This is a genomic window from Saccharopolyspora cebuensis (assembly GCF_039542665.1).
GTDB classification, from domain to species: Bacteria; Actinomycetota; Actinomycetes; order Mycobacteriales; family Pseudonocardiaceae; genus Saccharopolyspora; species Saccharopolyspora cebuensis.
In genome coordinates, this window is sequence record NZ_BAABII010000003.1 from 442,237 (window position 1) to 556,419 (window position 114,183).

102 protein-coding genes, 1 tRNA gene and 1 pseudogene (1 of these 104 only partly in view) are annotated in these 114,183 nt (G+C 73.6%); 66 read left to right on the forward strand and 38 right to left on the reverse strand.

The genetic code is table 11. The annotated features are described in order from the left end of the window. The first annotated feature begins 68 nt into the window (after positions 1-68). The 5 genes from ABD976_RS04945 to ABD976_RS04965 all read left to right on the forward strand — a co-directional run bounded on the left by ABD976_RS04945 (position 69) and on the right by ABD976_RS04965 (position 5,060). Positions 69-1,577 carry an NAD(P)H-hydrate dehydratase gene (locus ABD976_RS04945; protein WP_345357784.1) on the forward strand — a complete coding sequence of 503 codons (1,509 nt, stop codon included), beginning with the start codon at positions 69-71 and terminating at the stop codon, positions 1,575-1,577. A 222-nt stretch (positions 1,578-1,799) separates the two neighbouring features. Then, the gene (gene alr, locus ABD976_RS04950; RefSeq protein ID WP_345357787.1) at positions 1,800-2,945 is read left to right on the forward strand and encodes an alanine racemase; all 1,146 of its coding nucleotides are present in this window, start codon (positions 1,800-1,802) and stop codon (positions 2,943-2,945) included. Beyond that, on the forward strand, positions 2,942-4,012 hold the full coding sequence (locus ABD976_RS04955) for an alpha/beta fold hydrolase (protein WP_345357790.1): 1,071 nt from the start codon (positions 2,942-2,944) through the stop codon (positions 4,010-4,012). The genes alr and ABD976_RS04955 overlap by 4 nt, the downstream gene beginning before the upstream one ends. Next, positions 4,012-4,482, forward strand: a complete 471-nt coding sequence (gene tsaE / locus ABD976_RS04960; RefSeq protein WP_345357792.1) for a tRNA (adenosine(37)-N6)-threonylcarbamoyltransferase complex ATPase subunit type 1 TsaE — start codon at positions 4,012-4,014, stop codon at positions 4,480-4,482. The genes ABD976_RS04955 and tsaE overlap by 1 nt, the downstream gene beginning before the upstream one ends. Beyond that, positions 4,479-5,060, forward strand: coding sequence for a DedA family protein (locus ABD976_RS04965; RefSeq protein WP_345357795.1), 582 nt, complete (start codon positions 4,479-4,481; stop codon positions 5,058-5,060). The genes tsaE and ABD976_RS04965 overlap by 4 nt, the downstream gene beginning before the upstream one ends. A 181-nt stretch (positions 5,061-5,241) precedes the next feature. Here the strand turns inward: ABD976_RS04965 and ABD976_RS04970 are convergent, their stop codons facing one another. Then, positions 5,242-6,012 (reverse strand): IclR family transcriptional regulator, encoded by a 771-nt coding sequence (locus tag ABD976_RS04970; RefSeq protein ID WP_345357798.1) that lies wholly within the window; start codon positions 6,010-6,012, stop codon positions 5,242-5,244. A 248-nt stretch (positions 6,013-6,260) separates the two neighbouring features. Between ABD976_RS04970 and aceB the strand changes: the two genes are divergently transcribed. The 4 genes from aceB to ABD976_RS04990 all read left to right on the forward strand — a co-directional run bounded on the left by aceB (position 6,261) and on the right by ABD976_RS04990 (position 11,311). Beyond that, complete coding sequence (aceB, locus tag ABD976_RS04975) at positions 6,261-7,850, forward strand: malate synthase A (RefSeq protein WP_345357801.1); 1,590 nt, start codon at positions 6,261-6,263, stop codon at positions 7,848-7,850. 185 nt (positions 7,851-8,035) lie between these two features. Further along, positions 8,036-9,286 (forward strand): DUF6986 family protein, encoded by a 1,251-nt coding sequence (locus tag ABD976_RS04980; protein ID WP_345357804.1) that lies wholly within the window; start codon positions 8,036-8,038, stop codon positions 9,284-9,286. A gap of 371 nt (positions 9,287-9,657) precedes the next feature. Then, positions 9,658-10,761 (forward strand): alcohol dehydrogenase catalytic domain-containing protein, encoded by a 1,104-nt coding sequence (locus ABD976_RS04985; RefSeq protein ID WP_345357807.1) that lies wholly within the window; start codon positions 9,658-9,660, stop codon positions 10,759-10,761. Between the two features lie 217 nt (positions 10,762-10,978). Further along, a complete protein-coding gene (locus tag ABD976_RS04990) occupies positions 10,979-11,311 on the forward strand; it encodes a hypothetical protein (RefSeq protein WP_345357810.1) in 333 nt (110 codons plus the stop codon). A 215-nt stretch (positions 11,312-11,526) separates the two neighbouring features. On the opposite strand, the gene ABD976_RS04995 is transcribed toward ABD976_RS04990, so the two are convergent. The 8 genes from ABD976_RS04995 to ABD976_RS05030 form a co-directional block, all read right to left on the reverse strand. Then, positions 11,527-12,462, reverse strand: coding sequence for a serine/threonine-protein kinase (locus ABD976_RS04995; RefSeq protein ID WP_345357813.1), 936 nt, complete (start codon positions 12,460-12,462; stop codon positions 11,527-11,529). Positions 12,463-12,467: 5 nt separating this feature from the next. After that, positions 12,468-12,659 (reverse strand): hypothetical protein, encoded by a 192-nt coding sequence (locus ABD976_RS05000; RefSeq protein ID WP_345357816.1) that lies wholly within the window; start codon positions 12,657-12,659, stop codon positions 12,468-12,470. Between the two features lie 212 nt (positions 12,660-12,871). Beyond that, positions 12,872-14,260 carry a nucleobase:cation symporter-2 family protein gene (locus ABD976_RS05005; RefSeq protein WP_345357819.1) on the reverse strand — a complete coding sequence of 463 codons (1,389 nt, stop codon included), beginning with the start codon at positions 14,258-14,260 and terminating at the stop codon, positions 12,872-12,874. 154 nt (positions 14,261-14,414) lie between these two features. Continuing rightward, on the reverse strand, positions 14,415-15,305 hold the full coding sequence (gene pucL, locus ABD976_RS05010) for a factor-independent urate hydroxylase (RefSeq protein WP_345357822.1): 891 nt from the start codon (positions 15,303-15,305) through the stop codon (positions 14,415-14,417). A 2-nt stretch (positions 15,306-15,307) separates the two neighbouring features. Then, positions 15,308-15,634: a hydroxyisourate hydrolase gene (gene uraH / locus ABD976_RS05015; protein WP_345357825.1), complete on the reverse strand. Its 327-nt coding sequence runs from the start codon at positions 15,632-15,634 to the stop codon at positions 15,308-15,310. Then, positions 15,631-16,209, reverse strand: coding sequence for a 2-oxo-4-hydroxy-4-carboxy-5-ureidoimidazoline decarboxylase (gene uraD, locus ABD976_RS05020; protein WP_345357828.1), 579 nt, complete (start codon positions 16,207-16,209; stop codon positions 15,631-15,633). The genes uraH and uraD overlap by 4 nt, the downstream gene beginning before the upstream one ends. A gap of 230 nt (positions 16,210-16,439) precedes the next feature. Continuing rightward, entirely contained in the window at positions 16,440-16,790 is a 351-nt protein-coding gene (locus ABD976_RS05025) for a helix-turn-helix domain-containing protein (RefSeq protein WP_345357831.1), read from the reverse strand. Positions 16,791-17,063: 273 nt separating this feature from the next. Next, positions 17,064-17,318: a thiamine-binding protein gene (locus ABD976_RS05030; protein ID WP_345357834.1), complete on the reverse strand. Its 255-nt coding sequence runs from the start codon at positions 17,316-17,318 to the stop codon at positions 17,064-17,066. 174 nt (positions 17,319-17,492) lie between these two features. Here ABD976_RS05030 and ABD976_RS05035 point away from each other — a divergent pair, with 174 nt between their 5' ends. From ABD976_RS05035 to tsaD, 9 genes are all read left to right on the forward strand, one after another. Beyond that, on the forward strand, positions 17,493-18,305 hold the full coding sequence (locus ABD976_RS05035; RefSeq protein WP_345357837.1) for a hydroxypyruvate isomerase family protein: 813 nt from the start codon (positions 17,493-17,495) through the stop codon (positions 18,303-18,305). Continuing rightward, a complete protein-coding gene (locus tag ABD976_RS05040) occupies positions 18,302-19,180 on the forward strand; it encodes a 2-hydroxy-3-oxopropionate reductase (RefSeq protein WP_345357840.1) in 879 nt (292 codons plus the stop codon). Before ABD976_RS05035 ends, ABD976_RS05040 begins: the two co-directional genes overlap by 4 nt. A 493-nt stretch (positions 19,181-19,673) precedes the next feature. Beyond that, entirely contained in the window at positions 19,674-21,371 is a 1,698-nt protein-coding gene (gene gcl / locus ABD976_RS05045; RefSeq protein WP_345357843.1) for a glyoxylate carboligase, read from the forward strand. Positions 21,372-21,510: 139 nt separating this feature from the next. Continuing rightward, on the forward strand, positions 21,511-22,632 hold the full coding sequence (locus ABD976_RS05050) for a glycerate kinase (RefSeq protein WP_345357846.1): 1,122 nt from the start codon (positions 21,511-21,513) through the stop codon (positions 22,630-22,632). A 102-nt stretch (positions 22,633-22,734) separates the two neighbouring features. Next, positions 22,735-24,099 carry an allantoinase AllB gene (allB, locus tag ABD976_RS05055; protein WP_345357849.1) on the forward strand — a complete coding sequence of 455 codons (1,365 nt, stop codon included), beginning with the start codon at positions 22,735-22,737 and terminating at the stop codon, positions 24,097-24,099. An 18-nt stretch (positions 24,100-24,117) separates the two neighbouring features. Continuing rightward, positions 24,118-25,236 carry an allantoicase gene (gene alc / locus ABD976_RS05060; protein WP_345357852.1) on the forward strand — a complete coding sequence of 373 codons (1,119 nt, stop codon included), beginning with the start codon at positions 24,118-24,120 and terminating at the stop codon, positions 25,234-25,236. Between the two features lie 290 nt (positions 25,237-25,526). After that, positions 25,527-26,183: a tRNA (adenosine(37)-N6)-threonylcarbamoyltransferase complex dimerization subunit type 1 TsaB gene (tsaB, locus tag ABD976_RS05065; protein WP_345357855.1), complete on the forward strand. Its 657-nt coding sequence runs from the start codon at positions 25,527-25,529 to the stop codon at positions 26,181-26,183. Further along, positions 26,180-26,653 carry a ribosomal protein S18-alanine N-acetyltransferase gene (rimI, locus tag ABD976_RS05070; RefSeq protein WP_345357858.1) on the forward strand — a complete coding sequence of 158 codons (474 nt, stop codon included), beginning with the start codon at positions 26,180-26,182 and terminating at the stop codon, positions 26,651-26,653. Before tsaB ends, rimI begins: the two co-directional genes overlap by 4 nt. Then, positions 26,650-27,717 carry a tRNA (adenosine(37)-N6)-threonylcarbamoyltransferase complex transferase subunit TsaD gene (gene tsaD / locus ABD976_RS05075; RefSeq protein WP_345357861.1) on the forward strand — a complete coding sequence of 356 codons (1,068 nt, stop codon included), beginning with the start codon at positions 26,650-26,652 and terminating at the stop codon, positions 27,715-27,717. The genes rimI and tsaD overlap by 4 nt, the downstream gene beginning before the upstream one ends. A 309-nt stretch (positions 27,718-28,026) precedes the next feature. On the opposite strand, the gene ABD976_RS05080 is transcribed toward tsaD, so the two are convergent. The 3 genes from ABD976_RS05080 to ABD976_RS05090 all read right to left on the reverse strand — a co-directional run bounded on the left by ABD976_RS05080 (position 28,027) and on the right by ABD976_RS05090 (position 32,224). Beyond that, positions 28,027-28,614, reverse strand: a complete 588-nt coding sequence (locus ABD976_RS05080; protein WP_345357864.1) for a SanA/YdcF family protein — start codon at positions 28,612-28,614, stop codon at positions 28,027-28,029. Between the two features lie 33 nt (positions 28,615-28,647). After that, positions 28,648-30,198, reverse strand: coding sequence for an alkaline phosphatase D family protein (locus ABD976_RS05085; protein ID WP_345357866.1), 1,551 nt, complete (start codon positions 30,196-30,198; stop codon positions 28,648-28,650). A 490-nt stretch (positions 30,199-30,688) separates the two neighbouring features. After that, on the reverse strand, positions 30,689-32,224 hold the full coding sequence (locus tag ABD976_RS05090) for an alkaline phosphatase D family protein (RefSeq protein ID WP_345357868.1): 1,536 nt from the start codon (positions 32,222-32,224) through the stop codon (positions 30,689-30,691). 266 nt (positions 32,225-32,490) lie between these two features. On the opposite strand from ABD976_RS05090, the gene groES reads away from it, so the two are divergent. Further along, positions 32,491-32,796, forward strand: coding sequence for a co-chaperone GroES (gene groES, locus ABD976_RS05095; RefSeq protein ID WP_345357871.1), 306 nt, complete (start codon positions 32,491-32,493; stop codon positions 32,794-32,796). A 116-nt stretch (positions 32,797-32,912) separates the two neighbouring features. Then, complete coding sequence (gene groL / locus ABD976_RS05100) at positions 32,913-34,529, forward strand: chaperonin GroEL (RefSeq protein ID WP_345357874.1); 1,617 nt, start codon at positions 32,913-32,915, stop codon at positions 34,527-34,529. A 146-nt stretch (positions 34,530-34,675) separates the two neighbouring features. Here groL and ABD976_RS05105 read toward each other — a convergent pair whose 3' ends face one another. Next, entirely contained in the window at positions 34,676-34,978 is a 303-nt protein-coding gene (locus ABD976_RS05105; protein ID WP_345357877.1) for a WhiB family transcriptional regulator, read from the reverse strand. Between the two features lie 200 nt (positions 34,979-35,178). Here ABD976_RS05105 and ABD976_RS05110 point away from each other — a divergent pair, with 200 nt between their 5' ends. The 4 genes from ABD976_RS05110 to ABD976_RS05125 all read left to right on the forward strand — a co-directional run bounded on the left by ABD976_RS05110 (position 35,179) and on the right by ABD976_RS05125 (position 39,322). Continuing rightward, positions 35,179-36,282: a MerR family transcriptional regulator gene (locus ABD976_RS05110; protein ID WP_369775676.1), complete on the forward strand. Its 1,104-nt coding sequence runs from the start codon at positions 35,179-35,181 to the stop codon at positions 36,280-36,282. 318 nt (positions 36,283-36,600) lie between these two features. After that, a complete protein-coding gene (locus ABD976_RS05115) occupies positions 36,601-37,197 on the forward strand; it encodes a response regulator transcription factor (RefSeq protein ID WP_029536209.1) in 597 nt (198 codons plus the stop codon). A 448-nt stretch (positions 37,198-37,645) separates the two neighbouring features. Beyond that, a complete protein-coding gene (locus ABD976_RS05120) occupies positions 37,646-38,218 on the forward strand; it encodes a sigma-70 family RNA polymerase sigma factor (protein WP_345357881.1) in 573 nt (190 codons plus the stop codon). A 105-nt stretch (positions 38,219-38,323) separates the two neighbouring features. Further along, a complete protein-coding gene (locus ABD976_RS05125; protein WP_345357884.1) occupies positions 38,324-39,322 on the forward strand; it encodes an anti-sigma-D factor RsdA in 999 nt (332 codons plus the stop codon). 95 nt (positions 39,323-39,417) lie between these two features. Here ABD976_RS05125 and ABD976_RS05130 read toward each other — a convergent pair whose 3' ends face one another. Then, positions 39,418-39,840, reverse strand: coding sequence for a DUF5319 domain-containing protein (locus ABD976_RS05130; RefSeq protein WP_369775645.1), 423 nt, complete (start codon positions 39,838-39,840; stop codon positions 39,418-39,420). Between the two features lie 217 nt (positions 39,841-40,057). Between ABD976_RS05130 and guaB the strand changes: the two genes are divergently transcribed. The 4 genes from guaB to guaA all read left to right on the forward strand — a co-directional run bounded on the left by guaB (position 40,058) and on the right by guaA (position 46,596). Further along, positions 40,058-41,569, forward strand: a complete 1,512-nt coding sequence (gene guaB, locus ABD976_RS05135; protein ID WP_345357887.1) for an IMP dehydrogenase — start codon at positions 40,058-40,060, stop codon at positions 41,567-41,569. Between the two features lie 226 nt (positions 41,570-41,795). Next, on the forward strand, positions 41,796-42,926 hold the full coding sequence (locus ABD976_RS05140) for a GuaB3 family IMP dehydrogenase-related protein (protein WP_345357890.1): 1,131 nt from the start codon (positions 41,796-41,798) through the stop codon (positions 42,924-42,926). Positions 42,927-43,246: 320 nt separating this feature from the next. Next, a complete protein-coding gene (locus tag ABD976_RS05145; protein ID WP_345357893.1) occupies positions 43,247-44,932 on the forward strand; it encodes an FAD-dependent oxidoreductase in 1,686 nt (561 codons plus the stop codon). Between the two features lie 77 nt (positions 44,933-45,009). After that, positions 45,010-46,596: a glutamine-hydrolyzing GMP synthase gene (gene guaA / locus ABD976_RS05150; RefSeq protein WP_345357896.1), complete on the forward strand. Its 1,587-nt coding sequence runs from the start codon at positions 45,010-45,012 to the stop codon at positions 46,594-46,596. 311 nt (positions 46,597-46,907) lie between these two features. Here the strand turns inward: guaA and ABD976_RS05155 are convergent, their stop codons facing one another. Both ABD976_RS05155 and ABD976_RS05160 read right to left on the reverse strand, forming a co-directional pair. After that, a complete protein-coding gene (locus ABD976_RS05155; protein ID WP_345357899.1) occupies positions 46,908-47,078 on the reverse strand; it encodes a hypothetical protein in 171 nt (56 codons plus the stop codon). Further along, on the reverse strand, positions 47,071-48,264 hold the full coding sequence (locus ABD976_RS05160; RefSeq protein WP_345357902.1) for a PspC domain-containing protein: 1,194 nt from the start codon (positions 48,262-48,264) through the stop codon (positions 47,071-47,073). The genes ABD976_RS05155 and ABD976_RS05160 overlap by 8 nt, the downstream gene beginning before the upstream one ends. A gap of 111 nt (positions 48,265-48,375) precedes the next feature. Here ABD976_RS05160 and ABD976_RS05165 point away from each other — a divergent pair, with 111 nt between their 5' ends. Both ABD976_RS05165 and ABD976_RS05170 read left to right on the forward strand, forming a co-directional pair. After that, entirely contained in the window at positions 48,376-49,668 is a 1,293-nt protein-coding gene (locus tag ABD976_RS05165) for an ATP-binding protein (RefSeq protein WP_369775646.1), read from the forward strand. A gap of 12 nt (positions 49,669-49,680) precedes the next feature. Beyond that, positions 49,681-50,358 carry a response regulator gene (locus ABD976_RS05170; RefSeq protein WP_345357905.1) on the forward strand — a complete coding sequence of 226 codons (678 nt, stop codon included), beginning with the start codon at positions 49,681-49,683 and terminating at the stop codon, positions 50,356-50,358. Positions 50,359-50,560: 202 nt separating this feature from the next. On the opposite strand, the gene ABD976_RS05175 is transcribed toward ABD976_RS05170, so the two are convergent. After that, positions 50,561-51,649 (reverse strand): DMT family transporter, encoded by a 1,089-nt coding sequence (locus ABD976_RS05175; RefSeq protein ID WP_345357908.1) that lies wholly within the window; start codon positions 51,647-51,649, stop codon positions 50,561-50,563. 111 nt (positions 51,650-51,760) lie between these two features. On the opposite strand from ABD976_RS05175, the gene ABD976_RS05180 reads away from it, so the two are divergent. After that, complete coding sequence (locus tag ABD976_RS05180) at positions 51,761-52,678, forward strand: LysR family transcriptional regulator (RefSeq protein WP_345357911.1); 918 nt, start codon at positions 51,761-51,763, stop codon at positions 52,676-52,678. Here ABD976_RS05180 and ABD976_RS05185 read toward each other — a convergent pair. The 6 genes from ABD976_RS05185 to ABD976_RS05210 form a co-directional block, all read right to left on the reverse strand. Next, the gene (locus ABD976_RS05185; RefSeq protein WP_345357914.1) at positions 52,656-54,188 is read right to left on the reverse strand and encodes a serine/threonine-protein kinase; all 1,533 of its coding nucleotides are present in this window, start codon (positions 54,186-54,188) and stop codon (positions 52,656-52,658) included. The genes ABD976_RS05180 and ABD976_RS05185 overlap by 23 nt on opposite strands. Positions 54,189-54,387: 199 nt before the next feature. Further along, complete coding sequence (locus ABD976_RS05190; RefSeq protein ID WP_345357917.1) at positions 54,388-55,809, reverse strand: serine/threonine-protein kinase; 1,422 nt, start codon at positions 55,807-55,809, stop codon at positions 54,388-54,390. Positions 55,810-56,103: 294 nt separating this feature from the next. After that, positions 56,104-56,859, reverse strand: a complete 756-nt coding sequence (locus tag ABD976_RS05195) for a hypothetical protein (RefSeq protein ID WP_345357920.1) — start codon at positions 56,857-56,859, stop codon at positions 56,104-56,106. Between the two features lie 134 nt (positions 56,860-56,993). Next, entirely contained in the window at positions 56,994-57,740 is a 747-nt protein-coding gene (locus ABD976_RS05200) for a hypothetical protein (protein ID WP_345357923.1), read from the reverse strand. Positions 57,741-57,772: 32 nt separating this feature from the next. Continuing rightward, positions 57,773-58,498 (reverse strand): PIG-L deacetylase family protein, encoded by a 726-nt coding sequence (locus tag ABD976_RS05205; RefSeq protein WP_345357926.1) that lies wholly within the window; start codon positions 58,496-58,498, stop codon positions 57,773-57,775. A gap of 354 nt (positions 58,499-58,852) precedes the next feature. Next, the gene (locus ABD976_RS05210; protein ID WP_345357929.1) at positions 58,853-59,167 is read right to left on the reverse strand and encodes a hypothetical protein; all 315 of its coding nucleotides are present in this window, start codon (positions 59,165-59,167) and stop codon (positions 58,853-58,855) included. Between the two features lie 170 nt (positions 59,168-59,337). Between ABD976_RS05210 and ABD976_RS05215 the strand changes: the two genes are divergently transcribed. The 3 genes from ABD976_RS05215 (at position 59,338) to ABD976_RS05225 (ending at position 62,454) form a co-directional block, all read left to right on the forward strand. Further along, positions 59,338-60,105, forward strand: coding sequence for a 3-hydroxybutyrate dehydrogenase (locus tag ABD976_RS05215; protein ID WP_345357931.1), 768 nt, complete (start codon positions 59,338-59,340; stop codon positions 60,103-60,105). Positions 60,106-60,169: 64 nt separating this feature from the next. After that, a complete protein-coding gene (locus tag ABD976_RS05220) occupies positions 60,170-61,492 on the forward strand; it encodes an MFS transporter (protein ID WP_345357934.1) in 1,323 nt (440 codons plus the stop codon). Between the two features lie 83 nt (positions 61,493-61,575). Continuing rightward, the gene (locus tag ABD976_RS05225; RefSeq protein ID WP_345357937.1) at positions 61,576-62,454 is read left to right on the forward strand and encodes a LysR family transcriptional regulator; all 879 of its coding nucleotides are present in this window, start codon (positions 61,576-61,578) and stop codon (positions 62,452-62,454) included. Between the two features lie 48 nt (positions 62,455-62,502). Here ABD976_RS05225 and ABD976_RS05230 read toward each other — a convergent pair whose 3' ends face one another. Beyond that, entirely contained in the window at positions 62,503-62,793 is a 291-nt protein-coding gene (locus tag ABD976_RS05230) for a chorismate mutase (RefSeq protein WP_345357940.1), read from the reverse strand. Positions 62,794-63,034: 241 nt separating this feature from the next. Continuing rightward, positions 63,035-63,721, reverse strand: a complete 687-nt coding sequence (locus ABD976_RS05235) for a DedA family protein (RefSeq protein ID WP_345357943.1) — start codon at positions 63,719-63,721, stop codon at positions 63,035-63,037. A gap of 72 nt (positions 63,722-63,793) precedes the next feature. On the opposite strand from ABD976_RS05235, the gene pcrA reads away from it, so the two are divergent. Further along, positions 63,794-66,208 carry a DNA helicase PcrA gene (gene pcrA / locus ABD976_RS05240; RefSeq protein ID WP_345357946.1) on the forward strand — a complete coding sequence of 805 codons (2,415 nt, stop codon included), beginning with the start codon at positions 63,794-63,796 and terminating at the stop codon, positions 66,206-66,208. A gap of 295 nt (positions 66,209-66,503) precedes the next feature. Here the strand turns inward: pcrA and ABD976_RS05245 are convergent, their stop codons facing one another. Both ABD976_RS05245 and ABD976_RS05250 read right to left on the reverse strand, forming a co-directional pair. After that, positions 66,504-68,165 carry a class I SAM-dependent methyltransferase gene (locus ABD976_RS05245; RefSeq protein ID WP_345357949.1) on the reverse strand — a complete coding sequence of 554 codons (1,662 nt, stop codon included), beginning with the start codon at positions 68,163-68,165 and terminating at the stop codon, positions 66,504-66,506. A 28-nt stretch (positions 68,166-68,193) separates the two neighbouring features. Then, positions 68,194-68,907, reverse strand: a complete 714-nt coding sequence (locus ABD976_RS05250) for a M23 family metallopeptidase (protein ID WP_345357952.1) — start codon at positions 68,905-68,907, stop codon at positions 68,194-68,196. A 611-nt stretch (positions 68,908-69,518) separates the two neighbouring features. Between ABD976_RS05250 and ABD976_RS05255 the strand changes: the two genes are divergently transcribed. The 10 genes from ABD976_RS05255 (at position 69,519) to ABD976_RS05300 (ending at position 84,798) form a co-directional block, all read left to right on the forward strand. After that, complete coding sequence (locus ABD976_RS05255; protein ID WP_345357955.1) at positions 69,519-71,231, forward strand: hypothetical protein; 1,713 nt, start codon at positions 69,519-69,521, stop codon at positions 71,229-71,231. Positions 71,232-71,466: 235 nt separating this feature from the next. Next, positions 71,467-72,633, forward strand: a complete 1,167-nt coding sequence (gene sucC / locus ABD976_RS05260) for an ADP-forming succinate--CoA ligase subunit beta (RefSeq protein ID WP_345357958.1) — start codon at positions 71,467-71,469, stop codon at positions 72,631-72,633. A gap of 5 nt (positions 72,634-72,638) precedes the next feature. After that, positions 72,639-73,523 (forward strand): succinate--CoA ligase subunit alpha, encoded by an 885-nt coding sequence (gene sucD / locus ABD976_RS05265; protein ID WP_345357961.1) that lies wholly within the window; start codon positions 72,639-72,641, stop codon positions 73,521-73,523. Positions 73,524-73,843: 320 nt separating this feature from the next. Continuing rightward, positions 73,844-74,716, forward strand: a complete 873-nt coding sequence (locus ABD976_RS05270) for a DUF5336 domain-containing protein (RefSeq protein ID WP_345357964.1) — start codon at positions 73,844-73,846, stop codon at positions 74,714-74,716. Between the two features lie 129 nt (positions 74,717-74,845). Continuing rightward, on the forward strand, positions 74,846-76,090 hold the full coding sequence (locus ABD976_RS05275) for a cell division protein PerM (RefSeq protein WP_345357966.1): 1,245 nt from the start codon (positions 74,846-74,848) through the stop codon (positions 76,088-76,090). Positions 76,091-76,492: 402 nt separating this feature from the next. Further along, positions 76,493-77,146 carry a phosphoribosylglycinamide formyltransferase gene (gene purN / locus ABD976_RS05280; protein WP_345358736.1) on the forward strand — a complete coding sequence of 218 codons (654 nt, stop codon included), beginning with the start codon at positions 76,493-76,495 and terminating at the stop codon, positions 77,144-77,146. After that, positions 77,143-78,708 carry a bifunctional phosphoribosylaminoimidazolecarboxamide formyltransferase/IMP cyclohydrolase gene (gene purH / locus ABD976_RS05285; RefSeq protein WP_345357969.1) on the forward strand — a complete coding sequence of 522 codons (1,566 nt, stop codon included), beginning with the start codon at positions 77,143-77,145 and terminating at the stop codon, positions 78,706-78,708. Before purN ends, purH begins: the two co-directional genes overlap by 4 nt. 409 nt (positions 78,709-79,117) lie before the next feature. Further along, on the forward strand, positions 79,118-79,831 hold the full coding sequence (locus tag ABD976_RS05290; RefSeq protein ID WP_345357972.1) for a hypothetical protein: 714 nt from the start codon (positions 79,118-79,120) through the stop codon (positions 79,829-79,831). Further along, complete coding sequence (locus ABD976_RS05295; RefSeq protein ID WP_345357975.1) at positions 79,828-81,471, forward strand: DNA polymerase Y family protein; 1,644 nt, start codon at positions 79,828-79,830, stop codon at positions 81,469-81,471. Before ABD976_RS05290 ends, ABD976_RS05295 begins: the two co-directional genes overlap by 4 nt. Before the next feature lie 72 nt (positions 81,472-81,543). Beyond that, positions 81,544-84,798, forward strand: coding sequence for an error-prone DNA polymerase (locus ABD976_RS05300; RefSeq protein ID WP_345357978.1), 3,255 nt, complete (start codon positions 81,544-81,546; stop codon positions 84,796-84,798). Between the two features lie 667 nt (positions 84,799-85,465). Here the strand turns inward: ABD976_RS05300 and ABD976_RS05305 are convergent. Continuing rightward, complete coding sequence (locus tag ABD976_RS05305) at positions 85,466-86,731, reverse strand: ArgE/DapE family deacylase (RefSeq protein ID WP_345357981.1); 1,266 nt, start codon at positions 86,729-86,731, stop codon at positions 85,466-85,468. Between the two features lie 57 nt (positions 86,732-86,788). On the opposite strand from ABD976_RS05305, the gene ABD976_RS05310 reads away from it, so the two are divergent. The 3 genes and pseudogenes from ABD976_RS05310 to ABD976_RS05320 all read left to right on the forward strand — a co-directional run. Continuing rightward, positions 86,789-87,250, forward strand: coding sequence for a universal stress protein (locus ABD976_RS05310; protein ID WP_345357984.1), 462 nt, complete (start codon positions 86,789-86,791; stop codon positions 87,248-87,250). 23 nt (positions 87,251-87,273) lie between these two features. Further along, entirely contained in the window at positions 87,274-87,864 is a 591-nt protein-coding gene (locus tag ABD976_RS05315; RefSeq protein ID WP_345357987.1) for a pentapeptide repeat-containing protein, read from the forward strand. Positions 87,865-88,505: 641 nt separating this feature from the next. Next, a pseudogene (locus ABD976_RS05320) lies at positions 88,506-88,583 on the forward strand (hypothetical protein); the annotation flags it as partial. A 246-nt stretch (positions 88,584-88,829) separates the two neighbouring features. On the opposite strand, the gene ABD976_RS05325 reads toward ABD976_RS05320, so the two are convergent. After that, on the reverse strand, positions 88,830-91,196 hold the full coding sequence (locus ABD976_RS05325; RefSeq protein WP_345357990.1) for a TNT domain-containing protein: 2,367 nt from the start codon (positions 91,194-91,196) through the stop codon (positions 88,830-88,832). Positions 91,197-91,465: 269 nt separating this feature from the next. Between ABD976_RS05325 and ABD976_RS05330 the strand changes: the two genes are divergently transcribed. The 6 genes from ABD976_RS05330 (at position 91,466) to phnE (ending at position 97,579) form a co-directional block, all read left to right on the forward strand. After that, the gene (locus tag ABD976_RS05330) at positions 91,466-92,701 is read left to right on the forward strand and encodes an MFS transporter (RefSeq protein ID WP_345357993.1); all 1,236 of its coding nucleotides are present in this window, start codon (positions 91,466-91,468) and stop codon (positions 92,699-92,701) included. Further along, the gene (locus ABD976_RS05335) at positions 92,698-93,648 is read left to right on the forward strand and encodes a DMT family transporter (protein WP_345357996.1); all 951 of its coding nucleotides are present in this window, start codon (positions 92,698-92,700) and stop codon (positions 93,646-93,648) included. Before ABD976_RS05330 ends, ABD976_RS05335 begins: the two co-directional genes overlap by 4 nt. 6 nt (positions 93,649-93,654) lie before the next feature. After that, entirely contained in the window at positions 93,655-94,500 is an 846-nt protein-coding gene (locus tag ABD976_RS05340) for a bifunctional methylenetetrahydrofolate dehydrogenase/methenyltetrahydrofolate cyclohydrolase (RefSeq protein WP_345357999.1), read from the forward strand. A gap of 43 nt (positions 94,501-94,543) precedes the next feature. Then, positions 94,544-94,837, forward strand: coding sequence for a DUF3017 domain-containing protein (locus ABD976_RS05345; RefSeq protein ID WP_345358002.1), 294 nt, complete (start codon positions 94,544-94,546; stop codon positions 94,835-94,837). Between the two features lie 347 nt (positions 94,838-95,184). After that, positions 95,185-95,949 (forward strand): phosphonate ABC transporter ATP-binding protein, encoded by a 765-nt coding sequence (gene phnC, locus ABD976_RS05350; protein ID WP_345358005.1) that lies wholly within the window; start codon positions 95,185-95,187, stop codon positions 95,947-95,949. A 4-nt stretch (positions 95,950-95,953) separates the two neighbouring features. After that, entirely contained in the window at positions 95,954-97,579 is a 1,626-nt protein-coding gene (gene phnE / locus ABD976_RS05355) for a phosphonate ABC transporter, permease protein PhnE (protein ID WP_345358008.1), read from the forward strand. Between the two features lie 102 nt (positions 97,580-97,681). On the opposite strand, the gene ABD976_RS05360 is transcribed toward phnE, so the two are convergent. The 4 genes from ABD976_RS05360 to ABD976_RS05375 all read right to left on the reverse strand — a co-directional run bounded on the left by ABD976_RS05360 (position 97,682) and on the right by ABD976_RS05375 (position 100,404). Then, positions 97,682-98,515, reverse strand: coding sequence for a DUF4253 domain-containing protein (locus ABD976_RS05360; RefSeq protein ID WP_345358011.1), 834 nt, complete (start codon positions 98,513-98,515; stop codon positions 97,682-97,684). Positions 98,516-98,760: 245 nt separating this feature from the next. After that, complete coding sequence (locus ABD976_RS05365) at positions 98,761-98,955, reverse strand: DUF1918 domain-containing protein (protein WP_345358014.1); 195 nt, start codon at positions 98,953-98,955, stop codon at positions 98,761-98,763. Between the two features lie 46 nt (positions 98,956-99,001). Then, the gene (locus ABD976_RS05370; RefSeq protein WP_345358017.1) at positions 99,002-99,430 is read right to left on the reverse strand and encodes a hypothetical protein; all 429 of its coding nucleotides are present in this window, start codon (positions 99,428-99,430) and stop codon (positions 99,002-99,004) included. Between the two features lie 143 nt (positions 99,431-99,573). Then, positions 99,574-100,404, reverse strand: a complete 831-nt coding sequence (locus tag ABD976_RS05375) for a metal-dependent hydrolase (protein ID WP_345358020.1) — start codon at positions 100,402-100,404, stop codon at positions 99,574-99,576. Between the two features lie 178 nt (positions 100,405-100,582). Here ABD976_RS05375 and ABD976_RS05380 point away from each other — a divergent pair, with 178 nt between their 5' ends. From ABD976_RS05380 to ABD976_RS05390, 3 genes are all read left to right on the forward strand, one after another. Then, positions 100,583-101,803: an NADP-dependent isocitrate dehydrogenase gene (locus tag ABD976_RS05380; RefSeq protein WP_345358023.1), complete on the forward strand. Its 1,221-nt coding sequence runs from the start codon at positions 100,583-100,585 to the stop codon at positions 101,801-101,803. Positions 101,804-101,924: 121 nt separating this feature from the next. Then, positions 101,925-102,125 (forward strand): DUF4177 domain-containing protein, encoded by a 201-nt coding sequence (locus ABD976_RS05385; protein WP_345358026.1) that lies wholly within the window; start codon positions 101,925-101,927, stop codon positions 102,123-102,125. A 64-nt stretch (positions 102,126-102,189) separates the two neighbouring features. After that, positions 102,190-102,264, forward strand: a tRNA-Val gene (locus tag ABD976_RS05390). 119 nt (positions 102,265-102,383) lie between these two features. Here the strand turns inward: ABD976_RS05390 and ABD976_RS05395 are convergent. Continuing rightward, positions 102,384-102,854: a MarR family winged helix-turn-helix transcriptional regulator gene (locus ABD976_RS05395; RefSeq protein ID WP_345358029.1), complete on the reverse strand. Its 471-nt coding sequence runs from the start codon at positions 102,852-102,854 to the stop codon at positions 102,384-102,386. Positions 102,855-103,202: 348 nt separating this feature from the next. On the opposite strand from ABD976_RS05395, the gene ABD976_RS05400 reads away from it, so the two are divergent. Further along, complete coding sequence (locus tag ABD976_RS05400; RefSeq protein WP_345358032.1) at positions 103,203-103,838, forward strand: isochorismatase family protein; 636 nt, start codon at positions 103,203-103,205, stop codon at positions 103,836-103,838. Positions 103,839-103,931: 93 nt separating this feature from the next. Here ABD976_RS05400 and ABD976_RS05405 read toward each other — a convergent pair whose 3' ends face one another. Further along, a complete protein-coding gene (locus ABD976_RS05405; protein ID WP_345358035.1) occupies positions 103,932-104,453 on the reverse strand; it encodes a hypothetical protein in 522 nt (173 codons plus the stop codon). A gap of 156 nt (positions 104,454-104,609) precedes the next feature. On the opposite strand from ABD976_RS05405, the gene ABD976_RS05410 reads away from it, so the two are divergent. Then, a complete protein-coding gene (locus ABD976_RS05410) occupies positions 104,610-104,795 on the forward strand; it encodes a DUF1707 SHOCT-like domain-containing protein (RefSeq protein ID WP_345358038.1) in 186 nt (61 codons plus the stop codon). Between the two features lie 6 nt (positions 104,796-104,801). Here ABD976_RS05410 and ABD976_RS05415 read toward each other — a convergent pair whose 3' ends face one another. Then, on the reverse strand, positions 104,802-105,635 hold the full coding sequence (locus tag ABD976_RS05415) for a slipin family protein (RefSeq protein WP_345358041.1): 834 nt from the start codon (positions 105,633-105,635) through the stop codon (positions 104,802-104,804). Between the two features lie 160 nt (positions 105,636-105,795). Here ABD976_RS05415 and ABD976_RS05420 point away from each other — a divergent pair, with 160 nt between their 5' ends. The 3 genes from ABD976_RS05420 to ABD976_RS05430 all read left to right on the forward strand — a co-directional run bounded on the left by ABD976_RS05420 (position 105,796) and on the right by ABD976_RS05430 (position 107,863). Continuing rightward, a complete protein-coding gene (locus tag ABD976_RS05420) occupies positions 105,796-106,428 on the forward strand; it encodes a TetR/AcrR family transcriptional regulator (protein ID WP_345358044.1) in 633 nt (210 codons plus the stop codon). Next, positions 106,425-107,054 carry a hypothetical protein gene (locus tag ABD976_RS05425; RefSeq protein ID WP_345358047.1) on the forward strand — a complete coding sequence of 210 codons (630 nt, stop codon included), beginning with the start codon at positions 106,425-106,427 and terminating at the stop codon, positions 107,052-107,054. Before ABD976_RS05420 ends, ABD976_RS05425 begins: the two co-directional genes overlap by 4 nt. 140 nt (positions 107,055-107,194) lie before the next feature. Continuing rightward, positions 107,195-107,863 (forward strand): helix-turn-helix transcriptional regulator, encoded by a 669-nt coding sequence (locus tag ABD976_RS05430; RefSeq protein WP_345358050.1) that lies wholly within the window; start codon positions 107,195-107,197, stop codon positions 107,861-107,863. Positions 107,864-107,915: 52 nt separating this feature from the next. On the opposite strand, the gene ABD976_RS05435 is transcribed toward ABD976_RS05430, so the two are convergent. Then, a complete protein-coding gene (locus ABD976_RS05435) occupies positions 107,916-110,582 on the reverse strand; it encodes an AAA family ATPase (RefSeq protein WP_345358053.1) in 2,667 nt (888 codons plus the stop codon). Between the two features lie 175 nt (positions 110,583-110,757). Here ABD976_RS05435 and ABD976_RS05440 point away from each other — a divergent pair, with 175 nt between their 5' ends. Next, complete coding sequence (locus ABD976_RS05440; protein ID WP_345358056.1) at positions 110,758-112,104, forward strand: helix-turn-helix transcriptional regulator; 1,347 nt, start codon at positions 110,758-110,760, stop codon at positions 112,102-112,104. Beyond that, on the forward strand, positions 112,101-112,838 hold the full coding sequence (locus tag ABD976_RS05445; RefSeq protein ID WP_345358059.1) for a response regulator transcription factor: 738 nt from the start codon (positions 112,101-112,103) through the stop codon (positions 112,836-112,838). Before ABD976_RS05440 ends, ABD976_RS05445 begins: the two co-directional genes overlap by 4 nt. A 17-nt stretch (positions 112,839-112,855) precedes the next feature. On the opposite strand, the gene ABD976_RS05450 is transcribed toward ABD976_RS05445, so the two are convergent. Continuing rightward, entirely contained in the window at positions 112,856-113,263 is a 408-nt protein-coding gene (locus ABD976_RS05450; RefSeq protein WP_345358062.1) for a CAP domain-containing protein, read from the reverse strand. Between the two features lie 272 nt (positions 113,264-113,535). Here ABD976_RS05450 and ABD976_RS05455 point away from each other — a divergent pair, with 272 nt between their 5' ends. Both ABD976_RS05455 and ABD976_RS05460 read left to right on the forward strand, forming a co-directional pair. Beyond that, positions 113,536-113,868 carry a WXG100 family type VII secretion target gene (locus tag ABD976_RS05455; RefSeq protein ID WP_345358065.1) on the forward strand — a complete coding sequence of 111 codons (333 nt, stop codon included), beginning with the start codon at positions 113,536-113,538 and terminating at the stop codon, positions 113,866-113,868. A gap of 53 nt (positions 113,869-113,921) precedes the next feature. Further along, a protein-coding gene (locus ABD976_RS05460; protein ID WP_345358068.1) for a WXG100 family type VII secretion target crosses the window boundary here: on the forward strand, positions 113,922-114,183 show its 5' portion. The gene runs 29 nt beyond the window's last position; 262 of the gene's 291 nt are visible here — the first part of the coding sequence; the start codon lies at positions 113,922-113,924; its stop codon lies off the right edge, out of view.

The following is a 114,183-nucleotide window of genomic DNA, read 5'->3' on the forward strand; positions in this document are numbered from 1 at the left end:
GATCAGCTGTGGTGGACCGCGCCCCGGCGTGCAGACTGGGGCCCTACCGCTGGAGGCAGGGAGGCTCGATGCAGGGAGTGTGGACTCCGGACCAGATCCGCGCCGCCGAGCAGCGGCTGTTCACCAGGACACCGGAGCCCGCGGTGATGCGCCGGGCCGCGTTCGCGGTGGCGGTCCAGACGGCGCAGGTGCTCACCGAGCAGACCGGCGGCGTGGCCGGTCGGCGGGTGGTGCTGCTGGTCGGCGGCGGCAACAACGGCGGTGACGCGCTGTGGGCGGGGGCGTTCCTGCGCCGCCGGGGCGCCGCGGTGACCGCCGTGCTGCTCTCCCCGGACAAGGCGCACCCGGCCGGGCTCACCGCGCTGCGCCGCGCCCGGGGCCGGATCGTCGAGGCCACCGGGGCCAGCCCGGACACCGCCGGGATCGGAGCCGCCGCCGCGGACGCCGTGGAAGGCGCCGACGCGGTCGTCGACGGCATCGTCGGGCTCGCCGCGCGCGGCCCGCTGCGACCCGTCGCCGCCGAGCTGGTCCGCCGGGTCACCGCGCCGATCGTGGCCGTCGACCTGCCCAGCGGCGTCGACCCGGTCACCGGCGCGGTCGAGGGCGCGGCGGTCCAGGCCGAGGTCACGGTGACCTTCGGCGGGCGCAAGCCCTGCCACGTGCTCGGCCGGGCGGCGGTGCGCTCCGGTGACGTGCAGCTGGTGGACATCGGCCTCGACGACGACCTCGGCGAGCCGGAACTGCGGGTCCTCGAAGCGGCCGACGTCGGCGAGCGCTGGCCGGTCCCGCGCCCGGAGGACGACAAGTACAGCCAGGGCGTGATCGGGGTCGCCGCCGGATCGGCCACCTACCCCGGGGCCGCGGTGCTCGCCGCCGGGGCGGCGGTGCGCACCACCTCCGGGATGGTCCGCTACGCCGGGCCCGCCGCCGACGTCGTCCGCGCGCACTGGCCCGAGGTGATCGCGACCGGCTCGATCACCGACGCCGGGCGGGTGCAGGCGTGGGCCGTCGGCCCCGGGATCGGCACCGGGTCCAGCGGCCGGGACGTGATGCTGCACGTGCTGCGCTCCGGCCACCCGGTGTGCGCCGACGCCGACGCGATCACCCTGCTCGCCAAGGACCCCTCCCTCTGGGACGCGCGCGAACCCGACGCCCCGCTGGTGCTCACCCCGCACGCGGGCGAGTTCACCCGGCTCTCCGGCGACGAGCTCGGCATCGACCGGGTCGGCGCCGCCCGCGAGGTCGCCGCCCGCTACGACGCGGTGGTCCTGCTCAAGGGCAACACCACGGTGATCGCCGCACCGGACGGCCGGGTGCTGGTCAACGACTCGCACCACGCGTGGCCGTCCACGGCGGGCTCCGGCGACGTGCTCACCGGGATGATCGGCGCCCTGCTCGCCTCCGGCGTCGACGCCTGGGAGGCGTGCGGCTACGCCAGCCACGTCCACTCCCGCGCGGCGGCGCTGGCCGCCCGCGGCACCGGCGGCCACGGCGTCGGCGCCCCGATCGGCGCGTCCGCCCTGCTCGCCGGCGTCCCGGAGGCGATCCGCACCGTCCGCGCCGCCGCCCTGGCGTGACCGCAGGAGGGACGCTTTCTGCCACCGGTGGCAGCAGGGCCGCTTTCCGGTCACCGGTGACAGCAGGGGAACCTTCCTGTCACCGGTGGCAACAGGGGAACCTTCCTGTCACCGATCCCGGCGACGGCACGTGACGGGAGGTACACCCCGACGGCTGACCTGCGGGAGGAGGGCGCGGACCGACGACGTCGGGGGCGCGGGGTGTGGGACGATGGCGCTGTCATGAGCGACCAGCCCGCCCACCGCGCCGACCTGCGCATCGACGTCGCCGCGCTCCGCCGCAACGTCGGCATCCTCGCCGAGCGCGCCCGCCGGTCGGGCGCCCGCACGATGGTCGTGGTGAAGTCCGACGGCTACGGGCACGGGGCGGCGACCGTCGCCCGCGCCGCGCTGGCCGCCGGGGCCACCGACCTCGGCGTCGCCTCGATCGACGAGGGCAGGCAGTTGCGCGCCGCGGGCATCACCGCACCGATCCTGGCGTGGCTCTACGCGCACGACGAGGACTTCGCGCCCGCGGTGGCCGCCGACCTGGAGCTGTCCGCGTCGTCGGTGGCGCAGCTCCGGGCGATCGCGGCCGCGGCCGCGGCGCAGGGCCGGATGGTGCCGGTGCACCTCAAGATCGACACCGGGTTGTCCCGGAGCGGGTGCCCGGAGGAGCTGTGGCCGGAGCTGGTCGCGGCGGCGGCGAAGGCGCAGGCCGACGGGGACGTGGAGGTCGCGGCGGTGTGGTCGCACCTGGCCAGCGCCGACGAACCGGGCGATCCGTCGATCGACCGGCAGGCGGCCCGGTTGCGCCGCGCCCACGAGCAGGCCCGCGCGGTGGGGTTGACGCCGATCCGGCACCTGGCCAACTCGGCCGCCGCGCTCACCCGCCCCGACCTGCACTTCGAGCTGATCCGCCCGGGCATCGCCGCTTACGGCCTGGACCCGGTGCCGCAGCACGGCGACCACGGGCTGCGCCCGGCGATGACGTTCCGCTCCTCGGTGACGATGGTGAAGCGGATCGCCGCCGGGGAGAGCGTGTCCTACGGCCGGACCTGGACCGCCGACCGGCCGGTGACGCTGGCCCTGGTCCCGGTCGGCTACGCCGACGGCGTGCCCCGGCGGTTGTCCGGCGCGCTGGAGGTGTGGCTGGCGGGTCGGCGCCGCCCGGTGGTCGGCCGGGTGTGCATGGATCAGATCGTGGTGCGCTGCGACGACGACGAGGTCCGCGAGGGCGACGAGGTGGTGCTGTTCGGCCCGGGTGAGCGCGGCGAGCCGACGGCGGCGGAGTGGGCCGACGAGCTCGGCACCATCCACTACGAGGTCGTCAGCGGCATGTTCCGCCCTCGGGTGACGCGGACCGCGGTGGACGAGGACCCCCGATGAGGCCGGTGTGGCAGGCGCTGGCCTGGACCGGCGGCGTCGTCGGCGCGGCGGTCACCGGCGCCGTGGTGGGCGTCGCCGCGCACAGCACCCGCGCGCAGCGCCGGTCCGACGGTGCGCTGCTGGAGGAGAAGCCCGGCGGTCTGCTCCCGGACCGGCAGTCCACGGTGGCCGCCGACGACGGGGTGCCGCTGGCGGTGCAGGAGGTCGGGCCGCTGGACGGCGGTGCGGCGGAGCTGACCGTGGTGCTGGTCCACGGCTACGCGATGGACTCCCGGTGCTGGCACTTCCAGCGGCGCGACCTGCCGGAGCTGACCGGCCCCCGGGTCCGGCTGGTGCTCTACGACCAGCGCAGCCACGGCCGCTCCGGGCAGTCCTCGCGCAGCGGCAGCACCATAGACCAGCTCGGCCGGGACCTGGACGCGGTGCTGCGGGCGACCGCGGCGAGCGGGCCGGTGGTGCTGGTCGGGCACTCGATGGGCGGCATGACGATCATGGCGCTGGCCGAGCAGCGACCGGAGCTGTTCCGCGGCCGGGTGCGCGGGGTGGCGCTGATCGGCACCTCGGCGGGTGCGGTCGGCGCGGCGGGGCTGTCCCGCCCGTGGCTGTCCCGGTACAACCCGATCACCCGCGGCCTGTCGATGGTGGTCGGGGTGCAGCCCGCGCTGGTGGAGCGGATCCGCCGCACCGGTGATCCGCTGGCCCGGACCCTCATCCGGCGGTTGGGCTTCGCCGACCGCGACGTCTCGCCCGCCGTGGTGGACCTGGTCGCCGAGATGATCGGCGCGACGTCGGTCGAGGTGGTGACCGACTTCCTGGAGACCATCGGCACCCACGACCGCCGGGCTGCGCTGGCCGCGCTGGCGGAGTGCGAGGTGCTGGTGCTGGCCGGGGATTCCGATCGGATCACGCCGTTCTCGCACGCGGAGGTGATCGCCGGGGAGCTGCCGACCGCCGAGCTGGTGCAGGTCGAATCCGCCGGGCACCCGGTGATGCTGGAGCGGCACGAGGTGGTCACCGAGCAGCTCGTCGCGCTGATCCGGCGGGCGTACGCGGGGGAGGAGCGGTGATGGACACCGAGCACGTGCTGGAGCTGGCCGAGGAGTCGGACACGCTGGAGTTCGGCCGCCGGTTGGGCGGGCTGCTGCGGGCCGGCGACCTGGTCCTGCTGGACGGTCCGCTCGGCGCCGGCAAGACCGTGCTGACCAGGGGGATCGCCGCCGGGCTAGGGGTGGCGGGGCGGATCACCTCGCCGACGTTCGTGATCGCCCGGGTGCACCGGCCGGAGCGCGGCACCGGCCCGGCGCTGGTGCACGTGGACGCCTACCGGCTGGGCGGGCTGGACGAGATCGACGACCTCGACCTGGACACCGACCTCACCGAGGCGGCCGTGGTCGTGGAGTGGGGCGCCGGGATGGCCGAGCGGCTGGCCGACGAGCTCCTGCTGGTCCGGCTGCGCCGCCGCGCCGACGACGTCCGCGAGCTGGTCCTGGAGCCGCGCGGCGAATCCTGGCGGCGACGGGTCGACGAGCTCGGGTGACCGAATTCCTCGCCGGGTTCCCCGGCCCGCTGGCGCTGCTGCTCGCCGCCGCCGTGCTCGCCGCCGAATCGGGGCTGCTCATCGGGATCTTCCTGCCGGGCGCCGGGCTCGTGGTGGCGCTGGGCTGGCTGGCCGGGCACGGCGTGCTGGAGGTCTGGGCGGCGATCGGCACGGCCGCGGCGGCCAGCGCCGGTGGCGCGCAGCTCGGCTACCTGCTCGGCGGCACCGGTTCCGGGCGGTTGCGGGAGCTCGCGGTGCGCCGCTTCGGCGCCGACCGGATCGAGTCCGCAGTGGACGGACGTGCGGTGGCGGCGGCGCAGGCGCTCGCGGTGGCGCGGACCGTGGTGCCCCGGCTGGCCGCGCGCAGCGGCGTCGGGCACCTGAGGTTCACCGCGTGCACCGCGCCGGTCGCGCTGGCCTGGTCGACCGCCTGGGTGCTGCTCGGCGCCTGGTCCGGCGCCGCCTACGAGCAGGTGCGCACCGCGTCCGGCCTGTTCGGCGTGCCGCTCCTGCTGGTCATCGTGCTGGTCGCCCTGGTGGTCCGCTGGGCCCGCCGCAGAACGAGACCCCGCGGCTGACCTCCTCACTCACCACCCGTCCGAGTGATCACCACCCGTACGTGAGCTGAGTGAGGGGCACCCTTGCCCAAGTAACTGGGACAAGGGTGCCCCTCACTCACGTCACGTTCGGGTGATCGGGGTGAGGGCGCCCTCGCTCGGTTGAGCACCGGGGCGCCGTGGGGACCCGGGGCCGTGGGGATCAGGCCGTGGTGATCTCGGCTGCGAGTTCCTTGGCCAGGCGTTGCATCAGGGGGATGACGTCGTCGGTGGTGATCCGGGTCATCCGCCCCTCGGGGCCGCTGATCGAGATCGCCGCGCCCGCCGGAGCGCCCGGCACCGCCACCGCGTAGCAGCGCACGCCGACCTCCTGCTCGCCGTCGTCGACGGCGTAGCCCTGCTCGCGGATGCGGCCGAGCTCCTGCTGCATGCCCTCGACGGTGGTGATGGTGCGCTCGGTCTCGGGGCGCATCCCGGCGCGGGTGAGCAGTTGCGCCACCGAATCCGCCGGGAGGTTGGCCATCATCGCCTTGCCGACGGCGGTGGCGTGCGCGTCGACCCGCCTGCCGACCTCGGTGAACATCCGCATCTGGTGCCGCGAGGGCACCTGCGCGACGTAGACGATCTGCTCGCCGTCGAGCACCGCCATGTTCGACGTTTCGCCGGTGGCCTCGGTCAGCTCCGCCAGGTAGGGGCGGGCCCAGGACCCGAGGGCCTTGCTCGCGGTCTCGCCGAGCCGGATCAGCCGGGGTCCGAGCGCGTAGCGGCGGGACGGCTGCTGGCGGGCGTAGCCCGCGCTGACCAGGGTGCGCATGATCCGGTGGATCGTCGGCAGCGGCAGCCCGGACCTGTCGGCCAGTTCGGAGAGCGCGACCTCGCCGCCCGCGTCGGCCATCAGCTCCAGCAGGTCGAAGGTGCGTTCCACCGACTGGACTCCTCCGCTGGGCTGGGAGCGGCGCGGGCCGGTGGTCATCGGGAACTTCCTCTCGGCAGGACGGGGTGGCCGTGCCGCAGTCTAATCGCTGTCGAGTGCGACAGCTCATGTTGCTTTCGGCGCCATGCGGAAACTAACATCCACGATGCAGAATAACAGGACGGGCGTACCGCTTGGCGCGGACGCGGCGTCGCGCGGCCATCCGCGCGCGACCGCCCGGCGCGCCGCCAGGTGAGCCAACAAGCCACCGATCTGACGAACCCGGCAGCAGAAAGGGTGGAAGACCCATGTCCGCGACCCCACACGGCGTCCAGGTGCTCGGCGGTCCCGTCGAGCGCGGGGACGAGATCCTGACCCCGGAGGCCCTCGACTTCGTCGCCGGGCTCCAGCGCGCCTTCGGCGCCCGCCGCGACGAGCTGCTCGAGCGCCGCGCGCAGCGCCGCGCCGAGGCCGCCCGCACCGGACGGCTCGACTTCCTGCCCGAGACGCAGCACATCCGCGAGGGCGACTGGCAGGTCGCCGCGCCGCCCGCCGACATCGCCGACCGCCGCGTCGAGATCACCGGGCCCACCAGCCGCAAGATGGCCATCAACGCGCTGAACTCGGGCGCCCGCGTGTGGCTCGCCGACCTGGAGGACGCCAACACCCCGCACTGGGACAACGTCGTCTCCGGCCAGGTCAACCTGTACGACCTGGTGCGCAAGCAGATCGAGCTCACCACGCCGGAGGGCAAGCAGTACACCCTCCGCGACGACGTGCGGCACGCCGTCCCGCTGGTGCGCCCGCGCGGCTGGCACCTGCCGGAGAAGCACCTGCTGGTCGACGGCGAGCCCGCGGTCGGCGCGCTCGTCGACTTCGGCCTGCACTTCTTCCACAACGCCCAGGAACTGCTGAACCGGGGCAGCGGGCCGTACTTCTACCTCCCCAAGATGGAGAGCCACCTCGAAGCGCGGCTGTGGAACGACGTGTTCACCCACGCCCAGAGCGAGCTCGGCATCCCGCACGGCAGCGTCCGCGCCACCGTGCTCATCGAGACCTACCCGGCGGCGTTCGAGATGGAGGAGATCCTCTACGAGCTGCGGGACCACTCGGCCGGCCTCAACGCCGGGCGCTGGGACTACCTGTTCAGCGTCATCAAGACCTTCCGCGACTCCGGCGAGTACATCCTGCCGGACCGCAACTCGGTCACCATGACCGCGCCGTTCATGCGCGCCTACACCGAACTTCTGGTGCGCACCTGCCACAAGCGCGGCGCGTTCGCCATCGGCGGGATGGCCGCGTTCATCCCGACCAAGGACCCGGCGACCAACGACAAGGCGATGGGCAAGGTCCACGAGGACAAGAAGCGCGAGGCCGGCGACGGCTTCGACGGTTCCTGGGTCGCCCACCCCGGCCTGGTGCCGATCTGCTTCGAGGAGTTCGACGCCGTCCTCGGCGACAAGCCGAACCAGATCGACCGGACCCGCGAGGACGTCACCGTCACCGCCGACCAGCTCCTCGACGTCGCCGCCACCCCCGGTGAGCGGACCATCGAGGGCCTGCGCGCCGCGGTCGACGTGGGCGTGCGCTACATCGCCTCCTGGCTCGGCGGGAACGGCGCGGCGGCGATCCACAACCTGATGGAGGACGCCGCTACCGCCGAGATCTCCCGCTCGCAGATCTGGCAGTGGCTGCACAACGACGTCGTGCTGGCCGGTGGCGAGCGGGTGACGGTCGACCTCGTGCGGGAGGTGCTGGCCGACACCGAGAAGGAGCTGCGCGGCGAAGGTCTCGCGCAGGACCAGGTGGGTCGCGCGGTGGAGCTGTTCGAGCAGGTGGCGGTGGCCGACGAGTTCGTCGACTTCCTGACCCTGCCCGCCTACGACGACCTGCCCTGAACGGCTGATCTTCTTCCGAGTGAGGGGCACCTTCGTCCGACTATGCCGGATGAAGGTGCCCCTCACTCCGGGTGCGTGCGGAGGACGCTCGGGCGGGTGTCGCACGGTGGTGCGGTGGCCGTCCGGCGCCTGAGGTTTCCGGCCCGTCGCGGTGGCGGGTCCGGTGGTTGAGGAGGGAGAGCGCGATGGTGGGCACCTCGTTGGACGCGGCGGAGGTCGAGCGGCGGATGTCGCGGCTGTCCGCTGTGGACGAACACGTCGCGGCGGTGTACCCGGGGGCCGGTGCGGCCCGGCAACCCGTGCACACCTGCTACGTCCCGGCCGGTGACGTCCGCGCCGACACGCTGCGGGAATGGGCGCGGCAGGCCTCGGCGGTGTTCGCCGAGCACGTCGGCGACGCCGCGGCGCTGGCCGAGATCGTCGGCCTCGACCCCGCGATCGCGACCGCCGTGCACCCCCGGGTGGCGGCGAAGCTCGCCGACGCGCCCGTGGAGGACCTGCGCATCGACTTCGAGGACGGCTACGGGCGTTCCGGGGACGACGTCGAGGACGCCGACGCCGAGCGCACCGCCGGGGTGGTCGCCGACTGGGCCGCCGCGGGAACGCTGCCGCTGGGCGTCGGGCTGCGGGTGAAGTCGTTCGACGGTCCCGAATCGCGGACCCGGTCGGTGCGGACGCTGGACGCGTTCCTCACCGCGCTGCTGCGCCGCGGCCCGCTGCCCGACGGGTTCGTGGTGACCTTCCCGAAGGTCGTCGACGTCGCCCAGGTCGAGGTGTTCGTCGAAGTCCTCGGCCTGCTGGAGCAGCGGCTCGGACTGCCGGACGGCGCGCTGCGGTTCGAGATCCAGGTGGAAACCACGCAGTCCATCGTGGACTCCGACGGTCGGTTCGCGCTGCCCCGGTTCCTGCGCGCCGGGGCCGGACGGGTCAGCGGGCTGCACTTCGGCACCTACGACTACACGGCGGCCTGCGGCCTGACCGCCGCGCACCAGCACCTCGCCCACCCGGCCTGCGACTTCGCGCGGCACGCGATGCAGGTCGCCGCCGCGGGCACCGGGGTGTTCCTGTCCGACGGCTCGACGAACGTGCTGCCCGTCGGCGACCAGGTGCGGCACGGCCTCCGAACGCACTGGGAACTCGTCCGCCGCTCCCTGTCCAACGGCTACTACCAGGGCTGGGACCTGCACCCCGGACAGCTCATCACCCGCTACGCGGCGGTGTTCGCGGCGTTCCGGGAAACCGCCCCCGCCGAGGCCCGGCGCCTCGCCGACTACGTGTCCGCCTCCGGCGGCGCGGTCCTCGACGAACCCGCGACCGCCCGGGCGCTGGCCGCCTCCTTCGTCCGCGCCCTGGACAACGGGGGGATCGACGCGGCGGAGGTGCAGGAGCTGACAGGAACAACAGAACAAAAGATCCGGGAGTTGGGGAGGCTCTAGTTTCGTTGGGTCTTTTCGCGTGGCGGTGCGGGTGGCGGAACCTCAGCGGCCTTCTCGCTCCGGGCGCCCTTCTTGATGTATGCCAATACACGGCATCAGGGCGTCCTCGCGAGAAGACCGCTGAGAACCCGCGGCGGTGCAAGTGGCGAGGGTGGGGCAAGGCGGAAGCGGCTTTCGCCGCTTGCCTGACGGTGGTTGCTGGTGGCGGGGTCGGTGCGGAAGTGGCTGCTCCCTTGGTGTGGTTCTGGTGGTGGTGCGCGACTGCGGAAGCGGTTGCTGCTCCCTTGGTCGTTGAAAAGGTCCGTGGGGTCTGGACAAACGGTTGTCCGGCGTGAGCAGATGAGCTGACCCGGACGAAGGAGTTGCGCGGTATGCGGATCAGAGGAGCCGTTCTCCAGGAAAGCGGCAGGCAGGGGCCGTGGGAGCAGACCCGGCCGCTGGCGGTCACCGACCTCGACCTCGACGGGCCCGGACCCGGCGAACTCCGCGTGCAGCTCGAAGCGGCCGGGGTGTGCCACTCCGACCTCTCCGTGGTCGACGGGAACCGGCCGCGCCCGGTGCCGATGCTGCTCGGGCACGAGGCGTGCGGGCGGGTCGCCGAGGTCGGACCGGACGTCACCGACGTGGCGGTCGGGCAGCGCGTCGTGCTCTACTTCGTGCCCCGGTGCGACGAGTGCGACGCCTGCCGGGCCGGGGGCCGGATGCTCTGCACCCCGGGTTGGGCGGCCAACGGCGAGGGCACGCTGCTGTCCGGCGCGCGGCGGCTGCGCTGGGACGACCGGGACGTGCACCACCACTGCGGCGTCTCCGGCTTCGCCACCGACGCCGTGGTGTCCCGGCACTCGGTGGTCCCGGTCGACGACGACATCCCGCCGGAGGTCGGCGCGCTGCTCGGCTGCGCGGTGCTCACCGGGGGCGGGGCGGTGAAGAACGCCGCCCGGATCCAGCCCGGCGAGGACGTCACCGTCGTCGGCGTCGGCGGGGTCGGGATGGCGGCCGTGCTGGTCGCGATCGCCTGCGGTGCCGGGCGGGTCACGGTGATCGACCCGCTGCCCGCCAAGCGCGCTCGCGGCCTCGAACTCGGTGCGGCGCAAGCGCTCTCCCCGGACGAGGCCGCCGACGCCGGGCACCGCTGCGGGCTGGTCGTGGAGGCCACCGGCAACCCGAAGGCGTTCGAGCAGGCCGTCCAGGTCACCGCGCCCGGCGGCCGGACCGTCTCGGTCGGCCTGGCGCACCCGGCGGCCAGCAGCAGCATCTCGCCGCTGGCGCTGGTCAGCGAGACCCGCAGCATCATCGGGTCGTTCCTCGGCTCCGGGCTCCCGGCCACCGACATCCCGGAGTACGCCGACCTGTGGCGGGCCGGGAAGCTGCCGGTGGACCAGCTGGTCTCCTCGACGATCGACCTCGACGCGATCAATCACGCGATGGACGAGCTCGCCGCCGGGCGGGCGATGCGCCAGGTCATCCGGTTCTGACGGCTCGTTCGGTGAACTCAGCGGCCTTCTCGCTCCCGGCGCCCCATTCCGATGCGCAGCGGCGGGGCGTCCGCGTGAGAAGGCCGCTGAGAACCCGCGGCGGCGCTGATGTCGTGCGTGGGCCGAGCGGCTCCGGAAACTGCTCTGACAACGCCGGAACCCGCCGCGGGAGCCGAACGCCTGGTCCGGCCCGGGACCGGGAGGCTAGGGTCGGGGCGTGACCGAATCCGAGAAGCACGATGACCACCTGCTCGTCGAGCTGGCCGATCGCCTCGGCCGGAACCAGGTGTTCGGGGAACCGGTGCGGCAAGGGGACACGACGCTGGTGCCGGTCGCCTCGGTCCGCCTCGGCCGTGGCCGGGGAGACGAGCGCGGCGGCGAGGAGGGCGGCGGCACCGGCGTCCACGTCCGGCCGGTCGGCGCCTTCGAGGTCTGCGCGAAGGGCGTGGCGTGGCACCCGGCGGTCAGCGTGAACCGCATCGTCTGGGGCGGCCAGGTCGCCCTCGCCGTGGTCCTGGTCGCGTTCGCGATCGCCTTCCGCCGCCGCTGATCCGACGTCCCCGGCCGCCCAGGCAGGCCCACCCCGGTGCGACACCCGCCCGGCGGTCGCCCGAAAGAACCTGGAGTGAGGGGCACCCTTGCCCAAGTAACTTGGACAAGGGTGCCCCTCACCTCGGAAAAGTCACGGGTGTGCGACGCCTGGTGGGGTGGGCGCTCGGCGTGTTCGGCGCGGGTGCGGCGGTCGTGGTGCCGGTGTGGGGTCGGTCAGTCCCCGAAGGTCATCGGGTCGATCCCCGACCAGTTGACGAGCCTGCCCGAGACCTCCGCGACGGTCGGTCGCGCGGTGGGATCCGGCGCCAGGCAGGCGTCGACGGTCCGGGAGAGCGCGGCGGGCAGCCGCCGGTGGGTGCGCAGCGGGGCCGGTGCGCCGTCGCGCTGCGGGTAGTAGCGCCCGCCGTGGCTGGTGCGCTCCCGGTGCGACACGTGCGCCCACGGCGTCGTCCCGGCCAGCACCTCGTAGAGCGTGCTGCCCAGGCCCCAGGTGTCGGCGGCCGGGCTCATCGGCTCGCCGCGCGCCTGCTCCGGGGACAGGTAGTCGAACGTCCCGGCGGAGCTGCGCTCGCCGACCCGGCACGCCAGGCTCAGGTCCAGCAGCACCGCCCGGCCGCCGGTCTGCACCACGTTGGACGGTTTGACGTCGAGGTGCACCCAGCCGCGCCGGTGCAGGTAGCCGAGCACCGAGCAGAGCTGGATGCCCAGCACCGCGGCGTCCACCGGGCGCAGCCGGCCCACCTCGTCGAGCAGGTAGCCGAGGGTGAGGCCGGGCAGCGTCTCGGTGATCACCGCGGGCCGGTCCGGCGGCGCGGTCCGCACGATCTCGTAGCCGCGCACCAGGTGCGGGTGGGTGAGCTGGGTCAGCATCACGCCCTCGTTGCGCAGCCAGCCGATCGCCTGCTCGTCCTCGGCGCGTTCCGGGCGCAGCGTCTTGGCGACGCAGCGGCAGCCGCGCTCCTCGCTCCACACGTCGTAGACGTCGAGCCGGCTGCCGCGCCGCAGGTGGTCCACGACCCGGTACCCGGGAGCCAGTTCGGCCCCGGGTACCAGCACCGGTCCCGGCTCGCCCCAGTCCTGCTCGTCCTCGGAGTAGTAGGAGTCCGCCGACGCGGCGATCGCCTGCTCGTCCTCCGCCTGGGCGCGCACCGGGATCAGCTGTGGCTGCGGCGGCGCCGGTAGCGGCCGTCGCTGCTGGAACGGCGGCGGCGGTGGTCGCTGCTGGACCGCCGGCGCCGGTGGTCGCTGCTGGAGTGCCGACGGCGGCGGTGGTCGTCGCTGCTGCCGCGACCGCGGTGGTCGTGCTTGGCAGGGGAGACCATCTTGAACAGCTTGGACAGATCCATCCGGGTGCTCCGTTCCGTGCGTCGTCGGACGGGTTGGCGGCCCGCCTCCCGATCATTCTTCCTGGATTCCGGCGCGCGGTCGAGCAGTCCGGGCATTTCGCGGTCCGGAAGGCCCGTGCGCCCGTCCGATACCGGAGTGAGGGGCACCTGCATCCGGCTTGGTCGGATGGAGGCGCCCCTCACTCGGAACGGCTCGGGGGACGGCGGCCCGGTCAGTCGGTGGCGGGGGCCGCCGGGGCGTGCTCCGGGACGGGCTTGCGGGTGCTGCCGAACAGCAGGTTCAGCAGCAGGGCCGCGATGCAGCCGGTGCTGATGCCGGAGTCCAGGACGGTGCGCAGCGCCGCCGGGAAGTGCTCGTAGAACTCCGGCGCCACCACCGGGATCAGCCCGACGCCGAGCGCGCCCGCCACGATCAGCGTGGTGCGGGGGTCGCCGAGGTCGGCCTTGCCGAGGGTGCGGATGCCGCTGACGGCCACCGAGCCGAACAGCACCAGCGCGGCGCCGCCGAGCACCGGCTGCGGCACCAGCGAGACCACCGCGCCGACCATCGGGAACAGGCCGAGCAGCACCAGCACCACGCCGCCGGTGGCGACCACGTAGCGGCTCTTGACCCGGGTGAGGGCGACCAGCCCGATGTTCTGCGCGAAGGCGCTGCAGGTGAAGCCGCCGAACACGGCGCTGATCGCGCTGCCCGCGCCGTCGGCGCGCAGCCCGGCGGCGATGGTGCGCTGGTCGGCGGGCCGGTCCACGATCTCGCCGAGGGCGATCATGTCCGCGGTGCTCTCCATCATCGCCACCAGCATCACGATGCAGATCGACAGCGTGGCGGTGATGCTGAACGTGGGCGTGCCGAGCTCGAACGGCAGCGGCAGGTCGAACACCGGCGCCTGGCTGAAGGTGCTGGTGTCGACCAGCCCGGCGGGCCAGGCGACCAGGGTGCCGACCAGCAGCCCGATGAGCAGCGCGATGCGGTTCCAGAACCCGGTGAGGAAGCGGTTGAACAGCAGCACCAGCACGAACGTCATGGCGCCGAGCGCGATCTTGGCGGGCGAGGCGTAGTCGGGCGCGGAGCTGTCGTCGCCCGCGATCCAGCCGATGCCGACCGGCATCAGCGACAGGCCGATGAGCGTGATCACGGTCCCGTTGACCACCGGCGGGAAGAACCGGACCATCTTGGAGAAGTACGGTGCGACGAAGAAGGCGAGCACACCGGCGATGAGCACCGAGCCGTAGATCACCGACAGCGGGTTGGTGCCCTCGGCCTGCTGCCCGACGATGGCCAGGATCGGCGCGACGGAGCCGAAGGTGACGCCGTTGACGAACGGCAGCCGGGCGCCGATCTTCCAGACGCCGACGGCTTGGAGGATGGTGGCCAGGCCCGCGGTGAACAGGCTGGCGCCGATGAGGAGGGTCAGGTCCAGCGGGGAGAGGCCGATGGCCTCGCCGACGATCAGCGGGGGTGCGACCACCCCGGCGTACATCGCCGCGACGTGCTGGACGCCGTAGGCGGCCATCCGGCCGGGAGGCAGCACCTCGTCGACCGGATGGACGTCATGTCCGTTGCGGGTACCGCGGTTCCGTCGTGCCTTGAACAGGGCCATCGGATCTCCCTGGGTGCGGGTAGCACGAGACCACGGCGGAATGACCGTTTCCGCCGCGGAATCTACCGTCTTAATAGGACAGTCCGGGTGAATGAGCGCCCCGGATGTGACCGGGGGCCACCGGGACGTTCCCCGGTGGCCCCCGCAGGCCGGCTCAGAACTCCGGCAAGCTGTACCAGGCGCGTGGTTGCGGCTCGACGTCGTCCCTGGTGACGACCCCCTCGATGAGCCCGTAGGGGCGGTCGGCGGCGAAGAAGACCTCGTTGTCGTTGGTCAGCCCGCAGAATTCCAGGTCGACCAGGAAGTGGTGCTTGTTCGGCAGCGACAGCCGCACCTCGGCGACCTCCTCGTGCGCGGCCAGCACCGCCTTGCCCATCTCGTAGAGGCTCTGCTGCAGCGCGAGGCTGTGCGTGGTGGCGAAGGCCTCCAGCATCGTGGCGCGGATCGACTCGAAGCTCTTGCCCCAGTCGACGTCCTCGCCCAGGTAGCGCCAGCGGGCGGTGACGGCGGTGGCGAGGATGCGGTCGGTGGTCTCGGCCAGCGTGGTGTAGCGGTCCTTCGGGTAGCCCCAGAACTCCGAACCGGTGGACTTGAGCACCACCAGGTCCTTGAGCCCGGAGACGACGTGCGCCCGGCCGTCGTCGATGGTCACCGCGGTGGTCCGCTTCTCGTCGCCCGCGCGGCTGAAGGCGTGGTCGTGCTCGCCGCCGCCGACCGGGATGCGCTGCCAGGCGTGCTCCTCGACGAGCACCCGCGCCCCGGTGATGCCCTCGGCGGTGCGGGTGAAGTGCCTGCCCAGCCGCAGCGCGAAGTCCTCGATCTCCCCGACCGGGGCCTCCTTGGCGAAGGCGTAGACGGTGTTCTTCTGGGTGTCGGTGGGCAGCACGTTGCCGTTGTCGCCGGTCAGGTGCACCTCGTCGAGGTCACCGCGCAGCGAGGTGCTGACCGTGAGGTCCTTGATGCCGTGCCGCGCAGTGCTCCGGTCGATGGCGACGAGGCGCACCTCCGCCTTGCCGTACTGGTTGGGGCCCATGACGATGCCCATGATCAGCTCCCTCGGTAGGTGGAGTAGGCGAACGGGCTCAGCAGCAGCGGGACGTGGTGGTGCTGGTCCGGGTCGGCGATCCGGAAGGCGATCCGGACCTGCGGGTAGAAGGTGTCGACCCCGCGCTCGGCGAAGTAGTCACCGGTGGTGAAGGTCAGCGCGTAGTCCCCGGCGGGCAGCGCGTCGGGGCCGAGGTCGCGGATCCGGCCGTCGGCGTCGGTGCGCCCGGCGCCCAGCTCGCGGCCGTCGGCGTCCTCCAGCCGCACGGCGATGCCCGCGGCGGGGCGGCCCTGCGCGGCGTCGAGGACGTGGGTGGTCACGGCGCTCATCCGGCGATCACCTTCTCCAGTCGCAGTCGGGCGATCTCGCGGAGTTCCCGCTCGACGACCCGCCGCTCGGCGGCCGGGTCGTTGTCCAGCCGGGAGCGCAGGATCGACAGCAGTTCGGCGCCGCTGCGCCCGGCGGCGCGGACCAGGTAGACGTGGCCGAACCGGCGTTCGTACTCCTCGTTGCCCTCGCGCAGCGCGCGGGACAGCTCGGCGTCGTCGGGGTCCACTCCGGACTGCTCGCCGCGGGCGTGGTCCGCGGCGGTGCCGGTGCCCGCCGGGCGTTGGCCGATCCGGGGGTGGGCGGCCAGCGCGCCGTCCAGTTCCCCGGAAGTCAGGTCCGGGGCCGCGCCGTCGGCGGCTCCCAGGAGCTCGGCGAGGTCGGCGAACGGCCGCCGGTCGGCCACGTCGTCGGCCCAGCGCGGCACGTCCAGGCAGGCGAGCAGGCGTTCGACGAGTTCGGCGCGGGGCAGGTCGTTGAGCGCGGCGAGCCCGTCGCGTTCGGCAGACCTGTCGCGTTCGGAAGACCTGTCGCGTTCGGAAGACCTGTCGCGTTCGGAAGAGATGGGTGGTGACATGCGGTCCCCCCGTGGAGGCGGCGGATGCACTGGCGGGCAGCGGGGAGCGGTGGCTCCGGTCGTGCTGCGGCGGCGCTGTGGTGCTGCTCACGAGCGTCGATGGAGCTGAAAGCTACGGCTGCTCCGCGCCGGGTGTCAACAGTTTGTTGAAATCTCGGGTTCACGGGGGCTTCAGCGGGAATTCCCGCGACGACGCGGGGAGTTCGCCCCGGCGCCGGGTTCGGCGCCGGTCAGTCCCGGTTCAGGTAGTTGTAGACGGTGAAGCGGCTGACGCCGAGCGCCTGCGCCACGGCTTCCACGGACTTCCGCAGGGTGAAGGCGCCGCGCTCCTCCAGCAACCGGACGGCGCGCTGCTTGTCGGCGCGCGGCAGGTCCGGCAGCCGGCCGCCGAGCTCGGTCTCGACCTGGGCGATCATCCGGTCGAGCGCGCTGGTCAGCTCCTCCCCGGCCAGGCGCACGGCCACCGCCGGGGCGCCGTCCCAGTGCAGCACGACGTCACCGGGCCCGCGCTCCTCCACGGGAACCGCGGTGGCGCCGATCCGGTCCAGCAGCGGGGTGATCGCGGCGGTGAGCGGATGCACGCCCACCAGCTTAGGGCCGCTTTCGGGGTGATCTGCGCCGCGGTGCGGGTGGCGGAACCTCAGCGGCCTTCTCGCTCCGGGAGCCGCTCCTGATGTACCCACTTCGTACCCGGCGTCACGGCTGTCCTCGCGAGAAGACCGCTGAGCGGTAACTCCGAGTACGGGCAGCGGTGCCGGTTGACGGCCGCACCGCATGCGGCTCCGCCGCATTCTGAAAGGACCCCTTAGGGCCGCTTTCGGGGCGATCTGCGCCGCGGTGCGGCTCCGCCGCCGTCACTCCTCGGTGGTGGCCTCCTCGGCGGTGACCTGCAGCGTGATCCGGGCCGCTCCCGCGCCGAGCGCGACGTCGAGCACCTCGCCGAGGGCGGCGAGCACGGTCTGCCGGTCGCCCTGGATCGCGGTGCCCAGCGGGCCGAAGTCCGGTTCCAGCCCCGCGGTGCGCAGGGCGTCGCGGGCCGCCACCGCGTGCGCGGGCGGTTCGCCTTCGCCCTCGAAGGGTTCGGTGGTGAACTCTGCTCGCAGGATCATCGGCGCTCGCAATGTCGTCCGTCGGGAGTCTGTGTGGCCACGGTAATCCGCCGGGATGCCGGTCGTGTCGCCGTGCCGGGGCGCGGGGCGGCGCGGACGTGTTGACCGCCGGGGAGCGGCTCGCTAATCTACCGCTGTACGAAACAATTCTTTCACGATGAGGAAAACACGGTGATGCCGGTGGAACGCAGCCGTTTCGACGTCAACCTCTCGATCCTGTTCACCGAGCTGGACGTGCTGGACCGCCCGGCGGCGGCCAAGGCGGCCGGGTTCGACGCGGTCGAGTTCTGGTGGCCGTTCCCGGACGCGGTGCCCGGCGACCGCGAGGTGGACCGGTTCGTGCGCGCCGTCGACGACGCCGGGGTGGAACTCACCGGGCTGAACTTCTTCGCCGGGAACATGCCCGCCGGTGAGCGCGGCGTGCTGTCCGACCCGGACCGCGCGGGGCAGTTCACCGACAACGTCGACATCGCGATCGGCATCGGTGAACGGCTCGGCTGCACCGCCTTCAACGCCCTCTACGGCAACCGGATCGACGGCGTCCGCCCGGACGCCCAGGACGAGGTGGCCACCGCCAACCTCGCCCGCGCGGGCAAGGCCGCCGACCGCATCGGCGGCGTCGTGCTCGTCGAGCCGGTCAGCGGCACGCCCGCCTACCCGCTCAAGACCGCCGCCGACGCGATCGCGGTGATCGACCGGGTGCACGCCACCGGCGAGACCGAGGCCCTGCGGTTGCTGTTCGACCTCTACCACCTCGCCGCCAACGGCGACGACCCCGGCGCGGTGCTCGACCGGCACGCCGGGCGCATCGGCCACGTGCAGATCGCCGACGCCCCCGGGCGCAACGAGCCGGGCACCGGCGACCTGGACTTCGGACACTGGTTCCGCAGGCTCGACGAGGTGGGCTACCGGGGGCGCATCGGCCTGGAGTACAAGCCCAGCGGGGCCAGCGCGGACAGCTTCGGCTGGATCGGAGGAGTGCAATGAGCGAGGTCGGGTTCATCGGACTCGGGATCATGGGGGGTCCGATGGCGGCCAACCTGGTCGCGGCCGGCCACCGGGTCACCGGGTACAACCGCAGCCGGGGCAAGGTCGACCGGCTGGTGGAGCAGGGCGGCGTCGCCGCGGGCGACGTCGCCGAGGCGGTGCGCGGCGCCGAGGTGATCATCACCATGCTGCCGGACTCGCCGGACGTCGAGCAGATCGTGCTCGGCGAGGACGGCGTGCTCGCGCACGCCCCCGAGGGCGCGCTGCTCATCGACTGCAGCACCATCCGGCCCGACGTCTCCCGGCGGGTCGCCGAGGAGGGCGCGGCGCGCGGCATCCGGGTGCTCGACGCCCCGGTCAGCGGCGGGGAGCCCAAGGCCATCGACGGCACCCTGTCGATCATGGTCGGCGGCGCGGAGGAGGACTTCGCGCGGGCCGGTGCGGTGCTCGACGCCGTCGGCGCCACCGTCGTGCACGTCGGTCCGGCCGGAGCCGGGCAGACCGTCAAGGCCGCCAACCAGCTCGTCGTCGCGGGCAACATCGGTCTGCTCGCCGAGGCGCTGGTGTTCCTCGAAGCGCACGGCGTGGACGCCGAGGCCGGGCTGCGGGTGCTCGGCGGCGGGCTCGCGGGCAGCGCGGTCCTCGGCGCCAAGGAGGCGAAGATGCGCGGGCGCGAGTTCGCCCCCGGCTTCCGCCTCGAACTGCACCACAAGGACATGGGCATCGTGCAGAGCGCGGCCCGCGACGCCGGGCTGAGCATCCCGCTGGGCTCGCTGGTCGCGCAGCTCGTGGCGGCCTCGGTGGCCCGGGGCGAGGGCGGCCTCGACCACTCCGCCCTCTACAACCGGATCGCGGAGCTCAACGGGAAGGGCTGAGGCCCGCCGATCCCGTGCGGTTCCGGAGCCGCTCTGAGAAGTTTTTCAGGATGCGGCGGAGCCGCATGCGGTGGGGCCGTCAACCGGCACCGCCGCCCGTGCTCGGACGTGACCGCTCAGCGGGCTTCTCGCGAGGACGCCCTGATGCCGTGTATGGGCATACATCAAGAAGGGCGCCCGGAGCGAGAAGGCCGCTGAGGTTCCGCTGCTTGCACCGCCAAGCAAGCCATTGTGAAAGCGGTGCTGAGCACCGGAACCGCCGTGCGGTGCGGCCTGCGGCCCGCACCGCTGCGGGGCTCAGGCGTCGCCTCGCGAGGACGCCCGGACGCTGCGGAGCTGAGGATGGGCGACCGGAGCGAGGCGACGCCTGAGATCGCGCCGCGAGGTGAACACAGGTGAAACGGGCGGGGTCCGATGCCGGCAAGCGTGGGGACCCCGACCCGTTCCGTCCGGTACCGGGCCGAGCCCGGTGCCCGAGAGGAAGTCATACACCATGGCGAAAGTCCCTGTCATGCAGGCGGTCGTCGACGTGCTCCGCTCGGAGGGCGTGGACGTCGCGTTCGGCTGCCCCGGTGCCGCGATCCTGCCGCTGTACGCCGCGCTGGAGGACAGCGGCATCAAGCACCTCGTGGTCCGCCACGAGGAGGGCGCGACCCACATGGCCGACGGCTGGGCGCGCACCAACGGCAAGGTCGGCGTCGCGATCGGCACCTCCGGTCCGGCGGGCACCAACATGATCACCGGCCTCTACACGGCGCAGGCCGACTCCATCCCGATGGTGTGCATCACCGGGCAGGCCGTCTCCTCGAAGCTGCACCAGGAGGCGTTCCAGGCGGTCGACATCGTGGAGATCGCCAAGCCGGTGACCAAGTGGTCGGTGCAGGCCAAGGAGGCCGCGCAGCTCCCGTGGATCTTCCGCGAGGCGTTCCGCACCGCCCGCTCCGGCCGCCCCGGGCCGGTCCTGGTGGACCTGCCGCTGGACGTGCAGCAGCAGGAGATCGAGTGGGACCCGTCCCTGGACGCCCCGCTGCCGGTGCCCGAGGTCCGGCCGCACCCGCCCCGGGTGCGCCGCGCCCTGGACATGCTGCTGTCCGCCGAGCGCCCGCTGCTGCTGGCCGGTGGCGGCGTCGTCCTCGGCGAGGCGCACGACCTGCTGCGCGAACTCGCCGAGCTGCTCGGCATCCCGGTGCAGGTCACGCTGATGGGCAAGGGCTCGTTCCCGGAGGACCACGAGCTCTACGCCGGGATGACCGGCATCCAGACCAGCCAGCGCTACGCCAACAAGGCGTTCCTGGAATCGGACCTGGTGCTCGCCCTGGGCTCCCGGTTCGGCGACCGGCACACCGGTGCGCTGGACGTCTACCGGGGCGACCGGAAGTTCATCCACGTCGACATCGAGCCGATGCAGCTCGGCCGGGTCTTCGAGCCCGACCTGGGCGTCGTGTCCGACACCCGGCTGTTCCTGGAGGCGCTGCTGGAGCAGGCCCGCGACGTGGTGGCCGACTTCCGGCCGTGGGTGTCCCGGGTGGCGTCCCTGCGCGAGACGCTGACCCGCCCCGACGACTACCGCGACGTGCCGATCAAGGCTCCCCGGGTCTACCGGGAGATCAACGAGATCTTCCCGCCGGAGACCTACTTCGTCACCGCGATCGGGCTCTACCAGATCTGGGGCGGCCAGTTCCAGACCGCGCACCTGCCCCGGCACTACCAGGTGTGCGGGCAGGCCGGGCCGCTCGGCTGGGAGATCCCCGCCGCGATCGGGGTGAAGTCGGCCGAACCGGACGCCGAGGTGGTCGCGGTGGTCGGCGACTACTCGTTCCAGTTCCTCGTCGAGGAGCTCGCGGTCGCCGCCCAGTACGACCTGCCGTTCGTGATCGTCATGCTCAACAACGAGTACCTGGGCCTGATCCGCCAGGCCGAGGCCGACGGCTACGACATGCGCACCGAGGTCGACATCCACTACGACGACCACGGCACCGACAACGTCACCATCATGCGCGGCTACGGCTGCTCGGGCCGCCGGGTCCTGCACCCGGACGAGATCGCCGAGGCGATCGAGTGGGCCCGCAAGGAGGCGGTGGCGACCAGCAGGCCGGTGCTGGTGGAGGTGATGATCGACCGCGAGGCGAACACCGCCCGGGGCACCCGGATCGACGCGCTGATCGAGCCGGAACCGGTTCCCGGCGGCTGAGCCCGCCCGGAAGGGGTGGCGCCCCTTCCCACTGACGGGGGTGTCGGGTGGAATACCCGATGACCCCTGCGTTCCCCGCCGGTGGCGTGCCGGGCGCCCCGGCGGGGAACGCACCCAGTCGAGCTCGGGAGTTGTTGTCGTGCCAGGTCCAGTCCTGATCGCGCCGGACAAGTTCAAAGGATCGCTGACCGCGCCGGGTGTCGCCGACGCGGTGGCGGACGGCCTGCGGCGGGCGGCTCCCGACGTGGAAGTGCGGTCGGTGCCGATCGCCGACGGCGGGGACGGGACCGTCGAGTCGGCGCTGGCCTCCGGCTACCGGTCGGTGCCGGTGCTGGTGGCCGGCCCGGTCGGCGACCCGGTGCCCACCGAGATCGCGCTGCACGAGGGCACCGCGGTCGTCGAGCTGGCCTCGGCCTCCGGGCTCGCGCTGCTCGACCCCGACGACCTGTCCCCGATGGGCGCCTCCAGCGAGGGCACCGGGGAGGCGATCGCCGCCGCCCTGGACGCCGGGGCGCGGACCGTCGTGCTCGGCGTCGGCGGCAGCGCCTGCACCGACGGCGGCGCCGGGCTGCTCACCGTGCTGGGCGCCCGGCTGCTCGACGCCGACGGGCACCAGCTCCCGCCCGGCGGCGGACCGCTGGCCCGGGTGGCCGAAGTGGACCTCTCCGGCCTCGATCGCCGCTTGGCGGACGTGGATTTCGTGCTCGCCTCCGATGTGGACAACCCGCTGCTCGGCGAGCGCGGCGCCGCGCACGTCTACGGCCCGCAGAAGGGCGCCGACCCCGAGCAGGTCGAGCTGCTGGACACCGCGCTGGCCCGGTTCGCCGACGCCGTGGTGCGCGCGGGCGGGCGCGACGTGGCCGGGCAGCCCGGCGCCGGCGCGGCGGGCGGCGTGGGATTCGGCGCGCTGTCGGTCCTCGGCGCCCGGATGCGGCCCGGCGTCGACGTGGTGCTGGAACTGGTCGGGTTCGCCGACCAGCTCGCCGGAGCCGGGCTGGTGATCACCGGCGAAGGCTCCATCGACGAGCAGACCCTGCACGGCAAGGGCCCGGCGGGCGTCGCCGAGCGCGCCCGCGACGCGGGCATCCCGGTGATCGCGGTGGCCGGGCGCTGCCCGCTGCCCGCCGACCGGCTGCGCGCGGCCGGCTTCGAGCGGGTCTACGCGCTCACCGACGTCGAACCGGACCTGGAGCGCTGCCAGCGCGAGGCCGGGGTGCTGCTGACCGGCGTCGGTGCGGCCTTGGCCCGCGACTGGCTCTGACCGCCCGGTTCCGGGGGTCCGCCGAGGAACCGGCGGCGGGCCCTTGACCGGCCACCCGATTCGGTTCAACATTTTGTTTAAGTTCTGGTGGAGGGAGATGCAGTGCCCGGCACAGCCGAATTCGATCTGGTGTTCCGCGCGCGTCGGGTCGTGGGCCCGCGCGGCACGGCACCGGCCGCCGTCGCCGTCCGGGACGAGCGGATCGCCGCGGTCGAGGCGTTCGACGCCCCGCTGCCCGCGGCCCGCACCGTCGAGCTCGCCGACGACGAGGTGCTGCTGCCCGGCCTGGTCGACACCCACGTGCACGTCAACGACCCCGGCCGCAGCGAGTGGGAGGGCTTCGGCACCGCCACCCGGGCCGCCGCCGCGGGCGGCATCACCACCCTGGTCGACATGCCGCTCAACAGCCTGCCGCCGACCACCGACACCCCGGCGCTCGCGGTCAAGCAGGACGCCGCGCGCGACCAGGTGCACATCGACGTCGGCTTCTGGGGCGGCGCGATCCGCGGCAACCTCGCCGAGCTGCGCGGGCTCCACGAGGCGGGGGTGTTCGGCTTCAAGTGCTTCCTGCTGCACTCCGGGGTCGACGAGTTCCCGCCGCTGGACGCCGCCGAGCTCGACGCCGCGCTGCGCGAGGTCGCCCGCTACGACGCGCTGATGATCGTGCACGCCGAGGACTCCGAGGCCATCGAGCACGCCCCCACCGCGCACGGCGAGGACTACCGCGACTTCCTCGGCTCCCGGCCGCGCGGGGCGGAGAACCTCGCCATCGCCCACGTCCTCGAAGCCGCCCGGCGCACCGGCGCCCGGGTGCACATCCTGCACCTGTCCTCGTCCGACGCGCTGCCGATGATCGCCTCCGCGCGCGCCGACGGGGTCCGCGTCACCGTCGAGACCTGCCCGCACTACCTCAGCTTCACCGCCGAGGAGATCCCGGACGGCGCCACCCAGTTCAAGTGCTGCCCGCCGATCCGCGAGGCGGCCAACCGCGAACTGCTCTGGCGCGGCCTGGCCGACGGCACCATCGACTGCGTGGTCAGCGACCACTCGCCCTGCACGCCCGAGCTCAAGCGGCTCGACATCGGTGACTTCGGCGTCGCCTGGGGCGGGGTGTCCAGCCTCCAGCTCGGCCTGCCCGCGGTGTGGACCCAGGCCCGGCTGCGCGGTTACGAGCTGGCCGACGTGGTGCGCTGGATGGCCGACCGCCCCGCCGCGCTCGCCGGGCTGCGGCACAAGGGCCGCATCGAGGTCGGCGCCGACGCCGACCTGTGCGTGTTCGCCCCCGACGAGGCCTTCGTGGTCGACGTCGCCGACCTGCACCACCGCAACCCGGTGTCGCCCTACCACGGGCGCGCGCTGTCCGGCGCGGTCCGGCAGACCTGGCTGCGCGGTGCCCCGATCGTCGGTCCGGAGGTGACCGACCCGGTGGCGCGCGGAGCGCTGCTCAGCCGCACCCAGACCCGGTAGTTCGATGCAGGAGGACCGATGAGCACGACCGCGACGCTGCCCGACCTGGCGTCCCGCGCGGTGGGCGGCAGCGTCGTCTGCGCCAACGACGAGCTGTTCGCCGAGCGGGAGAACCTGATCAAGCCCGCCGAGCCGGTGTTCCAGACCTACACCTTCGGGCACAAGGGCCAGGTCTACGACGGCTGGGAAACGCGGCGGCGGCGGGAACCGGGCACCGACTTCGCGATCGTCCGCCTCGGGCTGCCCGGGATCGTGCGGCGGCTCGTGGTGGACACCGCGCACTTCAAGGGCAACTACCCGCCGGAGGTCTCGGTCCAGGGCTGCGCCGTCGAGGGCTACCCGAGCCCCGACGAGCTGGCCGCCGCCGACTGGGAGGAGCTGCTGCCCCGGTCCCCGGTGCGCGGCGACGTCCGCAACCACTTCGAGGTTGGCGGCGACCGCCGCTACACCCACGTGCGGCTGTGCATGCACCCCGACGGCGGCATCGCCCGGCTGCGGGTGCACGGCGAGCCGGTCGCCGACCCGAGGTGGGTGCCCGCCGAGTTCGACCTCGCCGCCCTGGAGCACGGGAGCCAGGTCGTCGGGTGCAGCGACATGTTCTACTCCTCGCCGCACAACCTGCTCGCCCCCGGCCTGACCCGGGTGATGGGGGAGGGCTGGGAGACCGCCCGCCGCCGCGACGACGGCAACGACTGGGTGTCGCTGCGGCTCGCCGCCCCCGGCACCGTTCGCTGGGCCGAGCTCGACACCAGCTACTTCCTCGGCAACGCGCCCGGCTGGGCGTCGCTGTCCGGCTGCGACGCCCGCGCCGCCGACCTCGACGACCCGGGGAACTGGACGGAGCTGCTGCCGCGCACCCGCCTCCAGCCCGACACCCGGCACCACTTCCGGCTCCCGGTGCGCGCCGAGGTCAGCCACGTGCGGCTGGACATCTTCCCGGACGGGGGCATGGCCCGGCTCCGCCTGCACGGCACCGCCGCCCCCGACGCCCGCGCCGAACTGGCGCGCCGCTGGTTCAACGCGCTCCCCGAGTCCCACGCCCGGGCCGTGCTCGCCGGGGCGGGCCAGGACGACGCCCTCCTGGCCAGGCGCCCCCTGCCCCCGGGCACCGACCTCCCACCCGCCCTCGTCCAGTAGCGGCGGCCCCGGACGCCCAACGGGAGCGCTCACCCGTTCGGGTCCTGAGTGAGGGGCACCCTGTACCACGTCACGTGGTGCAGGGTGCCCCTCACCTGCTTCCGCCCCACCGTCGCCTCACCCGTTCGGGAAGTGAGTGAGGGGCCCCCTTGTCCGAGTTACTTGGGCAAGGGTGCCCCTCACCTGGGGTGTGGTCGGGTGACGCCCGGTGACGGGGCGGGTGGGGTGGTCCGGTGGCTGGTGCGGGTCGCGTCCTGGGGGTGACCTGGGCTGACGTACGCTGGTCCACCGTGCTCGTCATAGCGTTGGACACCTCGACGCCCGCCGTGACCGCCGGGCTCGTCGTCCTGGACGACGGCGGACCGCGGTCGGTGGCCGAGCGCGTCGCGGTCAACCCCCGGGCCCACGGCGAACTGCTGATGCCGCACCTGCTCGCGGCGCTCGACGAGGCGGGCAGGCGGCTCGCCGACGTCGACGCGATCGTGGTCGGCGACGGCCCCGGCCCCTTCACCGGACTGCGGGTGGGCATGGTGACCGCCGCCGCGCTGGGCCAGGCCCTCGACGTGCCGGTGCACCCGGTCTGCGGCCTGGACGCGATCGCGGTGGCCGCCGGGCACGACGGGCCGCTGCTGGTCGCCACCGACGCGCGCCGCAAGGAGGTCTACTGGGCCGCCTACGACGCCGCGCGCACCCGGACCGGCGGACCGGCGGTGCAGCGCCCGGCGGACGTCCCGGTCGACGGGTACGCCGTCGCGGCGGGGGAGTCCGCCGAGGCGCTGGGGCTGACCGCCGTCGAGCCGCGCCACCCCGCCCCGGCGGGACTGGTCGCGGTGGCCGCGGCGGAGCTGCGCGCGGGTGCGGAGCCGGCGCCGCTGGTGCCCCGGTACCTGCGCCGCCCGGACGCCGCCGAACCCGCGCCGCGCAAACCGGTCGGAGGTCTCCGGTGACCGCCGAGGTGCTCAAGCTGCGCCCCAAGGACCTGGCGCGGTGCGCCGAGCTGGAGCAGCAGCTCTTCCCCGGTGACGACCCGTGGTCGCAGGACGCGTTCGCCGCCGAGCTGGCGCAGGGCCACTACTACGTCGGGGCCTACGAGGACGAGCTGCTCGTCGGCTACGCCGGGCTGGCGGTGCTGGCCCGGCCGCCGCGCGCCGAGGTCGAGGTGCACACCATCGGCGTCGACCCGGCGCACCAGGGACGGGGGATCGGCACCGCGCTGCTGCGCGCGCTGCTGGTCCGCGCCGACGCCTACGCGGCGACGACGTTCCTCGAAGTGCGCACCGACAACGAGCCGGCCATCGCGCTGTACCGGGCGCACGGCTTCGACGTGGTCGGGGTGCGCAAGCGCTACTACCAGCCCTCCGGCGCGGACGCGTTCACCATGCGCCGCCCGGCCAGGATCGCGGAGGACGCGGGATGACCGCTGAGGTTCGCGAGCGCGACCGGATCGTGCTCGGCATCGAGAGCTCCTGCGACGAGACCGGGGTCGGCCTGGTCCGCCTCGGCGCGGACGGCGGCGTGGAGCTGCTGTCCGACGCGGTGGCCTCCAGCGTCGACCAGCACGCCCGGTTCGGCGGGGTGGTGCCGGAGATCGCCAGCCGGGCGCACCTGGAGGCGATGGCGCCGACGACGACCCGCGCGCTGGACGGCGCCGGCCTGCGGCTGTCCGATGTGGACGCCGTCGCGGTGACGGCCGGTCCCGGGCTGGCCGGTGCGCTGATGGTCGGGGTCGCGGCGGCCAAGGGCTACGCGGCGGCGCTCGGCGTGCCGCTCTACGGCGTGAACCACCTGGCCGGGCACGTCGCGGTGGACACCTTGGAGCACGGGCCGCTGCCGCGGCGCTGCCTGGCGCTGCTGGTCTCGGGCGGGCACACCCAGCTGCTGCTGGTCGAGGGCGTCGGGGAGCGGATCACCGAGATCGGCTCCACCATCGACGACGCGGCCGGTGAGGCCTACGACAAGGTCGCGCGCATCCTGGACCTGCCCTACCCGGGCGGACCGCCGATCGACCGGATGGCCAAGGAGGGCGACCCGGCGGCGATCGCGTTCCCGCGCGGCATGACCGGTCCGCGCGACGCGAAGTTCGACTTCTCCTTCTCCGGACTCAAGACCGCGGTCGCGCGCTGGGTCGAGGGCGAGCAGCGGGCGGGCCGGGAGATCCCGGTGGCCGACGTGTGCGCCTCGTTCCAGGAGGCGGTGGCCGACGTGCTGACCGCGAAGGCGGTGCGCGCGGCGCGCGAGCTGGAGGTCACCACGCTGGTGATCTCCGGTGGGGTGGCGGCGAACTCGCGGCTGTCCGGGCTGGCCCGCGAGCGCTGCGCCGCCGCCCGGATCGAGCTGCGGGTGCCGCGCCCCCGGCTGTGCACCGACAACGGCGCGATGATCGCCGCCCTCGGCGCCCACGTGCTCGCCGCGGGCGCACCGCCGTCGTCCCTGGACCTCTCCGCCGACCCCGGGCTCCCGGTCCACACCCTCGTCCGCTGACCCGCCCGACCGGGTGAGGCGGTCCCGAGTGAGGGGCACCTTGATCCGACTACGCCGGATGAAGGTGCCCCTCACCCAGGAGATGTTGCGAGACTCGGGGTCCTTTCGGAATGCGGCGGAGCCGCATGCGGTGCGGCCGTCAACCGGCACCGCCGCCCGTGCTCGGACGTGACCGCTCAGCGGGCTTCTCGCGAGGACAGCCGTGACGCCGTGTACGTCGTTGGTACATCGCCGAGCGGCTCCCGGAGCGAGAAGGCCGCTGAGGATCCGCCACCGGCACCGCCACGCAGGCCATTCGGAAAGGATCCCTCAGCGGCGCCACCAGAAGGCCTTGGTGGTGGCGAGGAATTCGCGGCGGGCGCCGCGGGCGGAGACGCGGCGCAGGCCGTCGGCCGCGGCGTCGTGGCCGACGCCGTGGGCGTCGATCCCGACGCGGCGGCACAGCGCGATGGCGCGGCGCAGGTGGAACCGGGTGGTGACCACGGTCAGCTCCGCGAGCCCGAAGTCCTGCGCCGCGCGGCGGCACGACTGCCAGGTGTCCACACCGGACTCGTCGAGCAGCACGGCATCGGGCGGAACCCCTCGGGACACCAGGAACTCCCGCATCACCTCGGGTTCGCTGTGGCCGCGGGACTCCGGGCTGCCGCTGACGATGATCCGGCGCACCTTGCCCGCCCGCAGCAGCGCGTGCGCCACGTCGAGGCGACCGCGCAGGATCCGGCTCGGCGTGCCGTCCCACCGCACCCCGGCACCGAGCACCAGCGCGTACTCGGTGCCGGGCACGTCGGCGACGGTCCGGACGCGGTGCGCGCTGCGCGCCCGCGCCCAGACCGCGGGCGCTCCCGCGACCGCGCCGAGTCCCGCCAGCACCGCCCACTTCGCCCGTCGTCCGCGCACCGGGTCAGTGTGCCGTGCCGGTGGGTGACCGGGTCAGGCCGGGTTCAGCGCCCGGACGCCGTCCTGCACCGCGAACGAGCGCGCGGTCTCGGCCGGCGCGCCGGGCTCGGTCACCTTCCGCAGCGTCCGGAAGTCCGCCCGCATGTCCTCGGCGGTGAACCGGGTGCGCACGTAGCCCCGCCGGTTGGACGAGAACTTCACGTGCGGGTTCTCCGCGATGACGTCCTCGTTGCCGTCGTCGCTGCCGTCGCCGCCGCTGGTGATGGAGGTGGTGACCAGCTCGGTGCCGACGGCCGGGGTGCTCGGGTCGTCGTGGGTCCGCTTGACCTCGGCGGCCCAGTGGCGGTGCACGTCACCGGTGAGCACCACGCCGTTGCGCACCCGGGAGAGCCCGTCGGCGATCCGGTCGCGGTTGGCGACGTAGCCGTCCCAGGCGTCCATGTTGTAGCCCTCCTCGGCCCCCGGCGTGAGGTCGATCTTGGAGAAGAACACCTGCTGGCCCAGCACGTCCCAGCGCGCGTCGGAGGAGCGCAGGTTCTTGAGCAGCCACCGCTCCTGCTCGGCGCCGGTGATGCTGCGGTCGGGAGACAGGCGGCCGTCGCACCCGGCCTGGACGCCGTCGCCGCAGAGCTGGTCGTCCCGGTACTGGCGGGTGTCGAGCATGTGGAAGTCGGCCAGCCCGCCCCACCGGATCCGCCGGTACAGCCGCATGTCGATGCCCTGCGGCCGGGCGCTGCGGCGCAGCGGCATGTTCTCGTAGTAGGCCTGGAACGCGGCGGCCCGCCGGTCCAGGAACCCGGCGTCGGGGTCCTCCGGCACCTCGTCGGCCCAGTTGTTCTCGGTCTCGTGGTCGTCCCAGACCACCAGCCAGGGCGCGGTGGCGTGCGCGAGCTGCAGGTCCGGGTCCGTCTTGTACTGGGCGTGCCGCTGCCGGTAGTTGGCCAGCGTGCGGGTCTCCGGTCCGCGCACCTCCCGCACGTCGTCGGAGTCGCCCGCGTACTCGTACTGGTAGTCGCCGAGGTGCAGGATCAGGTGCGGCTGGTCCTCGGCCATCCGGCGGTACGCGGTGAAGTGGCCCTGGCCGAAGTGCGAGCAGGACGCGAAGCACATCAGCAGCGCTTCCAGCGAGCCCGGGGCCGGGGCGGTGCGGGTGAAACCGGTCGGGGAGACGGCGTTCTCGGCGCGGAACCGGTAGTAGTACTCGGCACCGGGGCGCAGCCCCGACAGCTCGACGTGCACGCTGTGCCCCAGCTCGGGGGTGGCCTGGGCCTCGCCGCGCCGCACGATCCGGGTGAACCGCTCGTCTTCGGCGACCTCCCACCGCACCGGTACGACCCGGTCGGGCATCCCGCCGCGGCCGTCGTCGGCGGTGGGCTCCGGCGCCAGCCGCGTCCACAGCACCATCCCGTCCGGCAGCGGGTCGCCGGAGGCGACGCCGAGGGTGAACGGGTCGGCCAGCGGGCGGCCACCCGCCCCGGGCAGGGCGTGGGCCAGCGTCGAACCGGCGAACGTGGTGGCGCCGAGAGCGGCGGCGCCACCGAGCAGCACGGTGCGCCGGGACGGGTTGCCGGGCGATCGGGACATCGGGTCCTCCAGCGTTCGGGAACTACTGCGGCACGACCGTCGCGCGGTCGACCCGCGGAAGGTACCGATGTCGGGTGGTTTCCGGGTGAACTTCAGCGGAAGAGGTGGAATCGTCCCCGCGGTCCTGTTCGCCGGGCGGGAGGATCGGTGTCCTCAGTGGACGACGTCGGTCTCCCGCCGAGCGGGAGCCGGGATCGCCGCCCGCGCGGAGCGGGCGGCGACCTGCGCGGTGCGGGGTCGGCGGCTCACTTCGGACGCCACCCGGAGCGGGTGGGCGGGCCCGACGGGCCGGGCGGACGAGCGGGTCGGGGTCGGCGCTCCCACGGCCTGTTCGTGGGCCTCGACGGTGCGGGCATGGCAGGGAACCTAGGGCAACCGCGGCTCCGGGCGGAAACCGTTCATGGGCTTTGGTGAGATATCCCGCACGCCGATCTACCTGCGAAGATCACGCGCGGTCGAGCACCGGTGACGCTTTCCGCAGGTCCGGGGTTCAGCGCAGCCCGGGAACCCGGTCGGAGACCACGAACGACGCCTGCGTCTCGGCCGGGGCGTAGGGCCGGGAGACGTAGGGCAGCACCCGGAAGTCGGCCCGCAGCTCCTCCGGCGTGATCCGGGTGCGGAGGTAGCCGCGCATCCCGCTGCGGAACCGGAAGTGCGGGTTGTCCGGGTCGCCCTCGAACTCCCCGCCCGCGGCGTCGCCGCCGGAGGTGACCGAGGTGGTGACCAGCTCGGCGCCCACCGCGGGGGAGTCCGGGTCGTCGTAGTCCAGCTTGAGGTCGTTGGCGTAGTGCTCGTGGATGTCGCCGGTGAGCACCACCGGATTCCGCACGCCTGCGTTCATCCAGCCCCGGGTGATCCGGTCCCGGGAGGCGGTGTAGCCGTCCCAGGTGTCCATGCCGGTGATCTTCAGCGGTCCCTTCGCGCTGTCGTTCTGCGCCATCATGACCTGCTGGCCGATCAGGTCCCAGCGGGCGCGGGATTCGCGGAACCCCTCCAGCAGCCAGGACTCCTGCTCGTCGCCGGTGATCGAGCGGGTCGGGTCGGATTCCTGCCCGCAGGGCCCGATCAGCCCGCCGCACGCCTGGTCGCTGCGGTACTGCCGGGTGTCGAGCAGGTGCAGGTCGGCCAGCGCGCCCCAGCGGATCCGGCGGTAGAGCTGGAGGTCCACCCCGGCGGGCACCGAGGAGCGGCGCAGCGGCATGTTCTCGTAGTAGGCCTGGAAGGCGGCCCGGCGGCGGCGCCGGAACTCCTCGGTGGCGCCGAAGACCTCGTGGTGGTCGTCGGCCCAGTTGTTGTCGAGCTCGTGGTCGTCCCAGACGACGAGCCAGGGCGCGGTGGCGTGCGCGGTCTGGAGGTCCCGATCGGTCTTGTACTGGGCGTGCCGCCGCCGGTAGTCGGCCAGCTCGAAGGTCTCCCCGCCCTCGACCGGGCGGGCCACGCCGGAACCGACCGGGTAGCCGAGGTGCCCCTGCTCGTACAGGTAGTCGCCGAGGTGCAGCACCAGGTGCGGGTCGTCCTCGGCGATCCGCCGGTAGGCGGTGAAGTAGCCGTGCTCCCACTGCGCGCAGGAGGCGACGCACAGGGTCAGCGGGGAGCGCAGCGCGCCGGGGGCGGGGGCGGTGCGGGTCCGGCCGGTGCGGCTGAGGTGCCCGCCGCAGCGGAACCGGTAGAAGTACTCCCGGCCGGGCCGCAGCCCGGCCACCTCCACGTGCACCGAGTGCGCCAGCTCCGGCACGGCGGTGGCCACGCCCCGGCGCGCGGTGCGGGCGAAGCCCTCGTCCTCGGCGATCTCCCACTCCACCTCGACCGGCCGGGCGGGCATCCCGCCGAGCCCGTCGTCGGCCAGCGGGGACGGGGCGAGCCGGGTCCACAGCACGAACCCGTCCGGGGCCGGGTCGCCGGAGGCGATGCCGAGGGTGAACGGGTCGGCGGTGATCGCGGCACCCGCGCCCGGGGTGAGCGCGAGCAGGCCGAGCGCGGTGCCGCCGGCGAGCACGGTGCGGCGGTTCGGTCGGGGAGCGGGCACGTCGGTTCCTCCTCGGTGGTGGGGCCGGGGGCAGCGTGCACCAAAAACGTGAAACGAATTCGCGTACAGGGTGATCGCATGGTGAACGACGGGCGGCGGGACGTCTGTCCCGCAGTCGGGTGACGCGCCGACGGGCGGTGCCTGTTGAGCGTTGGCACTCCCGTGGGTAGAGTGCTAGACACACGGCGCCGGAGCGCCCCGGCACCCGCGACGGCGGGGAGCCACGGAGCCGCTAGACCCAGACAACGCTTCGAAGGCCCCAGAAAGTGGAGGTCACACCCGTGGCGAGCATCAAGCCGCTTGAGGACAAGATCGTTGTCCAGGCGAGCGAGGCCGAGACGACCACTGCGTCCGGCATCGTGATCCCGGACACCGCCAAGGAGAAGCCCCAGGAGGGCAAGGTCCTGGCCGTCGGCCCGGGCCGCATCGACGACAAGGGCAACCGCATCCCCGTGGATGTCCAGGAAGGCGACGTCGTCATCTACTCGAAGTACGGCGGCACCGAGGTCAAGTACAACGGCGAGGAGTACCTGATCCTCTCCGCCCGCGACGTGCTGGCCGTCGTCAACTGACGATCCGCAGTGCACTCAGCCGCCCCGGCGGTCCCGACCGCGGGACCCCGGGGCGGTCGCACGTCGGGGAAACCCCGACGCAACCGAGCACCCATCGCTGAAGGGCTGTTGAACAGATGGCTAAGCAGATCACCTTCGACGAGCAGGCGCGCCGGGCCCTGGAGCGCGGCGTCAACCAGCTCGCCGACGCGGTGAAGGTCACCCTCGGGCCCCGGGGCCGCCACGTCGTGCTGGACAAGCAGTTCGGCGGGCCGCAGGTGACCAACGACGGCGTCACCATCGCGCGCGAGATCGAACTGACCGACCCGTTCGAGAACCTCGGCGCCCAGCTCGTCAAGAGCGTCGCCACCAAGACCAACGACGTCGCCGGTGACGGCACCACCACGGCCACCGTGCTGGCCCAGGCGCTGGTCCGCGAGGGCCTGCGCAACCTGGCCGCCGGCGCCAACCCGGCCAGCCTGAACAAGGGCATCCAGGCCGCCACCGACGCCGTGGTCGAGGCCCTCAAGGCCAAGGCCACCCCGGTCAAGGGCAAGGACGGCATCGCCCAGATCGCCACCGTGTCCTCCCGGGACGAGACCATCGGCGCGCTGGTCGGCGAGGCCATGGAGCGGGTCGGCGAGGACGGCGTGGTGAGCATCGAGGAGTCCTCGACGCTGGCCACCGAGCTCGACGTGACCGAGGGCGTCGCCTTCGACAAGGGCTTCATCTCGCCGCACTTCGTCACCGACGCCGAGCGCCAGGAAGCCGTCCTGGAGAACGCGCAGATCCTGCTGCACAAGGAGAAGATCTCCAACCTGCAGGAGATGCTGCCGCTGCTGGAGCAGATCGCCCAGAACGGCCGTCCGCTGCTGATCGTCGCCGAGGACGTCGAGGGCGAGGCGCTGTCCACCCTGGTCGTCAACGCCGTGCGCAAGACCTTCAAGGTCGTCGCGGTGAAGGCGCCGTACTTCGGCGACCGCCGGAAGGCGTTCCTGGACGACCTCGCGGTCGTCACCGGTGCCCAGCTCATCACCAGCGACGTCGGGCTCAAGCTGTCCGAGGTCGGCCAGGAGGTGCTCGGCACCGCCCGGCGCGTCACCGTCACCAAGGACGAGACCGTCCTGGTCGACGGCGCGGGCTCGCAGGACGACGTCAAGGCGCGGGCCGAGCAGATCCGCAAGGAGATCGAGGCCAGCGACTCCGACTGGGACCGCGAGAAGCTGCAGGAGCGGCTGGCCAAGCTGGCCGGCGGCGTCGCGGTGATCAAGGTCGGTGCCGCCACCGAGACCGAGCTCAAGGAGCGCAAGTCGCGGATCGAGGACGCCGTGTCGGCGTCCAAGGCCGCGGCCGAGGAGGGCAGCGTCCCCGGTGGCGGGTCCAGCCTGATCCACGCCGCCAAGGCGCTGGACGGCAACCTCGGCCTCACCGGTGACGAGGCCACCGGCGTGCAGCTCGTCCGCTCCGCGCTGGCGGCGCCGCTGCACTGGATCGCCACCAACGCGGGCCAGGAGGGCGCCGTCGTGGTGTCCAAGGTCCGCGACCTGGACTGGGGCCACGGCTACAACGCCGCGACCCTGGAGTACGGCGACCTGGTTGGCCCGGGCGTCGTGGACCCGCTGAAGGTGACCCGCTCCGCGGTCGCCAACGCGGCCTCCATCGCCCGGATGGTGCTCACCACGGAGAGCGCCGTGGTGGACAAGCCCGAGGAGGAGGCCGACGAGGCCGGTCACGGTCACGGCCACGGCCACTGACCTCCTGTTCGAGCACGACCTGTTCGAGCGCGACCTGTTCGAGCGCGACCTGTTCGAGCACGACGAGGGGCGGGACCCGCGGGTCCCGCCCCTCGTCGCGTGCTGCCCGGCGGCGGATGACGCCCCTCGTGTCATCCGCCGCCGCGTCAGACCACCGCGGCCATCTGCTGGCGCTTGCGCGCCTTGATGATCACTTCGCGTTCCGACTCCGACAGGCCGCCCCAGATGCCGTACGGCTCCTGGACCGCGAGCGCGTGCGCGCGGCATTGGGCGATCACCGGGCAGTACTGGCACACCTCTTTCGCCTTCGCCTCCCGGCGGGCCCGGGCGGGCCCCCGTTCGCCGTCCGGGTGGAAGAAGTACGCGCTGTCCATGCCTCGGCACGAACCGCGGATCTGCCAGTCCCAGATGTCGGCGTTCGGTCCAGGAAGACGTCGAGTGTCCGCCATTGCGACAACCACCTCCTACACGGTGGGGTTCCCCTCCCCTGCTGCGACCCGGCCGTCGCAGCCTCGCATGATCCAACCGTAGAACCGAGTCAAAGCTTGTTCAACCCCTTTCGCGCCAAAAGCTGTTCATCATCCGAGTGATCTGCTGATCCGAGACGGATGGCTCAACTGGCTTGCTCTTGGCGGACGAGAACCGGAACATGACCGGCGTGACCATGAGGCCGGAATGCGTTCAGGGGCACGACCGCCCCAGCACCACCGATTCCGCGGACCTCGAACGCCCAGCGCAGGACGCGGTACCGGTCGACGACGACCAGCCCCGGCTCACCGTCGCGGCGGTGGCCCGGCGGCTCGGCGTCGCCCCGGCGACCCTGCGCACCTGGGACCGCCGCTACGGCCTCGGCCCCAGCGATCACACCAGCGGCAGGCACCGCCGCTACGGCCCGGACGACATCGCCCGGCTGGAGCAGATGCAACGCGCCCTGCTCCGGGGCGCTTCGCCCGCCGAAGCCGCCCGCTACGCACGAACGGTCGCAGCTCCGCTGCCGCAGCGCTACCCGGCGGCGGCCGAGGAACCGCCGCAGGAGGCGGGCCCGGAGCCGCTGATGCTCTCCGGCCTGCTCGAAGGCGAACCGGAGTTCAAGTTCGAGGGCGGCTCGAACACCGGTGGTCGCGGCCTCAAGCTCTCCGGCGCCGTGCCGCGCGCCCGCGGCCTCGGCCGCGCCGCGCTGGCGCTGGACTCCTGGTCGGCGCAGAAGCTGCTCATCGAGGGCCTGGACGCCGACGGCGTGGTCGAGACCTGGAACACCGTGCTGCGCCCGGTGCTGCGCGCCGTCGTCGAGCGCAGGCAGCGCTCCGGGGTCGGCGTGGAGGCGCAGCAGCTCCTCGTCGACTGCGCTTCCACCGCGCTGCGCTCGGTGATCGCCTCGGCATCGCCGCCGCTCAACCCGCGCCCGGTCGTGCTGGCCCCGGTGCCGGGCGAGGCGCAGGAGCTCGAACTCGTCGCGCTGGCCGCCGCGCTGGCCGCCAACCGGGTGGGGCACCGGCTGTTCGGCGCCGCGCTGCCCACCGAGGGCCTGGCCGCCGCGGTGCGCCGCTCGGCGCCCGCCGCGGTCGTGCTGTGGGCCGACCAGTCGCACTACGCCGCCCCCCGGGTGCTGGAGGACATCCCGATCACCCGGCAGCGGGCGCGCGCCTTCGTCGCGGGGGCGGGGTGGGCGCCCGCCTCGTTGCCGGGCCACGTCGAGCTGCTGGACTCGCTGGAGAGCGCCGTCGCCCGGGTCTCGGAGACCGTGCTGGGTTGAGGGCCGCTGACCCGCGAGCCTGTGTGACTCTCATCACACAAGACGGCCCGGGTGGCGGGCAGCCGTTCGGGCACTCGCCTCCGCTGCGTGTCCGGCGACCGGCAAACGGGTGAAACATCGCAGGGTACGGAGGGTGTCGCCCGGTCCGGGAGGCGATGCCGGACCGGGGTCGCGACCTTGCTCCGTTCCGGTGACGCGAGCCCGCCGGAACCCCCGCGGAAATTTCTTGACGGATTAAGCACCAGATCGTGTCAAGGTTTCCGCTGCGGCGTCCGATAGGGGTTGTGGAACGTCACTCGCCTGCAGGAAGGAGTTCCCGTGACGACGGTCTTGATCTGCGATGACCGGCGTAGCGTCCGGGAAGGGCTCACTCGTGTGATGTCTGCTGTCCCCGGAGTGAGCCGGATCGATTGCGTGGCGCACGGTGACGAGCTGCTGGCCCGCTTCTCGCGGCAAGCGGTCGACGTCGTGCTGGTCGGTACGCAGCGTGCCGTCCCCAACGGCGTCGAGGCCACCAGGCGGCTCGTCTCGGCGCATCCGCAAGCGAACGTGATCGTGTTCGGCGCCCCCGACGACGCGGCGAGCATCGCCGCGGCCATCGCCGGTGGTGCCCGCGGTTACCTCCGCTGGGACGCGTCCCGGCCGGAGCTCGTCGCCGCTCTCGCGCACACGCTGGCCAGCACCTCGGTGCCCGCGCCGCGCCAGCCGTCCGACCCCGGCGTCCAGCTCACCGAGCGCGAGCTCCAGGTCCTGCGCGGGATGAGCCAGGGCAAGAGCAACGGCCAGATCGGCCGCGAGCTCTACCTCTCGGAGGACACCGTCAAGACGCACGCCCGCCGTCTCTTCCGCAAGCTGGGGGTCCGGGACCGCGCTCAGGCCGTGGCGCACGGCTTCCGGCGCGGTCTCGTCGCCTGAACCCCGGAGCGCGGCACCGCCCGCGCCCACCGGGGTGAGGCGGCGTCCACCGGACGCCGAACCTGCGGGGTGACGTTACGGCACCATTCGTGGCCCGCGTCACTTCTCCGCGCCGCACCGGGTTCCGCCCGGGTGGCGCGGAGTCGTGGCGCGGGCCACGTCGTCGTGCGGGCCGGGTGCCGGCCCGCCGCCCTCCGCCCGCCGCGCCCGCGACCGCGCCGCGGCGGCTCCGGAGATCATCCGGGGGCCCGCTGGCCTCGGGAAATCCCGATCTGCCGCGGATTCTGGTAGACGTGAAAGTGTGACCACGACTCCTGCCCGGCCCCACTCCCTGTTCAGCGATCGGACCCCGCCCGGTACGGTGACTTCGGCGCGGCGTGCGGGGCACGCGGAACACGCCGGGCACATCCGAGTCGCTTGAGACGTAACACCAGGGCTGCTGTCTGCGATGACCAACGTGGGGGACGGGCTGGACGCTCTTGTAGGCGCCGCCGTCGACGGCGATCGTCAGTCGATCGAGCGCTTGCTGGCGGAAATCCGTCCTTTGGTGGTGCGGTACTGCCGCGCCAGAGTCGGACGAAACGAGCGGTCGTTCGCATCCGCGGACGACGTGGCCCAGGAGGTGTGCCTCGCGGTGCTGACCGCGCTTCCCACCTACCGGGACCAAGGCCGTCCGTTCCTGGCGTTCGTGTACGGCATCGCCGCGCACAAGGTGGCTGATGCTCATCGCGCGTTGGCGCGCAACCGCTCCGAGCCGGTCGCGGACCTCCCGGACACCCCGGAGTCCGAGGCGGGACCGGAGCAGCGGGCCATGCAAGGTGAGCTCTCGGGCAGGATGGCGCAACTGCTTCGTGTCCTCCCGGCCAAGCAGCGGGAAATCCTGCTGCTCCGGGTGGTCGTCGGGTTGTCCGCGGAGGAAACCGCCGAAGCGGTCGGTTCGACGCCAGGTGCGGTGCGGGTCGCTCAGCACCGCGCCCTGGCCCGGCTGCGCAAGACGCTGTCCGCGGAGGAGGTGGTCTGAATGGCTGAGCGGAGAGGGCCCGAGGGGGAGCATGACGGTATCGAACCTGTCGAGCCAGGCCAGCAGGAAGACCGTTCGCGCAACGATGGCGACGGCCCTGACCCCGTGACCGAGCACGGTGTTCCCGGTTCGCACGAGCCGGAAACCCCCGACTCGGAGGACACCGGCGAGTCCGCCGGTGCCGACGTGCTGGCGTTCCGCCGGCGCGAGGACGACGACGCTTCTGACGAGGGCGTCGGGATGCCGACCGAGGACGGGTTCGGCGCCGACGACGACCTCGACACCGATGACGAGCCGGTGGACCTGTCCGCGTTGCAGGCCGACGACGCGCTGCTCGACGCCCTGGGCGGCACCAATCCCGAGGTGCCGGCCGCCGACGACGAGCGCCCCGGTCTCGACGCGCTGCTGGTCGCCTGGCGGCAGGACGTGGACGCCGCCCCGATCGGCGACCTGGTCGACGTGGAGACCGCCGCCGCCGCGATCGAGGAGGGCAAGCCCTCCCGGCGCAAGCTGCGGCGCAGGCACCTGGTGCCGGTCGCCACGGCCGCGGCCGTCCTCATGATCACCTTCACCGGGGTGGGCGTGGCCGCCCGCGACGCGCTGCCCGGCGACATGCTGTGGGGCGTCGCGCAGGTGCTCTACTCCGACCACACCCAGGCCGTGCGGGCCGCCACCTCCGCGCGGGAGAACCTGCTCGCCGCGGAGGGCGCGCTGGAGCAGGGCCAGCGGGACGAGGCCCAGGCCGCGCTGAGCTCCGCCAAGGAGTACATGCGCGGGGTCGACGACGAGCACGGCCTCTCCGACCTGCAGGCGGCGCACGCCTCGCTGGCCGCCCGCTACGACAACCACGAGCACGACCAGGGGTCCGCGGTCCCGCCGACCGGGGAGTCGGAGCTGCCGCCGACCGGCACCACCGAGCCGACGCCGACCAGCCCGTCCGACCCGAACGTGCCGCCGACCGGCTCCACGACGCCGCCGTCGTCCTCGGACGACACCTCGGAGTCGACCACCTCGCCGAGCGAGACCAGCGGGAGCTCGGAGTGGCCGTCCAGCGGGTCGAGCTGGGGTTCGAGCCACGACCTGATCCCCGGTCCCACCGGCTGACCGCCCGCGGAGGGGTTCCGCCGGAGCCCCTCCGCCCGGGTGTTCGGCGCCCGGGTGCAGGCCCGGTCCAGCCCAGGACGTTCAGCCCAGGGGGTTCAGCGCAGGGTTTCGCTCTCCGTGACGCCGTCCGCGTAGCCGCGGCAGTACTCCCACGTCACGTACAGCCCCGGGTCCGGGTCGTAGGCGGGCTCGTGCGGGCGCATCCGGCCGTCGTTGAGCAGCTGCTCCAGGCTGGAGCGCAGCAGCTCCCAGTCGTGGTAGTGCGACTCACCGCAGTCCGCGCAGTCCACGACGATGCCGCGCAGGCCCCTCGGTTCCAGCAGCGCCTGGTAGACGGCCAGATCGGTGAGGTCGGCCAGCAGTTCGGCCCGCTCCTCGTCGCCGAGCGGCGGGCCGTCGTCGGCGTCGTGATCCCCGAGTGCCATGCTCGGATCGTCCGGATCACCCGCGAACGGGTCTGGAGGCATCGGATCGTGCGGCACGGCCCGCACGGTACCGGCCGCGTCCACCCGCACCATCCTGCGGGGGCGCCCGGCGGCGTCGGCTGAGCAGCGGTGGGCCGCCGACGTTGCTGCACTCGGCGGTAGACGGGCCGTCGGCGCCCCGCCGGGTGGTCTCTATCATGGGGGGAATCCCCGCGTCCGGTTCCGCGTTGCAACACGTACCGATGTCCGGGAGCCCCCCACCGCACCCTCCGGTTGTGGCCCACAGCGTGAAGGAAGGCGAACCCTCGCGATGACCAGCGAACTGACCGCCCCCGGCCTCCCCGCCAAGTTCGCGACGCTCGGTCTGACGTTCGACGACGTCCTGCTGCTGCCCGCCGAGTCGGACGTGATCCCCAGCGGCGTGGACACCTCCACTCAGCTCTCGCGCAACGTCCGGCTGCGCGTGCCGCTGCTGTCGGCGGCGATGGACACCGTCACCGAAGCCCGGATGGCGATCGCGATGGCCCGCCAGGGAGGTGTCGGCATCCTCCAGCGCAACCTCTCGGTCGAAGAGCAGGCCGCCCAGGCCGAGGTGGTCAAGCGCTCCGAGTCCGGCATGGTCACCGACCCGGTGACCTGCTCGCCGGAGGACACCATCGCCGAGGTCGACGCGCTCTGCGCCCGCTACCGGATCTCCGGCGTCCCGGTGACCGACCCCGACGGCACGCTGGTCGGCATCATCACCAACCGCGACATGCGCTTCGAGGTCGACCACACCCGCCGGGTGCGCGAGGTCATGACCGCCGCGCCGCTGGTGACCGCGCAGGTCGGCGTCACCGCCGACGCCGCGCTGGGGCTGCTGCGCCGGAACAAGATCGAGAAGCTGCCGATCGTCGACGGCGCGGGCAAGCTGCGCGGCCTGATCACCGTCAAGGACTTCGTCAAGACCGAGCAGTACCCGGACGCCACCAAGGACCCCGACGGGCGGCTGCTGTGCGGCGCCGCGGTCGGCGTCGGCGCCGACTCCCACGAGCGGGCGATGGCGCTGGTCGACGCGGGCGTCGACGTGCTCATCGTGGACACCGCGCACGGCCACTCCCGCTCCGTGCTGGAGACCGTCTCCACGCTGAAGAAGGAGCTCGGCCACTCCGTCGACGTCATCGGCGGCAACGTCGCCACCCGCGCGGGCGCCCAGGCGCTGGTCGACGCCGGTGCCGACGCGGTCAAGGTCGGCGTCGGGCCCGGCTCCATCTGCACCACCCGCGTCGTCGCGGGCGTCGGCGTGCCGCAGATCAGCGCCATCTACGAGGCCAGCCTCGCCTGCCGCCCGGCGGGCGTGCCGATCATCGGCGACGGCGGCATCCAGTACTCCGGCGACATCGGCAAGGCCATCGCGTCCGGGGCCAGCAGCGTGATGCTCGGCAGCCTGCTCGCCGGCACCGCCGAATCGCCCGGTGACCTGGTGTTCGTCAACGGCAAGCAGTTCAAGGTGTACCGGGGCATGGGTTCGCTCGGCGCCATGCAGACCCGCGGCCAGGGCAAGTCGTACTCCAAGGACCGCTACTTCCAGGACGACGTGCTCTCCGAGGACAAGCTGGTGCCCGAGGGCATCGAGGGCCGGGTGCCCTTCCGCGGCCCGCTCTCGCAGGTCGTGGCGCAGCTCGCGGGTGGCCTGCGCTCCGGCATGGGCTACGCCGGGGCGACCACCATCCCGGAGCTGCAGGACGCGCACCTGGTCCGCATCACGGCGGCCGGGCTCAAGGAGAGCCACCCGCACGACATCACCATGACCGTCGAGGCCCCCAACTACAACTCCCGCTGAGTGCCGAACTGAGTGAGGGGCACCCTTGCCCAAGTAACTGGGACAAGGGTGCCCCTCACTCATCTCCCGGACGGGTGACGCGCGGTGGCGGGGCGGTGGCGCGGGGCGTCGGTGGCGGGAAGGTTCCCCTGCTCGCGAGCGCGCGGCGACGCCCCGGGTGCGGGTCACCCGGTTGTCCCAGGGACAATGGTGCGCTGGACATCGGTGCCGCGAGGAAGGACTGACCGTGCGGGATCAGGTTGAGATCGGCATGGGCCGGACGGCCATGCGCGGCTACGACTTGGACGACGTGGAGATCGTGCCGTCCCGGCGCACCCGGTCGTCCCAGGACGTGTCGCTGGCCTGGCAGCTCGACGCCTACCGGTTCGACATCCCGCTGGTCACGCACCCGACCGACGCGACCGTCTCGCCCGCCACGGCGGTGCGGGTCGGCGAGCTCGGCGGCCTGGGCGTGCTCAACGCCGAGGGCCTGTGGGCGCGGCACGAGAACGTCGAGGAGCGGCTGTTCGAGGTCGTCCGCGCGGCCGAGGAGAACCCCGAGCCCGACGCGGCGATCCACCTGCTCCAGGAGCTGCACGCGGCCCCGATCCGGATCGACCTGCTCAGCGAGTCGATCAAGCAGATCAAGAACTCCGGCGTCACCGTCGCGGCGCGGGTCAGCCCGCAGCACGCCGAGGAGCTGACCCCGGACCTGCTCGCCGCCGGGGTGGAGGTGCTGGTCGTGCAGGGCACGATCGTCTCCGCCGAGCACGTGGCCCGCGACGGCGAGCCGCTGAACCTGAAGCGCTTCATCGCCGACCTCGACGTGCCGGTCGTGGCGGGCGGGGTCGGCGACTACCGCACCGCGATGCACCTGATGCGCACCGGCGCCGCCGGCGTGATCGTCGGGTTCGGCCAGTCCCGCGCCACCACGACCACGCAGGTGCTCGGCATCGGCGTGCCGATGGCCACCGCCATCGCCGACGCCGCCGCCGCGCGCCGCGACTACCTCGACGAGACCGGCGGCCGCTACGTGCACGTGATCGCCGACGGCGCGCTGGCGTACTCCGGCGAGATCGCGAAGGCCATCGCCTGCGGCGCGGACGCGGTCATGCTCGGCGAGGCCCTCGCCGAGGCCACCGAGGCCCCTGGCCAGGGCTACTACTGGACGCACGCGGCGGCGCACCCGAGCCTGCCGCGCAGCGAGATCGTCGGCTTCGCCGGTTCGGACGCGGACCTGGAGCGGTTGCTGTTCGGCCCGAGCACCGACCCGTACGGGACGACGAACCTCTTCGGCGGCCTGCGGCGAGCCATGGCCAAGACCGGCTACCGAGAGCTGAAGGAGTTCCAGAAGGTAGGACTCATGCTCCGCGGCTGACTTGTTGTCGGTGTGGTGGTCGTTGTGCGGAGCGGTGCGGGTGACCGCGATCGACGTTCGCGCCGGGTGCGCCGCCGTGGCCGTCGGGGACCATCGTCAGGCAAGCGGCGAAAGCCGCTTCCGCTTTGCCCCACCTGAGCAACTGGCACCGCCGCGGGTTCTCAGCGGTCTTCTCGCGAGGACGCCCTGACGCTGTGTACGTGGTTGGTACATGAGGAAGGGCGCCCGGAGCGAGAAGGCCGCTGAGGTTCCGCTACCCGCACCGCCACGCAAAAACCAGCCCTAGCTACTCGTGAGTAGTTCGGTTTAGCCTGTCCGTCATGGCTGGAGCGCGCGACTTCGACGTGGTGGTCATCGGTTCCGGGTTCGGCGGCAGCGTGGCCGCGTTGCGGTTGACGGAGAAGGGCTACCGCGTCGCGGTGCTGGAGGCGGGCCGCCGCTTCTCCGACGACGAACTGCCCAAGACGTCGTGGGACCTGCGCCGGTTCCTGTGGGCGCCGCACCTCGGCTGCTTCGGCATCCAGCGCATCCACCTGCTGCGGGACTGCCTGATCCTGGCCGGAGCGGGGGTCGGCGGCGGATCGCTGAACTACGCCAACACGCTCTACCGGCCGCTGAAGCCGTTCTACACCGACACCCAGTGGGCGCACATCACCGACTGGGAGTCCGAGCTGGCCCCGCACTACGACCAGGCCACCCGGATGCTGGGCGTGGTCGAGAACCCCACCGAGACCCCGTCGGACCGGGTGATCAAGCAGGTCGCCGGGGAGATGGGCGTGGGCGGGACCTTCCACCGCACCCCGGTGGGCGTGCACTTCGGCGAGCCCGGCCGCACCGCCGAGGACCCGTACTTCGGCGGCGCGGGCCCGGCGCGCACCGGGTGCACCGAGTGCGGCGCCTGCATGACGGGTTGCCGGGTCGGCGCGAAGAACACCCTGGTCAAGAACTACCTGCACCTCGCCGAGGCGGGCGGGGCGCGGATCTTCCCGATGACCACGGTGCACCGGATGGCGCGGGGCCGGGACGGCCGCTGGCGGGTCGGCACCCGGCGCACCGGGGCCGCGGCGGCGTTCGACCCGCAGGTGTTCACCGCCGACCAGGTGGTCGTGGCGGCGGGCACCTGGGGCACCCAGAACCTGCTGCACCGCTGCCGCGAGCGGGGCGACCTGCCCGGGCTGTCGTCGACGCTGGGGCGGCTCACCCGGACCAACTCCGAGGCCATCATCGGCGCCCAGACCCTGTCGGTGGACCCGGAGCGCGACTTCTCCACCGGTGTCGCGATCACCTCGTCGTTCCACCCGGACGAGGACACCCACATCGAACCGGTCCGCTACACCAAGGGCGCCAACGCGATGGGGCTGCTCCAGACGCTGCCCACCAAGGGCGGGCTGGACACCCCGCGCTGGAAGCAGTGGCTGGCGTTCCTCGTCGCGCACCCGCTGCGGTCGCTGCGGCTGCTGTGGGTGCGGCACTGGAGCCAGCGCACGGTGATCCTGCTGGTCATGCAGAGCCTGGACAACTCGCTGACCACCCGGCTCAAGCGGCGCTTCGGCCGCGCCCGGCTCACCTCGGAGCAGGGCCACGGGGCGCCGAACCCGACGTTCATCCCGGCCGGGGAGGAGGCCAACGAGCGGGTCGCGGCGGCGATCGGCGGCGTCGCGGGCGGGAGCTGGGGCGAGCTGTTCGACATGCCGATGACGGCGCACTTCATCGGCGGCTGCCCGATCGCCGAGGACCCCGGTCGCGGCGTGATCGACCCCTACCACCGGGCGCACGGCTACCCGACGCTGTCGATCGTGGACGGCTCGGCGATCAGCGCGAACCTGGGCGTGAACCCGTCGCTGACGATCACCGCCCAGGCCGAGCGGGCGTTCGCGCTGTGGCCGAACAAGGGCGAGGCCGATCCGCGACCCGAGCAGGGGGCGGACTACGTGCGGCTCGACCCGGTCGGACCGCGCCGCCCGGCGGTGCCCGAACACGCCCCGGCGGCGCTGCGGCCGCGGTGAGCCCGGAGGGCGGTGCGGGTCGGTCACCTGGGACAATGGGGGCCAGCGCACCGATCCCGCCAGGAGGTTTCGACGACGTGTCAGGTACCACGAGCAACGGCGACAAGGGGCCAGTCCTCGTCGTCGACTACGGCGCCCAGTACGCCCAGCTCATCGCGCGGCGGGTGCGGGAGGCGCAGGTCTACTCCGAGGTCGTCCCGCACGACACGCCGGTCGAGGAGCTGATGCGCCGCGACCCGGCCGCCATCGTGCTCTCCGGCGGGCCGTCCAGCGTGTACGCCGACGGGGCGCCCCGGGTCGACAGCGCGCTGTTCGACCAGGACGTGCCGGTGTTCGGCATCTGCTACGGCTTCCAGGTGATGACCCAGGCGCTCGGCGGCACCGTGGAGCACACCGGAACCCGCGAGTACGGCCGCACCGAGCTGGGCGTCACCGGCGAGGGCGGTGCGCTGCACGAGGAGCTGCCCGGCCACCACCCGGTGTGGATGAGCCACGGCGACTCGGTGAGCAAGGCGCCGGAGGGCTTCACCGTCACGGCGGGCACCGACGGCACCCCCGTCGCGGCGTTCGAGGACGTCCAGCGGCGGTTGGCGGGCGTGCAGTACCACCCCGAGGTGGCGCACTCGCCGCACGGCCAGGAGGTGCTGCGGCGCTTCCTGCACGACATCGCGGGCATCAAACCGCAGTGGACCACCGCGTCCATCGTCGACGAGTCGGTGGCGGCGATCCGGGAACGGGTCGGCAGCAGGCGGGCGATCTGCGCGCTGTCCGGCGGCGTCGACTCGGCGGTCGCGGGCGCCCTGGTGCAGCGCGCCATCGGCGACCAGCTGACCTGCGTGTTCGTCGACCACGGGCTGCTGCGCGCGGGGGAGCGGACCCAGGTGGAGCGGGACTTCGTGGCCGCCACCGGGGTCAACCTGGTGACCGTCGACGTGGCCGACCGGTTCCTCGACGCGCTGGCCGGGGTCACCGACCCCGAGGAGAAGCGCAAGATCATCGGCCGGGAGTTCATCCGGACCTTCGAGCAGACCGCCCGCGACCTCGTCGAGCAGGCGGGCGAGGCCGGTGAGCAGGTCGACTTCCTGGTGCAGGGCACGCTCTACCCGGACGTCGTGGAATCCGGCGGCGGCTCCGGCGCGGCCAACATCAAGAGCCACCACAACGTCGGCGGCTTGCCCGAGGACCTCCAGTTCGAGCTGGTGGAGCCGCTGCGCGCGCTGTTCAAGGACGAGGTCCGCCGGGTCGGCCTCGAACTGGGACTGCCGGAGACCATCGTGCACCGGCAGCCGTTCCCCGGCCCCGGCCTGGGCATCCGGATCATCGGCGAGGTCACCGCGGACCGGCTGCGCACGCTGCGCGCCGCCGACGCCATCGCCCGCGAGGAGCTCACCGCGGCGGGCCTGGACCGCGACATCTGGCAGTGCCCGGTGGTGCTGCTCGCCGAGGTCCGCTCGGTCGGCGTCCAGGGCGACGGCCGCACCTACGGTCACCCGATCGTGCTGCGCCCGGTCTCCAGCGAGGACGCCATGACCGCCGACTGGACCCGCCTGCCCTACGAGGTGCTGGAGCGGATCTCCACCCGCATCACCAACGAGGTCGCCGAGGTCAACCGGGTCACCCTGGACGTGACGTCGAAGCCCCCGGGAACCATCGAGTGGGAGTGACCCCCGACCCCCGGTGACCCCAAGGCAGCCCGCACCTCACCCGTTCGAGACCTGAGTGAGGGGCACCCTTGCCCAAGTATCTGGGGCAAGGGTGCCCCTCACGCGGTGTCCGGAGGGGTGACGGGCGCGCGGCTGCCGCCGTCGTCCCGGTGCCCCTGGCGGGAGGGCGCGGGCGTTCGCCGCCGCCCGAGCGACCGGCGTCGCCGCTCCGGCGCCCGTCGCACCCCTTCGATACTTGAGTGAGGGGCACCCTGCACCACGTCACGTGGTACAGGGTGCCCCTCACTCAATTCACGAACGGGTGCAGTGGGTCATTGGTGGCGGACCAGGGAGGCGATCAGGAAGGCCACGCCGAGCAGCACCGCTCCGGCTCCCAGCGCCCACCGCAGGTCCCAGGTGAGCCCGAGCAGCAGGTAGCCGGAGACCGCCAGCGTCAGCAGCCCCGCCACCAGGGCGATCGGGTCGGGTCCGCGCTCAGCCACGGTGCACCTCCACGTTTCCGGTTCCGACGGACAGGTCCAGGACCAGCCGTCCACCGCCTTCCCCGTCCGCGCCCCAGTCGGTGTGGGTCCGGTGCACGCCTTGGCCTTCGAAGCGGCGGTCCAGGCACTGCACCGAGCCGGTCCCGGCCGAGCAGGTCGTCACCACGTCCATGTCCGGCGGCAGCCACACCACGACGTCGCCGATCCCGACGTGGACCTCGGTGGGCAGCGTCCGGTCCGGCGGCAGCACCAGGTCTTCCAGGTCGAGCCGCACGGTGCCCATGCCCGTCTCGTAGCGCGGGTCCAGCGCCTCCGGCGTGGTCGGGCTCGCGCTGTGGTCGCCGATGCCCTCGAGCTGGTCGGGCAGCGTCGCCGAGCTGACCAGGAGCGCGAACGCCCCCACCGGGATCGCGACCGCGATCAGTCCCCGGCCGCCGCGCAGGAACGCCCCGAGCACCATGCCCAGCCCGAGCACGCCGAGCGCGGAGGCCAGCACGACGGGGGCCGCGATCCCCGACGCGTGGAGCAGCACCGCCACGCCCGCGGCGACCAGCAGCGTGCTCAGGGTGATCCAGCGGTGCTTCCGGCGGAGCGGCGGCGGGGATTCCTCGGGAGCGGGTTCGGGCAGGTCCCAGGCGAACGGCGCGGCCCCGAGCGGATCCCACGAGGGCGGTGCCTGCTGGGCCGCCGAGGGGTAGACCCAGACGTTGTCGGCGCTGGGCCGGACCGGCGCGGTCGGCGCGGTGGCCGGCGGGGCGGCCGGTGCGGCGGCGGGCGCGGTCACCGGCTGCACGCGGTCGCCGTGGCTGCGGTGCAGCAGGTACAGCCCCACCAGCCCGAGGGCGACGCCGAGGAACCCGGTCATGTGCTGGGCGAACGCGGTGGCGGGCAGCATCAGCAGCACCAGCACCGCGGCGACCGGCATCGAGGTGGGATGCCGCCTGCCCTGGTCGTCCTCCCTCGGGAACAGCAGCGCGCCCAGCAGGTACAGCAGGACGCCCGCCCCGCCGTAGCAGGCCGCGACCACGAAGGCCACGCGCACCAGCACCGGATCGATGCCGTAGCGCAGGCCGATCGCCGCGCTCACCCCGCCCAGCTTCCGGCCGACCTTCGGGCGCACCGGACGCGTCGCCCAGAAGTCGCGCATGGTGTCCTCGAAGCCGCTCGGCTTGGACCGCTCGCTCATGGCCCCCACTATTCGGGTCGGTGCTCGGTCGGTGCATCAGGGTCGTCCCTGAGCGCCCCCGGAACGGTGCGGGCGGTTCCCCGATGTGGTCGCCCGTGCGACCGTGTGAACATCGATGACGTGAAGGTCAAGGACAGGCACCGCCCGACGGCGTCCGCGGTGCGCCGCGCCGCGCAGCGGGCGATGGCCCCGGTCCCGGAGCAGCACTCGTTGCGCAGGCGGCGCGACGGCCGGTTGATCGCCGGGGTGGCGGGCGGCGTCGCCGAGCACCTCGGCATCCCGCTGCTGTGGGTGCGCGTCGCGTTCGTCCTGCTCGCGGCCTTCGGCGGCTCCGGCGTCCTCGCCTACGCGATGCTGTGGGTGTTCGTGCCGCAGCGCCCCGAGGGGGAGGAGGAGCGGCCGGCCAGCGCGCGGGAACGCCAGCAGGGCTACGGGCTGGTGCTGCTCGGCGCCGGCCTGATGGTCGCGGTCGGCTCGCTGATTTCGCTGCCGCAGTGGGTGACCCTGCCGATGGTGGTCGGGCTGGTCGGCGCGGCGGTGGTCTGGCGGGAGGCCGACGAGTCGCAGCGCCGCCGCTGGCGCGCGGGCGCCCGCTCGGGACTGCTCGAAAGCGGCTGGAAGTCGCCGGTGCGGCTGCTGGCGGGCGCCGCGCTGGTCGTGCTCGGGATCGTGCTCTTCCTGGTCACCGCGGCCTGGGAGAGCCAGGTGCAGTTCGTGCTGCTGGCGGTGCTGGCGACGCTGGTCGGGGCCGCGGTGCTCACCGTGCCGTGGTGGGTCCGGCTGGTGCGCGACCTCAACGTGGAGCGCGCCGACCGCATCCGGTCCGAGGAGCGCGCCGAGATCGCCGCGCACCTGCACGACTCGGTGCTGCAGACGCTCGCGCTGATCCAGAAGCAGGCCGAGTCGCCGCGCGAGGTGCAGCGGCTGGCCCGGGGGCAGGAGCGCGAGCTGCGCGGCTGGTTGTACGGCGCGGACGGCTACGGTGGTGGGCGGCAGCAGACCGTCGCGCCGAGCGTGCTGTCGGCCGAGCTGGCCCGGATCTGCGGCGAGGTGGAGGACGGCTTCGCCATCCAGGTCCAGCAGGTCGCGGTGGGCGACTGCGACCTCGACGAGCGGCTCGCGGCGCTGCTGGCGGCGGCCCGCGAGGCGATCGTCAACGCCGCCAAGCACGCCGGGGTCGGCGAGGTCAGCGTGTACGCCGAGGTGGAGGGCGAGGCGGTGTCGGTCTACGTGCGGGACCGGGGACGGGGCTTCGACCCCGAGCAGGTCCCGGACGACCGGCACGGGCTGGCCGATTCGGTGCGCGGCCGGGTCGAGCGCCACGGCGGCGAGGTGCGGCTGCGCACCGCGCCCGGGTCCGGTACCGAGGTGCAGATGCGGATGCCGCGCGCGGACGCGGCGTGAGGGGAGTGGATCGTGACGAATCCGGGGGATGACGACCAGCGGCCGGTGCGGGTGTTCCTGGTCGACGACCACGCGCTGTTCCGCGCCGGGGTCCGGGCCGAGCTCGCCGCGGCGGCCGACCGGGTGGAGGTCGTCGGCGAGGCGGGATCGGTCGCCGAGGCGGTCGCGGGCATCGGGCACTGGGCGCCGGAGGTCGTGCTGCTGGACGTGCACATGCCCGACGGCGGCGGCGCCGAGGTGCTGCGCCGGGTCAAGGCGGGGGAGTCGGAGGCGGTGTTCCTGGCGCTGTCGGTGTCCGACGCCGCCGAGGACGTCATCGCGGTGATCCGCGCCGGTGCCCGCGGCTACGTCACCAAGACGATCTCCGGTCGGGAGCTCGCCGACGCCGTGGTCCGGGTCCGGGGCGGTGACGCGGTGTTCTCGCCCCGGCTGGCCGGGTTCGTGCTCGACGCGTTCGCCGAGGGGCCGGGCTCGACGCCGGTGGGCGATCCGGAGCTCGACCTGCTCACCCCGCGGGAGCGCGACGTGCTGCGGCTGCTCGCGCGCGGCTACGCCTACAAGGAGATCGCCTCCGAGCTCTACATCTCGGTGAAGACGGTGGAGACCCACGTCTCCAGCGTCCTCCGCAAGACCCAGCTGTCCAACCGCTACGAGCTCTCCCGCTGGGCCACCGACCGCCGCCTGGTCTGACCAGCCCGCCCACCACCCGATCGTGAGCTGAGTGAGGGGCACCCTTGTCCAAGTTACTTGGGCAAGGGTGCCCCTCACCTACTTCACGAAAGGGTGCGGGGCGCGGGTGCGGGGAGTGCGGGGTTCACCCGATCGGGAGCTGAGTGAGGGGCACCCTGTACCGAGTCATGTGGTGCAGGGTGCCCCTCACTCAGGTTCGAGTTCACTTCATCGGGTGGTTGCGGGCGAGGTCGGCGTAGACCCGGAGGCCGTGCCGGAGCCCGTGTTCCCGCTTCGCGGTGGTTGCCGTCGTGGTGGCGGTGGTGGGCTGCTGGATCGTGGCCGGAGCCGCCGTCGCCGTGGCCGTGGCCGTCGTCGTTGTGGTCGTTGGTGTGGTGGTGGGCTCTGCTGGCTTCGGTGCTGTTGGCGTCGGGGTGGTGGGGCGGTGGTTGCGGGTGAGGGCGACGCCGAGGAGGACGACGGCCATGCCCGCGAGGACGCGCCAGCCGAGGGGTTCGTCGAGGACCAGGCGGCCGAGCAGCACCGAGACGATCGGCATCAGGTAGGCGACGGTGGAGGCGGTGGTCGCGCCCTCGTCGGCGATGAGCTGGTAGTTCAGCGCGAAGGCGAGTCCGGTGCCGAGGACGCCGAGCACCGCGACGGCCAGCAGCGCCACCGGGTCCCACCCGATCGGCCGCAGCCCGTCGATCGGCAGCGCCAGCACCGCGAGCCCGGTCGCCGCCACCATCTGCATGGCCGCCAGCGCCAGCGGCGGCGGGATGTCCGGTCCGGTCAGCTTCCGCCCGATGTAGACGTAGCCGACGCCGTAGCTGGCCGCCGCGCCGAGGCAGGCGAGCACGCCCCAGCTCAGCTCCTCGCCGCCCCGCCACGGGGCGAGGATGAGCAGCACGCCGAGGAAGCCGAGCACCAGCCCGCCGATCCGGGTGCCGGTGAGCCTGGCCTCGCGGCCGACGAGCAGCCCGAACAGCAGGGTCCACAGCGGGGTCGTCGCGTTGAGCACCCCGGTGAGCCCGGAGCCGACGGTCTGCTCGCCGATGCCGAAGAGCACCCACGGCAGCGCGCTGGCGAACAGCGCCGCGACCGCGACCCGCCGCCACAGCGACGGCCCGCCGCGCGGTCGCAGCCCGCGCAGCGCGCAGAGCCCGAGCAGCACCAGCGCGCCCAGCGCGATGCGGGCCAGCGCGATCTGGGTGGGCGCCAGCGCGGCGAGTGCCAGCTTGATCAGCAGGAAGCTCGATCCCCACAGCAGGGCCAAGGTGCCGAGCCGCAGGTGGCTCATCGGGTTGTTCATCACCGCTCCGCGTGATCGCCGGGTCGTACCGCTTCACCATGCGCGGGAACAGTGGTAAGGACAAGTGAAAAGTTCTCCAACGACGTTTCAGCGATGCTGTAAGGTGGCGCCATGCTGGACGTACGCCGGATGCAGGTGCTGCGCGCGGTGGTCAGCAGCGGATCGGTGAGCGCGGCGGCGGCCAACCTCGGCTACACGCCGTCGGCCATCAGCCAGCAGCTCGCCACCCTGGAACGGGAAGCGGGCATCCCGCTGCTGGAGAAGGCCGGTCGCGGCCTGCGCCCCACCCCCGCCGGGGTGCTGCTGGCCGAGCGCGCCGAGGCGCTGGCCGGGCTGCTCGGCGAGACCGAGGCCGAACTCGCGGATCTGCGCGCCGGGCGGACCGGGCTGCTGCGGCTGCGGTTCTTCCAGACCGCCTCGGTGGGCCTGGTCCCCACCGCGGTCGCGAAGTTCCGCGCCGACCACCCCGAGGTGCAGCTCGACCTGGAGATGCAGGAGGAGCACCTGCTCGCCGACCTCGCCGCCGGGACCGCCGACGTCGCGGTGCTGGTGGTGTGGCGGGACGTCCCGCAGCGGCGCGGGATCCGCTTCGCGCACCTGGTGGACGACCCGTACCGGGTGGTGCTGCCGCTGGACCACCCGGCCGCCGGGCAGGACCGGGTGGACCTCGCCCGGCTCGCCGACCAGCCGTGGGTGAACAGCGCCCCCACCGGCACCGACGACGTCTGCTCCCGCGCGCTGGCCGACGCCTACGCCAGCGCCGGGTTCACGCCGCGGGTGGTGCTGGAAGCGCCGGACAGCTACTCGGCGCAGGGCTTCGTGGCCGCCGGGCTGGGGGTCGCGCTGGTGCCCCGGCTCGGCCTGGAGGTGGTGCACCCCGGGGTCGCGGTGCGCCCGGTGCGCCGACCGGAACCGGTGCGCAGCCTGCACGTGGCGGTGCGCGAGTCGATCGCGGACCTGCCCGCCACCCGGACGATGGTGCGCGCGCTGCGCGAGACGGCGGAGATCACGCCAGCCGGTCGGAGTTGATCAGGACGGTGCCGTCCTCGCGCATGGCCATGCCGAGCACGTGCCGCTCGGTGCTGTCCTCGCCGTCCTTGGTGAACCTCAGCGTCACCACGACGTTGTTGCCGGAGGCCTTCGGGCCGTCGACGATCTTGACGTCGTCGATGCCGTCCCAGAAGTTCTCGTAGGACTTCTTGCCCTGCTTCTTCAGACCCGGCCCGAGCAGCTCCCAGCCCTCGTCGGTGTCGTCGGGCATCAGCTTGTAGTACTCGCGGACCGTCTTCTCCAGGTCCTTGGCGGTGGGCTGCTCGCGCTCCTGCTCGCTGGTCGTGGTCGGCGTGGAGGTCGTCGTCGTGGTGGTGGCCGCCGCCGTGGTGGTGGGCGCCGCCTGGGTCGTGGTCGGCTGGGACGCGACCGGCGGCGGGGCCGGTTCGGACGGCGGCGGCGCGCTGGACTGCGCGTCCCCGCCCCGGCCGCCGAAGGCGTTCGCGGCGAGCACGCCGACCAGCACCGCCGCGATGACCGCGGCCACCCACACCGCGATGGTGCGCCAGTTGCGCTGCGACGAGGAGGATTCGGCGACCGCCGGGCCGTAGTGGGTCGCGGGGGCGGCACCGGCCGCGACCCGGGTCCGCGAGGGCGGCTGCTGCTGGCGGGTGGTGCCCGCCGCCGGGCGCTGCCAGCCCGCGTTCGGCGTCGCGTTCGGGATCGGGCGGCCGTCGACCACGGCCTGCAGCAGGTCCCGCGCCTGGGCCATCGTCGGGCGCTCCACCGGGTCCGGCCGCAGGAGCTGCATCAGCGCGGGACCCATCGGACCGGCCTGCCGCGGTTCGTCGACCTCACCGCGCGCCACCCGGTGCAGCAGGCTGATCGCGTTGTCGTCCACGCCGAACGGCGGGGTGCCCTCGATCGCGGCGTAGAGGGTGGAACCCAGGGAGAACACGTCGGAGGCGGGCGCCGGATCGCGGCCCAGCGCCACCTCCGGGGCCAGGTAGGCGGGCGTGCCCGCGAGGATGCCGCTCTTGGTCACCGCCACGTCGCCGATGGCGCGGGAGATGCCGAAGTCGGTGATCTTGGCTTCGCCGTTGTCGCCGAGCAGGATGTTGCCCGGCTTGAGGTCGCGGTGCACGATCCCGGCCATGTGGGCCGCGGCCAGCGCACCGGCGACCTGGAGGCCGATCTTGGCCACCTGCATCGGCGGGAGCACGCCGTGCTCGCTGATCACGGTGGCCAGGCTCTGCGACGGCAGGTATTCCATGACCAGCACGGGCTGGCCCTCGTCCTCCGCCGTGTCGAACACGACGATGGCGTTCTGGTGCTGCAACCGCGCGGCGATCCGGCCCTCGCGCATGGTGCGCTGGCGGGCTTCCTCGGTCTCCTCGGGGGTGTAGCCCGGCTGCACGATCAGCAGCTTGACCGCCACGGTCCGGTGCAGCCGCTCGTCGACGGCCCGCCACACCACGCCCATGGCGCCACTGCCGATGCGCTGTTCCAAGCGGTAGCGGCCCGCGATCAAACGACCTTCGGCGCTCACAGGTGTCTCCTGGTACTGGCTGTGCCTACTCGAACAGGACTGACCGGACCCCCGTGGCCAGCTTCACCCGACGGTGTCCCACGTTACTGGGCCGCACCCGGCCCGCTGCACGCCGGGTGCGCCAACCGCCCAAAACGGGAGGCCGGGGCGCCACGCCGCGGTGCGCACCCCGGCCTCGCCGGTGTTCGTCGTCGACCCGTCAGCCGGTCGACTCCGCGCCCCCGCTGCCGGTGGTCTCCGTCGCCGCGGAGGTCTCCTGGTCTTCGGAGCTCTGCGTCGGCGGCTCCGACGTCTCATCGGACGGCGTGGTCTCCTCGGTGGTCTGCTCCGAGGTGGTCTCCTGCTGCGTGGTCGTCCGCTGCTCCGTCGTGGTGACCGAGGTTTCCTCCTCGTAGGTCTGGGACTGCTCGGTCGACTCGGTGGTCGGTGCCGGCGGCGGCGGCAGCGCCGGCTGGGTGTTCTGCGGCTGCTGGTTGCCCGCGTTCTCCGGCTGCGACGGCGAGCGCAGCAGGGCCGTGGTCACCAGCACCGCGATCACCGCGACGGCGACCATCGCGATGCCCGAGACCACCATCGGGCGCTTGCTGCGGCGCTCCCGGACGTCGTCGGCCCGGGTGTCCTTGCCCATGTACGAGGTCGCGTCGTCGTACTCCTGCTCGGTGTACGGGTCGTCCTCGTAGTGCGCGACGGTGGTGCGGTCCTGCGGCGTGACCGAGGTCGGCGCCAGGTCCGGCCTGCTGCTCTCCGGCGCCAGCGCGGGCGGGATCGGGGCGGCCATCGTCGGGATCGAGGTCACTGCGGCGCCGTCGGAGACCTGTTGCAGCATCTCGCGGACCTGCGCCATGTCCGGCCGGTCCTCGACGCGCGCGGCCATCATCGCCATCAGCGGGTCGGTCATCGCACCGGCCTGCTGCGGCGGCTCGATCCGGCCCGCCGCGACCGCGTGCAGCAGCGCGAGGGTGTTCTCGTTGAGGCCGAACGGCGGGTGGCCCTCGATCGCGGCGTAGAGCGTGGCGCCGAGCGAGAACACGTCGGACGCGGGCGTGGGTTCCTGCCCCATCGCGACGTCCGGCGACAGGTAGGCGGGCGTGCCCGCGAGCATCCCGGTCTTGGTGACCTGGACGTCGCCCTGGGCGCGCGAGATCCCGAAGTCGGTGATCTTCACCATGCCGTTGTCGCCGAGCAGGATGTTGCCGGGCTTGATGTCCCGGTGCACCACCCCGGCCGAGTGCGCGGCGCCCAGCGCGGAGGCGACCTGAGCACCGATCCGGGCCACCTCGCGCGGCGGCAGCGGACCGTGCTCGGACATCATCGCCCCGAGGCTGGTCGACGGCAGGTACTCCATGACCAGAACCGGCTGGCCTTCGTCCTCCGCCACGTCGTAGACCGAGATGGCGTTCGGGTGCTGGAGCCGGGCCGCGATGCGGCCCTCCCGCATGGCCCGTTGCCGCGCTTCCTCGGCCTCACCCGGGTCCAACCCGGGCTGCAGCAGCAACTGCTTGACCGCGACCGTGCGGTGCAGGCGTTCGTCGACACACTCCCACACCACGCCCATCGCGCCACTGCCGATGCGTCGCTGCACTCGGTAGCGTCCGGCGACCAGGCGACCTTCGTCGCTCACCGACGTCTCCCCGTACTGCTATCGATGCCCGAAGCGGCCGTTGGCGGCGGTCGTCCCGGCCGCGCGACCCCGCCGGACATCGGCGGATACGGCGGGCCGTGATCGGCTCGCCGACATGTACACGTTGCGGCGCGGCCCGGCTGTCATCCCGACCGCGTTACGGCAGCCTAGCCCACGCCGGTTCGGCATAGGCCCGAAGTGCGGAAGTCGGCGCCTCCGATCCGACGGTACGCGGCCCGGTCGGTCCCGCGGTGCGGCGGGGGAGGACCGCGCCCCGCGGCGGTGTGGTGCAGGTCATGGGCGGTACGGGCTCGTCGGGATGCGGTGCCGGGCGCGCAGCAGCTCGGCGCCGACGATCCGCGGCGCGATGCCGACCTCCACGTCGAGCCGCTGGTGCAGCACCACCCGGTGCCCGTCCGGGTAGTCCACCTCGACCTCCACCCGCACGGCGCCACCGCGTTCGACCCACGCGGAGTGCCGGGTCGCCGACACCGCGTCCCAGGCCCGCACCAGGTCGGCGCGGTCGCCGATCAGCTCGGGGTCGATCAGCTCGGCGGCAGCGGCGGCATCGTCGGCCACCCGCGCGTAGAAGTCGGCGACCACCGCCAGCGCGGCTTCGGAGCTGCCCGCGATGGGATTGGCCACGACGTCGGGGCGGACCGGGTCGGGCACCGGCGGGGCGGGGAGCTCGGCGGACGGCCAGGTGGGCCCGGCGTACGGCCAGCTCGCCTGCCGCGCCACGTCCGGGCGCAGCGCCGCGGCACCGACGATCGCCTGGGTGCGGGTCACCGGGTTCGGGCGCGGGACGGGCAGCGCGATGATCGTGCTCGCGGCGGCGCCCGACCCCAGCACCAGTACCGCTCCGAGCGAGAGGAAGACGAGCCGGGTGCTGATGGTCGGCGTGCCCTCGTTGGCCTGCGGCGGGCGGAACAGCAGCTCGGAGAACCACCGGTGGTGCTCGGAGGCGGACCGCTGCCTGCTCCGCAGCTCCTCGACGGTGCGCGCACGGGTGTCTCGGCCGTTGCTGCCGCTGGCGGGCGAGTGGTCCACGTCGGGGTCCGTCTTCTGTCGGTTCCAGCCTCTGGTGCAACTCGTACCGCCTCTCGGCGGCGGGTTGGTCGGCTGGTCCGCTGGTTCACCCGGCGTTACCGGCAGTGATCACACGATCGGAGCAGTCGCCATGATCAGGATGCCGTCCCGGCGGGTCCGGGCGGCACCCCGGTCGCCTCCGGGCACCGGTCGGCGAACGGCCAGGAGTGCTGCCCCCGGCGCACCTGGTCGCAGAACCGGTGGAGCTCCTCGCGGGTGATCTCGTCGAGGTACTGCTGCGCGGCGGAGCCCGGGGGCTGCGGGGTCGTCGAGGTGGGTTCGGCCGGTTCCGCGGTCAGCGGGCTGGGCAGCGGCTCGATCAGCGGTTCCCGGTCCGGCGGCGCGGTGGTCGCCGACGGCGGGGCGGGCGCGGTCCCGGCCGGGGCCGGCGCGGGCGGGATCACCGCCGGGGGCGGCGGTGCGGTCGGGGTGCCCGCGGGCGCGGTGCCCGGCGGGCGCGAGGTGGCGGGCGGTGCGGGCACGGGCGCCCGGGACGGACCGGCGGATTCGTCGCGCACCGCGGCGGGCGCCCGGTCCGAGGAGTCCGGCGAGGCGGGCGGGGTGGGGGCGTCGGTGCGGCGCAGCAGCGGCGGGTACTCGCCGCCGCGCGGCATGCTCGGCAGTTGCAGCCCGTCGATGGTGTGGCCGCCGCCGACCAGCATGCTGGTGGCGACCAGCAGCCCGCCCAGCGACGCGGCGGAGGCGGTGATGGCGAACCAGGCGGCGTGCCGCCAGGTGCGCGGCGGGGTGACCGAGGCGGGCACCATGCCCAGGTTGAAGGCGTGCAGCCCGTCGGCGTCCGGATCCCGGTCGTCCGGGGCGGACGCGCGTGCGTGGTGCATGGGAACCCCCGATCCCGCGTAGTCCTCGGAGTTCACGACGTGTCGACCGCGTGGAAGACCTCGGCGAGGCGCCCGGCGGCGAGGCCGTGCCGCTGCGCGTTGCGTTCGAGGTGCTGCCGCATGGTGTCCCGGAGATCGTCCAGGTGCGCGGTCTGGGAGCGGTGCGCCGCGAGGGCGGCGAGCTTCGCTTCGAAGTGATCGGTGATGTCGACCGCGCGGTTGATCCGCTGTTCGGGTGAACCGGAGAGCCACAGCGCGGGCACCGTCCACGGCGCCAGGCCCTCGTCGAGCAGCTCCGGGTGGGCGTACTCGTTGCGCGCGTCGGGGTAGACCGCGGCCAGCGCCGCTTCCCCGACCGCGCGGTGGTCCGGGTGCGAGACCACGAGGTGCTCCCAGGCGATCTCCGGCGAGTGGCTGACGACGAGCTGCGGCCGGACCTGCCGGATCACCCGCGCGATGTCGCGGCGCAGCCCGAGGTCGGCGACCACCCGGCCGTCCCGGTGGTCGAGGAAGCGCACGTCGGAGACGCCGACGGCAGCCGCGGCGGCCCGCTGCTCGTCCTGGCGCAGCCGGGCGACCTCGCCGCGCGGGACGCCCTCGAAGGCCCCCGAATCACCCGCGGTGCAGACGCAGTAGGTGACCGCGATGCCCGCGCCGGTCCACGCCGAGACCGTCCCCGCCGTGCCGAAGTCGACGTCGTCGGGGTGCGCGGTGACCACGAGCGCCCGCTCGACGTCGACATCCGGCGGAGTGGTCATGGTCACATCGTAGTGCCCCGACCCCCCATGATCCTCCCGGACGCGCCCCCATCACCCGAGTTGATCAAAGGTTGTTCACGCCCACCCACACGCCAAACGGAATCCCAGTCAGGCAAACGGCAAAGCCGAAGCGCCCACGCACGAGCCAAACCCGACCACCGTCAGGCAAGCGGCGAAGCCGCTTCCGCTTTGCCCCACCCTCGCAACTGGCACCGCCGCGGGTTCTCAGCGGCCTTCTCGCGAGGACAGCCGCGACGCTGTGTACGCGCTTGTACATGAGGAGCGGCTCCCGGAGCGAGAAGGCCGCTGAGGTTCCGCCACCCGCACCGCTCCGCAAAAAGACCACCGCACAGATTAGAACTGGCCGTTGCGGAACTTTGCTTGCGTGCTCTGCAACTGCTTCAGCGAGTAGAACCCACCGCCACCGGCGAGCAGGATGGCCACGATGTCGGTGCCGCCCTCGCCGAGGGAGAACAGCAGCGCGAGCAGCCCGATGCCGAGGCCGATGCCCGCCGACGGCATCCGCTTCTTGGCGAAGTCGACCGCGGGCTGTCCGCCGGGCCGCTTCTTGGCCGCCGAGGACAGCATCCCGAGGTAACCCGCGTGCCCGGCGCCGATCAGCACCGCCACGAGGGTCACGAGGGTGGCGACAACTCCGATGATGAACATGCCCCCAGTCTGCCTTGTCCCGGGCCTGCCCGGTATGGGTGATATCCCGGAGAAGACCTGAGCACCGGGGGTGCGGGGTCGCCGGGGCGGCACCCCGTGCGGTCCGGACGCGGAAACGGTTGTGCTCCGGGGCTGGATTGAGACGCGCCTCACGCCTAGGTTGCGTGGGTATGAGCGCCCTTCACACGCCGGAGCACGTGCTGACCGGCAAACGCGCCGTGGTCACCGGCGGGGCCAGCGGGATCGGGGCCGCCGTGGCGCGCGGGCTCGTCGGGGCGGGCGCCGAGGTGGTGCTGGCCGACCGCGCGGCGGAGGCGGTGGAGGCGGTGGCCGCCGAGCTCGGCGCGGAGGCCCGGGTGGTGGACCTGAGCGATCCGGAGGTCGCCGGTGCGCTGGGCGAGCGGGCCGACGTGGTGGTCAACAACGCCGGTTTCCAGCACGTCGCGCCGGTGCACGAGTTCCCGCCGGAGACGTTCAGCGCGATGCTGCGGGTGATGGTGGAGTCCCCGTTCCGCATCGTGCGGACCGCGCTGCCCGGGATGTACCGGCGCGGCTGGGGCCGGGTCATCAACATCTCCTCGGTGCACGGCCTGCGCGCGTCCCGGTACAAGTCCGCCTACGTCACCGCCAAGCACGCGGTGGAGGGGCTGTCCAAGACGATCGCGCTGGAGGGCGCGCGCTACGGCGTGACCTCGAACTGCGTCAACCCCGGTTTCGTGCGGACGCCGCTGGTGGAGCGGCAGCTCACCGAGCAGGCCGAGCTGCACCGGGTCCCGGAGGCCGAGGTGCTGGAGGACGTGCTGCTGGCCCGCAGCGCGGTCAAGCGGCTGGTCGAGCCGGAGGAGGTCGCCGAGCTCGTGGTGTGGCTGTGCGGGCCCGGGACCAGCTCGATCACCGGGGCGTCGATGGCGATGGACGGCGGCTGGACCGCGCACTGAGGGCCGTCCCGCCGCGGCCGACGAGGACGTCGAAGAAGGCCCTGATCCCGAGGAGGCGCCCGCGATGCGCACCGAACCCGACAGCACGCCCGCGCGGACCGGCACCGGTCGCGTGGTGCTGGCGAGCCTGGTCGGCACCACCGTGGAGTGGTACGACTTCTTCCTCTACGGCTCGGCGGCGGCCCTGGTCTTCAACCGCCTGTTCTTCCCGACCGGTGATCCGCTGATCGGCACCCTGCTGGCCTTCGTCACCTACGCGGTCGGCTTCGTCGCGCGGCCCATCGGCGGTCTGGTGTTCGGCCACTTCGGCGACCGGCTCGGCCGCAAGAAGCTGCTGGTGCTGAGCCTGGTGATGATGGGCGGCGCGACGTTCCTGATCGGTCTGCTGCCCACCCACCAGGCGGTCGGGGTGGCGGCACCGCTGCTGCTGACCCTGCTGCGGCTGGTGCAGGGCTTCGCGATCGGCGGCGAGTGGGGCGGTGCGGTCCTCATCGTCACCGAGCACGGCTCGGCGAAGCACCGGGGCTTCTGGGCGTCCTGGCCGCAGGCCGGGGTGCCGCTGGGCAACCTGCTGGGCACCGCGGTGCTGGCGGTGCTGGCCGCGGTGCAGACCGAGGAGGCGTTCCTGGCCTGGGGCTGGCGGATCGCGTTCCTGCTGTCCGGCGTGCTGGTGCTGGTCGGCCTGTGGGTGCGGCTGGCGGTGGAGGAATCGCCGGTGTTCCTGGCCGCGCGGGCGGAAGCCGAGCGCACCGGCGCCGCGGACAAGCCGCCGGTCGTCGAGGTGCTGCGCCGCTACCGGCGCGAGGTGCTCACCGCGATGGGCGCCCGGTTCGCCGAGAACGTCGTCTACTACATGCTGACGTCGTTCGTGCTCACCTACGTGACCACGTTCCTCGGGCTGCCGCGCGGGATCGCGCTGAACGCCTCGCTGATCGCGGCGCTGGTGCACTTCGCGAGCATCCCGCTGTGGGGCGCGCTGTCGGACCGGGTCGGGCGGCGCCCGGTGTACCTGGTGGGCGCGGTCGGCACCGGGCTGTGGGCGTTCCCCTTCTTCACCATGCTGGACACCGAGTCCTTCGCGGTGATCACGGTGGCGACCACGATCGGGCTGGTGTTCCACGGCGCGATGTACGGCCCGCAGGCGGCGTTCTTCTCGGAGCTGTTCGGCACCCGGGTGCGCTACTCCGGCGCGTCCATCGGCTACCAGCTCGCGTCGATCGTGGCCGGCTCGCTGGCGCCGATCATCGCGACGGGGCTGCTGGCCGCGTTCGGCTCCTCGGTGCCGATCTCGATCTACGTGGCGCTGTGCGCGGTGGTCACGGTGGTGGCGGTGGTGTGGTCGCCGGAGACGCGCCACCGGGACCTGACCGCCGACCACGCGGTGTGAGCCGCGAGCGCGGCGGCGACAGGCCCACGGCATCCTGGCTCCCCCGGCGATAGGTTCCACCTGTTCGCCGCGGGAGGGGTCGGATGGATTCACGACAGTTGAGCTACTTCCTGGCGGTGGTCGACCACGAGGGCTTCGTGCGCGCCGCCGAACACCTGCACCTGGCGCAGCCGTCGCTGTCGCAGGCGATCAAGGCGCTGGAGCGCAAGCTGGACACGCCGCTGTTCCACCGCCACAGCCGGGGGGTCACGCTCACCGAGGCCGGTCGGGCCCTGGTCGGACCGGCCCGCCAGGTGCTGCGGGACCTCCAGGTGGCCGGGGAGACGATCAGCGCGGTCAAGGGGCTGCGCCACGGCCGGATCGACATCGCCAGCATGCCCTCGCCCGCCATCGACCCGCTCAGCGACCTGATCGCCGAATTCGGGCGCCGGGCCCCCGGTGTCACGGTGAACGTCGTCGCCGCGGCCACCGCCGAGCGCACCATCGAGATCGTCCGCTCCGGCTCCTGCGAGCTCGGCGTGCTCGGCACCCCGCACCCGCTGCACGACGCAGACCTGGTGACGCGGCGGTTGCGCAGCCAGCGGTTCGTGCTCATCACCAGCGGCGACGACGCGGCGCCCGAGGGTGCCCTCCGGCGCGAGGACCTCGCGGGCAGGCGGCTGATCGCCGGGCCGCGCGGCACCGGCATGCGGTCGCTGATCGAGGAGATGCGCAGCCGGGGGATCGACCTGGACGTGGTGGTCGAGACCGAACACCGCGAGCAGGTCCTGACGCTGGTCGCCGGCGGGGTGGGCAGCGCCGTCCTCACCGACGGCTGGGGGGCCGTCGCGCGCCGGATGGGCTTGCGGGTGCTCGACCTCGAACCGCCCGCGCACCTCGACCTGTGGCTGATCACCAGGCGGGCACCGATCACGCCCGCCGCCCGGGAGTTCTGGGACATGGTCGAGCACGGCGACCGGTAGGGGGATTCGCGCGCGGGGTCCGTCCCGGCCACCCCGCGCGCGGGTCGGTCAGCCGAGGCGGCCGCGGCCGAGGCGCAGCAGGATCATCGCGAGCTCGCGTCCCTCGGCGCCCAGCTCGCGGTAGCGGGCCAGCACGTCCATCTCGCGGTTGTAGACGATGCGCGGACCACCGGCGGCCATCCGCGCCCGGCCGACCTCCTGGGAGACCTCGGCGCGGCGCTTGACCAGACGCAGGATCTCCGCGTCCAGGTGGTCGATCTCCTGGCGGAAGCCGTCGATCGCGGCGGCGGCTTCCTCGGCGTCGGACTTCGGCTGGTCACCGTCCACGGTGGCGTTCATCGGGCGTTGTCCTCCGGCTCGTCGGCCCCGTCCCGGCCCGGATGCGCGAAACGCCCCGAGTCCGCGGACTCCGGGGCGTCGTAGTAATCGTGTGTGCTCACGCTGCCACGGGCGCCGGAGTCCGGGGCCCGTAGAAAAACTCGTACATCCGCGTCAGCACCCCACCAGTCTGCCACAGCACCGCGAGGCGGGGCCATCAGGTGAGGCGGCTCTCCCACCTGCTGGACGCGCCCCGCGCCGGTCAGCCGACCGGGGTGCGCCGGGCGGCGCGCTGCCTGCGCAGCGCGCGGACCAGGAGCACTCCCGCCGCGACCACCCCGGCACCGGTGACCACCGCGGCGGCCCAGCCGTAGCCGATCGCCTCGGCCGCCTGCCCGAGGAGCAGCGAGGCGGTGGTGTGCACCGAGGCCCACAGCAGCGAGCCGATCACCGCGGGAACCAGGAAGCGGGCGAACGGCATCCGCAGCGAGCCGATCACCGCGGGAACCAGGGAGTGCACCACGGCGACGAACCGGAGCGTGATCAGCGCGCGGCCGCCGGTGTCCCGGACCACCGCCTCGGCGGTCTCCCAGCGGGCGGCGCCGATCGCCCGGCCGACCCGGCTGCCGCGCAGTCCCGGCCCCAGCCCCCGGCCCAGCCAGTAGCCGCCGACCTGCCCGAGCAGGCTGCCCAGCGCCGCGGCCGCCACCACCAGCAGCGCCCAGCGGGGCCCGAGCGCGATCGCCCCGAGCAGCAGCACCGCCTCGCCGGGCACCACCAGCCCCACGAACAACGACGCCTCCAGGGCGATCACCGCGCACAGCGCCGCCGCGCACGCCCACGGGTCGAGCGCCGCCGCGCTCGCCACCAGGTCGGTCAGGAACGCGTCGAGGCGCCCGATCCACTCCACCACGCGCCCCACCGTCGTCGCCGCCGCGGACCGGGACATCCGGGGCGATCCCCGAGGCGTCCCGGAGGAACGCGCGGGCCCGTCGGGGGCGACCGGTAACGTGGAAGGACGATGAGCACCCTCTTCGACCTCCCGCAGGGTTCCGACGGCACTCCCGGCTCCGGGTCCGGTGGCTCCGACTCAGGTGAATCGCTGCTCACCGGGCTGAACCCGCAGCAGCGCGCGGCGGTCGTGCACACCGGCGGCCCGCTGCTGGTGGTGGCGGGCGCGGGCTCCGGCAAGACCCGGGTGCTCACGCACCGCATCGCCTACCAGCTCGAACGCGGCGCGCACCCCGGGCAGATCATGGCGATCACCTTCACCAACAAGGCCGCCGCCGAGATGAAGGAGCGGGTGGCCGCGCTCGTCGGCAGGCGGGCCGGGGCGATGTGGGTGTCGACCTTCCACTCGATGTGCGTGCGGATCATCCGCCGCGAGGCCAAGACCCTCGGGCTGTCGTCGAACTTCTCGATCTACGACGGCGACGACTCGCGCCGGTTGATCACGCTGGTGGCGCGGGAGCTGGAGCTGGACTCCAAGCGGTACCCGGCGCGGACCCTCGCGGTGCAGATCTCGAACCTCAAGAACGAGCTGATCGGGCCGGAGGAGGCCGCCGAGCAGGCGGGCAACGACGTCGAGCGCAAGGCCGCGCAGGTCTACGCGACCTACCAGCGGCGGCTGGCCGAGTCGCAGGCGATGGACTTCGACGACCTGATCATGCGCACCGTCGAGCTGCTGCGCGACCACCCGGCGGTGGCCGAGCACTACCGCAGGCGGTTCCGGCACGTGCTGGTCGACGAGTACCAGGACACCAACCACGCGCAGTACGTCCTGGTCCGCGAGCTGGTCGGCACCGCGACCACAGACAGCGGCGTGGAACCGGCGGAGCTGTGCGTGGTCGGCGACGCCGACCAGTCGATCTACGCCTTCCGCGGCGCCACCATCCGCAACATCGAGGAGTTCGAGCGGGACTTCCCGCAGGCCACCTCGATCCTGCTGGAGCAGAACTACCGCTCCACCCAGACCATCCTGTCCGCCGCCAACGCGGTGATCCAGCGCAACCCGAACCGGCGGGACAAGCGGCTGTGGAGCGACGCGGGCGACGGCGAGCGGATCGTCGGCTACGTCGCCGACAACGAGCACGACGAGGCCGCGTTCGTGGCGGGCGAGATCGACCGGCTGGTCGACGAGGGCGCCGCGACGTTCAACGACATCGCGGTGTTCTACCGGACCAACAACCAGTCCCGGGTGTTCGAGGAGGTGTTCATCCGGCTGGGCCTGCCGTACCGGGTCGTCGGCGGGGTGCGCTTCTACGAGCGGCGCGAGGTGCGCGACGCGCTGGCCTACCTGCGGGTGCTGGACAACCCGGAGGACACGGTGAGCCTGCGCCGCATCCTCAACGTGCCCAAGCGGGGCATCGGCGACCGGGCCGAGGCCGTGGTCGCCGCGCACGCCGAGCAGGAGCGGATCTCGTTCGCGGCGGCGCTGCGGGAGGCCGCCGAGGGCCGCGCCTCGCTGCTCGGCACCCGCGCGCGGCGGGCCGTCGCGGAGTTCACCGCGCTGCTCGACGAGCTGCACGCGGTGGCGGCGGAGTCCGACGTGGCCGAGGTGCTGGAAGCGATCCTGGAGCGCACCGGCTACCGGGGCGAGCTGGAGGCCAGCGACGACCCGCAGGACGCCACCCGGGTGGAGAACCTGACCGAGCTGGTCACGGTGGCCCGGGAGTTCGTCGAGGCCCGCGCCGGCGCGCCCGCGGGCGAGGCGTCCGAGGACGCCGAAGCCGCGCTCACCGAGCCGGAACCCGAGGGCCTGCCCGCCGACGACTCGCTGTCGGCGTTCCTGGAGCGGGTGTCGCTGGTGGCCGACGCGGACTCGCTGCCCGAGTCCGGCGACGGCGTGGTGACGCTGATGACGCTGCACACCGCGAAGGGCCTGGAGTTCCCGGTGGTGTTCAGCAGCGGCTGGGAGGACGGCGTCTTCCCGCACAACCGCGCGCTGGGCGATCCGGCGGAGCTGGCCGAGGAGCGGCGGTTGGCCTACGTCGGCATCACCCGGGCCAGGCAGCGGCTCCACCTGTCGCGGGCGCTGATGCGCTCGGCTTGGGGGCAGCCGATGACCAACCCGGCGTCGCGGTTCCTCGCCGAGATCCCGGAGGAGCTGCTGGACTGGCGCCGCGTCGAGCCGGAACGCGCCGCCCCGCAGGTGCGCAGCACCTGGGGCAGCCGCGGCTTCGACCGCACCGGCGGGGATTCGGCCCAGGCCGGGGTCGCCGCGCGGGGGATGCGCAGCACCCCGGCGACCGGCTGGAAGGACTCGGTGGCCATCAAGCTCGCCGCGGGCGACCGCGTCACCCACGACAAGTACGGCCTGGGCACGGTGCTGGCCACCGAGGGCGAAGGCCCCCGCGCCACCGCCACCATCGACTTCGGCAGCTCCGGCACGGTCCGCCTGATGCTCATCGGCAGCGTCCCCCTCACCAAGCTCTAACCGGACCGCCGCCACACCAGCCATCACCCGACGGGGAACTGAGTGAGGGGCACCCTTGCCCCAGTAACTTGGGCAAGGGTGCCCCTCACTCAGTGCGCGAACGGGTGGCGTCGGCGTGTCGGGCGGCCGGTGCGGTGTGGTTCAGGTGGGGCGGACGTCCGGGTGCCAGTACCGGCACCACCGGGTCACGCACCCCGGTCGTCGACGCCGGAGCGCAGCTCGCCTCCGGAGCCGGGACGGCCCGGGCCCCCACGAGGACACGCCCCGCCGTCATCCGGCGTGGTGAGGCCAGCGGTCAGAACCGGTAGTGCAGCACGCGGCCCATCCGGCGCAGCGGGGTGATCCGCCCCCAGGCGCGCAGGAAGAGCCGGAACGGCGGGGAGAAGCGGGCGATCTCGGGCGCCTGGTCGAAGGACCACTCCTCGGCGAGTTCCACGCCCGGGACCGGCAGCTCCCGGGGGTCGTCGATGGCCCACCCCAGGCGCGCTCCGGCGGCCACCACGGCGGGGTTGAACCGGCGGGAGAACTCGACGCCCAGGGTGTTGAACGCGTCGAAGATCAGGTGTCCGGCGGGGAAGTGCGCGGTGATCCGGCGCAGCAGCTCGCGTCCGTCCTGTTCGGACAGGTACATGGTGAGCCCCTCGGCGACCACCAGCACCGGCCGGTCGCCGGGAATTCCCCGCAGCAGCGCGGGATCGGTGACCGACGAGCCGACGGCGCGGTACCCGGGCGCGTCCACCGGCAGCACCGCGCGGCGCAGCGCGATCACGTCGGGGTGGTCGACGTCGTACCACGCGACGTCGGCGGGCGGGTCGATCCGCTCGTACCGGGCGTCGAGGCCGCAGCCCAGGTGCAGCACGGTCATCCCCGGCCGCAGCGCCCGCCGCACCTCGCGGTCCAGGGCCTGCGCGCGGATCGCGACCGACGCGGGATTGCGGTCCAGCTTCCGGAACCGGTCGAAGTCGTAGTCCAGCCGCCGCACCGCGCGTTCGGCCCACCGGTCGCCGAGGATCGGGTCGGCGCCGCGGGCGTCCAGGGCGCGCAGCCGCAGGGTGGCGAGCATGGTCTCCGGGGCGCCGCGCAGCGACACCGGTCGCCGCTCGCGCTCGAAGGCCAGCCGCAGCACCCGGAACCCGTCGCGCGGACCGGGCAGCGCGCTGGCCACCCGCGCGGCGACCCGCGACCCGATCGGGAGCCGGTCCAGCTCCGGCCGGGTCGTCATCCGGACCTGGTGCAGCAGGCGCAGTCCCGGCACCCGCGCGGTCAGCTCGCGCGGATCGCCGAGGCCCCAGCGGAACGTCGTGCCGGTCTGGCGCAGCGCCGACACCCGGTGCGCCAGGGCCACCACCCAGGGGTGGATCACGTCGAGGACGATCTCACCGCGCGGGAAGCGGGTGCTGATCCGGCGCAGCAGCGCGAGCACGTCCGCCTCGTCCAGGTACGGCGCGAGCCCTTCGGCCAGCACCAGCACCGGGCGGTCGGCGGGCACCTCGGCGAACCAGTCCGGGTCGGTGACCGAGGCGGCGAGCAGGTGGTGGTCCGCGCCGCGCGGCGGCTCGCCGAACACCCGGCGCCGCAGCGCGATGACCTCGGGCTGGTCCACGTCGTACCAGCGCACCCCGGGCGGGACGGTGACCCGCCAGGCCCGCGCGTCCAGGCCGCAGCCCAGGTTGAGCACGACGGCGTCGGGGTGCGCGGCGAGGAACCGCTCGGTCCGCTCGTCGAACAGCTTCGCGCGCAGCGCGGTGAACACCGCGCCGGTGCCGCTCATCCCGGTGTCGCCGAGGTCCTCGCCGAGCCGGTCGGCCACCCGCGCGGCCTCGGCGTCGCCGAGCACCGGACGCGCCGAGCGGTGGTCCAGGGCCCGCGCGTGGAGGGTGCTGAGCAGGGTGCGCTGCACGGCGTCGAACTGCACGGCGCCTAGCTGCTCCGGGCCGAGCTGCTTCGGATCGGTCACCCGATCACGTTACTGCGCGGCGGGCGGATCAGGAGACGGAGACGCCCTTCTCCTCCATCCACGGCAGCGGGTTGATCTTCTTGCCGCTGGCGTTCCAGATCTCGAAGTGCAGGTGGGTGCCGGTGGAGAAGCCCCGGTTGCCCATGGTGGCGATCTGGTCGCCCGCCTGCACCCGGTCGCCGACGTCGGCGGTGATGGTGTTGATGTGGCCGTAGACGCTGATCGTGCCGTCGTCGTGCTGGACCCGGACCCACATGCCGAAGCCGCTCGCCGGCCCGGCTTCGATCACCACGCCGTCGGCGAAGGAGACGATCGGGGTGCCCTTGGAGTTGGCGATGTCGATGCCGTAGTGGGTGGTGCCCCAGCGGCCGCCGAACCCGGAGGTGAACCAGCCTTCCGCGGGGACCACGTACTTCGGCCGCGCCGCCTCCTTCTCGGCGGCGATGCGGGCGGCCTCGGCGGCGGCGCGCTCCTCGGCGAGGCGGGTGCTCTTGGCGAGCTTCTCGACCTCGGAGTTGCTGTCGGTGGCGTGCGCGACGGGCAGCACCTCGGGCGTGCTGCCGCCACCCATGCCTTCGTAGGTGACGTCGTCCGCGGCGCTGCCGAAGGAGGCCGACGCGCCCTGCGGGTCGAATTCGTCGTGATCGGTGGCCGCGTGCCCTTCACCCGCCGCGATGGACTGGCCCGCGGCGGCGAAGGCGCCCGCGGCCACGGCGGCCACGACCACGCGGCCGCGCCACACCGATGCGGTGGATGGTGCTTTCCGGCCGCGCTGCGCGTCGGGGGACGCTGCCAGGACCGGAGAAGGTCGTTCGCCGCTGGGGGAGCGGTGCTGAGACAAGGCCTGCCCTTCCGCCTCGGGGAGTCCGATCACGACGTCGGACGGGGGATCCGACTACCGGTCGGGGAACCGGCGTTGACTTTCGTGATCAGACCGTGACAACGGACCGGAGGACAGTAACCAAGCTGATCCCCTAGGGGCAAATCCCGGATCGTGGCCCCGCGGACACGGGGAGTGGTCGGCGGTGGTGGTGGTCCGCCGGTCGTCCGGCGCGCGGCGGGGCCGGGGCCGCGCGGCAGGGATGTGCACTGCCTGCGACTACGTGATCGGAGGTCGGGGGCCCGGTGGTACCAGGAGGCCCCGACAGGTGCCTCGATCCAGATACCCGCGAGTAAGGAGTTGTGGCGCAGATCACATACAAAGAGCCGCTTGATGGGCAACCTGACGTGCTCCGTTCGGGTGCGATCACCTCAGGGTGACCATCGAGTCCCTCTCCCGTGCGTGCGATTCCCCCGTCCGCGTGCCCCCTCGGGGTGTCCGTCCGCTCCGCGCGGGTTGCTAGCGTCGGCGCGGTGACTGCGCGGCCAAGCCCCACGTCCGGCGGTGCACCGGCGACAGCCGTGGCGCCGCGGTCCACTCCGTCCTCCCGGCTGACCGCGGCGCTGGTGATCGCCGCCGCCGGAGCCCTGCTGGTGGGCCTCGGGCCGCTGCTCGGCCTGGTCTCCGCCGAGTCCTCGGCGGCCTTCACGGCCTGGCCGGCGCTCCTCGTGCTGGCCCTGCTGCCGCCCGCGCTGGCCCTCGCGCTGCTGCGCACCGGCCGGTCCACCGCCGCGTCCGCGGTGCTGGTCGGCGCCGCCGCCCTCGCCCCCGGTCGCCTCGCCCTGGACGTCCAGTTCCTGGTCGACGCCGGGCTGGCGGCCCGGCCGGAACTGCTCCGGCTGGAGGTGCTCGACGCGGGAGCGCCCGGGGTCGGTCTGTGGCTGCTGCTGGCCGGGCACGTCGCGGCGCTGGTCGCCGGGGTGCTCGCGGCCGGCGAGCGCGGTGACGAGGAGACCGCGAGCGGGCCGCTCGCCCTCGGCCTGCTCGCCGGCGTGCTCGGGGCGGTCGGCGTGCTGCTGACCCCGTTCACCTCCGCCGATCCCTTCCTGCTGCCGCGCGCCGCGCTGGACTCCCCGGTCGCGGTGCTGGTCGGCGGCCTGCTGCTGGCCGTCGCGCTGCCCACCACCGCCGCCTACGCCGGGGGCTCGGGCGACCGGGAGTTCGCCCGGGGCGGCCTGCTCGGCCTCGCCGCCGCGCTGGCCGCGGTCGTGCTGCCCCCGCTGCTCGCGGTCGCGGCGCTGCCGACCGCCGGGATCACCACCGGTCCGCTGCTGGGCCTCGGCGCGGTGGTCGCCCTGGCGGTGCTGGCGTGGGCGCCGCGCCGCACCGCCGACGCCGGCGACGACCTCCGGCTGCCCGCGCTGACCCGGCTGCACCGCACGGCCGGTCTGCTGGCGCTGGTGGCGGGAGCGCTCGCGGTGGTCGGCGCGCTGACCCCGCTGCTGCGGATGCCCGCCGGGCTGAGCGACCCCACCGAGTACCCGGGCCGGATGCTGTGGCCCGCCGGGCTGGTGCTGGTCGCGGTCGGTGCGGCGCTGCAGCTGCGCTCCGCCGCGCGGGTGCGGCCGGTGCTGGCGGCGGTCTGGGCCGTGGTGCCGATGGCCGCGGCGGGCGCGCTCGGCTCGGTGTTCGCCGGGCTCCAGGTCGGTGCCCGGGCCGGGGCGGGCGCGTGGGCCGCCGGCCTCGCCGTGGTCCCGGCCGCCGCCGCCGTGGTGGTCGCCGCGGTGGCCGGGGCGGTGGAGCGCGACGACGTGGACCTCACCGAGATCGCGATGCGCCGCGCGGTGCTGGTGCCCGTCCTGGTGGCGCTGGTCCCGGCCGCCGGTGCGTTCGCGTTCCCGGTGCTCACCGCGCCCGGGTACGCCCCGCCGGGGATCTTCACCGACTTCGACACCGCGTCCTGGGGCCTGGTGGTCGGCCTGGTCGCCGTCGTCGGCGCCGCGGTGCTCGCCCCGATGTGCCGACCGCCGCGCGCGGCGGCGCTGCTGGCCGGTGCGGCGCTGGTCGTGGCGGTCCGGGTCGCCGAGCTGCCGATCACCGCCGGTCGCGTCGACGGATCGTCCCCGGGGATCGGGACGTGGTGCGGGCTCGCCGCGATCGTCGTGCTGCTGGTCGCCGCGGCGGTGGCCGGGCGGCGACCGGAATCGGGCGGAATCGGGGCGGACCGGACCTCGCGGCGGTGGTGAATTGCGCGCCGACCGAGGTCCGAAAAGGCGTGCGAAAACCACTGCCCGTGATAGGGAATTGCTGTTCTGTTCGTCACCAGGGACCCCGGAGGGCGAGGGCTCGACCCTGCTCCTGACGTGTCCACCTGCGGAAAAGCGCTGCTCACGTGAGGCAGTTCACCGGGTGCGGCGCCCCGCGCGTCATCGCAGGTCGATATCGTCACCGGGTCCGACACCGACGTCGCAGGAGACTCGAGTGGACCTGTACGAGTACCAGGCGAAGGAGCTCTTCGCCTCCCACGGAGTGCCGACGCTGCCCGGCTCCGTGGCCACCGACCCGCAAGGGGCCAAGGCAGTCGCCGAGGAATTGGGCGGGCCCGTAGTAGTCAAGGCCCAGGTCAAGACCGGGGGCCGTGGCAAGGCCGGCGGCGTGAAGCTGGCCGAGAACCCGGACGAGGCGCAGACCAAGGCCGAGGCCATCCTCGGGCTGGACATCAAGGGCCACGTCACCCGCAAGGTCCTGGTCACCGTCGCGTCCGACATCGCCGACGAGTACTACTTCTCCTTCCTGCTGGACCGCGCCAACCGGAACTTCCTGGCGATGGCGTCGGTCGAGGGCGGCATGGAGATCGAGGAAGTCGCCGCCACCAAGCCGGAGGCGCTGGCCAAGGTCGCCATCGACCCGATCCAGGGCGTCGACGCCACCAAGGCGCGCGAGATCGTCGAGGCCGCGAAGTTCCCGGCCGAGATCGCCGACCAGGTCGCCGACATCATCGTCCAGCTCTGGGACACCTTCGTCGCCGAGGACGCGACCCTCGTCGAGATCAACCCGCTGGTCAAGGACCCGCAGGGCAAGGTGCTCGCGCTCGACGGCAAGGTCACCCTCGACGAGAACGCCTCCTTCCGCCAGCCCGCGCACGCCGAGCTGGTCGACAAGGAAGCCGAGGACCCGCTGGAGGCCAAGGCCAAGGCGAAGGACCTCAACTACGTCAAGCTGGACGGCCAGGTCGGCATCATCGGCAACGGCGCCGGACTCGTCATGTCCACCTTGGACGTCGTCGCCTACGCCGGTGAGGCCCACCAGGGCGTCAAGCCGGCGAACTTCCTGGACATCGGCGGCGGCGCGTCCGCCGAGGTGATGGCCGCGGGCCTCGACGTGATCCTGGGCGACCCGGACGTCAAGTCGGTGTTCGTCAACGTCTTCGGCGGCATCACCGCCTGCGACGCGGTGGCCAACGGCATCGTCCAGGCGCTGGAGATCCTGGGCGACGAGGCCACCAAGCCGCTGGTCGTCCGCCTCGACGGCAACAACGTCGAGGAAGGCCGTCGCATCCTGGCCGAGGCGAACCACCCGGTCGTGACGATGGTCGACACCATGGACGGCGCGGCCGACAAGGCCGCCGAGCTGGCTGCGGGGGCGTGAGACCGATGGCTATCTTCCTCAACGAGAACAGCAAGGTCATCGTCCAGGGCATCACCGGCTCCGAGGGCACCAAGCACACCGCCCGGATGCTGCGCTCCGGCACCAACATCGTCGGCGGGGTGAACGCCCGCAAGGCCGGGCAGACCGTCGAGATCGAGGGCAAGGAGCTCACGGTCTTCGGCAGCGTCGGCGAGGCGATGAAGGAGACCGGCGCCGACGTGTCGGTCGTCTTCGTGCCGCCGAAGTTCGCCAAGGACGCCGTGATCGAGGCGATCGACGCCGAGATCGGCCTCGCCGTGGTCATCACCGAGGGCATCCCGGTGCACGACTCGGCGTACTTCTGGGCGCACGCCTGCGCCACCGGCAACAAGACCCGGATCATCGGGCCGAACTGCCCCGGCATCATCTCGCCCGGCAAGTCCAACGCGGGCATCATCCCGGCCGACATCACCGGCGAGGGCAAGATCGGCCTGGTGTCCAAGTCGGGCACGCTGACCTACCAGATGATGTACGAGCTGCGCGACATCGGCTTCTCCTCCTGCGTCGGCATCGGCGGTGACCCGATCATCGGCACCACCCACATCGACGCGCTCCAGGCGTTCCAGGACGACCCGGAGACCGAGGCCATCGTGATGATCGGTGAGATCGGCGGCGACGCCGAGGAGCGCGCGGCCGAGTACATCAAGGCCAACATCACCAAGCCGGTCGTCGGCTACGTCGCGGGCTTCACCGCGCCGGAGGGCAAGACGATGGGCCACGCGGGCGCGATCGTCTCCGGTTCGTCGGGCACCGCCCAGGCGAAGAAGGAGGCGCTGGAGGCCGCGGGCGTCAAGGTCGGCAAGACGCCGAGCGAGACCGCCGGGCTGATGCGTTCGATCATCAAGGGCTGAACGCCACCGTTCGAGCCGTTGTCGGGGGCCGGGCACCTGGATCAGGTGTCCGGCCCCCGCCTGCTGTCCGGGCCCCGGAGCGAGGCGCCCCCGACCTCGCTCCGCCGAGGTCCCGCTTCCGCGCAGCTCGTGCTGAGCAGTCCTTAAGCCCGCTGAAACGATCACTTCCGGACACGCCGGACGCGGTCCGATACCGTCGAAAACCGGCCCCCAATACCCCGAGGAGTCCGAGAACCATGTCCTACCCACCGCCCCCGTCCGGACCGAAACCGGCGGCCTCATCCGGATTCAGGAAGGACCTCGACGGGATCCTGCTGCTGGTGGCGGCCGGCGCCGGCGTGGTCGGCTACCTGATCGGCTTCTTCAGCGACACCGCGGGCGTGCTCGTCGGCGGGATGACGGGGTTCTCCTCGATCGTCGCCGCCGCGCTGGCGGGCATCCGGTTGCTGCCCAAGGCGCCGGACACGCTGTACTGGGCCGCCCCGCTGGCGGTCTACGGGATGTTCGCGCACCTCCAGGACCTCGTGCGCGGTGCCTCCGGCGGCATCGTGGTGGTGCTCCTGCTGCTCCAGATCGCCCAGGCCGGTGCGCTGGTGGCGCTGCTGCTGTTCGAGCAGGGCCTGGTCAAGCGCCCCGGTGCGCGCGGTGAACCGGGGACGACCCGGGTGCCCGCCTCGGCGACCGGACCGCACCCGTGGAACAGCGGCCCCGGCTCCGGCCAGTTCGCGCAGCAGCCCGGCGGCCCGCAGACCGGACCCCAGCAGACGGGGCCGCAGCAGACGGGACCCCAGCAGACGGGGCCGCAGCAGACGGGGCCGCAGCAGTCCGGGCCCCAGTCGGGCGGGCCCCAGCAGGGTGGTCCGCAGACCGGGCCGCAGCCGGGCGCCCCGCAGCAGGGCGGCCAGCAGGGTGGTCAGCCGCCGATCCCACCGCCGCCGTGGAACCAGCAGCCCGGCGGCTGGAACCCGGGCTCGAACCCGCCCGGCGCGCCGCAGCAGGGCCAACCGGCCCCGTTCCCGCCCGGCCAGCCGCCCCAGGGCCAGCCCGCGCAGGGCCAGCCCCCGCAGGGCCAGCCCCCGCAGGGTCAGCCCGCGCAAGGTCAGCAGGGCCAAGGCCAGCAGTCCCAGGGCGGGCAGTCCGGCGGTCCGTCCGGCACCCAGAAGATGCCGCACCCCGGCGGTTCCGGCTTCTGATCCACCTCCGCACGCGCGGTCGAGCCCGCTCGGCCGCGCGTGCGCGCGTTCGGGGCGGAGTCGCCCGATGGGCGGATGCGGCGGCGTGTTGCGGGCGGTCCGCTGCGAGCCCGGTGCGACATTCGCCGCGTGTCGCTGCTCGCCCAGATCCCGCACGCCATCGCCGAAATCCCAGGTCGACGGGCCCTCGGTCGCTGGCTGCTGCTCCCGGCCGCGGCGCTGGGCGTGCTGCTGACCGGCTACCTCGGAGTGGTCGGGCTGCTCGCCTTCGCGGTGGCCACCGCCCCCGGCGCGGACGTCGACCTGCCCGCGCTGCTGCTGGTGGCGCTGCCCGGCTGGCTGGCCGCCCACCAGGTGTCGCTGACCATCGACGGCGCCCCGCTGGGCGTCCTCCCGCTGCTGCCCACCTGCGGTCTCGCGCTGCTGGTCGCCGTCGCGGCGGGCGCGCTCGCCCGTCGGCTCCGGCTGCGCCGACCGGACCAGGCGTGGCCGGTGATCGCGGTGTTCGGCGCGGTGCACGCCCTCGCGGGCGTCGCGCTGGCGCTGCTGGTGCGCGGCCCGGTGCAGGCGCTGCCGGTCGACGCCTTGCTGAGCTGCGGGTTGCTCGGCACCGTCGCGGCCACCGCCGGGCTGGCCAACCGCTGCGGCCTGATCTACCTGGTGTGGGGGCGGGTCGAGGCGCACGTGTGGTCGGGCTTGCGGATCGGCGTGCTCGCGCTGGCCGGGGCCCTCGCGGTCGGCGGATCGGTGCTGCTGCTGGCCGTGCTCGTCGCGGCCGGGGAGATGGCCGCGGTGCTGCGCGGTCTCGGCGGACCCGGTGCGGCGATCGGCGCGACCCTGCTCTCGGTGCTCTACGTGCCCAACGCGGTCATCGGGAGCTGGGCGTTCGCCGCGGGCCCCGGCCTGTCGCTGGGCGCCCTGCACGTCCGGCCGGTGCTGTCCACGCCGGGCCCGGTGCCCGATCTGCCGCTGCTGGCGGTGCTGCCCGCCCAGGAGTCCTCGCCCTGGTGGCTGGTGGTCCTCGCCGCCCCGGTCGCGCTCGGCGCGCTGGTCGGCCTCGCGGCGCTGCGGGTGCACGACGACCTCGCTCCCCGGCTGCTGGCCGCGGGGCTGGCCGCCGTCGTGGTGTCGGTCGGAGCGCTGGTGGCCGCCGCGGTCGCGGGCGGGCGGCTGGGCGGCGGCGACTTCGGTCCGGTGTCGCTGCACCCGGGATCGGTGGGCGTGATGACGTTGTTCTGGCTCGCCGTTCCGGCGCTGCTCGTCGCGTGGTTCGGCGAGCCGGCGGCGACGGCGGAGGAACCGGACGTCCCGGAACAGCGCCCGGCCGAGCCCGACGACCCCGACGCCGAACCCCCGGACGCCCGGCCGGACTGAGGACCGCTTTCGCCCATGGCTTGCATGGCGGTGCGGGTAGCGGAATCCCAGGCTCTTCCCGCTGCGGGATCGATGTACCCACGACGTACCCGGCGTCGGCGCTGTCCTCGCGAGAAGACCGCTGAGCGGTCACGTCCGAGCACGGGCCGCGGTGCGAGCTGACGGCCCCACCACATGCGGCTCCGCCGCATTCTGGGAGAACCCCTAGGCGGTACCGCGGGAGCCGCTCGGCGCAGCGAGAAGACCGCCGAGGTTCCGCGCCGGGCAGGCCATCGGTGACAGCGGTCCGCAGCGGGTGCTGAGTGCTGCGCCACCGGCACCTCACCCTGGCGCCACCGCCCCGGCGGTCGACGCATACGCTGCGGGAAGAGATCGTGCCGCGCCCATGTCAGGAGCGAAACGCTGAACCCGAGTACGCCTGGCTCGGAGCCCGACCGGTTCACCACGTCCCGCCCGGCGCGGGTGGTGGTGCTGGTCTCGGGCTCCGGAACCCTCTTGCAGTCCCTGCTGGACGCCACCGCCGCCCCGGACCACCCGGTCCGGATCGTCGCCGTCGGAGCCGACCGCCCGGGCATCGAGGGCTTGGCCCGCGCCGAGCGCGCCGGCCTCCCGACCTTCGTCGAACGGGTCCGGGACCACGCGTCCCGCGAGGAGTGGGACCGCGCGCTGACCGAGGCGTGCGCCGAGCACGAACCCGACCTCGTGGTGTCCGCGGGCTTCATGAAGCTGGTCGGCGCGGATTTCCTCACCCGCTTCGCGGGCCGCTACCTCAACAGCCACCCGGCGCTGCTGCCCTCGTTCCCGGGGATGCACGGCGTGCGGGACGCCTTGGAGCACGGCGTCCGGATCACCGGGTGCACGCTGTTCGTCGTGGACGACGGGGTGGACACCGGGCCGATCCTGGCGCAGGAGGCGGTCGAGGTGCGTCCCGACGACGACGAAGCGAGCCTCCACGAGCGGGTCAAGGCGGTCGAGCGGCGACTGCTGGTGGACACCCTGGAAAAGCTGGCGCTGCACGGCTGGACCGTGCAGGGACGGAAGGTGAGTATCCCGTGACCGCGAATCCCCAGGAGCGCAAGCCGGTCCGCCGCGCCTTGATCGGCGTGTCGGACAAGTCGGGGCTGCTGGAGCTGGCCACCGGGCTGCACGCCGCCGGTGTCGAGATCGTCTCCACCGGTGGCACGGCCCGCACCCTCGCCGACGCGGGCGTGCCGGTGACCCCGGTCGAGGAGCTCACCGGGTTCCCGGAGGCGCTGGACGGCCGGGTCAAGACGCTGCACCCGAGGGTGCACGCCGGGCTGCTGGCCGACGTGCGGCGGCCGGAGCACGCGCAGCAGCTCCGGGACCTCGACATCGCGGCGTTCGAGCTGCTGGTCGTCAACCTCTACCCGTTCGTGCGGACGGTCGCCTCCGGTGCCGCGCAGGACGAGGTCATCGAGCAGATCGACATCGGCGGGCCGGCGATGGTCCGCGCGTCGGCGAAGAACCACGCCAACGTCGCGGTCGTGGTGGACCCGAGCCGCTACGAGTGGGTGCTGGAGCAGGTCCGCGGCGGTGGCTTCACCACGGCCGAGCGGGTGGACCTGGCCGCCGAGGCGTTCCGGCACACCGCGTCCTACGACGTGGCGGTGGCGACCTGGATGAGCAAGGTGCCGACCGGGGACGACTCGGTGTTCCCCGGCTGGATCGGGGAGACCTGGGAGCGCCGCTCCTCGCTGCGCTACGGCGAGAACCCGCACCAGCCCGCCGCGCTGTACGTCTCGGGCGGTGAGGCCACCGGCCTGGCCGCCGCCGCGCAGCTGCACGGCAAGGAGATGTCCTACAACAACTACGTGGACGCCGATGCGGCCTGGCGCGCCGCGCACGACCAGGCCGCCCCGTGCGTCGCGATCATCAAGCACGCCAACCCGTGCGGCATCGCGGTCGCCGACGACCTCGCCGCCGCGCACCGCAAGGCCCACGAGTGCGACCCGGTGAGCGCCTTCGGCGGCGTCATCGCCACCAACCGCGAGGTGTCGGTGGCGATGGCCGAGCAGGTCGCCGAGATCTTCACCGAGGTCGTCGTGGCGCCGGGCTTCGCCGAGGGCGCGGTGGAGGTGCTCAGCCGGAAGAAGAACATCCGCATCCTGACCGCCCAGCCGCCGAGCCCGGGCCGGGTCGAGATGCGCGCGGTGTCCGGCGGTGTCCTGGTGCAGGGCTCGGACGAGCTCGACGCCGAGGGCGATTCCCCGGCGAACTGGACGCTGGCCACCGGCGACCCGGCGGACGAGGCGACGCTGGCGGACCTGGAGTTCGCCTGGCGGTCCTGCCGCGCGGTGAAGTCCAACGCGATCCTGCTGGCCGACGCGGGCGCCACGGTCGGCGTCGGCATGGGCCAGGTCAACCGGGTCGACTCCGCGCGGCTCGCGGTCTCCCGCGCCGGGGACCGCGCCCAGGGCTCGGTGGCCGCGTCCGACGCCTTCTTCCCGTTCGCCGACGGCCTGCAGGTGCTGCTCGACGCGGGCGTGCGGGCGGTGGTGCAGCCGGGCGGTTCGGTCCGCGACGCCGAGGTCACCGCCGCCGCCGAGGCCGCCGGGATCACCCTCTACCTGACGGGCACCCGCCACTTCGCCCACTGACCGAGGTGAGGGGCACCCTGTACCAAGTGACGTGGTACAGGGTGCCCCTCACTCACGTCACGAACGGGTGGCGCGCCCGTCCCGCAGGGTTCTGAGTGAGGGGCACCTGCATCCGGCATAGTCGGATGCAGGTGCCCCTCACCTGCGTGTATGCCACCCGTTCGAGTGGATTCGAACTGACGTTCGCCCGCGCCTTGACGGCGAGGTAGGGCGCGGGGTTTAATCAAGGTGTTCGAACTGAGGTTCGAAGATCGAAGTGGCCGGGTCGGGGTGGTCGCTTCGATCAGGAGCGGCGCTGCGTTGGGTGCAGGCGCAGTGCTGCTCCGCCGCTGTCTTCCCCACGGCGGCGGATGGGTGCCCGGGCCGGGGTCGGGCACCCATGCGGTCGCGATGTGGGGAGGCAGCAGCGATGTCCGCGATGGCGTCTTTGGCGGCGCTGGACGGGGTGTCCACGGCTAACGGGGTGTCCGTGGGTTTTCCCGCCGCCGGGACCGAGGGCGGCTCCGATGCGGGTCGGATGCTGCCTGCGCGGGCGGAACTCGCCGCCGTGCTGCCGTGGCCGGGCCTGCGCCGCGGCAGCACGGTGGCGGTGGACGATTCGGTGTCCCTGCTCTTCGCGCTGCTGTCCGAGGCCACCGCCAGCGGCTCGTGGGCGGCGGTGGTCGGCCTGCCCGGGACCAACCTGGTGGCGGCGGCCGAATCGGGCGTGGCGGTGTCCCGGCTGGCCGTGGTCCCGGACCCCGGGGCGGAACCCGCCGCCGTGGTCGCGGCGCTGCTCGACGGCGTCGACCTGGTCGTGGTCGGGGGAACCCGGCGACTGGCCGACCAGGACGCCCGCAGGCTCTCCGCGCGCGCCCGCAACCGAGGTGCCGTGCTGGTCCCCTTCGGCCCGTGGCCCGGTGCCGACGTGCGGCTGGACTGCTCGGGCGCCCGGTGGCGCGGCCTCGGCCGGGGCCACGGCCACCTGCGGGAGCGCGCCGTCACGGTGCGGGCGAGCGGACGCGGGGCCGCGTCCCGCCCGCGTTCCTGCCGCCTCCTGCTGCCCGGTCGGGACGGCGCTCCCGCGCGCCTCGCCGAGGAGCAGCCGGAGCGGATCGCGCGACTGCGGCCGGTGGTCGGATGACCCCCGCGACCGACACCCCGGACCGGCCCCGGCGGCTCGTCCTGTGGTGCCCGGACTGGCCGGTGGTCGCCGCCGCCCAGGAGGGCGGCTTCGGCCCGCTGGTGCCCGCGGCGGTCTTCGCGGCGAACCGCGTGGTGGCCTGCTCGGCGACCGCCCGGGAGGCCGGGGTGCGCCGGGGGATGCGCCGCCGGGAGGCGCAGGGGCGCTGCCCGGAACTGCTGGTGCACGAGCACGACCCGGCGCGGGACGCGCGGTGCTTCGAGCGGGTGGTGCTCGCCGTCGAGGCCCTGGTCCCCGGGGTGGAGGTGGTGCGCCCGGGACTGCTGGCGATGCCGGTGAAAGGCCCGGCCCGCTACTTCGGCGGTGAGGAGTCCGCCGCCGAGCGGCTGGTGGACGAGGTGGAGGCCCGGATCGGGGTGGAGTGCCTGCCGGGCATCGCGGACGGGTTCTTCGCGGCGGTGCTGGCCGCCCGGCGCGGTGCGGTCGTCGAGCCGGGCGGCAGCGCGGAGTTCCTGGCACCGCTGGGGATCGAGGAGCTCGACCAGCTCCCGGCGCACGAGGTCGACGGCGGGCTGGTGGACCTGCTGCGGCGGCTGGGCATCGGCACCCTCGGCGGGTTCGCCGCGCTGCCGGCCGCGGACGTGCTGACCCGGTTCGGCGCCGTCGCGCTGGTGGCGCACCGGGCCGCGGCGGGGCTGGAGGAACGCCCGGCGCTGCGCCGCGAGCCGCCGCCGGACCTGGCGGTGACCGAGCAGCTCGACCCGCCGGTCGAGCGGGTGGACGCCGCGGCGTTCGCGGCCAAGGTCCTGGCCGACCGGCTGCACGCCGAGCTGGCCGAGCGCGGGCTGGCCTGCACCAGGCTGGCCATCTCGGCGCGCACCGAGAACGGCGAGGAGCTGCGCCGGGTGTGGCGGTGCGCCGATCCGCTGACCCCCGCGGCGACCGCCGACCGGGTGCGGTGGCAGCTGGACGGCTGGCTGAACTCCCGGCGCGGCGAGCCGCGTCCGACGGCCGGGATCAGCGTGCTGGGCCTGTTCCCGGACGAGGTGGTGGGCGCGGGTGCGCTGCAGCTCGACCTGCTCGACGCCGCCACCGGGGAGGCCGATGCCCGCGCCGGGCGGGCGTTCGCCCGGGTGCAGGGGATGCTCGGCCCGGACGCGGTCCTGACCCCGGTGCTCGGCGGCGGTCGGGACCAGCGCGACCGGGTGCGCTTCGTGCGGTGGGGCGACGAGCGGCGTCCCGCGCTGGAGCCGGAGCACCCCTGGCCGGGGCGGCTCCCGGCGCCGTCGCCCTCGGTGCTGCCGGAGTCGCCGTGGCCGGTGGACGTGCTCGACGCCGAGGGCGCTCCGGTCGGCTTCACCGAGCGGCACCGGTTGACCGCGGCACCGCACCGCGTGGTGGCGGGCGGCCGGTCCCGGGAGGTGACCGGGTGGGCCGGGCCGTGGCCGGTCGCCGAGCGCTGGTGGGTCGAGCTGCTGGCGGTGGGGGAGCTGACCCCCGCGTCGCAGGTCCCGCCGCGTTCGGTGGCGCGGGTGCAGGTCGTGCTGGCCCCGGACGCGGCGGGTCCGGAGGCGGACGAGGTCGCGCTGCTGCTGGTGCACGAGGGCGAGCGCTGGTGGGGGCACGGTGCCTACCGGTAGCCGAACACTCGTTCGAGTGGACATCGGCGCCGCTGCTGGCGATCGCGGTTCGAACAGGAGTTCACTGGTCCCATGAGTTGGTTCAACCCGCCCCGGACGTGGTCCGAACTGGAGCGCGCGCTGTCCGGCCGCCCGGCACCTGCCGGGGCGCCGCCGGAGGCGGGTGGTCCCGCGCCCGCGCCGCCCCCGCGCGAGGTGCCCGCGGTGCCCTACGCGGAGCTGCACGCGCACTCCAACTTCAGCTTCCTCGACGGCGCGAGCCACCCCGAGGAACTGGCGGCGGAGGCGGCGCGGCTGGGGCTGGAGGCCATCGCGCTCACCGACCACGACGGCATGTACGGGGTGGTGCGGTTCGCCGAGGCGGCGGCGGAGCACGGGGTGCGCACGGTGTTCGGCGCCGAGCTGAGCCTCGGGCTGCGGGGACCGCAGAACGGCGTGGCCGATCCGGAAGGCGGGCACCTGCTGGTGCTGGCGCGCGATCCGGAGGGCTACGCGCGGCTGTGCCGGGCGATCAGCACCGCCCAGCTCCGCGGTGCGGAGAAGGGCCGCCCGGTCTACGACCTGGCCGAGCTGGCGGCCGAGGCGGACGATCACTGGCTGGTGCTGACCGGCTGCCGCAAGGGCGCGGTGCGCGCCGCCCTGGCCGATTCCGGGCCGGAGGCGGCGGCCGGGGAGCTGGACCGGCTGGTGGCGCTGTTCGGCCGGGACAACGTGGCGGTCGAGCTCACCGACCACGGCCTGCCGCTGGATTCGGCGCGCAACGACGCCCTCGCCGAGCTCGCCGCGGCGGCCGGTCTCCCCGCGGTGGCGACGACGGGCGCGCACCTGGCCGCGCCACACCGGGCGCGGTTGGCCGCCGCGGTGGCGGCGATCCGGGCCCGGCGCAGCCTGGACGAGATGGACGGCTGGCTGCCCGCCTGGGCGGGGCACTACCTGCGGTCCGGCGACGAGATGGCCGAGCTGTTCGCCCGCCATCCCGACGCGGTGCGGCGGGCCGCCGAGCTGGGCCGGGAATGCGCCTTCGACCTGCGGCTGGTCGCTCCGGAGCTGCCGCCGTTCGACGTCCCGGCGGGGCACACCGAGGACAGCTGGCTGCGCGAGCTGGCCCACCGGGGCGCGCGGGAGCGCTACGGCCCGCCCGCGGCGAACCCCGAGGCGTACCGGCAGATCGAGCGCGAGCTGGCGATCATCGAGGAGCTGGGCTTTCCGGGCTACTTCCTGGTGGTGCACGACATCGTGGCGTTCTGCGGCCGGGCCGGGATCCTGTGCCAGGGCAGGGGTTCGGCGGCGAACTCGGCGGTGTGCTTCGCGCTCCGCATCACCAACGTCGACCCGGTGCGCTACCGGCTCCTCTTCGAGCGGTTCCTCGCCCCGGAACGCGACGGGCCGCCGGACATCGACCTGGACATCGAATCGGACCGCCGCGAGGAGGTGATCCAGCACGTCTACACCCGGTACGGCCGGACGCACGCCGCCCAGGTGGCGAACGTGATCAGCTACCGGCCCAAGTCGGCGGTCCGCGACGTGGCGCGGGCGCTCGGCCACTCGCCGGGGCAGCAGGACGCGTGGAGCAAGGAGATCGACCACTGGGGACCGCTGCCCGAGGACTCCGGGATCCCCGGGCCGGTGCGCGAGCTGGCCGACGAGCTGATCGGCTTCCCCCGGCACCTTGGCATCCACTCCGGCGGCATGGTGATCTGCGACCAGCCGGTCAGCGAGGTGTGCCCGGTGGAGTGGGCGCGGATGCCCGGGCGCACGGTCCTGCAGTGGGACAAGGACGACTGCGCGGCGGTGGGCCTCGTCAAGTTCGACCTGCTGGGCCTGGGCATGCTGTCCGCGCTGCACTACGCCATCGACCTGGTCGCCGAGCACCACGGCGTGCGGGTCGACCTCGGCGAGCTGGACCTGGCCGACGACGAGGTGTACGCGATGCTGCGCCGCGCCGACGCGGTCGGGGTCTTCCAGGTGGAGAGCCGCGCCCAGCTGGCCACCCTGCCCCGGCTCCGGCCGAGGGAGTTCTACGACCTGGTGGTGCAGGTGGCGCTGATCCGGCCCGGGCCGATCCAGGGCGGCTCGGTGCACCCGTACATCCGGCGCCGCAACGGGCAGGAGGACTGGGACTTCGAGCACCCGCTGATGGCCGGGGCGTTGCAGAAGACCTGCGGTGTCCCGCTGTTCCAGGAGCAGCTCATGCAGCTCGCCGTGGACGTCGCGGGGTTCTCCCCGGCGGAGGCGGACGAGCTGCGCCGGGCGATGGGCGCCAAGCGCTCCGCCGAGCGCATGGAGCGCATCCGGGGCCGGCTGTTCGAGGGGATGGCGGCCAACGGCATCTCGGCGGAACTGGCCGAGCGGATCTACCAGCGGATGCTGGCCTTCGCCAACTACGGCTTCCCGGAGAGCCACGCGCTGAGCTTCGCGCTGCTGGTGTTCGCCAGCTCCTGGTTCAAGCACTACTACCCGGCGGCGTTCTGCGCGGCGCTGCTCCGGGCACAACCGATGGGCTTCTACTCCCCGCAGTCGCTGGTGGCCGACGCCCGGCGGCACGGGGTGGTGGTGCGCGGGCCGGACGTCAACGCCAGCCGCGCCCGCGCCGACCTGGAACCGGAGGGGAGCAGCACCGGGGGCGAGGCGGTCCGGCTGGGGCTGGGCTCGGTGCGGCTGCTCGGTGACGATCTCGCCGAGCAGCTCGTCGCCGAGCGCGATGCGGGCGGCCCCTTCCAGGACATGGCCGACGTGGCGCGGCGCCAGGAGTTGTCCGCCGCGCAGATGGAGGCGCTGGCCACGGCGGGAGCCTTCGGCTGCTTCGGCCTCTCCCGCCGGGAGGCGTTGTGGAACGCCGCGGCGGCGGCAGCCGATCGCCGCGACCGGTTGCCCGGTACGACCGTCGCCGCCGAGGCCCCGGCGCTCCCCGGGATGGACGGCGTCGAGCTGGCCGCCGCCGACGTGTGGGCCACCGGGGTGTCCCCGGACAGCTACCCGGTGCAGTTCGTGCGGGCGCGCTTGGACGAACGCGGGGCGCTCAGCGCGGCCCGGCTGTCCGAAGTGGAGCACGGTACTCGGGTGCTGGTCGGCGGTGCCGTCACCCACCGCCAGCGGCCGGCGACGGCGGGCGGGATCACCTTCCTCAACCTGGAGGACGAGACGGGGATGATCAACGTGATGTGCTCGCCGGGGCTGTGGGCGCGCTACCGCAAGGTCGGCCGGACCAGCGCGGCGCTGCTCGTGCGCGGCATCGTGGAACGGGCCGAGGGGGTGATCAACCTGCGCGCCGACCACCTGCAGAAGCTGGACGTCCGGATTCCCACCACGTCCCGGGACTTCCACTGAAACGACGAGGGTTCCCGCCCGGCCGCGGCACGATCCGGGGCGCGGCGCGCACGATGTGCCGCATCGAGACCCGGTGCCGGTCCACCCGCGTCACACCGAAGCTGTCCATCCCCTCCCAGGACGGGCTCACCAGGTGACGCGCGGAACCAGTGGACCAGCACCTCGTGGCCCGGGTGCGGTCGGCCGGCATACCGGCCGCACCCGGGTCCTCTCCGGAATCCGCGCAACAGGCGAGGTCCACGCCCGTGGTCCCACGGCGTCGTCGCCGCACCGGCCCGGTGCCCGGCTCCGGGCTCAGCGCTGCGGAGCCGGGGCGGTCCTGCGGTGCGGAGCCGGGGCGGTCCTGCGGTGCGGCCCGGGCGGTCCTGCGGTGCGGCCCGGGCGGTCCTGCGGTGCGGCGCAGCGCACCGCGACGGGGGATCGGCGCACGGCGCGGCGACCTCGGCGGTGATCCTGGGCGGTGTGATCATCGTCCGTGCGCCTCCGGGACATCGGCGGTGATCAGGGGGCGTCCTGCGGAGCTTCTCGTCCGTCCCGGCGGCATCGTCGGGGGCTCCACTGTGGAACCTGGTTCACCGATTCCCACGGCGGCGAAGCCACGACCTGCTCAGCGCGCACCGCTGCGGGCCGCCCGCACCGCCATGCGACGTGGTTCCACGGCGGGCGGTCAGGCGACGCCGCAGCGTCGCAGGGCGAGCAGGACGTAGGCGCGGGTGGCCTGCTCCAGTTCAGCGATGGAGACGTGCTCGTCGTGGGCGTGCGCGTAGCGCACGTCACCGGGGCCGTACTGCAGCGTCGGCACGCCTGCCGCCGCGTACTGCCGCAGGTCGGTGCCGTAGGGCGCGCCGACCGGGGTCGGTCGGGGAGCGCCGGCCCGCTCCGCGGCGTCCTGGGTTTCGGCGAGCAGCGGATGCCCGGCGGGCAACCGTCCGCTGGCGAAGATGCCGCCGGGCCAGCTCACCCGCACCGGGTGCTCGGCCAGCCACGGGTCGGCCGCGCACGCGCGGGCGATGGCGTCGTGGAACTCCGCCTTGGCCGCGTCGACGGATTCGCCGATCCGGACGCCGTAGCGCCCTTCGGCGACGGCCAGGTCGGGGACGGTGCTCGCCCAGTCCCCGGCGCGCGCCACACCCACCGACAGCGGGTACGGGATCTCCAGGTGCGCGACCAGCGGGTCCGGATCGGCGTTGCGGCGCGCCTCCAGCTCGCGGAGCACCGGCAGCAGCCCGGCGAGCGCGTCCAGCGCGCTCACCCCTCGGTAGCGGGTCGAGCCGTGGGTGCCCTGGCCGGGGATCTCCAGCCGGAAGGTCAGCGACCCGCCGTTGGCGGCGACCACCGTCCCGGCGCTGGGCTCGGCCAGCACGCAGGCATCGGCCCGGTGCCCGCGCCGCAGGGTCGCGAAGGCGCCGAGCCCGCCGTCCTCCTCGCCGACCACCGCGTGCACCGCGAGCGGTCGCGCCAACGTGATCCCGGCGGCCCGCAGCGCCCGCACCGCACCGAGGATCGCGGCGACCCCGCCCTTCATGTCGCAGGTGCCGCGACCGGCGGCGATGCCGTCGTGGATGCGCAGCGCGTACGGGTCGCGGTCCGGCCACCGGTCCAGGTCACCGGGCGGCACGACGTCGGTGTGGCCGCACAGCGCCAGCGCCGGTTCGCCGGGGCCGGTGGTGGCCACGCAGCCGTAGGCCACGTCGCGCTCGGCCTCCTGGCCCGGGAAACCGTCCTGGGCCGCGAGTTCCGGCACGTCGATGCGCCAGTGATCGACGGCGCACCCGAGCTCGCCGAGCCGGTCGGCGCACCACCGCTGGGCCTCCTGCTCGCCGGGGGTGCCGCCGACGCTGGGGATCGCGACGAGTTCGCGCAGGTCGGCCAGCACTCCGTCGAGGTCGACGGCCTCCAGCGCGCGCCGCGCCAGGTCTTGAGAAGTGCTCACATCTCGAGTGTGTCGCATCCGTCCGACTCACCGGCACCGGCCCACTACCATTCCCGCGTGGCCGAAGGCGACAAGACCGAGCGGGAATTCGAGATCGGCAAGGACGGGCTGGGCGGCATCGTCGTCGGGATGGACGGCAGCCCCGCCAGCTTCCACGCCGCGGCGTGGGCGGCGGGACTGGCGCGCCGCGAGCGGGCGCGGCTGGTGCTCGTCTACGTCGAGGCGGTGGGCGGCGTGGCCTACTGGTCGCCGATGGGGGTCGCGGTGGCCAGCGAAGCGGCCGAGAGCCTGGTGGAGGAACTGAAGAAGGAGGTCGTCTCCCACCTCAAGTGGATCGACATCGACTGGGACTTCGTGCACCACCGGGGTGATCCGGCGGTGGGCCTGGAGCAGGTCGCCGAGCAGTACCGCGCCGACCTGATCGTGGTGGGCCGCTCGCGGCGGCGCGGCGGCTTGCTCGGCACGGTGCCCGCGACCCTGGTGGTGGAGGCGGTGCGACCGGTCGTCGTCGTGCCCTGATCACCTGCTGGCATGCTGGTGCGGTGCACGCCGTCGACGAGACCTTCGAGGATGCGGTGCTGGCCGGGCAGCAGTGGTCCGGCCGGAGTTTCGAGCGCTGCGACTTCAGCGACGCGGACCTGCGCGGGCTGCGCACCGAGAACTGCGTGTTCACCGACTGCACCTTCAGCGGCGCGGACCTCAAGGACTCCGCGCACCGGGCGACGGCGTTCCGCTCCTGTCGCTTCGAGCGCACCGTGTTCGGCCGTTCCGAGCTGACCGGCTGCAGCCTGCTGGGTTCGGCGTTCCTGGACTGCGGTCTGCGCGCGATCCGCCTCCGCGAGACCGACCTGACGTTGACCGGCATGGGCCGGGCCGACCTGCGCGGACTCGACCTGCGCGGCCTTCGGTTCCGCGAGGCCAACCTCGGCGACTGCGATCTGCGCCGCAGCGACCTGCGCGACGCCGACCTCACCGGTGCCCGCCTGCACCGCGCCCGGCTCCAGGAAGCCGACCTGCGCGGCGCCCGCCTCGACGCCGACGCCCTCGTCCAAGCCCAGCTCGTCGGCGCCCGCGTCGACACCCCCACCGCGCTCGCCTTCGCAGCGGCCCACGGCCTCCGCGTCGACGACTGACCCCGGAACACGCCTGCCCCGGCCCCGGGGCCGCCTACACCCCAGGGACAGCCCGGCAGGCGCAGCCGGAATCCGAGCGCGGCCGAGGACCTGCGCGGTCGGAACCCCAGCGCAGCCGGAAACCCAACGCAGCCACAACACCAGCGCGGCCCGAAACCCAGAGCGGCCAAGAACCCCAGCGCAGCCGGAACCCAGCGCAGCCCAGACCGCAGCGCAAACCGACACCAGAGCGGCCCGACACCCAGAGCGGCCCGAAACCCAGCGCAGCCCGAAACCCAGCGCAGCCCGAACCACAGGGTGGCCCGAAAACCCAGCGTCGGCCCACTCCTACGGCAGACCGAACCGCAGCGCAGCCGGAAGCACAGGGGCCGTCGGAGCCCGGGGCCGGTCGCCGGGGAAGCGCCGCCGGGGGCCCGATTCGCGCGAGCCGATGTCCGGCTCCTGCCAAGAAATACCCGAACGGGTGGTGAGTGAAGGTGCCCCTCACCTGGCCGAAGATCAGCCGGACGAGTGGGGTGCGGGTGTGTTGGTCACCACTGCGCGGACTGGGTGTCCACTGTGTCGTCACTTCGGCGGGCTGCTGGAGAAGCTGATCCGGCCGGGAGTTCGGGCGGCGCCGGCTGCGGGAGGCACGTCTCGCCGTGGTCCGGGAGCGCTACCAGCAGTTGCGGACCGCGTTGCCGGACGGGCGGATCCGCTACGCGGTGAAGGCCAATCCCACGCCCGAGGTGGTCGGCGAGCTGGTCGCGCTCGGTGCGTCCTTCGACGTCGTCAGCCCGGTGGGATCGACCTGTGCCTGGCGCTGGGCGCCGCGCCGGAGGACACCTCCTACGGCAACACCACCGAGAAGCGCCGCGACGTCGCCCGCGCCCAAGGCGTCCGGATGTTCGCCGGACGGCCGCGCAGGGCGGGAGGTGGGGCCGGCGCCCGTGTCCCCCGGCGGTGGGCCGGGGGACACGGGTGGCTCACTCCATGGGCGGGCGCTGGACCTCGTTGCCCGGGATCTCGACCAGCGCGCCGTCGGCGAGCAGGTCGTTGACCGCCGCGGGGAGGACGAACGCGGTGCCGCCGCCGGGCTGCTCGAACCACGGCACGGCGACGCCGCGCAGCGCCTGGAGGGGTCGCTGCACCCGGTACGCCACGTAGCTGCGCTGCGCCCACTGCGGCGGAAGCGACCGCTGGCTGTACGGCGTCCGCGCGGCGTAGGTGACGTTCCCGGCGGGTTCGCCGAAGCGGTCCAGCTCGGTGCCCGGCTGGAGCATGACCACGCGGCGATCCCGGAACAGCGTCAGCGGCGGTTCGCCGTTGAGCGGCTGGATCGGCTGACCGGCCGGGGGCTGCTGCGGCGGGCGCGGCGGCTGCTGCGGCGGGGCCTGGCCCTGCCAGGGCGGCCCGCCCATCCCGGGACCGCCCGGGCGCCGTTCCTGCCCGCCTTGCCCTGGCTGGCCACCCTGGCCCGGCTGGCCGCCCTGGCCCGGCTGGCCGCCTTGGGCCGGCGGGGCGCCCTGGGCGCCTGGGCCCGGCTGCGCCGGTCCGGCCGGGGGCGCCGGAGGTGCTCCGGCGTCGGGCTGCTGGGCCGACCGGGGCTGCCGCTTGGGCAGCGGCGGCGGACCGCCGGGGCCGGTGGGGCCGGTGGGCCGGGGGCCCTGCGCGGGCTGGCCCATCGGAGGCGACGCCGGTCCGGTGGGCGGCATCGGCCGCTCCGGTCGCGGCGGCGCCTGGAAGCGGGTGGCCTCCTCCGGCGGGGCCGCGGGTTCGGGCCGCGGGGGCGGGGGCTCGGGCAGGTCCTGGTTGGCGGTGAACAGCGGGTTCGAGCCGTTCGCCGCGGCCGGGCGCCGCTGCTCGGGTTCCGGTGTCGCGGGCTGCCTGCGCGGCAGGTCGTCGGGCTCGCCGTAGGACTCGGCCGGTGCTTCGGCGACCGGCTCGGGCTCGACGACCGGTTCCGGCGGTGCGACCGGTTCGGGGGCCGCGGCCTGCTCGGGTTCCGGCGCGGCGGGCTCCGCGACGGGCTCCGGAGCGGCGGTGCGCTCCAGCAGCAGCGCGCCGAGCAGGAACGCCGCGGCCTGCTCGGCGCGCTCGAAGCGCACGTCGCCGCCTTCCTCGGCGTTGCCGGTCACGACCCAGTCCGGGCCTTCCCGCAGCAGGCAGCGCGCGTCGACGCTGTGGCTGCCGACCCGGTAGCGGTCGCCGTCCACGCCCTGCTCGACGAGGCGATCGTGCAGCCGGGCGAGCACGGCGGGCTCGTCATCGTCCGCCGACTCGGGTTCGGACGACAGCTCCGGCTCCACCGCGAGCTCGGGCTCGGGCGCCAGGGTCGGCTCGGGAGACGGGGTCGGCTCGGCGGTCAGCGCCGGCTCGGGCTCCGGTTCGGGCGCGACCTCGTCGACCTCCGGTGCGCGCTCGGGTTCGTCCGCCGGCTGGTCGAGCAGCTCGCCGACCGCCGCGTCCCGGGTGGCGTCGTCGACCTGCGGCAGCGCGAAGTCGCGGGACCGGATGTGGTCGATCAGCGCGGGCTCCGGCGGCACGCCGTACTGGGCGAGGTAGTAGGCGACCGCGCCCTGCCAGAGCCAGGTGCCGTCGGTGTGCCAGGTGCCCGGCACCGCGGTGGTCCGGTCCGGGTCGAGCTGGTCCTCCTCGTCGTCGCGGGAGGCCAGCACGATCGGCGCGTTCTCCAGGTAGTGCCGCAGCGGCCCGGCCTCGTCCGGGCTGACCGGCTCGCGGCCGCCGACCAGCGGCCTGCCGTGCTCGTCGACGTCGGCGAAGACGCTCGCGATGTGGAAGCCCTCCGGCGGCACCGAGGCGACCGGCCCCGGTTCGACCGGCGCTGGCTCGACCGGCGCTGGCGTGACCGGCCCTGCTTCGACCGACCCGGGCTCGACCGGCGCCTCCGCGGACGGCCCGCCGTCGAGCCGTTCGCGCAGCCAGTCCGGGACGTTGGCGTCGGTGCGCGGGAAGCGGCGCAGCTCGTCGAGGTAGGCCGCGCGGGGCAGCGGCTGCTGCCAGCTCGGCTCGGAGTCGAAGTTGATGTCGATGCGGTAGCTCGACGGGCGCTCCACGACGTAGAGCGCGCTGAGCCAGGTCCCGACGTCCGGGCGGTACATCCCCTCGCGCAGGCCCTCGAAGATGTCCTGCAGCTCGGCCGGCGGCTCCCACGGCCGGCTCGAACCGTCCTGCAAGGTGAGCTCACCCAGCAGGTCGTGGTACTCGCCGGTGGCGCGGTACTCGACCGTGATCTCCTGCCAGTCCTCGGGAGCGGCTTGCAGCAGCAGCACACCGATCTTGCGGGCTGCCTGCTCCTGCTCCTCGGGACTGATCGCTGTCGGACGCGACATGGGTGACATCCTCCCCCTCTCGACCGGGCACACCGACCCCACCCCGGCCAGACGCTACGCGATGCGGTTCGCGGGCTGACGCGCCGAGGCAGGTTCACGGCAGGCACCGGTCGTCCGTCCGGGTTTCCGCCGATGCCGGACATGGTGCCGCGCCACGGCGTGCCGGTGGAAGCGATCGCCGAACATCACACCTCCAGGTGCGACGCGCCCGCGCGTCGCGCGGGCGCGAAAACGCAGTAGCGGTACGCGCGTGCCAGATGTCAGGATGGGTGATCGTGCTTCATCCGTACCGGTTGCTGCTCGGTGTGCCGCACGCCCCGGCGCTGATGGCGGCGAGCCTGCTCGGCAGGCTGCACACCCCCGCCGTCGCGCTGGTGCTCACCTTCCTGATCGTGGACTGGACCGGCTCCTACACCACCGGCGGGCTGGTGGCCGGGGTGCTCACGGTCGGCCAAGGCATCGCCGGGCCGCTGCGCGGGCGTGCCGCCGACCGCAGTTCCGCGCCCCGGTTGCTGCTGGTCACCGGGGTGCTGTGGGCGGTCGGGATGCTGGTCGTCGTGCTGCTGGCCACCCGGCTCGACCCGGCGCTGTGGTGGGTGGTGCTGCCGGTGGCGCTGCTGACCGGGCTGTCCCACCCGCCGGTGACGCAGGTGGGCCGCGCGATCTGGCCCCGGTTGTCCGGCGGTGCGGCGCGCGAAGCCGCGTTCGCGGTCGAGGCGACGTTGCAGGAGTTGCTGTTCATCATCGCGCCGATGGCCGCGGCGTTCCTCGTCGCGTTCTGGGGGTCGGCCCCGGCGGCGCTGGTCCTGGCGGGCTGCTCGGTGGTCGGCCCGGCGCTGTTCGCGGCGGCCCTGCTCCGCGCCGGGCTGCGCGCGCCGCTCGCCGGGGCCGGACCGGTGGCGGGCTCCGCGGCGCTGTTCCGGGTGCCGGGTTTCGCGCCGATGATGCTGTTCGCGGTGCTCGTGGTCGGCGGCCTGATCACCGTCGACCTGGTGCTGGTCGGCTGGGCCCGGGAGCGCGGCACGCCGGAGCTGGCCGGGCTGCTGGCCGGGGTGTGGGCGCTGGGTTCGCTGCTGGGCGGACTGCTGGTCGGCGGGCTGCGCGGACCGTCCCGGTTGGGGCGGCGCGCGGCGCTGGCGGCGGCCGGGCTGGTGGCGATCGCCCCGGTGCTGCCGCCGGTGGCCGACCCGGCGTCGCCGTGGCTGGTCGCGGCGGTGCTGCTGGTCGGCGGCACCGCCATCGCGCCGACGCTGGCCGCGGTCAACGGGCGGCTCGCCGGGCTCGTGCCGCAGGCCCGGCACAACGAGGCGTTCGGCTGGTACGCCAGCGCGACGATGCTCGGCGGTGCGGTGGCCAGCCCGCTGGCCGGGTGGGCGCTGGACGGCGCCGGTCCGGCGGCGGCCGCCGCGCTGGGCGGCGGGCTGGCCGTGCTCGGCGCGGTCTGCGTGCTGCACCGGGCGTTGCGCGGCGAACCCGACGCGACGCGGGAAGCGGTGCTGCCGTGAACGCGCGGGCGCTCGGCATGATCGGCGCGGCCGTGGTCGGCGTGCTGCTCGCGGCGCAGGCCCGGTTGAACGGGGCGCTGGGCGCCGAGCTCGGCGACGGCGTGATCGCGGCGCTGATCTCCTTCGGCGGCGGGCTCGCGGTGCTGCTGCCCGCGGCGGTGCTGCACCCGGCCGGTCGGCGCGGGGCGCGGCGGCTGGTCGCCGAGGTGCGCGGGTCCGGCGGGCTGCGCGCCTGGCACTGCCTCGGCGGGGTGTGCGGGGCGTACCTGGTGATCACCCAGGGCGTCGCGGCCGGTGGGCTCGGCGTCGCGCTGTTCACGGTGTCGGTGGTGGCCGGGCAGGTGACCAGCGGTCTGGTGGTGGACCGGTTCGGGCTCGGACCGGCGGGTCCGCAGCCGGTGACGGTGCTGCGCCTGGTCGGCGCGGCGCTGGCGGTGTTCGCGGTGCTCATCGCGGTCTCGGCGCAGCTCGGCGACGCGCAGGTGAGCTGGCTGGTGCTGCTCCCGGGGCTGGCCGGGCTCGGCCTCGGCTGGCAGGCGGCGGTCAACGGCCGGGTGCAGCAGGTCGCCTCCACGCTCACCGCGGCGACGCTGAACTTCGGGGTCGGCACGCTGGCGCTGGTGCTGGCCTCGGCCGCGGTGCTGGTGCTGCGCGGCGCGCCGGAGCGGTTCCCGACCGAGCCGTGGCTCTACGCGGGCGGGCTGATCGGCATCGTGGTGATCGTCGGCAACGTCGCCCTGGTGCGGTTCACCGGGGTCCTGGTGCTCAGCCTCGGGTTGATCGCCGGTCAGCTCCTCGGTGCGCTGCTGCTGGACGTGCTGGTGCCCGTGCCCGGATCGGTCGTGGTGCCCTCGACGGTGTTCGGCGTGCTGCTCACGCTCATCGCGGTCGGCGTGGCGGCAGTGCCGGACCGCCGGAGCCGCCCGGATCCGGGTCTGCCACGATGAGAAGCCGTGAGCGCGACGATTCTCGACGGCAGGGCGACCAAGGACGCGATCTTCGAGGAGCTGCGGCCGCGGGTGGCCCGGCTCGCCGAGCAGGGGCGCACGCCGGGGCTGGCGACGGTCCTCGTCGGCGACGACCCCGGGTCGCACTCCTACGTGCGCGCCAAGCACAACGACTGCGCGAAGGTCGGGATCACCTCGATCCGCCGCGACCTGCCCGCCGACGTCGGCCAGGCCGAGCTGGAGGCGGTGCTCGACGAGCTCAACGCCGATCCGGCCTGCACCGGCTACATCGTGCAGCTCCCGCTGCCGAAGCACCTCGACTCGGGCGCGCTGCTGGAGCGCATCGCCCCGGCGAAGGACGCCGACGGCCTGCACCCGATCAGCCTCGGCAAGCTGGTCCTCGGCGAGCAGGCGCCGCTGCCCTGCACCCCGCGCGGCATCATCGAGCTGCTGCGCCGCTACGACGTGCCGCTGGCCGGTGCCCGGGTGGCCGTGGTCGGCCGGGGGATCACGGTGGGCCGGCCGATCGGCCTGCTGCTCACCCGCCGCAGCGAGAACGCCACCGTGACGCTGTGCCACACCGGGACCCGCGACCTCGCCGAGGAGGTCCGCCGGGCCGACGTGGTGGTCGCCGGGGCGGGCGTGCCGCACCTGATCACCCCGGACATGGTCAAGCCGGGCGCGGCGGTGCTCGACGTCGGCGTCAGCCGCACCGAGGACGGGCTCACCGGTGACGTGCACCCGGACGTCGGCGAGGTCGCCGGGTTCCGCGCGCCGAACCCGGGCGGGGTGGGTCCGATGACCCGCGCGATGCTGCTCAGCAACGTCGTCGAGGCCGCCGAGCGCGGTTGACCCACCGCGCCCCCGCCGGGCGCGTCGAGCACGGGAGGACGCTTTGCACGATCGGTTCGGGGACAGGTCGCGGTTCTCGGAGCACGTGGCGTTCGGTCTCGTGGTGCTGGTCGCGCTGATCGCGTTCGTGCTCATCGCGCTCCAGCACTGGCGGCGCGGCGCGACGCTGCTCGGCGGCGCGCTGGTGCTCGCGGCCGTGTTCCGGGCCGTGCTGTCGCCGGAGCGCGCCGGGCTGCTGGCGATCCGCAGCCGCCCGGTCGACCTGCTGCTCTACGGCGGGCTCGGGACGCTGATCATCATCGACGCGGTCACCATCGTCGGCGGCCCGTTCTCGTGAGGACCGCTGCCGCCGCGGGTGCGCGTGGCGGAACCTGATCGGTAGCGTCCGAGCGCGGGCGGCGGTCCTGGTCGCATGCGGCTCCGCCGGGCACCGAGGTCCCGCCGCGACTTCGGCGGGCGTTCACCTTCCCGGCCGCCGCGCCCACCGGCGGTGACGCTGCGCGTTCCGGCCCGCACGGTGCGTCGGCGGAACCCGCGCCCGGGCACAACCCGCTCGGCCTGTCGCGGGCCGTTCACCGCCGGTTCGCCCGGCTTCCACAGCACGTTGGTCCCCGGCCGGGAGCGTGGTGGCGTGCGAGAGCGGAATGCCGCGCCACGCGGCCGTGCGACGACCGGAGGTGCCCGATGAGCGCCATCAGCTTCGACCGGGTGACCACCGAGTTCGGTGCTGTCCGAGCCCTCGACGAGGTGTCCCTGGAGGTGCCCCGCGGCGAGGTCGCGGTGCTGCTCGGCCTGTCCGGCTCGGGCAAGTCGACGCTGCTGCGGCACGTCGACGGGTTGCAGCGGCCGGGCAGCGGTTCGGTGCGGGTCCTGGGGTCCGACGTCGGTGCGCTCAAGGGCGCGGAGCTGCGCGCGTTGCGCCGCAAGGTCGGCTTCGTCTTCCAGCAGTTTCACCTGATCGGGTCGCTGACCGTCCTGGAGAACGTGTGCACCGGGGCGCTCGGGGCGCTGCGCGGGCCGCGCCTGAGCCTGCTCGGCTACCCGAAGCGGGTCCGGCACGCGGCGCTGGACCAGTTGGCCCGGGTCGGGCTCGCCGACCAGGCGTTGCAGCGCGCCGACACCCTCTCCGGCGGTCAGCAGCAGCGGGTCGCGGTGGCCCGCGCGCTGCTGCAGAAGCCGGAGGTGCTGCTGGCCGACGAGCCGGTGGCGTCGCTGGACCCGGACTCCGCCGCGCAGGTGATGGACCTGATCGCCGAGATCGGCCGCGAGGACGGGCTCACCGTGCTGTGCAGCCTGCACCAGGTGGACTTCGCGCTGAACTGGGGCCACCGGATCATCGGGTTGCGCACCGGGCAGGTCGTGCTGGACACCCCGGCCGAGCGGCTGACCCGCGACGCGGCGATGGCGATCTACTCCCGCACCAGCACGCCGCTGGCCGCGGTCGGGTGACCCGATGACCACGCTCGAAGCGCCCCCCGAGCGGGGGCGGACCCTGGCGCGCCCGCGGCCGGGCGGCACCGCCGCGACGCTGGTCGCGCTGGCCCTGCTCGGCGCCGCCGTGTGGTCCCTGATCGACCTGCGGATCAACGTGGCGACCCTGGTCGACGGCACCGCCAACGCCGTCGACTTCGTCTCCCGCGCGCTGCCGCTGGACTTCCCGCCGATCGGTGAGCTGCTCGCGCTGTCCGGGCAGACGCTGGCCATCGTGGTCTGCGCGACGCTGCTGGCCTCGCTGCTCAGCGTGCCGGTCGCGGTGTTCGCCGCGCGCAACACCAGCCCCGCCGCCCCGGCCCGCTCCGGCGCCCGCGCGCTGATCGTGCTGGCCCGCGCGGTGCCGGACGTGGTGCTGGCGATCCTGTTCTTCCGGATGTTCGGCTTCGGCGGGCTGACCGGGGTGCTGGCCATGGGCCTGCACTCGGTCGGCATGATCGGCAAGCTCTACGCCGACGCCATCGAGCAGATCGACGAGGGCCCGCGCACCGCGATCCGCGCCGCCGGGGGCGGACGGTTGCAGCAGCTGGTCAGCGGGGTGCTGCCGCAGGTGCTGCCGTCGTTCGTGGCGACCTCGCTGCACCGGCTGGACATCAACCTGCGGGTGTCGGTGGTGCTCGGCTTCGTCGGCGTCGCCGGGCTCGGCCAGGCCATCGCCGATTCCCTGCGCACCCTCGACTACCAGCGCGGGATCGCGCTGGCCGCCGTGGTGTTCGTGCTCTGCGTGCTGGTCGAGATCCTGTCCGGGACGATCCGCCGGACCCTGCTGGGCGTGCGGACCCGGCGGCGGGCGCGCCCGACCGGGGCGCGGATCAGCCCGCCGTGGACGCTGGACCGGGTGCTGCACACCGGTGGCCTGGTGGTCGCGGCGCTCGTGGTGGTGGCGTCGATCGGCGGCGCCGGGCTGTCCTGGGAGCAGTGGTGGCGCGGCATGGCCGACCTCGGCGGGGTGCTGGCCCAGTTCTGGCCGCCGGAGACCGGCGGACTGCTGCCGACCCTGCTGGAGGAGCTGGTCGTCACCGTGCAGATCGCGCTGGCCGCGACCCTGCTCGGCGGACTGCTGTCGCTGCCGATCGGGGCGCTGGCCGCCGACAACGTGGCGCCCAGCCCGGCGGTGGCGAAGTTCTTCCGCGGCGTGGTGCTGGCCGTGCGCGGGGTGCCGGAGCTGGTGCTGGCCATCGTGTTCGTGGTGATCACCGGGCTCGGCGGGGTGGCGGGCGCGCTGGCGCTCGGCGTCGGTTCGGTCGGCCTGCTCGGCAAGCTCGTCGCCGACTCGCTCGAAGAGGTCGACCGCGGCAAGGAGCAGGCGCTGCGGGCCACCGGGGCGAGCCGGGTGCAGGTGTTCTTCGCCGCGACGGTGCCGCAGGCCGCGCCCGCGTTCGCCGCGCACCTGCTCTACCAGCTCGACACCAACCTGCGCTCGGCCACGCTGCTGGGGCTGGTCGGCGCGGGCGGCATCGGCTACTACCTGCTCAACGCCTCGCGGGTGCTGGAGTTCGGCGTGGTGACGACCGTGGTGCTGCTGACCTTCGCCGTCGTGCTGCTGGTCGAGCTGCTCGCCGTCTGGATCCGCAAGGTCCTCGCCTGACCCACCCGTTCGTGAACTGAGTGAGGGGCACCTGCATCCGACCATGCCGGATGCAGGTGCCCCGCACTCAGGACCTCGCTCGGGCCTGGGACGGCCGGGCGTTCACTCCCACCAGAACGACCAGCTCCGCCGCCCCCTGATCTCCTGCGCGTAGGCGGTCAGGCTGCCGGTGTCCTGCATGATCCGGTCCGGGCAGAACGTCCAGTGCTCGGCGGCGACCTCCGCCGCGTGCCGGACGTCCTGCGGCGGGGCGGCCACGCTGAGGTCGAGCCGGTCCGGGCCCAACCGCAGGACGCGGGCGCCGAAGCGCTCCTCCCAGCTGCGCACCATCGCCGAGAGCCCCGCCGTCCGGGACACGTGGTTGGCCGCTCCCGACCAGCCCAGGGCCGTCAGCACGTCCGCCCCCCGGAGCACCGGCACCAGCGCCAACCGGGTCTCGGCGTCGATGAACCGGGGGAGCTGCTGGTTGGCCAGGATGTCCGGATCGGCCAGCAGGTTCCCGGCGCGCGCCGGCCCCGGGCAGGTGTAGTCGAACGGCGCGATGGCCTCCAGGTCGTAGGCCGGTCCGAGCTCCTCGTCGGCCTGCACCAGCCCTTCCCAGATCCGGTCCATCACATCGGCCACCCGCCACCGGTCGATGTGCTCCCTCGGCTCCGGCGGCACCACGCCCACCGTGCAGCGCTCGCCGAACACCTCGTCGCCGTCGCACAGCAGCAGCGGCCACAGCCCGGTGCGGTGGTGCTCCCCGCGCAGCGCGGCCACCAGCTGCGGCGCCGGCTTCTCGGCGCTGATCCAGCACAGCGGCGCCGGGTGCGAGGCGAGCACCGTCTGCTCGGTCAGCACCTCCCCCGGCGGCAGCGGCGTGGCCGGGTCGGCGTTGGTGCCGAAGATCGTCGCCAGGTCTCCGGGGGTTCCTGTTCGCTGTTCCTCCAGCACTGCGTCACCGCCCTTTCGCGACAGCGCCCCTCATCGAGATCAGCTTAATTGGGAGCGATGATCGTTCCGGACGGGCACGGGCGGACGGCCGCTCCGGCCGCGCACCCGCGGCGCCTCCCGGAGCCGGGACCGCCCGGAGCAGAACCACCCGTTCGTGTGGACCTGGCATGAGTGAGGGGCACCCTGTACCACGTGACTTGGTACAGGGTGCCCCTCACCTGGAGCACCGACGGGTGAACGGTCGGTCAGGTGCCGCGGCGGGGTGCCACGACCTCGCAGTCGGCGCCCGGGTACATCAGGCGTTCGTGGCCGTCGTCGAACCGGACCAGGTACGGCGGGGCGCCGCCCTCGCCGCGGACCTCCAGGATCTCCCCGCCCCGGTCGGTCTCCTCGACGGTCCGGCTGTGCACGAGCAGGTGGTCTCCTGCGGTAGCTCGCATCGCCCATCACCTCCCGACCCCAGGGTAGGTGACGCGCGCCACCCGCTCAGCCGCCGATGGTCGAACAGGTGGACGTGACCTGCTGGTACTTCTCCAGCTGGGCCTCGGCCCAGTCGGCGCTGCCGTCGATGGTGATCTGCCCCTCGGCCACCTGCTGCACGGACTGCTGGACCTCCAAGAGGTTCTGCTTGAGGGTCTGGTCAGCGGTCTGCGCGGCGAGTGCGCCGAGCTCATCGACCTTGGCCTGGGCGTCGGCCTGGGCCTGCGCGGGATCGGCGAAGTTCGGCATGAAGCTCGCCGCGTTCAACGCCTCCATGCAGGCCTGCGCGGTGTCGAGGCCCGCTTGGGCCTGGTCGAGCTGCTCCTGCGCGTCCTGCATGCCTTGCTGCGCTTCCTGGAGCTCGCCGCACGCGGCGAGTCCGGCCAGCACCGGCAGCGCCAGGACTGCCGCGACGAACTGCTTACGGGCTCGCATCATTCCTCCGGGGACTTCAGCGCGGCACCGCAGCGGTGCCGCGCGTGCACCCTATCTACCCGGGCGGCATCGGATGGGCGGTTTGTCGCATCGATCGCCCCGAAGTCGCAGCGGAGCCGGGTCCAGGGGCGCGGCGCACGCTCTCAGGTGGCGGCGATCCAGCCCATCAGCTCGGGTGGCAGGTCGAGCTGCGCGAGCCACGGGGCGGCGCCCACCCGGAACAGCACGACGGCGCTGAGCAGCACCGCGACCACGGTCAGGCCGGGACCGATGAGGGCCATCTCGACCTTGCCGCCGGTCCGCATCCGCATCGGCTTCGGCGGGGCGACCGGGTACCAGGTCTTCCCGCCCAGGGGGATCGGCCACAGCATCGGGCAGCCCTGCTCGGTGATCGCGTCGCCGATGAAGTGCGCGACGCAGCCGACCATCACGGCGACCCCGAAGGCGGCGGCGTCGGTGGGCTGGTCGCCCGCCCACGCCCAGCAGGCGGCGGTGAGCCCGAGCGAGGTGGCGGTGATCAAGATGGCGTCCCGGCGCGGGCACCAGGTGTGCATGATGCCGCGCACCGCGAGCCCGGCGAAGACGAACATCAGCACGCCCAGCGCGGCGCCCTGGCTGGTCTGCACGATGGCGGTGGTGATCAGCCCGGCGAGCACGGCGAACACGACGGTGTGGGTGAAGCCGCGGTGGGTGCCCTCCCGGTTGCTGTCCCGCTTGGTGCGGGTGAGCCGGTAGGTGAACCCGCTGAACCCGCTGATGGCGGCGGAGGCGCCGCGCGAGACCGCGCCGAAGGTGCTGGCCACGGTCGACTTCGGGTGGTCGATGTCGGGCAGCAGCGCGGCACCGGCGGCGAGCGTCGCGCCGACGACCCAGGTCTTGGGGGACAATTGCCCGATCGCGTGCGTTCCCGCGAAGGCGGTGACCGCCGCCCACGCGGCGAGCCCGCTCATCGCATGCGTGGGTCCGGTCGCCACGGTCGCCTCCAAGATCGCTCGTCCGGGGGTCGAGCGTAGAAGAAGATCCTTCACCTCCGGGCCGGTACCGCCTCGGAGGTGAACGGGTGGCGACGAACACGCGGGCGAGCCACACAACGCGGCCGGTTAGCAGTACGCTTGTACCGCTTGCATTCTCGCGAGAGGAGCACCCCGCCACATGAGCAAGATCAAGGTCCAGGGCACCGTCGCCGAACTGGACGGCGACGAGATGACGCGGATCATCTGGTCCTTCATCAAGGACAAGCTGATCCACCCCTATCTGGACATCAACCTCGACTACTACGACCTCGGCATCGAGCACCGCGACGCCACCGATGACCAGGTCACCGTGGACGCGGCCAACGCCATCGCCAAGTACGGCGTGGGCGTGAAGTGCGCCACCATCACCCCGGACGAGGCCCGCGTGGACGAGTTCGGCCTGAAGCGGATGTACCGGAGCCCGAACGGGACGATCCGGAACATCCTCGGTGGCGTCATCTTCCGCGAGCCGATCGTCATCTCGAACATCCCGCGGTACGTGCCGACCTGGACCCAGCCGATCGTCATCGGCCGCCACGCGCACGGCGACCAGTACAAGGCCAGCGACTTCAAGGTCCCCGGCCCGGGCACCGTCACCGTCACCTACACCCCGGAGGACGGCAGCGAGCCGATGGAGCTCGAGGTCGCGAAGTTCCCGGAGCAGGGCGGCGTGGCGATGGCCATGTACAACTACCGCCGCTCCATCGAGGAGTTCGCGCGGGCGTCGTTCCGGTACGGCCTGGACCGCGGCTTCCCGGTGTACATGTCGACCAAGAACACGATCCTCAAGGCCTACGACGGCATGTTCAAGGACGTGTTCCAGGAGGTCTTCGACGCCGAGTTCAAGGCCGACTTCGAGGCCAAGGGCATCGACTACGAGCACCGGCTGATCGACGACATGGTCGCCAGCGCCCTGAAGTGGGAGGGCGGCTACGTCTGGGCCTGCAAGAACTACGACGGTGACGTGCAGTCCGACACCGTCGCGCAGGGCTTCGGCTCGCTCGGCCTGATGACCTCGGTGCTGATGACCGAGAACGGCACCGTCGAGGCCGAGGCCGCGCACGGCACCGTGACCCGGCACTTCCGGCAGCACCAGCAGGGCAAGCCCACCTCGACCAACCCGATCGCGTCGATCTTCGCCTGGACCCGCGGGCTGCAGCACCGCGGCCGGCTGGACTCGACCCCGGAGGTCGTCGGCTTCGCCGAGGCGCTGGAGAAGGTCGTCGTCGAGACCGTCGAGAGCGGCAAGATGACCAAGGACCTGGCGCTGCTGGTCGGCGGTGAGCAGGGGTACCAGACGACCGAGGAGTTCCTCGCGTCGCTGGACGAGAACCTGCAGAAGCGGATGGCCGATCGCTGATCCGCCAGCTCGTGCGAACGCCGCTTCCGCTGCTGCGGAGGCGGCGTTTCCGCATCCGGGGGAACCTCGGGTGCGCGCGGTTCGTTGACCGCGCGGCACGACCACCGACCGAGGAGCGCGGATGCCGTACCAGTACAAGGTCGTCGAACTCAGGGAGAAGTGGCTCGGCGGCAAGATGTCCGGCGACAAGCTGGAGAAGGTGCTCAACGACCACGCGGCCGAGGGCTGGCAGCTCAAGGCCATCACCGGCGCCGACGTCAAGGGCAAGCTCGGCCCGGGCGGCGTGGAGGGCCTGCTGGTCACCTTCGAACGCCAGGTCTGATCCCCGTGTCGGGCCGCGAACGGGCTTCGGATATAGTCGTCCCCGCACGCGGCACCGCCGCGACGCGCGATTAGCTCAGTGGGAGAGCGCTACCTTGACACGGTAGAGGTCACTGGTTCAATCCCAGTATCGCGCACCACTTCAGGAGCCCCAGCCGACGATCGTGGTCGGCTGGGGCTCCTGCTTTTCCGGGAGCGGTCGGCCGCGATGTGCGTGACGTCGGGCGGCTCGGCGAACGTCGGCACGGAGCGGCACCGACTACGACGCGTCCTCCGCCGGTTCCTCGTCGTGGTCCGGGTCGAGTCGCGTCCAGACCTCGGCGAGGTTGCGCAGGTGCTCGTCGTCGAGCCGGTCGAAGAAGAGCGTGCGCAGATCGCCGTGCTGCTGGCGCCAGGCCTTGCGCAGCAGCGCCCGCCCGTCGCGGGTGAGGACCGCGTGGAAGCCTCGGCCGTCGTTGGGGGACCGCTGCCGCTCGATCAGCCCTCGGCCTTCGAGCCGGTCGGCGAGCCGGGTGAAGCCGCCGCTGGACATCAGGCTCCGCTGGGAAAGGTCGGACATCCGCATCCCGGTGCGGCCGGCCTCGCCCAGGAGGGCCAGCACGCCGTACTCGGCCATGCTCACGTTCAGCGGAGCGATCCCGGCCTCGATCGCCCGCCAGATCCGGTCGTGGGTGACCAGGAATCCTTGCCACGCCGCGTATTCGAGCTCGCCGAGCTCGTCCTTCGCCATGAGCGGCATGGTATCGGCGGAGAGCTGCGGAGCCAACCTTGGTAACTGCTTGCGCACGCACCTACCCGGCTCCGGTCGGACCGGGCGCAGTGCACCCGTACGGCCCTGTTGTATTTAGCTGCACAGGCAGATACTTGAGCCGTTCGCGGCGGACGGCCGGGAAGGCGGGTCGGTCCCGGCGGACGTCCCGTGCGGGCACCACCCGATGCCCTTCGCCGACGTGATCTACGACCACGTCCCGCGTGGAAGCAGCAGGGGGTCCTGACCACGGCCGTCCGCGCGAACGCGGCCGAGCAGGTCCGCCACAGGCGTTCTGGCCGGATCGACACCCACGAGGAAGGCAGTCCGATGGCAACGACACCTCTCACCCGCGAGAACAGCGCGATCGTGCTGATCGACCACGAGGTCGGCTTCTCCAACCTGGTCAAGTCCCGCACCATCGAGGAGACGGTCAACAACACCGTCGCCCTCGCCAAGGTCGCCCAGGTCTTCGACCTGCCGCTCGTGGTCACCGCGGCGCGCGAGACCGACCCCGCCGGGCCGCTGTACCCGGAGCTCAAGAGGGTGTTGGGGGACCATCCCGTCATCCACCGGGCCCCGGTGTTCGACTCCTTCGACAACGACGAATTCGCCGCCGCCATCGAGGCGACCGGGCGCACGAAGCTGGTCATGGCGGGCATCCAGACCGACGTGTGCCTCGCCCTCACGGTCCTGACCGCGCTCAACCGCGGCTACGAGGTCTACGTCGTGGTCGACGCCTCGGGCGCCACCACCGAGGAAACCCACGACACCGCCGTCATGCGGCTGGTCCAAGCCGGCGCCGTCCCGGTGAACTGGCTCGCCGTCGCTTCGGAACTCCTGCGCGGCTGGGTCGACGAGCCGCTCGCACCCGCCATCGGCGAGATCATCTACGAGCACCTGCCCTCGTGGGGCCACCAGCACGTCCTCACGGCATCGGTGGCGGAGCACTCCTCAATCCAGTAGATCCGCCGGAAGTCGGGCCACCGCCACGCACGGGGCGGTGGCCCGACTTCCGTGGTACCCACCGCGAATCCCGTTGGTGCTCGCCACCCCGCATCACCGAGGCGCGTGCGGTCCAGCGACCGAACCGTAGCGGCTTTCCGCTTTCAGGATCTCGCCGGGAGTTGCGACGTCCACGCCCCACAGCTGGATGAGGTATCGCTCCACCGGTTCGTCCACCGCGAGGTCGACTGCGGAGTCGCGTCCGGTCGCATGGATTCGGCACCGGCAATCGCCGGACCCGATCGAGATGGTCGGGCGGAGCGCCGGATCCGGGTCGTCCATGAGGGCTCCGACGCGGAGCTTCCCGAGCGGCGCGGTGAACGGGACCTCGACCGCGTCTTCCCACGCGGAGAGGTCTGGTGGTGGGGGACCGTCGAGGTGTTCCACGACCAGGTGGGCGGGGCCGGTGTGGATCCCGGTCTGAACAGCGATCACGCCGAGCGCGGTTGCCGTGAGCCCGTTCTCCCGGAACGACAGGACAGCGCTGTCCTCGGGGTGCCCGTCCGCACCGAGGAGGAAGAACTGGTGATGGCTGACCGGCACCACTCCGGAGATCCGCTGCACCGCGCGAGGCACGCCGGGCAGGTTACCGGACCCGGCCACCGGCCCGAGGGCGCTGCTGTGGCCGGTGCGGGGTGAGCGGACCTACGCCTGGCGCCGGGGTGAGGTGCCGGGTCCGCTGTCGTAGCCTGGCGGGAGTTGCGCGGGAACTGCGATCGGTGGAGTGCGGTGGTGGACGAGGAAGTTCGCGCTTCGGACGCGGAGCGGGAGCAGGTGGTCGAGCGGCTCCAGCGGGCGTTGTCCCAGGGGCGCTTGGCGGTGGCCGAGTGCGATGAGCGCATCGCCGCGGCCTACGCGAGCACGACCCGGGGCGAGCTGGCGGAGCTGACGCGGGACCTCCCGGGCAACCTCTGGTAGCGCCGGTCAGGTCGGCCCGCTCCGGTCGATCTGGTCGCGGTCGTCGCGTCGCTGCGGCGATGCGGTGCCCGCCTCGGTGGTCTGACCGGTGGCGTGTTCGAAGAAGCGCAGCAGCTCCACCGGGAACGGCATCACCAGGGTGCTGTTCTTCTCGGCCGCCACGTCGACGACCGTCTGGAGCAGGCGCAGCTGCAACGAGCCCGGCGCGGCTTCCATCGCGTCGGCGGCCTCGGCCAGCTTCTGCGAGGCCTGCAGCTCGCCGTCGGCGTTGATCACCCGCGCCCGCCGGTCGCGCTCGGCCTCGGCCTGCCGCGACATCGAGCGTTGCATCCCCTCGGGCAGCGACACCTCCTTGGTCTCGACCCGGTCGATGCTGATGCCCCACTCGTCGGTCGGGGTTTCGATGACGCCGCGCAGCTCGCCGTTGACCTGGTCCCGGTCGGTCAGCAGCGTGTCCAGGTCGACCCGGCCGATCACCGAGCGCAGGGACGTCTGCGCGACCTGGGACGTGGCGTGCAGGTAGTCCGACACGTTGATCACGGCCTTCACCGGGTCCGCCACGCGGAAGTACACCACCGCGTCCACCCCGATCGAGACGTTGTCCCGGGTGATGGCGCCCTGCGCGGGGACGTCGAGCACGAGGGTCTGGACCGGCACCTTCTCCATCCGGTCCACGAACGGCACGATCACCCGCAGCCCCGGCTGGCGCACCGGGGAGAGCAACCGGCCGAAGCGCAGCACCACACCGCGCTGGTACTGCTGCACGGCGCGCAATCCCGTGCCCACGATCAAGAGCACGAGCAGGACGATGATGACGATCGCCGTCCACACCACGGTCATCGGCGCACACCTCCTTCGGCTGGCGCAACCTCCCCGCATCGTCCGCCCGAGCGCCGGAATGCGCCTCGTGGCGTGGGTACCCGAGGGCTCCCCGCGACCCACCTGTCCCACGGGTCCGATTTCCCACCCAAACTATTACACCTGTGCTAGTTTGGGCGGTGTGGTGCGAACGATCGATTCCGAGGCCAGGCGCCGGGTGCTGGCCGATGCCGTCTGGCGCCTCATCCGGCAGGGCGGGCTGGAGGCGGCCTCGGTGCGCGCGGTCGCCGCCGAGACCGGCCTGTCGGCCGGCTCGGTGCGGCACTTCTTCGCCACGCAGGACGAGCTGCACGTGTTCGCCATGGAGGAGCTGCTGCGCCGGATGACCGCGCGGGTCGAGGACACCCTGAGCGCCGACGCGGCGGCGGGCCCGGCGAGCCCGGCGCGCGCCCGCGCCCGCGTGCGGGCGGCGCTGCTCGACCTGCTGCCCACGACCGCCGAGAGCGCGGCGGACTTCCACGCGCACCTCCAGTTCATCGTCAAGGCCGTCATCCACCGGCCGCTGGAGCCCACCGCGCGCCGGGTCCACGAGGAGTTGCAGCGGTTCTACGAGCGGTGCCTCGACTACCTGGTGCTGACCGGAGCCGCCCGGGCCGACCTCGACCCGACGGCCGCGGCCGGGGAACTGGCCGTGGTCATGGACGGCTTGGTGCTGCGCCGGCTGACCGCACCGGAGCTGCTGGGCGTCGAGCGGATGTTCGACGTCCTCGACGGGCACCTGCGCGGCCTCGCACCCGCTCAGGAGGCGTCGTGATCGTCGCGATCCTCGCCGCGGAAGCCGCGTTCTGGGTGTTCCTGCTCGGCGGGCTGGTCCTGCGGTACCTCGCCGGGGCCCGGCGTGCGAGCTCCGCCGTGCTGGCCGCGGTCCCGCTCGCGGACCTCGCGCTGGTCGCCCTGGTGGGCGTCGACGTCGCGCGCGGGGCGGAGCCGACCCGCGCGCACGCGTTCGCGGTGGTGTACCTGGGCGTCACGGTCGCCTTCGGGCGCCCGCTCGTCCGCGGGGTGGACGCGTGGTTCCGGCACCGCTTCGCCGGCGGCCCGCGGCCGTCCAAGCCCGCCAAGGGCTCGACCGCCGAGGTCCGGGCGCTCTGGCACGAGTGGTTCCGCTTGGTGGCCGCCGCCCTCATCGCGGCCGCCTGCCTGCTGGTGATGATCGCGCTGGAGGGCCGGCCCCTGCCGCCCACCGTCGAGGCCGCCGCCACGCACCCGTGCTGGGCCGTGCTCCTGCTGCTGGCGCTCGTCACCGCGGTGTGGTTCCTCGCCGGTCCCGCGTTCGCCGGGCGGGGTGATCCCGACCTCGACGAGCCCCGCGACGAGCGGAGCACCTCCCGGGGGCGGGCTGCCGCGTCCGCTGATCCGCCGGTCGGTCCCGGTCGCTGATCAGCCGAGGGATACCCCGGGGGCCTTCGTCGGATTCGTTCCACTCCCGCCCGGTCGCCGCAGACTCGTGGGGCAAGCACGCGACTCCGCGGGCGGGCGGTCGGGCCGCCACCGCGGCCGACGGCGTTCGGAGGAAGCGGATGGCAGCGAAGGTCGAGCCGGGGACGACTCCGCCCGAGCAGCGGACCGACCGGGTGCGCGTGTCGGTGTGGGCGGCCGATCCCATCACCCTCGTCGGCGTGACCGAGACGCTGGTGGGCAGCCTCGACGTGTTCGTCACCCCCGATGAGCAGCCGTCCGGTGTGGACGTCCTGGTGTTCGCGACCGACCGGGTCACGCCCGCCGTGGTGGCCAGCATGCGGCGCGCGGCCGCCGCGACCACCGCCCCTGCCGTCCTGGTCACGCGGGAACTCGACCACGAGCACCTGATGAGCGTGGTCGAGTGCCGGGTGGTCGCGGTGCTCCACCGGGGCGCGGCGACCGAGGAGCGGTTGGTCGGCGCGGTCCGCTCGGCGGCCTCCGGTGGGGCCACCCTGCCGCCGAACCTGCTCGGGGCGTTGCTGCGGCAGGTGCAGGCCCTCCAGCAGGAGGTGCTCGCCCCGCGCGGCCTCAACCCGGCCGGGCTCAGCACGCGCGAGATCGACGTGGTCCGGCTGATGGCCGAGGGGTGGGACACCGAGGAGATCGCGAGCCGGCTCTGCTACTCGGAACGCACCGTGAAGAACATCATCCACACCATGACCAACCGCCTGGAGGTGCGCAACCGCCCCCAGCTGGTCGCCTACGCGGTGCGCGCCGGGCTCGTCTGAAGCCGTGCGACCCGGTGCGGTATCCGCGAGGCGCCCGATGCTCGCCCGGACCTCAGCAGCGGGTGGTCGCCCGGGGCGCGATCTCGTGGCTGAGGGTGGCGGTGGTCAGCTCCGCGCGGGAGCGGTAGCCGGTGCGGTGGAAGAAGCGGGTCAGCCTCGCCTCCACGCCCTTCTCGCTGCTTCCCACCACGGTGGCGACCTGGGAGTTGGTGAGCCCGTTGGCGATGAGCACGGCGAGCAGCCGCTCGTTCTCGGCCACGGTGGCGCCCCGCCCGGGCACGGTCACCTCCCGCTCCCGCATCAGCAGCCGCAGCCGGGCCCGGGGGATGAGGGCATCGAGCTCGCCGTACAGGCCGTAGGCCTCCAGGAGCAGCTTCGGCTCGCCCAGCCCGCTCCAGGCGACGGTGACCAGGGCCTGCGCCAGCTCCCAGGGGTGGTCCGCGCGCCTGCTGAGCTCGACCAGCTCGTGCGCCGCCGCCCGGTCGCGATGCATCCCGACGTGGGCGAGCAGCTGGTGGCGGCGGGGCTCGGCGGAGTGCTCGACGAGCCGGTCGATCCGGTCCACGCAGCGCCGCGCGGCCTCCGGCGCCCCGGCGGTGCGGTCCGCTTCGGCCAACCACAGCCACAGCTCGGCGGTGCCGGTCACGACGCCGCGCTCGTCGGCCGCGGCGATGCCCTCCTCGATGAGCTGCCGCGCCCGGCGGTGCGCGCCCATCGCGCGCTCCAGCTCCGCCTCGGGCAGGGCCAGCAGGTGCGGCAGCACCAGGTGCCGCGAACGCGCCTCGGCCAGGACGGCCCGGGCCCGGTTGAGCTGCCCGCGCGCGACGAGGATCACCGCCATCTCGCGGACGGCGGCGGTCCGGCCGGGCGCGCTGCCGTGCACGGTGGCGGTGGCGAGGCCGCGCCGGGCGTGGTCGAGCGCGCGGTCCCACCGCCCGGTGCCCGCGGCGCCGATGGTGGCCGCGGCGGCGGTCTTGGGCCGGGAGTCGTCCTGGCCGGGCGAGAGCGCGCGGAGCAGCACGCGGCGCACGTCGGCGGCGGTGCCGCCGGTCGGCTCCGGGTCGCCCGCGGGTTCCTCGATGCCCAGCGGCGCGCCGGCCAGCCGGAGCACGAGCCGGCCGAACGGGTCCGCGGGGCGGGCGGCGGTGAGCTCGGCGTGCGCCTCCGGCCACCGGTCGAGCAGGCACAGCGCGACCGCGCGGGCCACCGGGTTCGGCTCGGGCGCCGCGAGGAACTCGCGCAGCGCGTCGGGACCGGAGCTCGCCAGCGCCACCACGTGCACGAGCAGCGACTCCTGCCGGATCTCGGGCGGAAGCCGGTCCAGGTGGTCGCGCAGCACCAGCCCGGTGCTGCCGGCGGCGGAGGTGAAGCGCTGGAGCAGCGCGCAGGTGGTGGCGTGCCGGTGCAGCGCGGCGGCCCGCCGGTCGGGGTCGGTGGTCAGCTCGGCTGCCGTCCGCAGCCACCGATCGGCGAGGTCGGGGCGCCGGGTGGCGACCTCGGTGCCGCGCGCCAGCAGCTCGGCCGCCGCGCGGTCGCGGTCCACCAGGCCGCCCGCGTCGGCCAGCCGTTCCCCGAGCTGGTCGCCGTCCGGGTAGGACGCGGCGCCGGACCACACCGCGCGCACGGCGAGCTGCGCGGTGCGGGACCGCTCGTACGGGCCCAGGCAGGCGGTGAGCAGGGTCGCCAGCATCGGCACCCGGAAGCGGTTCGACCCGGGCAGCAGCACGCCGCTCGCCCGCAGCTCCGCCAGCGCCTCGCGCACCCGGGCCGGGGCGAGGTCCGCGGACTCGGCGATCAACCCGACGACGTCGCCGCGCAGCGGACCCAGCAGCGCCAGGGCCTTGACCACCGACCAGCTCGGCGAGTCCGGACCGCCGAACGCCGCGAACAGCGGATGGGTCAGCGGCATCCGGGGCATCCGCTGCTCGACGAGGTGGGCGTGGTGGTCGACGATGCGCAGGCAACCGGTCCGCGCGTACCCGTCGACGGCGGCGCGCACCACGGCGGGCAGCCCCCGGCTGCGGTCGCGCAGCGCGGCGGCCAGCCCCGGTGCGGGGACCGCCCGCAGCAGGTCGGTGACCATCCGCTCGACGTCGCCCGCGCCCAGCGGGCGCAGCCGCTCCTCGTGCACCAGCCCGCGCGCCCGCAGGGCAGCGGCGGCGGGGCGGTGCCCGTCGACCGGTGTCCGGAAGGCGCCGACGAAGGTGACCCGGGACCCGGCCAGCGCCCGGACCGGACCGGCCAGCGCGGCGAGCACGTCCGGCGCGATGCGGTGCGCGTCGTCCAGCAGGACCACCACCGGGTCGCGACGCGCGGCGAGCGCGGTGAGCAGCCGGTGCAGCGCGGGCCCGGCGGGTTCGCGGACGGCGGGCAGGCCGAGCTCGTCGCTGATCCAGGAGACCAGGTGGCCGACGTCGTGCTCCGCCCGGACCAGCGGGACGTCCACGGTGGTCACCTGCCGCTCGGCGAGCCGGGCGCGCACCCGCGACAGCACGAGGCTGCGGCCGATGCCGGCGGGACCGGTGATCGCGACGACCGGGGTGGTCGAGTCGCAGGCGTCGAGCACCCGGGTGATGACCTCCGCGCGTCCACGCGGGTGCGGTGCGACCCCGCGTTCGGGGAACTGCGCGGGCGATGGCGGGCGGGGGACGGGGTGCTTCGAGCTGATCACGAACGCGAGTATTCCCGTCCGCCGCGGCGCCTTCAGCGGCTGTGACATGAGGAATTCCTTACGCAATTCTGAACCGCTGACCTGCGGGTTCGGAATTGTTGCGCAGTTCTTAAATGGTTCGGACGGGCCGCTTTCCGCACGCGACCGCCCGGCCGTCCCGGCGCTACCGTGCCTTCCGGCGGACGAGGACCGGAGGCACCGCGCGGTGCCGGGGGAGGGGAGCATGGGACGCGAACAGGTGGCGGTCGAAGGCCGGGACGGGGTGCTGGCGGCGCTGCGCGACGCCCCGCGCGCCGGTGCCGGACGCGGTCGGCTGGTCGTCCTGCGCGGTCCCGCCGGAATCGGCAAGACGCGGCTGATGGAGGCCGTGGCCAGGCGCTGGCGCGGTGACGGCACGCGGGTGATCGACGTGCGGCTCGGCGGTTCCGCCGCGGGCCGGTCCGGGTTCGGCGCCGTCCTCGACGCGCTGCGCCGCGACTTCACCCTGCTCGGCGAGCCCGCCCTGGTCGACCGCATCGGCGCGCTGAGCAGGGTGTGCGCGCGCGAAGGCGGCCCCGGCTGGTCGTCGGCCGTCGTGGCCGGGTGCAGCGAGGTGTTCGACCGGATCGGTGCGCTCGGGCCGACCGCCGTGCTCGTCGACGACGCGACGGCCGTCGCCGATCCGCTCCTGCCGCTGCTGGCCGCCCGTCGCCCCGGCTGCCTGGTGCTGACCTCGGTCCGGGAGGAGGCCGCCCCGACGGCGGCCGGGACCGAGCTGTTCGCCCTGGCCGACGACGTGCTCGACCTGGAACCGCTGACCGGCGAGGACATCGCCGCGGTGACCGGGGACGAGCTGGACGGCGGCGTCCACCGCGCGCTGCGCGCGGCCCTGGGCCCGCTCTACGGCAACCCGGGCGCGGTGCTGGCGACGGTGGCCCGGCTGCGGGAGCGCGGTCGGCTGATCGGCGCGGGGGACCGGCTGGTGCTGGCCGACCCGGCCGAGGCCATCGCGTTGCCCGGCGAGCACCACCTGCCGCGCCGGGTCCGCGAGCTCGGCGACCTCGGCGCGCGGATGCTCGCGACCACCGCCGCCCTCGGCGGGCTCGGCGTCGAAGAGCTGCCGCTGGTGGCCGAGGCGCTCGGGGAGGACCTCTTCGCCTGCGGTCGCACCGTGGACCGGCTCGTCGAGCTCGGCGCGCTGACCGGGGAGACCTGGGACCGCGTGGTGTGCCTGTGCCCGGCGCTGGCCGCCTGGGCCGCGGCCGAGGACCCCGCCGCGGTGCGCCGGTTGCGCGCCGAGCGGGTGACCGGTGCCCGGGCGTTCGCCCCCGGAACCGCGCGCCCGGTGGCCCGCGACGACGCGGCGTCGGCCCCGGCCCTGACGCGCACCGAGTCCCGGATCGTCGAGCTGGTCAGCGACGGGCTGACCAACCGGCGGATCGGCTCGGAGCTCAACCTGAGCGAGAAGACCGTGGAGGGCTACCTGACCAGGCTGTTCGCCCGGACCGGCTGCCGGTCGCGGGTGGAGCTGGTGGCGGCGAACCTGCGCGGGAGCCTCGACCCCGGTGCCGCCCACGGGCTCGCCGCGTGACCACGGCAGTGCCCGCGCCGCACCACCCCGGATCGCCGGACCCCGGACCGCAGGACCGCGAATCGCAAGACCTCGGCCCAGCTCCCGCGCAGCGCCTCGTGCTGGTCGTGCAGGACGAACCGACCGTGGCCGAGGTGATCAGCGCTTACCTGAGGGCGGCCGGGTACCTGGTGGTCGTCGCCGCCGACGGTGCCACCGGGCTGGAGCTGGTCCGCAGGCTCAAGCCGGACCTGGTGGTGCTCGACACCGCGCTCCCCGGGCTCGTCCTCGACCGCTTCCACGCCGAGCTCTGCGCGGATGCCGGTCCGCTGCTGCTCACCCTGACCGGCCCGGCCCCGGGCGACGCGCCCCGGCGGTTCAGCCCGCGCGAGCTGGTGGTGCGGGTGCGGCGGGCGCTGCTGGACGACGGCGTCGCGGCCGAACCCGGCAATCCCGTGCTGGTCGACGGTGATCTGGTGGCCAACCGGGACACCCGGCTGGTCAGCAAGTGCGGCCGGGAGCTGGTGCTCACCGACCGGGAGTTCGAGCTGCTGTGCTTCCTGATGCAGCACCCGGGCCGCACCTGGCGCCGGGACGAACTCGCGCGCGGCGCGTGGGAGCGGGAGGACACCGCCGCCGTGCTGAGCACCGTGCGCGCCCTCCGGGAACGGATCGAGCGGGACCCGGCCCGGCCGAGCAGGTTGGTGACGGTGTGGGGCGTGGGCTACCGCTTCGACCCGGACGGCCGGGCATGACCGGAGGACCGAGGTCCTCAATACCCGAAGTTCTGGGTCCACCAGGGCAACCCGCGATCGACGTGCAGGCCGACGCCGATCTTCTGGAACTCGCCGTTGAGGATGTTGGCGCGGTGCGGGATGCTCTGCATCCAGGCGCGCACCACGCTCGCCGGGCTTTCCTGCCCGACGGCGATGTTCTCGCCACCGGGGTCCGCGAAACCCTCGGCCAGCATCCGCTCGAACGGGTCCGGTCCGCGGAGTCCCTGGTGCTGGAAGAAGTTCCGCCGCGCCATGTCGACGCTGTGCCGCCGGGCCGCCCGGCGCAGCCGTTCGTCGACGTCGAGGCGGCCGAGCCCGCGCCGGGTGCGCTCGACGTTGACGAGCGAGACGACTTTGTCTTCGGTCCGGGACCGCACCGAGTCCCGGTTCGCGCCGAGCGCCATCGGACGCCCACTCCTTCCATTGTGAACGGCGGGCATTGTGAACGGCGGGTTTCACTTATATCCCGGATGTGCTGCCGCGCCGCCGCCGACGGGTGCGGAAGTGTCCGTTCGGGCAGCGCTGCCCGGCGATCGGGCACGGCTGCCACCGCGCGGGTGCGGGTGGCGAGATCGCGCGACGAGACTGGCGGGTGCCCGCGCACGCGCGCCGGTGCGCCGGTGACCCGGTGCGCCGATGACCCGGTGCGCGGCGAGCAGATTGGGAGGGATTCCAGATGACAGGGCAGCAGCCAGTCCAGACAGCCAGCGCGGGAATGCAGCAGGCCGCGCAGCGCTTCGACAGCACCGCGGCCGAGTTCAGCCGGGACCTGCAGAACATCAATTCCACGATCTCGACCCTGCGGTCGACGTGGACCGGCGACGCCAGCATGCAGTTCAACCGGGCGATGGACCGCTGGGGCGCGGCCTTCAGCACCATCATCACGTCGTTGAACACGCTGAGCACGAACATGGTGGGCAACCAGCGGAACTACGTCTCCACCGAGGGCGACGCGACCGGTGTCGCGAGTTCCGCCGGGAACGCGATTCCGCCGCTGCCCGGCGTGTGAGCGGTGTGAGCGGTCCCCTTCCCCACCGACGTACGGATTGACGAGGAGTGCACATGTCCGACTACGGGGTCAATTTCAGCGCCGCCATGACGGCCAGCGCGGACCTGAACTCGGTCAACAGCAAGGTGCGCGCGACGATCGACAGCCTGATCGCGGACGTCGACAAGAGCACCGCCGACTGGACCGGTGACGCGAAGATGCAGTACAGCGACGCCAAGGTGCTGTGGAACCAGCAGGCCGCGGAGATGAACCGCGCCCTGGGGACCGCGCAGCAGGCCCTCAACCAGATCATCGAGCTCTACCAGCAGACCGAGA

Excerpts from the sequence above, each read along its gene's own strand:
- ABD976_RS04945 (WP_345357784.1), top strand. The coding sequence starts at position 69 with ATGCAGGGAGTGTGGACTCCGGACCAGATCCGCGCCGCCGAGCAGCGG.
- alr (WP_345357787.1), top strand. The coding sequence starts at position 1,800 with ATGAGCGACCAGCCCGCCCACCGCGCCGACCTGCGCATCGACGTCGCC.
- ABD976_RS04955 (WP_345357790.1), top strand. The coding sequence starts at position 2,942 with ATGAGGCCGGTGTGGCAGGCGCTGGCCTGGACCGGCGGCGTCGTCGGC.
- tsaE (WP_345357792.1), top strand. The coding sequence starts at position 4,012 with ATGGACACCGAGCACGTGCTGGAGCTGGCCGAGGAGTCGGACACGCTG.
- ABD976_RS04970 (WP_345357798.1), bottom strand. The coding sequence starts at position 6,012 with ATGACCACCGGCCCGCGCCGCTCCCAGCCCAGCGGAGGAGTCCAGTCG.
- aceB (WP_345357801.1), top strand. The coding sequence starts at position 6,261 with ATGTCCGCGACCCCACACGGCGTCCAGGTGCTCGGCGGTCCCGTCGAG.
- ABD976_RS04980 (WP_345357804.1), top strand. The coding sequence starts at position 8,036 with ATGGTGGGCACCTCGTTGGACGCGGCGGAGGTCGAGCGGCGGATGTCG.
- ABD976_RS04985 (WP_345357807.1), top strand. The coding sequence starts at position 9,658 with ATGCGGATCAGAGGAGCCGTTCTCCAGGAAAGCGGCAGGCAGGGGCCG.
- ABD976_RS05000 (WP_345357816.1), bottom strand. The coding sequence starts at position 12,659 with ATGGATCTGTCCAAGCTGTTCAAGATGGTCTCCCCTGCCAAGCACGAC.
- ABD976_RS05005 (WP_345357819.1), bottom strand. The coding sequence starts at position 14,260 with ATGGCCCTGTTCAAGGCACGACGGAACCGCGGTACCCGCAACGGACAT.
- pucL (WP_345357822.1), bottom strand. The coding sequence starts at position 15,305 with ATGGGCATCGTCATGGGCCCCAACCAGTACGGCAAGGCGGAGGTGCGC.
- uraH (WP_345357825.1), bottom strand. The coding sequence starts at position 15,634 with ATGAGCGCCGTGACCACCCACGTCCTCGACGCCGCGCAGGGCCGCCCC.
- uraD (WP_345357828.1), bottom strand. The coding sequence starts at position 16,209 with ATGTCACCACCCATCTCTTCCGAACGCGACAGGTCTTCCGAACGCGAC.
- ABD976_RS05030 (WP_345357834.1), bottom strand. The coding sequence starts at position 17,318 with ATGATCCTGCGAGCAGAGTTCACCACCGAACCCTTCGAGGGCGAAGGC.
- ABD976_RS05035 (WP_345357837.1), top strand. The coding sequence starts at position 17,493 with ATGCCGGTGGAACGCAGCCGTTTCGACGTCAACCTCTCGATCCTGTTC.
- ABD976_RS05040 (WP_345357840.1), top strand. The coding sequence starts at position 18,302 with ATGAGCGAGGTCGGGTTCATCGGACTCGGGATCATGGGGGGTCCGATG.
- gcl (WP_345357843.1), top strand. The coding sequence starts at position 19,674 with ATGGCGAAAGTCCCTGTCATGCAGGCGGTCGTCGACGTGCTCCGCTCG.
- alc (WP_345357852.1), top strand. The coding sequence starts at position 24,118 with ATGAGCACGACCGCGACGCTGCCCGACCTGGCGTCCCGCGCGGTGGGC.
- tsaD (WP_345357861.1), top strand. The coding sequence starts at position 26,650 with ATGACCGCTGAGGTTCGCGAGCGCGACCGGATCGTGCTCGGCATCGAG.
- ABD976_RS05085 (WP_345357866.1), bottom strand. The coding sequence starts at position 30,198 with ATGTCCCGATCGCCCGGCAACCCGTCCCGGCGCACCGTGCTGCTCGGT.
- groL (WP_345357874.1), top strand. The coding sequence starts at position 32,913 with ATGGCTAAGCAGATCACCTTCGACGAGCAGGCGCGCCGGGCCCTGGAG.
- ABD976_RS05105 (WP_345357877.1), bottom strand. The coding sequence starts at position 34,978 with ATGGCGGACACTCGACGTCTTCCTGGACCGAACGCCGACATCTGGGAC.
- ABD976_RS05110 (WP_369775676.1), top strand. The coding sequence starts at position 35,179 with ATGACCGGCGTGACCATGAGGCCGGAATGCGTTCAGGGGCACGACCGC.
- ABD976_RS05120 (WP_345357881.1), top strand. The coding sequence starts at position 37,646 with ATGACCAACGTGGGGGACGGGCTGGACGCTCTTGTAGGCGCCGCCGTC.
- ABD976_RS05130 (WP_369775645.1), bottom strand. The coding sequence starts at position 39,840 with ATGGTGCGGGTGGACGCGGCCGGTACCGTGCGGGCCGTGCCGCACGAT.
- guaB (WP_345357887.1), top strand. The coding sequence starts at position 40,058 with ATGACCAGCGAACTGACCGCCCCCGGCCTCCCCGCCAAGTTCGCGACG.
- ABD976_RS05145 (WP_345357893.1), top strand. The coding sequence starts at position 43,247 with ATGGCTGGAGCGCGCGACTTCGACGTGGTGGTCATCGGTTCCGGGTTC.
- ABD976_RS05160 (WP_345357902.1), bottom strand. The coding sequence starts at position 48,264 with ATGAGCGAGCGGTCCAAGCCGAGCGGCTTCGAGGACACCATGCGCGAC.
- ABD976_RS05175 (WP_345357908.1), bottom strand. The coding sequence starts at position 51,649 with ATGAACAACCCGATGAGCCACCTGCGGCTCGGCACCTTGGCCCTGCTG.
- ABD976_RS05180 (WP_345357911.1), top strand. The coding sequence starts at position 51,761 with ATGCTGGACGTACGCCGGATGCAGGTGCTGCGCGCGGTGGTCAGCAGC.
- ABD976_RS05200 (WP_345357923.1), bottom strand. The coding sequence starts at position 57,740 with ATGCACCACGCACGCGCGTCCGCCCCGGACGACCGGGATCCGGACGCC.
- ABD976_RS05205 (WP_345357926.1), bottom strand. The coding sequence starts at position 58,498 with ATGACCACTCCGCCGGATGTCGACGTCGAGCGGGCGCTCGTGGTCACC.
- ABD976_RS05210 (WP_345357929.1), bottom strand. The coding sequence starts at position 59,167 with ATGTTCATCATCGGAGTTGTCGCCACCCTCGTGACCCTCGTGGCGGTG.
- ABD976_RS05215 (WP_345357931.1), top strand. The coding sequence starts at position 59,338 with ATGAGCGCCCTTCACACGCCGGAGCACGTGCTGACCGGCAAACGCGCC.
- ABD976_RS05220 (WP_345357934.1), top strand. The coding sequence starts at position 60,170 with ATGCGCACCGAACCCGACAGCACGCCCGCGCGGACCGGCACCGGTCGC.
- ABD976_RS05225 (WP_345357937.1), top strand. The coding sequence starts at position 61,576 with ATGGATTCACGACAGTTGAGCTACTTCCTGGCGGTGGTCGACCACGAG.
- ABD976_RS05230 (WP_345357940.1), bottom strand. The coding sequence starts at position 62,793 with ATGAACGCCACCGTGGACGGTGACCAGCCGAAGTCCGACGCCGAGGAA.
- ABD976_RS05235 (WP_345357943.1), bottom strand. The coding sequence starts at position 63,721 with ATGTCCCGGTCCGCGGCGGCGACGACGGTGGGGCGCGTGGTGGAGTGG.
- pcrA (WP_345357946.1), top strand. The coding sequence starts at position 63,794 with ATGAGCACCCTCTTCGACCTCCCGCAGGGTTCCGACGGCACTCCCGGC.
- sucD (WP_345357961.1), top strand. The coding sequence starts at position 72,639 with ATGGCTATCTTCCTCAACGAGAACAGCAAGGTCATCGTCCAGGGCATC.
- ABD976_RS05290 (WP_345357972.1), top strand. The coding sequence starts at position 79,118 with ATGTCCGCGATGGCGTCTTTGGCGGCGCTGGACGGGGTGTCCACGGCT.
- ABD976_RS05295 (WP_345357975.1), top strand. The coding sequence starts at position 79,828 with ATGACCCCCGCGACCGACACCCCGGACCGGCCCCGGCGGCTCGTCCTG.
- ABD976_RS05300 (WP_345357978.1), top strand. The coding sequence starts at position 81,544 with ATGAGTTGGTTCAACCCGCCCCGGACGTGGTCCGAACTGGAGCGCGCG.
- ABD976_RS05325 (WP_345357990.1), bottom strand. The coding sequence starts at position 91,196 with ATGTCGCGTCCGACAGCGATCAGTCCCGAGGAGCAGGAGCAGGCAGCC.
- phnC (WP_345358005.1), top strand. The coding sequence starts at position 95,185 with ATGAGCGCCATCAGCTTCGACCGGGTGACCACCGAGTTCGGTGCTGTC.
- phnE (WP_345358008.1), top strand. The coding sequence starts at position 95,954 with ATGACCACGCTCGAAGCGCCCCCCGAGCGGGGGCGGACCCTGGCGCGC.
- ABD976_RS05365 (WP_345358014.1), bottom strand. The coding sequence starts at position 98,955 with ATGCGAGCTACCGCAGGAGACCACCTGCTCGTGCACAGCCGGACCGTC.
- ABD976_RS05370 (WP_345358017.1), bottom strand. The coding sequence starts at position 99,430 with ATGCGAGCCCGTAAGCAGTTCGTCGCGGCAGTCCTGGCGCTGCCGGTG.
- ABD976_RS05380 (WP_345358023.1), top strand. The coding sequence starts at position 100,583 with ATGAGCAAGATCAAGGTCCAGGGCACCGTCGCCGAACTGGACGGCGAC.
- ABD976_RS05385 (WP_345358026.1), top strand. The coding sequence starts at position 101,925 with ATGCCGTACCAGTACAAGGTCGTCGAACTCAGGGAGAAGTGGCTCGGC.
- ABD976_RS05395 (WP_345358029.1), bottom strand. The coding sequence starts at position 102,854 with ATGGCGAAGGACGAGCTCGGCGAGCTCGAATACGCGGCGTGGCAAGGA.
- ABD976_RS05400 (WP_345358032.1), top strand. The coding sequence starts at position 103,203 with ATGGCAACGACACCTCTCACCCGCGAGAACAGCGCGATCGTGCTGATC.
- ABD976_RS05415 (WP_345358041.1), bottom strand. The coding sequence starts at position 105,635 with ATGACCGTGGTGTGGACGGCGATCGTCATCATCGTCCTGCTCGTGCTC.
- ABD976_RS05430 (WP_345358050.1), top strand. The coding sequence starts at position 107,195 with ATGGCAGCGAAGGTCGAGCCGGGGACGACTCCGCCCGAGCAGCGGACC.
- ABD976_RS05435 (WP_345358053.1), bottom strand. The coding sequence starts at position 110,582 with ATGTCACAGCCGCTGAAGGCGCCGCGGCGGACGGGAATACTCGCGTTC.
- ABD976_RS05440 (WP_345358056.1), top strand. The coding sequence starts at position 110,758 with ATGGGACGCGAACAGGTGGCGGTCGAAGGCCGGGACGGGGTGCTGGCG.
- ABD976_RS05450 (WP_345358062.1), bottom strand. The coding sequence starts at position 113,263 with ATGGCGCTCGGCGCGAACCGGGACTCGGTGCGGTCCCGGACCGAAGAC.
- ABD976_RS05455 (WP_345358065.1), top strand. The coding sequence starts at position 113,536 with ATGACAGGGCAGCAGCCAGTCCAGACAGCCAGCGCGGGAATGCAGCAG.